The organism is Pseudomonas sp. B3G-3, from assembly GCF_028640915.1.
Taxonomy (GTDB): domain Bacteria; phylum Pseudomonadota; class Gammaproteobacteria; order Pseudomonadales; family Pseudomonadaceae; genus Aquipseudomonas; species Aquipseudomonas chlororaphis_I.
Genome location: NZ_JAQZAB010000111.1, coordinates 108336 through 201737, shown reverse-complemented (window position 1 = coordinate 201737; position 93402 = coordinate 108336). Strand labels below are relative to the sequence as shown.

At 63.9% G+C, this 93402-nt stretch carries 83 protein-coding genes and 2 riboswitches; of the genes, 41 read left to right on the top strand and 42 right to left on the bottom strand.

Annotation, left to right across the window (positions count from 1 at the left end):
• Nucleotides 1–245 precede the first annotated feature (245 nt).
• From PVZ80_RS19700 to PVZ80_RS19690, 3 genes are all read right to left on the bottom strand, one after another.
• On the bottom strand, nucleotides 246–1904 hold the full coding sequence (locus tag PVZ80_RS19700) for a phosphoethanolamine transferase (RefSeq protein WP_435307280.1): 1659 nt from the start codon (nucleotides 1902–1904) through the stop codon (nucleotides 246–248).
• A 133-nt stretch (nucleotides 1905–2037) separates the two neighbouring features.
• Nucleotides 2038–2775, bottom strand: coding sequence for a TorF family putative porin (locus tag PVZ80_RS19695; protein WP_028682847.1), 738 nt, complete (start codon nucleotides 2773–2775; stop codon nucleotides 2038–2040).
• Nucleotides 2776–2906: 131 nt separating this feature from the next.
• Nucleotides 2907–4649: an amidohydrolase gene (locus tag PVZ80_RS19690; protein ID WP_273864426.1), complete on the bottom strand. Its 1743-nt coding sequence runs from the start codon at nucleotides 4647–4649 to the stop codon at nucleotides 2907–2909.
• 103 nt (nucleotides 4650–4752) lie between these two features.
• On the opposite strand from PVZ80_RS19690, the gene PVZ80_RS19685 reads away from it, so the two are divergent.
• The 12 genes from PVZ80_RS19685 to PVZ80_RS19630 all read left to right on the top strand — a co-directional run bounded on the left by PVZ80_RS19685 (nucleotide 4753) and on the right by PVZ80_RS19630 (nucleotide 19095).
• Nucleotides 4753–5670 carry a LysR family transcriptional regulator gene (locus PVZ80_RS19685; RefSeq protein WP_009049707.1) on the top strand — a complete coding sequence of 306 codons (918 nt, stop codon included), beginning with the start codon at nucleotides 4753–4755 and terminating at the stop codon, nucleotides 5668–5670.
• A gap of 38 nt (nucleotides 5671–5708) precedes the next feature.
• Nucleotides 5709–6326: a transcriptional repressor LexA gene (gene lexA, locus PVZ80_RS19680; protein WP_028682849.1), complete on the top strand. Its 618-nt coding sequence runs from the start codon at nucleotides 5709–5711 to the stop codon at nucleotides 6324–6326.
• Nucleotides 6326–6943 (top strand): translesion DNA synthesis-associated protein ImuA, encoded by a 618-nt coding sequence (imuA, locus tag PVZ80_RS19675; protein ID WP_028682850.1) that lies wholly within the window; start codon nucleotides 6326–6328, stop codon nucleotides 6941–6943. Before lexA ends, imuA begins: the two co-directional genes overlap by 1 nt.
• Nucleotides 6944–6950: 7 nt before the next feature.
• Nucleotides 6951–8366, top strand: a complete 1416-nt coding sequence (locus PVZ80_RS19670; RefSeq protein ID WP_273864425.1) for a Y-family DNA polymerase — start codon at nucleotides 6951–6953, stop codon at nucleotides 8364–8366.
• On the top strand, nucleotides 8363–11446 hold the full coding sequence (locus PVZ80_RS19665; RefSeq protein WP_273864424.1) for an error-prone DNA polymerase: 3084 nt from the start codon (nucleotides 8363–8365) through the stop codon (nucleotides 11444–11446). The genes PVZ80_RS19670 and PVZ80_RS19665 overlap by 4 nt, the downstream gene beginning before the upstream one ends.
• A gap of 284 nt (nucleotides 11447–11730) precedes the next feature.
• Complete coding sequence (locus tag PVZ80_RS19660; protein WP_223815619.1) at nucleotides 11731–12387, top strand: CsgG/HfaB family protein; 657 nt, start codon at nucleotides 11731–11733, stop codon at nucleotides 12385–12387.
• 26 nt (nucleotides 12388–12413) lie between these two features.
• A complete protein-coding gene (locus PVZ80_RS19655) occupies nucleotides 12414–12785 on the top strand; it encodes a DUF4810 domain-containing protein (RefSeq protein WP_016705381.1) in 372 nt (123 codons plus the stop codon).
• The gene (locus PVZ80_RS19650) at nucleotides 12782–13441 is read left to right on the top strand and encodes a DUF799 domain-containing protein (protein ID WP_016705380.1); all 660 of its coding nucleotides are present in this window, start codon (nucleotides 12782–12784) and stop codon (nucleotides 13439–13441) included. The genes PVZ80_RS19655 and PVZ80_RS19650 overlap by 4 nt, the downstream gene beginning before the upstream one ends.
• Nucleotides 13442–13713: 272 nt before the next feature.
• A complete protein-coding gene (locus PVZ80_RS19645; protein ID WP_273864423.1) occupies nucleotides 13714–15825 on the top strand; it encodes a hybrid sensor histidine kinase/response regulator in 2112 nt (703 codons plus the stop codon).
• Nucleotides 15826–16000: 175 nt separating this feature from the next.
• Entirely contained in the window at nucleotides 16001–18661 is a 2661-nt protein-coding gene (locus tag PVZ80_RS19640; RefSeq protein WP_273864422.1) for an excinuclease ABC subunit UvrA, read from the top strand.
• Complete coding sequence (locus PVZ80_RS19635) at nucleotides 18658–18825, top strand: hypothetical protein (protein ID WP_273864421.1); 168 nt, start codon at nucleotides 18658–18660, stop codon at nucleotides 18823–18825. Before PVZ80_RS19640 ends, PVZ80_RS19635 begins: the two co-directional genes overlap by 4 nt.
• 36 nt (nucleotides 18826–18861) lie before the next feature.
• Nucleotides 18862–19095, top strand: coding sequence for a DUF465 domain-containing protein (locus PVZ80_RS19630; protein ID WP_007932361.1), 234 nt, complete (start codon nucleotides 18862–18864; stop codon nucleotides 19093–19095).
• 176 nt (nucleotides 19096–19271) lie between these two features.
• On the opposite strand, the gene PVZ80_RS19625 is transcribed toward PVZ80_RS19630, so the two are convergent.
• The 3 genes from PVZ80_RS19625 to PVZ80_RS19615 form a co-directional block, all read right to left on the bottom strand.
• Nucleotides 19272–19409, bottom strand: coding sequence for a PA0050 family protein (locus PVZ80_RS19625; RefSeq protein ID WP_007932359.1), 138 nt, complete (start codon nucleotides 19407–19409; stop codon nucleotides 19272–19274).
• A 177-nt stretch (nucleotides 19410–19586) separates the two neighbouring features.
• Nucleotides 19587–20696: an SMP-30/gluconolactonase/LRE family protein gene (locus tag PVZ80_RS19620; RefSeq protein ID WP_273828269.1), complete on the bottom strand. Its 1110-nt coding sequence runs from the start codon at nucleotides 20694–20696 to the stop codon at nucleotides 19587–19589.
• Nucleotides 20697–20721: 25 nt separating this feature from the next.
• Complete coding sequence (locus PVZ80_RS19615; RefSeq protein ID WP_041986145.1) at nucleotides 20722–21891, bottom strand: SRPBCC family protein; 1170 nt, start codon at nucleotides 21889–21891, stop codon at nucleotides 20722–20724.
• A gap of 94 nt (nucleotides 21892–21985) precedes the next feature.
• Between PVZ80_RS19615 and bsrA the strand changes: the two genes are divergently transcribed.
• Entirely contained in the window at nucleotides 21986–22924 is a 939-nt protein-coding gene (bsrA, locus tag PVZ80_RS19610; protein ID WP_009049695.1) for a LysR family transcriptional regulator BsrA, read from the top strand.
• A gap of 124 nt (nucleotides 22925–23048) precedes the next feature.
• Nucleotides 23049–23675 carry a thiol:disulfide interchange protein DsbA/DsbL gene (locus PVZ80_RS19605; RefSeq protein ID WP_096374765.1) on the top strand — a complete coding sequence of 209 codons (627 nt, stop codon included), beginning with the start codon at nucleotides 23049–23051 and terminating at the stop codon, nucleotides 23673–23675.
• A 107-nt stretch (nucleotides 23676–23782) separates the two neighbouring features.
• On the opposite strand, the gene PVZ80_RS19600 is transcribed toward PVZ80_RS19605, so the two are convergent.
• From PVZ80_RS19600 to PVZ80_RS19565, 8 genes are all read right to left on the bottom strand, one after another.
• Nucleotides 23783–25195: an amidase gene (locus PVZ80_RS19600; protein WP_041986137.1), complete on the bottom strand. Its 1413-nt coding sequence runs from the start codon at nucleotides 25193–25195 to the stop codon at nucleotides 23783–23785.
• Nucleotides 25192–26475, bottom strand: a complete 1284-nt coding sequence (locus PVZ80_RS19595; RefSeq protein ID WP_273864420.1) for a Zn-dependent hydrolase — start codon at nucleotides 26473–26475, stop codon at nucleotides 25192–25194. Before PVZ80_RS19595 ends, PVZ80_RS19600 begins: the two co-directional genes overlap by 4 nt.
• A 13-nt stretch (nucleotides 26476–26488) precedes the next feature.
• Nucleotides 26489–27184, bottom strand: coding sequence for an ABC transporter ATP-binding protein (locus tag PVZ80_RS19590; protein ID WP_009049691.1), 696 nt, complete (start codon nucleotides 27182–27184; stop codon nucleotides 26489–26491).
• Nucleotides 27184–27945: an ABC transporter ATP-binding protein gene (locus tag PVZ80_RS19585; RefSeq protein WP_009049690.1), complete on the bottom strand. Its 762-nt coding sequence runs from the start codon at nucleotides 27943–27945 to the stop codon at nucleotides 27184–27186. The genes PVZ80_RS19590 and PVZ80_RS19585 overlap by 1 nt, the downstream gene beginning before the upstream one ends.
• The gene (locus PVZ80_RS19580; RefSeq protein ID WP_009049689.1) at nucleotides 27942–28952 is read right to left on the bottom strand and encodes a branched-chain amino acid ABC transporter permease; all 1011 of its coding nucleotides are present in this window, start codon (nucleotides 28950–28952) and stop codon (nucleotides 27942–27944) included. Before PVZ80_RS19580 ends, PVZ80_RS19585 begins: the two co-directional genes overlap by 4 nt.
• A gap of 2 nt (nucleotides 28953–28954) precedes the next feature.
• Nucleotides 28955–29815, bottom strand: coding sequence for a branched-chain amino acid ABC transporter permease (locus PVZ80_RS19575; RefSeq protein WP_009044477.1), 861 nt, complete (start codon nucleotides 29813–29815; stop codon nucleotides 28955–28957).
• 84 nt (nucleotides 29816–29899) lie between these two features.
• Nucleotides 29900–31102, bottom strand: coding sequence for an ABC transporter substrate-binding protein (locus PVZ80_RS19570; RefSeq protein ID WP_038633524.1), 1203 nt, complete (start codon nucleotides 31100–31102; stop codon nucleotides 29900–29902).
• Between the two features lie 112 nt (nucleotides 31103–31214).
• Complete coding sequence (locus PVZ80_RS19565) at nucleotides 31215–31985, bottom strand: FadR/GntR family transcriptional regulator (protein WP_009049687.1); 771 nt, start codon at nucleotides 31983–31985, stop codon at nucleotides 31215–31217.
• A gap of 216 nt (nucleotides 31986–32201) precedes the next feature.
• On the opposite strand from PVZ80_RS19565, the gene PVZ80_RS19560 reads away from it, so the two are divergent.
• Nucleotides 32202–32606, top strand: coding sequence for a DUF488 domain-containing protein (locus PVZ80_RS19560; RefSeq protein ID WP_016705366.1), 405 nt, complete (start codon nucleotides 32202–32204; stop codon nucleotides 32604–32606).
• A gap of 12 nt (nucleotides 32607–32618) precedes the next feature.
• Here PVZ80_RS19560 and PVZ80_RS19555 read toward each other — a convergent pair whose 3' ends face one another.
• Nucleotides 32619–33080, bottom strand: coding sequence for a hypothetical protein (locus tag PVZ80_RS19555; RefSeq protein WP_273864419.1), 462 nt, complete (start codon nucleotides 33078–33080; stop codon nucleotides 32619–32621).
• A gap of 106 nt (nucleotides 33081–33186) precedes the next feature.
• Entirely contained in the window at nucleotides 33187–33465 is a 279-nt protein-coding gene (locus PVZ80_RS19550; RefSeq protein ID WP_273864418.1) for a hypothetical protein, read from the bottom strand.
• 198 nt (nucleotides 33466–33663) lie between these two features.
• Between PVZ80_RS19550 and PVZ80_RS19545 the strand changes: the two genes are divergently transcribed.
• Complete coding sequence (locus PVZ80_RS19545) at nucleotides 33664–36294, top strand: MGH1-like glycoside hydrolase domain-containing protein (RefSeq protein WP_273864417.1); 2631 nt, start codon at nucleotides 33664–33666, stop codon at nucleotides 36292–36294.
• Nucleotides 36295–36423: 129 nt separating this feature from the next.
• Here PVZ80_RS19545 and PVZ80_RS19540 read toward each other — a convergent pair whose 3' ends face one another.
• The 3 genes from PVZ80_RS19540 to PVZ80_RS19530 form a co-directional block, all read right to left on the bottom strand.
• Nucleotides 36424–38142 (bottom strand): hydrogenase maturation protein, encoded by a 1719-nt coding sequence (locus PVZ80_RS19540; RefSeq protein ID WP_273864416.1) that lies wholly within the window; start codon nucleotides 38140–38142, stop codon nucleotides 36424–36426.
• 310 nt (nucleotides 38143–38452) lie between these two features.
• Nucleotides 38453–38767 (bottom strand): SCP2 sterol-binding domain-containing protein, encoded by a 315-nt coding sequence (locus tag PVZ80_RS19535; protein WP_007921837.1) that lies wholly within the window; start codon nucleotides 38765–38767, stop codon nucleotides 38453–38455.
• 50 nt (nucleotides 38768–38817) lie between these two features.
• Nucleotides 38818–39528, bottom strand: coding sequence for a histidine phosphatase family protein (locus tag PVZ80_RS19530; protein ID WP_016705361.1), 711 nt, complete (start codon nucleotides 39526–39528; stop codon nucleotides 38818–38820).
• Between the two features lie 204 nt (nucleotides 39529–39732).
• Here PVZ80_RS19530 and sohB point away from each other — a divergent pair, with 204 nt between their 5' ends.
• A complete protein-coding gene (sohB, locus tag PVZ80_RS19525) occupies nucleotides 39733–40755 on the top strand; it encodes a protease SohB (protein ID WP_016705360.1) in 1023 nt (340 codons plus the stop codon).
• 197 nt (nucleotides 40756–40952) lie between these two features.
• Here sohB and PVZ80_RS19520 read toward each other — a convergent pair whose 3' ends face one another.
• Nucleotides 40953–41447, bottom strand: coding sequence for a DUF934 domain-containing protein (locus tag PVZ80_RS19520; RefSeq protein WP_009049671.1), 495 nt, complete (start codon nucleotides 41445–41447; stop codon nucleotides 40953–40955).
• Nucleotides 41431–43089 (bottom strand): nitrite/sulfite reductase, encoded by a 1659-nt coding sequence (locus PVZ80_RS19515; RefSeq protein ID WP_009049670.1) that lies wholly within the window; start codon nucleotides 43087–43089, stop codon nucleotides 41431–41433. The genes PVZ80_RS19520 and PVZ80_RS19515 overlap by 17 nt, the downstream gene beginning before the upstream one ends.
• Nucleotides 43090–43587: 498 nt before the next feature.
• Here PVZ80_RS19515 and PVZ80_RS19510 point away from each other — a divergent pair, with 498 nt between their 5' ends.
• Complete coding sequence (locus PVZ80_RS19510; protein ID WP_273864415.1) at nucleotides 43588–44685, top strand: ABC transporter substrate-binding protein; 1098 nt, start codon at nucleotides 43588–43590, stop codon at nucleotides 44683–44685.
• Nucleotides 44686–44692: 7 nt separating this feature from the next.
• Here PVZ80_RS19510 and PVZ80_RS19505 read toward each other — a convergent pair whose 3' ends face one another.
• Together PVZ80_RS19505 and metH are read right to left on the bottom strand one after the other, a co-directional pair.
• A complete protein-coding gene (locus PVZ80_RS19505; protein ID WP_009049668.1) occupies nucleotides 44693–44911 on the bottom strand; it encodes a DUF2970 domain-containing protein in 219 nt (72 codons plus the stop codon).
• A gap of 188 nt (nucleotides 44912–45099) precedes the next feature.
• The gene (metH, locus tag PVZ80_RS19500) at nucleotides 45100–48810 is read right to left on the bottom strand and encodes a methionine synthase (RefSeq protein WP_101282781.1); all 3711 of its coding nucleotides are present in this window, start codon (nucleotides 48808–48810) and stop codon (nucleotides 45100–45102) included.
• Nucleotides 48811–48966: 156 nt separating this feature from the next.
• On the opposite strand from metH, the gene PVZ80_RS19495 reads away from it, so the two are divergent.
• Together PVZ80_RS19495 and nfuA are read left to right on the top strand one after the other, a co-directional pair.
• Nucleotides 48967–51258, top strand: coding sequence for a fatty acid cis/trans isomerase (locus tag PVZ80_RS19495; protein WP_273864414.1), 2292 nt, complete (start codon nucleotides 48967–48969; stop codon nucleotides 51256–51258).
• A gap of 204 nt (nucleotides 51259–51462) precedes the next feature.
• Nucleotides 51463–52047 carry a Fe-S biogenesis protein NfuA gene (nfuA, locus tag PVZ80_RS19490; protein ID WP_009049665.1) on the top strand — a complete coding sequence of 195 codons (585 nt, stop codon included), beginning with the start codon at nucleotides 51463–51465 and terminating at the stop codon, nucleotides 52045–52047.
• A gap of 164 nt (nucleotides 52048–52211) precedes the next feature.
• Here nfuA and cobM read toward each other — a convergent pair whose 3' ends face one another.
• The 4 genes from cobM to PVZ80_RS19470 all read right to left on the bottom strand — a co-directional run bounded on the left by cobM (nucleotide 52212) and on the right by PVZ80_RS19470 (nucleotide 54357).
• The gene (gene cobM / locus PVZ80_RS19485) at nucleotides 52212–52958 is read right to left on the bottom strand and encodes a precorrin-4 C(11)-methyltransferase (RefSeq protein ID WP_016705356.1); all 747 of its coding nucleotides are present in this window, start codon (nucleotides 52956–52958) and stop codon (nucleotides 52212–52214) included.
• An 81-nt stretch (nucleotides 52959–53039) separates the two neighbouring features.
• Entirely contained in the window at nucleotides 53040–53453 is a 414-nt protein-coding gene (locus PVZ80_RS19480) for a cobalamin biosynthesis protein (protein WP_257373369.1), read from the bottom strand.
• Entirely contained in the window at nucleotides 53450–54157 is a 708-nt protein-coding gene (locus tag PVZ80_RS19475; protein WP_028682873.1) for a CbtA family protein, read from the bottom strand. The genes PVZ80_RS19480 and PVZ80_RS19475 overlap by 4 nt, the downstream gene beginning before the upstream one ends.
• An 11-nt stretch (nucleotides 54158–54168) precedes the next feature.
• A complete protein-coding gene (locus tag PVZ80_RS19470) occupies nucleotides 54169–54357 on the bottom strand; it encodes a CbtB domain-containing protein (RefSeq protein ID WP_009049661.1) in 189 nt (62 codons plus the stop codon).
• A gap of 98 nt (nucleotides 54358–54455) precedes the next feature.
• Nucleotides 54456–54677: riboswitch (cobalamin riboswitch) on the bottom strand.
• Nucleotides 54678–54922: 245 nt separating this feature from the next.
• Nucleotides 54923–55123, top strand: a riboswitch (cobalamin riboswitch).
• A gap of 96 nt (nucleotides 55124–55219) precedes the next feature.
• Here PVZ80_RS19470 and cobW point away from each other — a divergent pair.
• The 4 genes from cobW to PVZ80_RS19450 all read left to right on the top strand — a co-directional run bounded on the left by cobW (nucleotide 55220) and on the right by PVZ80_RS19450 (nucleotide 61875).
• Nucleotides 55220–56302, top strand: a complete 1083-nt coding sequence (gene cobW, locus PVZ80_RS19465) for a cobalamin biosynthesis protein CobW (RefSeq protein WP_273864413.1) — start codon at nucleotides 55220–55222, stop codon at nucleotides 56300–56302.
• Between the two features lie 3 nt (nucleotides 56303–56305).
• Nucleotides 56306–60079, top strand: coding sequence for a cobaltochelatase subunit CobN (gene cobN, locus PVZ80_RS19460; protein ID WP_273864412.1), 3774 nt, complete (start codon nucleotides 56306–56308; stop codon nucleotides 60077–60079).
• A gap of 132 nt (nucleotides 60080–60211) precedes the next feature.
• Entirely contained in the window at nucleotides 60212–61219 is a 1008-nt protein-coding gene (locus tag PVZ80_RS19455) for an ATP-binding protein (RefSeq protein ID WP_041986097.1), read from the top strand.
• Between the two features lie 53 nt (nucleotides 61220–61272).
• Complete coding sequence (locus tag PVZ80_RS19450) at nucleotides 61273–61875, top strand: vWA domain-containing protein (protein WP_177411711.1); 603 nt, start codon at nucleotides 61273–61275, stop codon at nucleotides 61873–61875.
• A gap of 57 nt (nucleotides 61876–61932) precedes the next feature.
• On the opposite strand, the gene PVZ80_RS19445 is transcribed toward PVZ80_RS19450, so the two are convergent.
• The 4 genes from PVZ80_RS19445 to PVZ80_RS19430 form a co-directional block, all read right to left on the bottom strand.
• A complete protein-coding gene (locus tag PVZ80_RS19445; protein WP_009044456.1) occupies nucleotides 61933–62256 on the bottom strand; it encodes a hypothetical protein in 324 nt (107 codons plus the stop codon).
• Between the two features lie 196 nt (nucleotides 62257–62452).
• Nucleotides 62453–62575 carry a hypothetical protein gene (locus PVZ80_RS19440; RefSeq protein ID WP_016705350.1) on the bottom strand — a complete coding sequence of 41 codons (123 nt, stop codon included), beginning with the start codon at nucleotides 62573–62575 and terminating at the stop codon, nucleotides 62453–62455.
• Between the two features lie 80 nt (nucleotides 62576–62655).
• Entirely contained in the window at nucleotides 62656–64194 is a 1539-nt protein-coding gene (locus PVZ80_RS19435) for an MFS transporter (protein ID WP_273864411.1), read from the bottom strand.
• Nucleotides 64191–64688: a GlcG/HbpS family heme-binding protein gene (locus PVZ80_RS19430; RefSeq protein ID WP_009049655.1), complete on the bottom strand. Its 498-nt coding sequence runs from the start codon at nucleotides 64686–64688 to the stop codon at nucleotides 64191–64193. The genes PVZ80_RS19435 and PVZ80_RS19430 overlap by 4 nt, the downstream gene beginning before the upstream one ends.
• Nucleotides 64689–64791: 103 nt before the next feature.
• On the opposite strand from PVZ80_RS19430, the gene PVZ80_RS19425 reads away from it, so the two are divergent.
• The 10 genes from PVZ80_RS19425 to PVZ80_RS19380 all read left to right on the top strand — a co-directional run bounded on the left by PVZ80_RS19425 (nucleotide 64792) and on the right by PVZ80_RS19380 (nucleotide 72382).
• Nucleotides 64792–65664, top strand: a complete 873-nt coding sequence (locus PVZ80_RS19425) for a LysR family transcriptional regulator (RefSeq protein WP_053269378.1) — start codon at nucleotides 64792–64794, stop codon at nucleotides 65662–65664.
• A 140-nt stretch (nucleotides 65665–65804) separates the two neighbouring features.
• A complete protein-coding gene (locus PVZ80_RS19420; protein ID WP_273864410.1) occupies nucleotides 65805–66065 on the top strand; it encodes a hypothetical protein in 261 nt (86 codons plus the stop codon).
• Between the two features lie 65 nt (nucleotides 66066–66130).
• A complete protein-coding gene (locus tag PVZ80_RS19415; protein WP_016705346.1) occupies nucleotides 66131–66460 on the top strand; it encodes a hypothetical protein in 330 nt (109 codons plus the stop codon).
• A gap of 19 nt (nucleotides 66461–66479) precedes the next feature.
• Nucleotides 66480–66872, top strand: a complete 393-nt coding sequence (locus PVZ80_RS19410) for a PAAR domain-containing protein (RefSeq protein ID WP_016705345.1) — start codon at nucleotides 66480–66482, stop codon at nucleotides 66870–66872.
• Nucleotides 66873–66874: 2 nt separating this feature from the next.
• Nucleotides 66875–67444: a DUF4123 domain-containing protein gene (locus tag PVZ80_RS19405; protein ID WP_100208984.1), complete on the top strand. Its 570-nt coding sequence runs from the start codon at nucleotides 66875–66877 to the stop codon at nucleotides 67442–67444.
• Nucleotides 67437–67820, top strand: coding sequence for a hypothetical protein (locus tag PVZ80_RS19400; protein WP_273864409.1), 384 nt, complete (start codon nucleotides 67437–67439; stop codon nucleotides 67818–67820). Before PVZ80_RS19405 ends, PVZ80_RS19400 begins: the two co-directional genes overlap by 8 nt.
• The gene (locus PVZ80_RS19395) at nucleotides 67817–68656 is read left to right on the top strand and encodes a Tox-REase-5 domain-containing protein (RefSeq protein ID WP_273864408.1); all 840 of its coding nucleotides are present in this window, start codon (nucleotides 67817–67819) and stop codon (nucleotides 68654–68656) included. Before PVZ80_RS19400 ends, PVZ80_RS19395 begins: the two co-directional genes overlap by 4 nt.
• 17 nt (nucleotides 68657–68673) lie before the next feature.
• Nucleotides 68674–69396, top strand: coding sequence for an Imm52 family immunity protein (locus tag PVZ80_RS19390; RefSeq protein ID WP_038633494.1), 723 nt, complete (start codon nucleotides 68674–68676; stop codon nucleotides 69394–69396).
• 402 nt (nucleotides 69397–69798) lie between these two features.
• Entirely contained in the window at nucleotides 69799–71358 is a 1560-nt protein-coding gene (locus PVZ80_RS19385) for a TerC family protein (RefSeq protein ID WP_273864407.1), read from the top strand.
• 106 nt (nucleotides 71359–71464) lie between these two features.
• The gene (locus PVZ80_RS19380) at nucleotides 71465–72382 is read left to right on the top strand and encodes a hypothetical protein (RefSeq protein ID WP_110176243.1); all 918 of its coding nucleotides are present in this window, start codon (nucleotides 71465–71467) and stop codon (nucleotides 72380–72382) included.
• 28 nt (nucleotides 72383–72410) lie between these two features.
• Here PVZ80_RS19380 and PVZ80_RS19375 read toward each other — a convergent pair whose 3' ends face one another.
• The 4 genes from PVZ80_RS19375 to PVZ80_RS19360 all read right to left on the bottom strand — a co-directional run bounded on the left by PVZ80_RS19375 (nucleotide 72411) and on the right by PVZ80_RS19360 (nucleotide 77618).
• Nucleotides 72411–73487, bottom strand: coding sequence for a GGDEF domain-containing protein (locus tag PVZ80_RS19375; RefSeq protein WP_009049643.1), 1077 nt, complete (start codon nucleotides 73485–73487; stop codon nucleotides 72411–72413).
• Between the two features lie 287 nt (nucleotides 73488–73774).
• Nucleotides 73775–74236, bottom strand: a complete 462-nt coding sequence (locus PVZ80_RS19370) for a YccF domain-containing protein (protein ID WP_009049642.1) — start codon at nucleotides 74234–74236, stop codon at nucleotides 73775–73777.
• A 72-nt stretch (nucleotides 74237–74308) separates the two neighbouring features.
• Nucleotides 74309–76090, bottom strand: a complete 1782-nt coding sequence (locus tag PVZ80_RS19365; protein ID WP_273864406.1) for a hypothetical protein — start codon at nucleotides 76088–76090, stop codon at nucleotides 74309–74311.
• Between the two features lie 529 nt (nucleotides 76091–76619).
• Nucleotides 76620–77618 (bottom strand): bile acid:sodium symporter family protein, encoded by a 999-nt coding sequence (locus PVZ80_RS19360; RefSeq protein ID WP_016705320.1) that lies wholly within the window; start codon nucleotides 77616–77618, stop codon nucleotides 76620–76622.
• 84 nt (nucleotides 77619–77702) lie between these two features.
• Between PVZ80_RS19360 and PVZ80_RS19355 the strand changes: the two genes are divergently transcribed.
• Complete coding sequence (locus tag PVZ80_RS19355) at nucleotides 77703–78497, top strand: AraC family transcriptional regulator (RefSeq protein ID WP_028682897.1); 795 nt, start codon at nucleotides 77703–77705, stop codon at nucleotides 78495–78497.
• Between the two features lie 111 nt (nucleotides 78498–78608).
• On the opposite strand, the gene PVZ80_RS19350 is transcribed toward PVZ80_RS19355, so the two are convergent.
• The gene (locus tag PVZ80_RS19350) at nucleotides 78609–80258 is read right to left on the bottom strand and encodes an FMN-binding glutamate synthase family protein (RefSeq protein WP_038633462.1); all 1650 of its coding nucleotides are present in this window, start codon (nucleotides 80256–80258) and stop codon (nucleotides 78609–78611) included.
• A gap of 56 nt (nucleotides 80259–80314) precedes the next feature.
• Entirely contained in the window at nucleotides 80315–80797 is a 483-nt protein-coding gene (locus tag PVZ80_RS19345; protein ID WP_009049637.1) for an acyl-CoA thioesterase, read from the bottom strand.
• 325 nt (nucleotides 80798–81122) lie between these two features.
• On the opposite strand from PVZ80_RS19345, the gene PVZ80_RS19340 reads away from it, so the two are divergent.
• Together PVZ80_RS19340 and PVZ80_RS19335 are read left to right on the top strand one after the other, a co-directional pair.
• On the top strand, nucleotides 81123–82298 hold the full coding sequence (locus PVZ80_RS19340; protein ID WP_198919077.1) for a colicin E3/pyocin S6 family cytotoxin: 1176 nt from the start codon (nucleotides 81123–81125) through the stop codon (nucleotides 82296–82298).
• Nucleotides 82299–82317: 19 nt separating this feature from the next.
• Complete coding sequence (locus tag PVZ80_RS19335) at nucleotides 82318–82554, top strand: pyocin S6 family toxin immunity protein (RefSeq protein WP_124308961.1); 237 nt, start codon at nucleotides 82318–82320, stop codon at nucleotides 82552–82554.
• Between the two features lie 611 nt (nucleotides 82555–83165).
• On the opposite strand, the gene PVZ80_RS19330 is transcribed toward PVZ80_RS19335, so the two are convergent.
• From PVZ80_RS19330 to PVZ80_RS19320, 3 genes are all read right to left on the bottom strand, one after another.
• Nucleotides 83166–83438, bottom strand: a complete 273-nt coding sequence (locus tag PVZ80_RS19330) for a hypothetical protein (RefSeq protein ID WP_273864405.1) — start codon at nucleotides 83436–83438, stop codon at nucleotides 83166–83168.
• 447 nt (nucleotides 83439–83885) lie between these two features.
• A complete protein-coding gene (locus tag PVZ80_RS19325; RefSeq protein ID WP_124308960.1) occupies nucleotides 83886–84776 on the bottom strand; it encodes a DUF4435 domain-containing protein in 891 nt (296 codons plus the stop codon).
• Nucleotides 84773–86044: an AAA family ATPase gene (locus tag PVZ80_RS19320; RefSeq protein ID WP_164486092.1), complete on the bottom strand. Its 1272-nt coding sequence runs from the start codon at nucleotides 86042–86044 to the stop codon at nucleotides 84773–84775. The genes PVZ80_RS19325 and PVZ80_RS19320 overlap by 4 nt, the downstream gene beginning before the upstream one ends.
• 419 nt (nucleotides 86045–86463) lie before the next feature.
• On the opposite strand from PVZ80_RS19320, the gene PVZ80_RS19315 reads away from it, so the two are divergent.
• The 4 genes from PVZ80_RS19315 to PVZ80_RS19300 all read left to right on the top strand — a co-directional run bounded on the left by PVZ80_RS19315 (nucleotide 86464) and on the right by PVZ80_RS19300 (nucleotide 90122).
• On the top strand, nucleotides 86464–86853 hold the full coding sequence (locus PVZ80_RS19315) for a RidA family protein (RefSeq protein WP_273864404.1): 390 nt from the start codon (nucleotides 86464–86466) through the stop codon (nucleotides 86851–86853).
• A gap of 212 nt (nucleotides 86854–87065) precedes the next feature.
• Nucleotides 87066–87830 carry an IclR family transcriptional regulator gene (locus tag PVZ80_RS19310; RefSeq protein ID WP_041986065.1) on the top strand — a complete coding sequence of 255 codons (765 nt, stop codon included), beginning with the start codon at nucleotides 87066–87068 and terminating at the stop codon, nucleotides 87828–87830.
• A gap of 37 nt (nucleotides 87831–87867) precedes the next feature.
• Nucleotides 87868–89085, top strand: coding sequence for an amino acid deaminase (locus PVZ80_RS19305; protein ID WP_009049630.1), 1218 nt, complete (start codon nucleotides 87868–87870; stop codon nucleotides 89083–89085).
• A gap of 128 nt (nucleotides 89086–89213) precedes the next feature.
• Complete coding sequence (locus PVZ80_RS19300) at nucleotides 89214–90122, top strand: sugar kinase (RefSeq protein ID WP_273864403.1); 909 nt, start codon at nucleotides 89214–89216, stop codon at nucleotides 90120–90122.
• A gap of 143 nt (nucleotides 90123–90265) precedes the next feature.
• Here PVZ80_RS19300 and PVZ80_RS19295 read toward each other — a convergent pair whose 3' ends face one another.
• Both PVZ80_RS19295 and PVZ80_RS19290 read right to left on the bottom strand, forming a co-directional pair.
• On the bottom strand, nucleotides 90266–90541 hold the full coding sequence (locus PVZ80_RS19295; RefSeq protein WP_007932676.1) for a peptidylprolyl isomerase: 276 nt from the start codon (nucleotides 90539–90541) through the stop codon (nucleotides 90266–90268).
• Nucleotides 90542–90593: 52 nt separating this feature from the next.
• Nucleotides 90594–93131 carry a PAS domain-containing protein gene (locus PVZ80_RS19290; protein WP_273864402.1) on the bottom strand — a complete coding sequence of 846 codons (2538 nt, stop codon included), beginning with the start codon at nucleotides 93129–93131 and terminating at the stop codon, nucleotides 90594–90596.
• Nucleotides 93132–93402: the final 271 nt, after the last annotated feature.

Below are 93402 nucleotides of genomic sequence, written 5' to 3'. Positions count from 1 at the left end.
CTTCTTCTGTAGGAGCACAGCTTGCGTGCGATGAACGATGACGCGGTGGATCAGAAATTCCGCGTCGCGGCCTTCGCGGGCAAGCCTCGCTCCTACGGATCGTGCGCGATCTTCTTCTGTAGGAGCACAGCTTGCGTGCGATGAACGATGACGCGATGTGCCAGGCAAACCGCGTCGTTCCCATCGCGGGCAAGTCGGATCGCCGCCCGTTCGCTCCTACAGAAGCGAGGTTGTATCCGGCGGCGCTAGTGCGCCGCGGTCATGTTCGGCCGGCAGGAATGGAAGATGTCCAGCCGCGGCTGGTACAGGCTGGTCTTGACCTCGAACAGCCCGAGCACCGAGTGGAACAGGTTGTCGTGGCTCAGGTCCGGCTCGCCGCGCTTGCCTTGCAGGCAGTCGCGCTGGATGCCCAGGTCGGCCAGGGCCTGCTGGCCGAACCACATCAGCATCGGCACATGGGTCTGCGCCTGCGGCGCCAGGGCGTAGGGCGCGGCGTGCAGGTACAGGCCGTTTTCGCCGAGGGACTCGCCATGGTCGGAGACGTACAGCATCGAGGTGTCGAAGCGTTCCTGGTTGTGCTTGAGCAGCTCGATGACCCGGGCCAGGAAGTGGTCGGTGTAGAGGATGGTGTTGTCATAGACGTTCACCAGTTCCTCGCTGCTGCAACTGCCCAGCTGGTTGGTGTGGCAGATCGGGGTGAAGCGCTCCAGGTTCTTCGGATAGCGGTCGTAGTACTCCGGGCCATGGCTGCCGTCGGCGTGCAGGACGATGATCGCGTTGTCGCCGAGGCCATCGATGTACTGCTGCAGGTCCACCAGCAGGGCCTCGTCCAGGCAGTTCTTGCCATCGCAGAAGGGGCTCGGCTGGGTCTTGGGAATGTCGCGGTTCGGCACCCGCAGGCAGGTGCCCTTGCAGTCGCTGTTGTTGTCCAGCCACAGCACCTGCACGCCGGCCCGTTGCAGCACATCCAGCAGGCCTTCGTAGGTCTTGCCCTTCTTGTCGCTGTAGTCCTCGCGGGGAAACATCGAGAACATGCACGGCACCGAGACCGCGGTCGAGGTGCCGCAGGAATGCACCTGGGTGAAGTTGAGGATGTCCAGCCTGGCCAGCTCCGGGTTGGTGTCGCGGGCGTAGCCGTTGAGGGAGAAGTGGTCGGCGCGGGCGGTTTCGCCGACCACCAGGATCATCAGCGACTTCTTCTCCCGGGCGCTGGCCTGGGCGCTCATCGCCGCGTCCTGGCCGATTGGCTGGATCACCAGGTGTTGCTTGATCCCCAGGCTCTGCTTGGCGTATTTGCCGAGGGCGTAGAGGTAGTTGGTCGGGTTGAGGAAGTGGGTCAGCTTGTCTTCTTCGCGAAAGATCGGCGCGTAGGTGGAATAAAAGGTGCCGACCGAGACCGCGATCACCAGCACGCAGGCGGCAATCACCAATAGCTTGTTCAGCAGGCCGCGAAAGAACGGCCGGTAGCGCACCGGGGTGCGCCAGATCAGCACCACCGGCAACGCGCCCAGCACCAGCAGATAGCCCAGCAGCTTGAGGTTGAACAGCGCGGCGGCTTCGCCCGGGTTGGTCTCGAACACGTTCTGCACCATCACCGTGTCGATGGTGATGCCGTACTGGTTCATGAAATACGCGGCGGCGGCCGAGGTCAGGGCCACCAGGCTCAGTGCCGGTTTCAGGGTCCAGCGGAAGGACACCAGGGTCAGCAGCAGGGTGATGGCGGCCCACAGGAACAGCCCGAAGGAGGCGAAGAATGCCAGCTTGTGCAGGCCCTGCAGGCTGATCAGGTGGCCCAGCGCGCGCCAGGTGGCAAAGTTGTAGAGCGCCACCAGGGCCAGGGAAAACAGCAGTACCAGGCGGGTCGATGTGATTGACGCGAATCGCAGTCCTTTGCCCAAGACCATTTCAGTTCGTTCCTCCGGGTAGAGATACAGGCACCAGCAGTGGTACTGCTGACTGTAGAGGGTCATTGGTCAAAAAAATGTCGAAAGGGCGCGGGCCGTTATCCCGAATCACGTCGAACCGCGCCCGCCGGATTCAGAAAGTCTTCCTGGCACTGGCGACCCAGGTCGCGCCACACAGGTCGCTGAACCCGTAGTTGCTGGTGCACTGGCTTTTCGACAGGTCGGTATCGATATAGCTCAGGCCCAGCACCACGCCTGCCACCTCGCGGGTCAATCTGGCCTCCCATTCGTGGTAGGCATCCTCGCCCTGGCCCGAGGCCGAGATCAACCGTGGGTCCTTGAAGTCCATCTCGCCGTAACGCAGCTTCAGCCCCAGGCCCAGGGGCAGCTCGGTCTCGTAGCCCACGTAGCGATACAGGGTGTTTTGCTGGCTGTCGATGCCCGCGGCGTCGCTGGAGTAATAGGCGGCCAGGCTGACCCCATAGGCACTGAAAATCCCGTAGACCTCGCTCTGGTTGAATTGCCCTTCCCTGGGGTAGCTGTACTTGAGGTAGCCCAGGTCGAGGCTGATCGCGTCGCTGGCCTGCCACAGCCAGCCGGCGTAGTAGTCGACTTCCTGGCGGGTCTTCAGGCCGCCGCCGAAATCGACGTTGGAGGTCCACGCGCCCAGGTACAGGCCGCTGCTGTGCAGCAGGGTCGCGGCGGCCTGTGCGGCGGGGTCGTTCTGGGTCTGGGAAATGCCGCGGGTGCGGTAGTCGCTGGCCAGGGTCAGTTCCAGTTCCACGGCAAAGTCATCGTTCAAGGGCAGGGCCTGGCTGCCCAGGGGCAACAGGCTCAAGGCGCCGATGGCGAACAGGCTGAGGGTCTTCATGTGGGCGTCCCGTGTTGTTGTGATTGTTATGGGCAGGTTTCAGGCAAGGCTGCGCCGGCCCCACGTGCGCAAGGACGTGGGGGCGGGCAGTGGAGCTGTTTTTCTAGAGGGATCGATCTGGAGGGATCGGGCTAGAGAGGCCGGGCGTAGACTTCGCGGCCGGCGAACCAGGTCTGCAGCACCTGGGTTTCATGCAGGGCCTTTTCGTCGACACGGAACACGTCGCGGTCCAGCACGATGAAGTCGGCCTGTTTGCCGGCGCTCAGCGAGCCGATCCGTTGCTCCAGGCCGATGGCGCGGGCGGCGTTGAGGGTGTAGGCGTAGAACATGGTCTCTCGGTCCAGGCGCTCGTCGGCGTTGAGCACCCCCAGCGGCCCCGTGCGGGTGATGGCCTGGGCGATGGCGTTCCACGGGTTGGGCGAGGACACCGGCCAGTCGCTGGCCCCGGCGAGGGTCGCGCCCTGCTTGAGCAGCGAGTGCGCCGGGTACTGGTAACGGAAGGCCAGGGCGCTGACATACGGCTTGATCATGTCCAGGGTGTAGTCGTCCGCCGAGGCCCACAGCAGTTGCATCGAGGCGATGACCCCCAGCGGCTTGAAGCGGGTGAACTCCTTCGGGTTGACCATCTGCAGGTGGGTGATGGAGTGGGCGATGCCGCTCTGGCGGTCCTGGCGCGCCTGGGCGATGCCATTGAGGGATTCGCGCACCGCGCGGTCGCCGATGGCGTGGATGTGCACCCGCCAGCCGCGCTGGTCGATGGCGCTGACCAGTTCGCCGAAATGCTCGGGATCGATCAGCAGTTCGCCCTGTTTGTGCGAGTTGCTGTAGGGATCGATCATCGCCGCGCTCTGGGCCGGGTACTCGATCACCCCGTCGGCGAAAATCTTGACGCCGGGCAGGGTCAGGTTGGGGATGCCCTGGAATTGCTGGCGCACCTGCTCCAGCACGTCGAGGTCGGCAGGGCGGCTTTTCGGGTTGGCCACCAGCAGCGCGGCGACATGGGCGCTCATGCCGCCGCTCTCGGCGAGCGCCTTGTAGGCCGGCAGCACGCCGACGGTCTGGGCCGTGGGCTTGAGGGCGAACACCGCTTCGCCGGGGGCGGCGTTGGCCGCCGGGTCCATCCAGGCGGTGATGCCCAGGCTGTTGTTGTAGCGCACCGCCGATTGCGCCGCGTTGAGCAGGGCGGCGCTGCTGGGCACCGGCATTTTCGCCGCGACCCGGTCCCAGCCGGCGTCCACCAGGAAGCCATTGGGGCGGCCGTCGGCGAGCTGGCCTATGGTGTCGCGCTCGGCCTGGGGCAGGGTCTTGAGCAGGGCGGCGTCGATGCCGGCGCGCTCCAGCATTGCGTCATTGGCCCAGGCGGTATGGTGATCGCTGCCGGTGAACACCACGGGCACCCTGGCCCACTCGCCGGCGTTGAAGCGCTGGCCCAGGGCTTCGGCCTGGGCCCAGTAGGCCGAGCTCATGCCGGCGATGCTGAGGACGTCGCCGTGCCGGGCCTTGCCGTCGTCGCGCCAGGCGCGCAGTTTTCGCTCCAGCTGGTCGAGGCTGACCACCTTGTCCTGCATATTGGCCGAGGTCATTTCCAGGCCGCCGAAGATCGCGTGGGAATGGCTGTCGATCAGGCCGGGCATCAGGGTCTTGCCGCCCAGGTCGATGACCCGGGTGCCGGTTTCGATCAGGGCCTTGATCTGCGCGTCGCTGCCCACTTGCAGCACCTTGCCGTCGGCCACCGCCAGGGCCTGGACCTTGGGCTGGGCGCGATCGGCGGTGAACACCTGGCCGTTGAACAGCACCAGGTCGGTGGCGGCCATGGCTTCCATTGAGGCAAAACTCACTGCAATCGTCAGCAGATTCGGGATGAACCTTTTCATTGAGTATTTCCTTGTTATTGCGTCTGATGGCCAGATTAGTGGCTTGCCAGAGCCGACAGAACGCCTCGCTGACGAAAAACGTTTTTGCCTGAATGGAAAAAGCATGGACAAGTTGGGTGCATTAAAGATGTTCGTGGTCACCGCGCAGCTGGGCAGTTTCAGCCGCGCCGCCGAGCAATTGGGCAAGACCCCCTCGGCCCTGACCAAGGCGGTCAATCACCTGGAAGTCGAGCTGGGCGCGCGTCTGTTCGAGCGCAGCACCCGACGGATCCTGCTGACGGAAGTGGGGCGGCTCTACCTGGAAACCGCGCGCCAGGTCCTGCAGCGGCTGGAGGAGGCCGGCGAGGAAATCGAGCAGTTGCAGCATGGCCTGCGCGGCAACCTGAAGATCACCGCGCCGCTGGCCTATGGGCAGGCCTTTCTCGACCAGGTGTGTGGCGGTTTCCTCGAGCAGTATCCGCAGATCGACCTGCAGGTGGACCTGTGCGACGAGTTCGTCAACCTGCTGGAAAGCGGCTACGACCTGGCCCTGCGCGAAGGCCATGACGACCTGCCGGGGCTGATTGCGCGGGTGGTCGGCAGCAATTGCCTGGCCTTGTGCGCCAGCCCGGCCTACCTGGCGCGCAAGGGCGTGGCGGTGACGCCGCAGACCCTGGATGAACACGAATGGCTGCTCTATCGCCATCCCTTGCTCAGCCGCGAGTTCTGGTGGGTCGAACGGGACGGGCAGCGCCTGAGCCTGCTGCAACCCCGGGCGCCGCGGCTGCGCAGCGACAATTACGACCTGTTGCTGGCCAATGCCCTGGCCGGGCGCGGGCTGTTGCACACCCCGTTGTGGAGCGCCGCGCCTTACCTGGCCGACGGCCGCCTGGTGCGGGTGATGGCCGACTACGCCATCGACCCGGACTGCTTCGGGCCGCACATCCTCGCGGTCTACCCCAGCCACCGGCGGGCCACGGCCAAGGTGCTGGCGTTCATCGATTACATCAGCGCGTTCCTGGCGAGCCGTGGCCTGGGCTGACTGGCGGTTCTTGTCAGGAAAACCCGGGAGGAGTACAAATGTACTCCATGACTACTTTATCTCCCCGCCGCAGTGCCATCCTGACCTTTATCCGCGAGCGCATCGCCGAACATGGCCAGCCCCCGAGCCTCGCTGAAATCAGCGAGGCCTTCGGCTTCGCCTCGCGCAGCGTGGCGCGCAAGCATGTCGTGGCCCTGACCGAGGCCGGCTTCATCGAGGTCAACCCCCATCAGGCCCGAGGCATCCGCCTGCTCAACCAGCCGCCGCGCCCCGAGTGGCTGGAGATCCCGGTGCTCGGCCGGGTCGCCGCCGGCCTGCCGATCGGCGCCGATGCCGAGGTGCACAGTCGCTTGCTGCTCGACCCGGCGCTGTTTTCCCGTACCCCCGATTACCTGCTGCGGGTCCAGGGCGACTCGATGATCGAGGACGGCATCCTCGACGGCGACCTGGTGGCGGTGCGTCGCGACAGCGAGGTGCGCAACGGCCAGATCGTGGTGGCGCGGCTGGATGGCGAAGTCACCATCAAGCGTTTCGAACGCCTGGCCGATGGCGTGCGCCTGCTGCCGCGCAACCCGGCCTATGCCCCGATCCTGATCGGCGAGGACCGGGACCTGGCCATCGAAGGGGTGTTCTGTGGCCTGGTGAGGCAAGGCTGATGGGCGCCGTCGTGGCACTGGAGACGCTGTTCAATGCCGGCCGGGTGTGGAAGGGCCGCCCGACGGCGCCCGCCGCCAGCCCGCAGCCCACCGGCCACGCCATGCTGGACGCGGCCTTGCCCAGCGGCGGCTGGCCGGAAGCGGCGCTGACGGAAATCCTTATCGCCGCCCAGGGTGTCGGCGAGCTGCAACTGCTGTGGCCGACCCTGGCCCGGCTTTCGGCCGCCGGCGAGCGCATCGTGCTGGTGGCGCCGCCCCATGTGCCGTACCCCCAGGCCTGGCAGAACGCCGGGGTCGACCTGCGCCAGCTGGCGGTGATCCAGGCCGGCGAACGGGACGCCCTGTGGGCCGCCGAGCAGTGCCTGCGCTCGGGCAGTTGCGGGGCCGTGCTGTGCTGGCCGCAACAGGCCGACGACCGCGCCTTGCGGCGGTTGCAGGTGGCGGCCGAAACCGGCCAGACCCTGGCCTTTGCCTACCGTCCCCTCAAGGAAGCCATCAACCCCTCGCCGGCGGCCCTGCGCCTTGCCGTGGAGGCCCGGCCGGCGCAGCTGCGGATACTCAAGTGCCGCGGCGGCCTGGCCCATGCGGCGCCGATCGCCTTCGCCCCGGGGCACTGAGGTTGCCATGCGCTGGGTCTGTATTCTGTTCCCGCAATTGGCGCTGGACGCGGCGCTGCGCCAGCGCCCCGAGCCGGACGCCGCGCTGGCGTTGCTCAGCGGGACGCCGCAGCGCCGGGTGATCCAGGCGGTGAATGCCGCCGCCCGCGAGCTGGGGTTGCGGCCCGGGCAGTCGCTGACCGCCGCCCAGGCCCTGAGCAAGAACTTCGCCAGCGCCGAATACGACGCCGACGAAATCGCCCATTGGCAGCAGTTTCTCGCGGCCTGGGCCTACCGCTTCAGTTCCCAGGTCAGCCTTCATTACCCGCGCACCCTGGTGTTCGAGATCGAGTCGAGCCTGGGCCTGTTCGGCCCCTGGCCACAGCTGGAGGCGCGCCTGCGCCAGGAGCTGAACGCGCTGGGTTTTCGCCACCGCATCGTCAGCGCGCCGAATCCGGCGGCGGCCCGGGTGCTGGCCAATGCCTACGACGGGCTGGCGGTGACCGACCAGGAGCAATTGCGCCAGGCCCTGGGGCGCATGTCCGTGGAGCGTCTCGGCCTGCCGCCGGGCGCGGCCACAGCCCTGTCGCGCATGGGCCTGCGCACCTTCGCCCAAGTGCGCGGGCTGCCCCGGGACACCCTGGCCCGGCGTTTCGACGCGGGCCTGCTCAAGCACCTGGATACTCTGTTGGGCGAGCGTTCCCTGGCGCTGGCGTTCTATCAGCCGCCAGACCGTTTCGATCTGCGCATCGAATTGAATTTCGACGTGCTGTCCCACCAGGCCCTGCTGTTTCCCCTGCGCCGCCTGACCTGCGATCTGGCGGTGTTTCTCTGTGGCCGTGACAGCGGGGTGCAGCGCTTCGACCTGCACCTGGAGCATGTCGAGCTGCCCGACAGCCTGATCAAGGTCGGCCTGCTCAGCGCCGAGCGCGAACCGGCGATGCTGTTCGAATTGGCGCGCGGGCGCCTGGAGCAGGTCCAGGTGCCCGCGCCGGTGCGTGGCGTGCGCCTGGTGGCTGAGGATTTGCCGCGCTTCGTGCCGCAGCACCGCGAGCTGTTCGACGAGCGCCCGCAGCAATCCCTGCCCTGGGAGCAGTTGCGCGAACGCCTGCGCGCCCGCCTGGGAGACGAGGCGGTGCATGGCTTGCGTTTCCACGCTGACCACCGTCCCGAATGCAGCTGGCAACCGGTCGGCGACAGCCAGGCCTGCCCGCTGCCGCCCGGGCCCCGGCGCCCGGGCTGGCTGTTGCGCGAGCCGCTGGCGTTGCAGGAGGGGGCGGCGCGGATCCTCATGGGGCCGGAGCGCATCGAGTCCGGCTGGTGGGACGGCGGTGACGTGCGCCGCGACTATTACCTGATCGAAACCCGTGGCGGCCAGCAGGGCTGGGCCTATCGCCCGGTGGGCGAGGCGGGGCCCTTGCTGTTGCAGGGCTGGTTCGCATGAAGGGCTACGCCGAACTGCACTGCCTGTCGAACTTCAGTTTCCAGCGCGGTGCCTCCAGTGCCCGCGAGCTGTTCGAGCGGGCGGCGGCCCAGGACTACCAGGCCCTGGCGATTACCGACGAGTGCAGTCTGGCCGGCATCGTCCGGGCCTGGCAGGCCTCGAAGGACTGCAACCTGCCGCTGATCGTCGGCAGCGAAATGCGCCTCGACGACGGCCCCGGACTGGTGCTGCTGGTGGAGAACCTGGAGGGTTACCAGGGCCTGTGCCGGCTGATTACCCGCGCCCGACGCCGGGCGCAGAAGGGCCAGTACCAGCTGTTGCGCGAAGACTTCGAGCAGCCCTTGCCGGGGCTGCTGGCCCTGTGGCTGGCGGACGCTCAACCACAGGGTGAGCAGCAAGAAGCGGGGCGCTGGTTGCAGCAGGTGTTCGCCGACCGGCTGTGGCTGGCCGTGGAGCTGCATTGCGGCCAGGACGACCAGCGGCGCCTGGGTGAATTGCTGACGCTGGCCCGGGAGCTGGGCATTGCCGCCGTGGCCTGCGGCGATGTGCATATGCATGTGCGCGGGCGCCGGGCCTTGCAGGACACCATGACCGCGATCCGCCATCACGTGCGGGTGGCCGAGGCCGGCCAGCGCCTGCACCCCAATGGCGAGCGGCATTTGCGCAGTCTCGAGGCGTTGCGCAGCCTTTATCCGCCGGCCCTGCTGGAAGAGTCGCTGAAGATCGCCGAGCGCTGCCATTTCGACCTCGGGCAACTGCATTACCAGTACCCCCGGGAGCTGGTACCGCAAGGGCAGACGCCCACCAGCTGGCTGCGCGAGCTGACCGAGCGCGGCATCGTCAAGCGCTGGCCCGGGGGCGCCAAGCCCAAGGTACTCAAGCAGATCGACGCTGAGCTGGAACTGATCGCCGAGCTGGGTTACGAGAGCTATTTCCTCACGGTGCACGACATCGTCAGTTTTGCCCGCGGCCAGTCGATCCTCTGCCAGGGCCGGGGCTCGGCGGCCAACTCGGTGGTGTGTTTCGCCCTGGGCATCACCGAGATCGACCCGGACCGCTCGACCCTGTTGTTCGAGCGTTTTCTCTCCCGCGAGCGCAACGAGCCACCGGATATCGACGTGGACTTCGAGCACGAGCGCCGCGAGGAAGTCCTGCAGTACGTGTTCCAGCGTTACGGTCGCCATCGCGCCGCGCTGACCGCGGTGGTCAGCACCTACCATGGCGCCGGCGCGGTGCGCGATGTGGCCAAGGCCCTGGGCCTGCCGCCGGACCAGGTCAACGCCCTGGCCGATTGCTGCGGGCATTGGAGCGATACGCCGCCGGCCGTCGAGCGCCTGCTGGAGGCCGGTTTCGACCCGGACAGCCCGGTGCTGCGCCGGGTCCTGAGCCTGACCGGGCAACTGATCGGCTTTCCCCGGCACCTGTCCCAGCACCCCGGTGGCTTCGTGATTTCCGAACAGCCGCTGGACACCCTGGTGCCGGTGGAAAACGCAGCCATGGCCGAGCGCACCATCATCCAGTGGGACAAGGACGACCTGGACGCGGTCGGGCTGCTCAAGGTGGATGTGCTGGCGCTGGGCATGCTCAGTGCGATTCGCCGCTGTTTCGACCTGATCCATGGCTATCGGGACCAGCGGCTAAGCCTGGCCAGCATCCCCGCCGAGGACCCGGCCACCTACGAAATGATCGGCCGCGCCGACACCATCGGCGTGTTCCAGATCGAATCGCGGGCGCAGATGTCGATGCTGCCCCGGCTCAAGCCAAAGGATTTCTACGATCTGGTGATCGAGGTGGCCATTGTCCGGCCGGGGCCGATCCAGGGCGGCATGGTCCATCCGTACCTGCGTCGGCGGGACAAGAAGGAGGAGGTGACCTATCCCTCCGAGGAACTGAAAGAGGTGCTGCAGCGGACCCTGGGCGTGCCGCTGTTCCAGGAGCAGGTGATGCAGATCGCCATTGTCGCCGCCGATTACACACCCGGCGAGGCCGACCAGTTGCGCCGCTCCATGGCCGCCTGGAAACGCCACGGCGGCCTGGAGCCCCACCGCCTGCGCCTGCGCGACGGCATGCGCGCCAATGGCTACAGCGACGAATTCGCCGCGCAGATCTTCGAGCAGATCAAGGGCTTCGGCAGCTACGGTTTTCCCGAGTCCCACGCCGCCAGTTTCGCCTTGCTGACCTATGCCAGCTGCTGGCTCAAATGCCACGAGCCGGCGGCCTTCGCCTGCGCCCTGATCAACAGCTGGCCCATGGGTTTCTACAGCCCCGACCAGATCCTCCAGGACGCGCGCCGGCACCATCTGGCGATTCGTCCGGTGGACGTGCGCGCCAGCGCCTGGGATTGCAGCCTGGAACCGCTGGCTGGCGCGCAACCGGCGTTGCGCCTGGGGCTGCGGATGATCAAGGGCTTTCGCGAAGACGACGCGCGGCGCATCGAGGCAGCACGCCAGTACGCGCCCTTTGTCGATATCGCCGACCTCGGGCAACGGGCGCGCCTGGACAGCCGCGCCCAGGAACTGCTGGCCGATGCCGGCGCCCTGCGTGGGTTGGCCGGGCACCGGCATCGGGCGCGCTGGGAAGTGGCGGGCGTGCAGCAACAGCTCGGCCTGTTCGCCGGCCTGCCGCGCCAGGAGGAAGCGCCCGTGGCCTTGCCGCGACCGACGGTCGGCGAAGATCTGCAGGCCGATTACCTGAGCGTCGGCACCACCCTCGGGCCCCATCCGCTGGCCTTGCTGCGGGACGAACTCAAGGCCCGGCGCTGCCGCAGTTCCCGCGAGCTGCTGGAGGTCGAGCACGGGCGCCCGGTGAGCATCGCCGGGCTGGTCACCGGACGCCAGCGGCCGGGCACCGCCAGCGGCGTGACCTTCGTCACCCTGGAAGACGAGTTCGGCAACGTCAACGTGGTGGTCTGGCGCGACCTGGCCGAACGCCAGCGCAAGGTCCTGGTCGGCGCGCAGTTGCTCAAGGTCGACGGCACCCTGGAAACCGAAGGCGAGGTCCGCCACCTGATCGCCGGCCGCCTGAGCGACCTCAGCGACCTGCTGAGCGGCATCACCATCCGCAGCCGCGATTTCCGCTGAGCCGGTCACGCTGCCGCAGGCTGCGACCGGCGTCGCAGCCATCGCGGGCAAGCCTGGAGCGTCCGGCAGTCAATCGACTGACGCCAGGATTTTTATTTCTTTTCGCAATGATGGCACTTTGGCATAATCGCCGCCGCCGACGCCTCCTGCGTCACGTTTCAGCATGCCCTGACTGCTATTTCCGAACCCGCAGAAGCCGTGTTTCGCAAGGCTGTGGCAGGGCGCAGGCACTTTTTATGAATACTCAAAAGGAACCCAGAGTGAGACTGATCTCGAAGTTGGTGATGTCGGGCGTAGCGTTGGCCGTACTGGCGGGCATGAGCGGTTGTGCCACGGAAAGCTCCCGGGCGTTGCCGGTGGAGAAGGTCCAGAGCGCCAATCAGGTGTGGACCGGTGCTCGGGTACCGATGGCGGTGGGCAAGTTCGATAACCGCTCCAGCTACATGCGCGGGATCTTCTCCGACGGCGTCGACCGCCTCGGCGGCCAGGCCAAGACTATCCTGATTACCCACCTGCAGCAGACCAACCGCTTCAACGTGCTGGATCGCGACAACATGGGCGAGATCCAGCAGGAAGCGGCAATCAAGGGCCAGGCGCAGAAGCTCAAGGGCGCGGACTTCGTGGTGACCGGCGATGTCACCGAGTTCGGCCGCAAGGAAACCGGCGACCACCAGCTGTTCGGCATTCTCGGCCGCGGCAAGACCCAGGTGGCCTACGCCAAGGTGGCGTTGAACATCGTCAACATCAGCACTTCCGAAGTGGTGTATTCGACCCAGGGCGCCGGCGAGTACGCCCTGTCCAACCGCGAGGTGATCGGCTTCGGCGGCACCGCTTCCTACGACTCGACCCTCAACGGCAAGGTCCTCGACCTGGCCATGCGCGAGGCCGTCAACCGCATGGTCGAGGCGATTGACGCCGGCGCCTGGAAACCCAGCCGCTGATCGATACCGCTGACAGGGAGAAGAGCATGTTCAACACCAAGATGGCCCGGCCGCTGATGGCCGCCACGTTGCTGGGCAGCGTATTGCTGGCCGGTTGCAGTGGGCCGAAGACGCTTTACCAGTGGGAAACCTACCAGGCCCAGACCTACGAGTACTTCAAGGGCGAGGAGGCCAAGGAGGCGCAGGTCGAAGCGCTGGAGCGCGACCTGCAGAAGATCAAGTCCACCGGCAAGGCGGTGCCGCCGGGTTACCACGCGCACCTGGGCATGCTCTATGCCGGCCTGGGCAAGGACGACCAGATGGTGCAGCAGTTCAATACCGAGAAGGCGCTGTTCCCCGAGTCCGCGCCGTACATGGACTTTCTGCTGAAAAACGCCAAGAAGGGAGCCGGCCAATGAACCTCTGCACCTTGCGCAACCTGATGGGCCTGTTGGCCGTCAGCCTGCTGGTGGGCTGCGCCACGCCCAAGACCGTGGACTACTCGGCCTACAAGCAGGCCCGGCCGAAGTCGATCCTGGTGCTGCCGCCGCTCAACGAGTCGCCGGACGTCAAGGCCACCTACAGCATGCTGTCCCAGGTGACCTTCCCCCTGGCCGAAGCCGGTTATTACGTGATGCCGATCGCGGTGGTGGACGAAACCTTCCGCCACAACGGCCTGACCAACCCGGCGGATATCCATGGCCTGTCGCCGGCCAAGCTCAACGAGATCTTCGGCGCCGATGCCGGGCTGTATATCACCGTCAAGGAATACGGAACCAGCTACATGCTGATCAGCAGCGCCACCGTGGTCACCGCCAGTGCCACCCTGGTCGACCTGAAGACCGGCACCACGTTGTGGACCGGCACTGCCCGGGCCTCCAGCGAAGAGGGCAACAATAACAACGGCGGTGGCCTGGTGGGCATGCTGATCACCGCCGCGGTGAAGCAGATCATCAACACCTCCACCGACGCCGGTCACCCGATCGCCGGCATCACCAGCCAGCGCCTGCTGTCGGCCGGGCAACACGCGGGCCTGTTGTACGGTCCGCGCTCGCCGAAATACGGCACCGACTGAGGTCCGCAGGGCGGGCAATCCGCCCTGTGCCAGGCGACGTTTGCGAGCGTCCGCCTGGACCTTGCGCCAACGCCTATGCTGTTTGTTCAATCCTGTCCGGCGCGTGCTGGGTGCACTCGCGGGCAGGGCGACCGACCAGCGGCAGCGGTGATTCGGCCCAGGGGCTGAAAATAGTGAAACCATCCGCACGCACGGTGCTCAAAGGCTCTGGAGGCTGCCGCGTCGCAACCTCTTGAAAACCCATGCTTGTCATGTTTTTCGTAGAGTTCGTCATGCCGTTCTTATCAGATCCTCATGGTTGCCAGGGCTGGAAAGGCGAGATGGCCGCACGCATCCAGGCGTTCGACTGGTCTGTCACCGAGCTGGGGGCGCTGGACCGCTGGTCATCGAGCCTGTGCAGCGCGGTGCAGCTGTTGCTGGCCTCGCCGGTGCCGCTGGTCATGCTCTGGGGCCGTTCGGGCTACATGATCTACAACGATGCTTACGCCGAATTCGCCGGTGGCCGGCATCCGTACCTGCTCGGCTGCCAGGTGGAGCAGGGCTGGCCGGAGGTGGCGGATTTCAACCGCCATGTGCTGGACACCTGCCTGGCGGGCGGGACCCTGTCGTACCGCAACAAGGAGCTGGTGCTGCTGCGCAACGGCCAGCCGGAACATGTCTGGATGGACCTCTACTACAGTCCGGTGGCCGGTGACGACCAGGCGCCGGCCGGGGTCATGGCGATCGTGGTCGAGACCACTGCCCATGTACTGTCCGAGCAACGCCGCCAGGAAGTCGAGAGCGCCTACCGCGCGGAAAACGAGCGGGTGCAACTGGCGCTCAATGCCGGGGCGCTGCTGGGTTCCTTTGTCTGGGACATCAAGGCCGACCGGCTGTCGGGCGACGAGCGTTTTGCCCGGACCTTTTCCTATCCGCTGGAGCAGCCGCTGGACGACCTGTCGATGGCAGTCGCCGACAGTCGGGTGCACCCCGAGGACCTGGCGCGGATCAAGGAACAGGCGGCCTACAGCGTGCAAAAGGGCGTGCCCTACAACGCCGAATACCGCATCCGCCGGGCGGACGGCAGTTACCTGTGGGTCATGGGCTGCGGCCGTTGCGAGTTCGACGACGCGGGACAGGCCCTGCGTTTCCCCGGCGTGCTGATCGATATCCACGAACGCAAGATGGCCGAAGAGTCGCTGCTGCAACTGACGCGCAATCTCGAGCAGCGGGTGGCCGAGGAGGTCAACGCGAGGGTTTCGGCCGAGGAGCAGCTGCGCCAGTCGCAGAAGCTCGAGGCCATTGGCGGCATGACCGGTGGCGTGGCCCACGACTTCAACAACCTGCTGCAAGTGATCGCCGGCAACCTGCACCTGCTGGCGCGCCATGAGCCGGACAATGCCAATGTGCAGCGCCGGGTCGGCGCGGCCATTACCGCGGTCGAGCGCGGCGCCAAGCTGTCCGCACAACTGCTCGCGTTCGCCCGGCGCCAGCCGCTGTCGCCCGAGGTCTACAACCCGTGCCGGATCCCCGACAGCCTGGGTGAGCTGCTGCAACGGGCCCTCGGCGAGACCATCGATATCGATGTGCAGTTGCCTGCGAACCCCTGGTGCATCAAGGTCGATCGCGGCCAGCTGGAAAACGCCTTGCTCAACCTGGCGATCAACGCCCGCGATGCCATGAAGGGCGAGGGCACCATCGGCATCCGTGGCGAAAATGTGGTGCTCGACGGCGATTTCTGTGCCGGCAAGGGCATCACCGCCGGCGACTACCTGTGCCTGTCGGTGGCCGATACTGGCGATGGCATGCCGCCCGAGGTGCTCAAGCAGGCGTTCGAGCCGTTCTTCACCACCAAGCGCGATGGCCTGGGCACCGGCCTGGGGCTGAGCATGGTGTTCGGTTTCGTCAAGCAGAGCGGCGGCCATATCGAGATGCTCAGCACGCCGGGGCAGGGCACCACGGTGCGCATGTATTTTGTCCGCAGTACCGAGCAGGAACCGGGCGCGGCGCCCCGGCGTGGGCAGCGACCTTGCCATGGCCAGGAAACCATCCTGGTGGTGGAGGACAACGAGGACGTCCGCGCGGCGGCGGTCGAGCTGCTGGAGCACGCTGGCTACAAGGTGCTGGTGGCGGCCAATGGCGATGCGGCCATGCAACTGTTGCTGAATGGCGCCCATGTCGAGCTTATCTTCACCGACGTGGTGATGCCGGGCCTGATCAAAAGCACCGACCTGGCGCTCTGGGCCAAGACCCAGTCGCCGGCCGTGGCGGTGCTGTTCACCTCGGGGCATACCCGCGACATCATTTCCTGCAATCACCAGCTCAGCCCGGACACCCACCTGCTGAGCAAGCCCTACAGCCCGGACGCCCTGACCGCCATGGTCAGGTCGGTGCTGGAGGCGTGAGGCCGTAAGCCCCTCAAGCAAAAAGTCCGCTGAACCTTCGAGATCCACGGTTGCTCAAAACCCCGAGCCCATGCACCCTGCAACTCGGTCGGGTGGCTGCCTGTCGCCGGTGCTGGCGCCGAGGGGCTCTCTGACTAGAAATCTCGTCCCGACACCTCCGATACAAGGCTGGCCCATGACTTCAGCGCGCAACATGCCTTCGCCCCAGGTTTTGTCTTCCTTGCCAGCGCACAGCTCGGGTTTTGTCAGGGTGCGCGGCGCCCGCGAACACAACCTGCGCAACGTCGACGTGGATATTCCCCGCGATGCGCTGGTGGTGTTCACCGGGGTTTCCGGCTCCGGCAAATCGTCCCTGGCGTTCTCGACCCTGTACGCCGAGGCCCAGCGCCGCTATTTCGAATCGGTGGCGCCTTACGCCCGGCGCCTGATCGATCAGGTCGGGGTGCCGGATGTCGATGCCATCGAAGGCCTGCCGCCGGCGGTGGCCCTGCAACAGCAACGCGGCACGCCGAGCACCCGCTCTTCGGTGGGCAGCGTCACCACCTTGTCCAGCCTGATCCGCATGCTCTATTCCCGGGCCGGCAGCTACCCGCCGGGGCAGCCGATGCTCTACGCCGAAGACTTCTCGCCCAACACCCCGCAGGGCGCCTGTCCCAACTGCCATGGCCTGGGCCGGGTCTACGAGGTCAGCGAGGCGTTGATGGTGCCGGACCCTTCGCTGACCATCCGCCAGCGCGCGGTGGCCTCCTGGCCGCTGGCCTGGCAGGGGCAGAACCAGCGCGACATCCTTGTGACCCTGGGCTACGACGTCGATATCCCCTGGCGCGACCTGCCTAAAGAGCAGCGCGACTGGATCCTGTTCACCGAAGAAACCCCGACCGTGCCGGTGTACGCCGGGCTGACCCCGGAGCAGACCCGCGAGGCCCTCAAGCGCAAACAGGAGCCGAGCTACATGGGCACCTTCAGCGGGGCCCGGCGCTACGTGCTGCACACCTTCACCCATTCGCAAAGCGCGCTGATGAAAAAGCGCGTGTCGCAGTTCATGCTCGGCAGCCCGTGCCCGCTGTGCGAGGGCAAGCGCCTGAAGCGCGAGGCGCTGTCGGTGACCTTCGCCGGCCTCGACATCGGCGAGCTGTCGCAGATGCCCCTGCTGCAACTGGCCGAGGTGCTCAAGCCGGTGGCCGCCCAGGCTTACCTGGAACAGGCCGAGGAGGCCGGCGAGGCCTGGAGCCACGAGCAGACCCAGGCCGCGCGTCAACAACGGATCGCCCAGGGCGCGCCGGGGCATGTCGGGGGGCCGGATGTGCGGCACACGCCGAACCTGTCCCTGGAAAAACGCCTGGCCGCGCAACGCATCGCCCAGGACCTGCTGGAGCGGGTCAGCACCCTGACCGGCCTGGGCCTGGGTTACCTGGCCCTGGAGCGCAGCACGCCGACCCTGTCGTCCGGCGAGTTGCAGCGTCTGCGCCTGGCGACCCAACTGGGTTCGCAACTGTTCGGGGTGATCTATGTGCTCGACGAGCCTTCGGCGGGCCTGCACCCGGCGGACGCCGAGGCGCTGTTCGAGGCTTTGCAGCAGCTCAAGGCTTCGGGCAATTCGCTGTTCGTGGTCGAGCACGACCTGCAGACCATGCGCCGCGCCGACTGGCTGATCGATGTCGGCCCGGCGGCGGGCGAGCAGGGCGGCCAGGTGCTGTACAGCGGCCCGCCAGCGGGGCTGGCCCAGGTCGCGGAGTCGCAGACCCGCGCCTACCTGTTCGCCGAGCAGGCGCCGGCCCGCCGTACCGCGCGTGCGGCCCAGGGCTGGCTGCGCCTGGAGGGCATCAGCCGCAACAATCTGAAGGACCTGAGCGCCGAATTCCCCCTCGGCTGCTTCACCGCGGTGACCGGGGTGTCGGGTTCCGGCAAGTCGAGCCTGGTCAGCCAGGCCCTGCTGGAACTGGTGGGCGCGCACCTCGGGCGGCCGCAGGGTAACGAAGAGCCGGAAGAGCTGAACCTGGAAGACGACGCCCCGCAGGCCAGCAGCGGCGAAGTCACCGCCGGGCTGGAACGGATCAAGCGCCTGGTGCAGGTGGACCAGAAACCCATCGGCCGCACCCCGCGCTCGAATCTGGCGACCTACACCGGGCTGTTCGACCACGTGCGCAAGCTGTTCGCCGCCACCCCCGAGGCGCGGGCGCTGGGTTACGACGCCGGGCAGTTCTCCTTCAACGTCGCCAAGGGCCGCTGCCCGGCCTGCGAAGGCGAAGGTTTTGTCAGCGTCGAGTTGCTGTTCATGCCCAGCGTCTATGCGCCGTGCCCGACCTGCCACGGCGCGCGTTACAACCCGCAGACCCTGGCCATCCAGTGGCAAGGCCTGAACATCACCCAGGTCCTGCAATTGACGGTGCAGGAGGCGGTCGAGGTGTTCGCCGAGCAAGCGAGCATCCGCCGTTCCCTGGAGGTCTTGCGCGATATCGGCCTGGGTTACCTGCGCCTTGGCCAGCCGGCCACCGAGCTGTCCGGCGGCGAAGCGCAGCGGATCAAGCTGGCCACCGAGCTGCAGCGCAACCCCCGCGGTGCAACCCTGTATGTGCTGGACGAGCCGACCACCGGCCTGCATCCGCGGGATGTCGATCGCCTGCTGGAGCAACTGGACAACCTGGTGCGGGCCGGCCACAGCGTGGTGGTGGTCGAGCACGAAATGCGCGTGGTGGCCCAGGCCGACTGGGTGATCGATATCGGCCCGGGCGCCGGCGACCAGGGCGGCAAAGTGGTGGTCAGCGGTACCCCGCAGCAGGTGGCCAGGCACCGCAAGAGCCGCACTGCGCCGTTTCTGGCCCAGGCGCTGGGATGAATCGCGGCACCCTCAGCGGGGCTTCGGTCATGGCGGATTGCGAGGCGGGCGGTGGGTCACGTGAAATGCCGCTGAAGGCGACGAACGGTCATTGCTGTGGTCCGATTGGCGGTCGACAGACAGCGGTGGTCGAGGTCATTCTGGTAACTGGCAAGCGCCTGTAAGTGCGCTTGCTACCGATCAACAAACGGAGGTGTTTCATGCCGGTGCCCCATGACCTGTACCAGGACCTGAGCTACAGCAAAGAAGACATTCAACAGCGTCGGGCCAGTGACCCGCACCTGAATGCCTTGTTCGATAAATACTCCAGCATTGATGATCAGGTGCTCAAAGCGGAGGCCGCGGCGGCCGCTGATGAGGAGTTGAAACGGCTCAAGGAAAAGCGGCTGCTGATCAAGGATGAGATCTCCGAGAAGCTGACTGCCCGCTTCTGACCCCGACCCTGTCCTGAGCGAGATGTCCCGAGGTTTCGGGCGTCTCGCCAGGTCCTACGCAATCCAGAGCATTGGCTGCTCTTTCCGCTGTTTGCCCATTCACTCCCCTGTATCGACCTTCACGCTTGGCGAGACGCGCCCAGGAGTAGGCGCGCCTGTTTCAGCGCCTGCCTGCCTCAAGGGCACTCGCAGGTGCTCGGGCCGAATACCGGGCCTGCGCAGGGATCCTCGGACGGTCCGAACACCGGGCATGCGGCCAGCGCCGACAGGGATGAAGTGAGCAGCAGGGAAGCCAGGAGGATTTTGATTTTCATGGGTGGGTCCACTCTCAATGTGATGGGCATCAATCGGATTCGATTGTTTGTCTTTCCTTGGTGGGCGCCTGTGACGACGCCGCGCGGGACAGCTTAGATCAGATTCGATTGGCGGCCAGGCCGGTGTCCGGGCTGTGGCTCAGGACCCGATCTGGTCGGGCCCAGGCCGCTACCGCATCAGGGCGCCTTCGCCAGGGCGACGCTCAGCGGCAGGCGCGCCATGTGCGTGGCCTTGAGCGAGCCGAAGTACAGGGCGTCGCCGTATTCGCGCACCGTGGTGATGGGCGCGTAGTTGCCGGCGCTGGCGTCCTGCAGGTTGGCGATGACCTGGCCCTGGGTATCCAGGCCGAGGACGAAGCCGCGTTTTTCCACCGGTTTGGGCAGCAGGCTCATGGCGCGCACGATCATCTTGCGCACCCGCGGATAGGGCGCGGTGCCGTCGAGCAGGACGTTGCGCGGGGCGTAGAGCGCCACCCAGAAACGCCCCTGGCCGTTGAAACTGAGGTTGTCCGGCAGCCCCGGCAGGTTGTCGATGAACAGGTCGCGGGTGCCGGCCTTGGCACCGCTGAGCCAGTAGCGGCTGATCCGGTAGGCGCCGGTTTCGTTGACCAGCACATAGGACTCCTGGGGCCCGAGGGCGATACCGTTGGCGAATTCCAGGCCATCCAGCAACTGTTCGGTCTGGCCGCTCTGGAAGTCGTAGCGCAGCAGGCGCCCGTCGCCGCCGTGCTCGATCACTGCCTCGCCGTCCTGGCCGTAGCCCCAGCGGCTGGTGGCGTCGCTGAAGTAGGCATAACGCCCGGCGGCGTCCACCGCCACGTCGTCGGTAAAGCCGAAGGACAGGCCATTGGCGGAAGTAGTGAGGGTGCTCAACTGGCCCTTGGCGTCCAGCGCCAGCAGGCCCTTGACCGCGTCGGCGATGATCAGCCGGCCATCCGGGTGGCGGGCCAGGCCCAGGGGACGCCCGCCAGTATTAGCCAGTACCTGCAGGGCGCTGCCGTCCAGGGCGGTGCGGATCACCCGCCCATCATGCAGGCCGCTGATCAGCGAGCCGTTCTCCAGCAGCAGGGCTTCCGGCCCGTCGATATCCAGCGCGCCCACCGCCTGCAGGCCCTTGAGCTTCTGGTTCTCGGCGTACAGGCCGCTCTTCAGCGAAGGCGCCGGCGGCGGGGTCCAGGCCAGTGGCTGGACCTTGGTCGGCATCAGCAACAGAAAGGCGCCGATGGCGATGACCACGACCAGCAGCAGATGGCGAATTTTGATCCGACGGGGTGCGACTGGCTTCATCGATGGCGGCTCCTGGGTGATGGGGTCAGGTCACACGCTGCGGTGCGACGCCGGCGCCCAGGGGAATTGCCCGTTGCGCCATTTCGCATAAGGCTAGCAGGGAGTCGGCGGACTCCCGTTCTATCCGCCTTCTGAATAACAGGCGATTGCCCAGGCGCATCAGCAGGCCGTCGAAGCGGTATTCCAGGGTGCGGATAAACCGCGTGTGGTGGGCGTCCAGCGGCTGGCACTCGTAGGTCACCACCAGATGCAGGCCATGATCGCCCTGGGCCGTGGCACGCCAGCGAAGCCCCGGCAGGTACTCGTCGACCCGCCAGCTCAGGTGCCCGCTGCGCCCGCCGGCGTGGATGTCTTCCTCGAAGCGCGCGCCGGCAGGCAGGGCCCCGGCCGGCCCCTGGACCTTCAGCGAAGACGGGTGCCACTCCGGCCAGCGGCTGGAGGCGCTGGCGTAGTCGAGCAGGGCCACCGGATTGCGCGGAATATCGATCTGATGCTGCATGTGGGTCATGGACGAGGACCTTGTCGATAGAGAAGAGTTAGCGGGTTCCGGCTCCCAGTACAGGGTGCCGAACAGGTAATCCATCAGCGGCAGGACAATGTTGAAGTTGCGCTCCTGCATCAGCTCGCGGCGGTGATGCAGCTCATGCAGGCGGCGCATCTGGCGGATCCACGGCAGCCGCGCCAGCGGATGCCCGGCCGGCAGGTGTTCGCAGGCATGGAACACCTCGTAGGCCAGGTAGCCGATCAGGGTGCAGCTGGCGAACAGCGCCGCGACATTGGCATTCCACAACTGCAGCAGCCACCACAGCGGCAGGGCGAACAGCAGGCTGTGGACCACTATCAGCCAGGCCGGGAACAGGATCACCCGCCAGTCCCGGGGGCCGTCGTAGGTCATGTACCCGGGCACGAAGAAGCTGTGATGGTCGCCGCTGTGGCGGGCATAGAACATCCGCGCGAAGGCCTGCTTGTGGTGGCCCAGCCAGCGGTGCACGACATAGATGCACAGGTTGAAGAACAGCAGCGCCACCGGCACCGCCAGCCACTCCAGCGGCTGCACCTGGTGCAGGGTGCTCCACAGCAGGGCGATGCACGCCATGCCGTAGGCCAGCACGAAACCGCCGTGCAGCCACGGGTTGTAGCGCGGATGAACCGCGGCGCGGTAACGCTCGCGAAATGCCAGGGTGGTTTGCCTCAAGGCCGTTCTCCTGTGGGTTTTGTTGTTCTTATTGACAGAAGATTAGTCCTGCTCGAATTATCCAGCTAATGGATATTCGGAATGGGCATTATTCATGAAGCTGAACTTGCGGCACCTGGATCTCAACCTGCTCTTGGTGTTCGACGCGCTGATGCAGGAGCAGAACCTGTCCCGCGCGGCGGTGCGCCTGAACCTCAGCCAGCCGGCCGTGAGCAATGCCCTGGCGCGCCTGCGCAGCCAGCTCGACGAGCCGCTGTTCATCCGCACCGCCCGGGGCATGCAGCCCACACCCCGGGCCCATGTGCTGCACGGTTCGGTGCGCCAGGCCCTGCGCCTGTTGCAGGAAGGCCTGGACCCGAGCAGCGAGTTCGACCCGGCGGCGTCCGACCAGACCTTTAGCTTGTCGATGAACGACTACGCCCAGGCGCGCCTGTTGCCGGCGCTGTCACGCCGCTTGCAAAGCGCTGCGCCCAAGGTCCGCCTGGCGGTGCGCAGCGACGCCGCCGACTCCCTGCCAGCCTGGCTGACCACCGGGATGCTCGACCTGGCGGTGGACTACCTGTACTTCGACGATCCTGACCTCTGCTACCAGCCGCTGCTGGAAGAACAGCTGGTGGTGATCGGCCGTATCGACCACCCGGCCTTCGAGCCGCAACTGAGCCTCAAGGCCTATGAGCAGAGCCAGCACGTGGCGATTCCGGACCGGGGCGGGCGCGGCTCGCCGCTGGAGATCGTCCTCGGCTCGGCCAAGGTCCAGCGCCATGTGCAGCTGTTCGTCCCGCATTACCTGAGCATCCCGTTGATCGTCGCCCAGTCGGACTTGCTGGGCACGGTGCCGCGGCGCCTGGCGGAGCACTTCTGCGCGCTGATGCCGATCCGCATCGCCGAGCTGCCGCTGGTGGCGCCGCCGGTGCAGGTCAGCCTGATCTGGCATCGCCAGCAGGAGCGGGTTCCGGGGCATCGCTGGCTGCGCCAGGAGATCATCGCGCTGGCCGCCCGGTTCGCGGGGCAGCCGGAGCTGTCCGGGCATTGATGACAAAAAACCAACAAAAGATTAAGACGGGTCTGATTGGCATCGCGGATGTCGTCTGTATCCTTTGGGGCCCGCTTGATGAGCAGCCGTGCTGACTCAGAGGCGCCAACCCATTGGAGATTGCATGCGTCACTCGATTCTGAACATTGCCCTGGCAGCCAGCTGCCTCTTTGGCTTGGCCGGGCAGACCGCCATGGCAGCGGTGGATGCCAGCCAGTACGTGGAACTCAAGGATGCCGTGCCGCAGGTCGTGCCCGGCAAGATCGAAGTGGTGGAACTGTTTTCCTACGGCTGCGGCCACTGCTACAACCTCGAAGCCTCGATCAACCCCTGGGCGGCCCAGCTTCCCGAAGACGTGAACTTCGTCAAGCTGCCGGCCATGTTCGGCGGGATCTGGGATGTCTACGGCCAGCTGTACCTGACCCTGGCGACCCTGGACGCCAAGCCCGAAGTGCACCATGCGGTGTTCGAGGCGATCCACGGCGGCAACCGCCTGAAAACCCCCGAGGCCATGGCCGAGCTGCTCAAAGGGCAGGGCATCGAGCCCGCTAAATTCCTCGCCACCTACAACTCCTTCGCCGTGCAGGCCAAGGTGATGGACGCGAAAAAACGCACCGCGGCCTACCAGGCCACCGGCGTACCCTCGCTGGTGGTGGACGGCAAGTACCGCTTTGGCATGACCAGCGACGGCGCCAAGGGCCTGTTCGCGGTGGCGGACCAGTTGATCGCCCAGGTGCGGGCAGCGAAGTAAGCCCTCGATCCCCTGGCCGCTGCCGAGCCTTCAAGGTTCGGCTGCGGCTCCAGGGCATCGAGTGGTAGCCAAAAGGGCATCGATAGCGATGTCCTCCATAAGCATTGTCAGTCCTTGATCAACGGCGCCTGCGGGTGCGGGCTCGGGAACGCCTGCTCATACGCCCGGCACAGGCGCAGCACCTGATCATCGGCAAACCGTGCGCCCACCACATGCAGGCCTACCGGCAAGCCGTCCTCGGCGAAGCCACATGGCACCGACGCGGCCGGTTGTTGGGTCAGGTTGAAGGGGTAGCTGAAGGGCGTCCACTCCATCCATTCGCCCAGGCCGGAACCCGGTGGCACGTTGTGCCCGGCGGCGAAGGCGGTGAGCGGTAGCATGGGCGAGACCAGCAGGTCATAGCGTTCGTGGAACTCGGCCATGTGCGCCACCAGCGCCGCGCGGGCTTCCAGGGCCAGGGTGTACTGGTGGAGGCTGATGTCTTCGCCTTGCCGGGCAATGCGCAGCAGGCCCGGGTCGAGCTGCTGGCGTTGCTCCTGGCTCAGTTGCCCGGCCAAGCGCGCGGCGCCGGCGAACCACAGGGTATTGAACAGTTCCAGCGGGTCGCTGAACCCCGGGTCGACCTGCTCGACATGGGCGCCCAGTTGGGCCAGGCGTTCCACCGCCCTGGCCACCACCCGCGCCACCTGTGGCTGCACCTTCACGTAACCGAAGTCAGGGCTGTAGGCGATGCGCAGGCCTTTGAGGTCAGTGCTCTCCGGCAGCCAGGGCGTGCTGCGCGGGGCGCCGACCAGGCCGTCGCGGGCATCCGGCCGGGCGACGGTTTGCAGCATCAACACCGCATCGTCGACGGTGCGGGTCATCGGTCCCAGGTGCGAGAGAAGGGTCATGGCGCTGGCCGGCCACTGCGGCACGTAGCCGAAGGTCGGCTTGATCCCGAAGGTGCCGGTGAAGGCGCAGGGAATGCGGATCGAACCACCGGCATCGCTACCCTGGTGCAGCACGCCGAGGTTCAGCGACGCCGCGGCGGCCGCGCCACCGGAGGAACCGCCGGCGGTGGTGCGGGTGTCCCAGGGGTTGCGGGTGATGCCGTACAGCGGGTTGTCGGTCACGCCTTTCCAGCCGAATTCCGGGGTGGTGGTCTTGCCCAGCAGCACCGCGCCGGCGTTGCGCATAAAGGCCGGGAAGGGCGCATCGACATCCCAGGGGCCGCTGGCGGAGGTGGTTTTCGAGCCCTTGCGCGTGGGCATGCCACGGGTCAGGGTCAGGTCCTTGATCGAGGCCGGCACGCCGTCCAGCGCGCCGCAGGGCCGGCCCTTGAGCCAGCGCTGCTCGGAGGCCTTTGCCGCGTCCAGCGCGCCTTGCGGGTCGACATGGCAATAGGCGTTGACCTGCGGGTTGAAGCGCTCGATGCGCGCCAGGGCGTCCTCGGTCACTTCCACCGGCGACAGGCGCTTGTCGCGGTAATGGGCGAGCAGTTCGACGCCGCTCATCTCGGCGATTTCGCTGTGTCGGGTCATGCCGCTGCTCCTGTTTGTTGCGCCGCGTTGACCATGGCCCGCAGCAAGACCGCGCAACCGTCGGCCAGGTCCTGGGGCGCGGCGTTTTCGATTTCGTTGTGGCTGATGCCGCCTTCGCAAGGCACGAAGATCATCCCCGCCGGGCCCAGCTCGGCGACGAAGATCGCGTCGTGCCCGGCGCCGCTGACGATGTCCATATGGCTCAGGCCCAGCTGTTCGGCGCCCTGGCGCACCGCGGCGACGCAGGCGGGGTCGAAGTCCAGCGGCGGGAAGTCGGCGGTGGCGGTCAGCTCGAAGCCCAGGCCGTGCTGCTGGCAGGTGTCTTCGATCAGCTGGCGCACCTCGTTGACCATGGCCTGCAGCTGGTCGGCATGCAGGTGGCGCAGGTCGAGGGTCATCTGCACCTGGCCGGGAATCACGTTGCGCGAGCCCGGGTGCAGGCTCAGGCAACCGACGGTGCCGCAGGCGTGGGGCTGTTGTTCATGGGCGATGCGGTTGACCGCGCTGATCACCTGGGCGGCGCCCACCAGGGCATCCTTGCGCAGGTGCATCGGTGTCGGCCCGGCATGGGCCTCGACCCCGGTCAGGGTCAGGTCGAACCACTTCTGGCCGAGGCAGCCCATGACCACGCCAATGGTGGTCTGGCGGTCCTCCAGCACCGGGCCCTGTTCGATGTGCGCCTCGAAATACGCGCCCACCGGATGGCCGAGCACCGCCCGCGAGCCGGCATAGCCGATGCGCTGCAACTCGCTGCCCACCGACAGCCCCTGTTCGTCCTGCTTGCGCAGGGTGTCGTCGAGGTCGAACTTACCGGCGAACACCCCCGAGCCCATCATGCACGGCGGGAAGCGCGAACCTTCTTCGTTGGTCCAGACCACCACCTCGATCGGTGCCTCGGTCTGCAGGCCGAGGTCGTTGAGGGTGCGGATCACCTCCAGGCCGGCCATCACCCCGTAGCAGCCGTCGAACTTGCCGCCGGTGGGCTGGGTGTCGATATGGCTGCCGGTCATCACCGGCGGCAGTTGCGGGTTACGCCCGGCGCGGCGGGCGAAGATATTGCCGATGCCGTCGATGCTGACGCTGCAGCCGGCCTCTTCGCACCAGCGCACGAACAGGTCGCGGGCCTGGCGGTCGAGGTCGGTCAGGGCCAGGCGGCATACGCCGCCCTTGGCGGTGGCGCCCAGTTGAGCGAGGTCCATCAGCGATTGCCAGAGGCGTTCGCGGTTGACCAGCGGGGCGCTGTCTTGCAACAGGGGTACGGACACAATCGGACTGTTCATTTCAGCTCTCCCCTCAGGCGCTCAGGGCCAGGTAGCGGTTCTTGATGCTCGGGTCGGCGCGGAAGTCAGCGGCGCTGCCTTGGTAGACCACGCGACCTTGTTCGAGGACGTAGTGGCGGTCGGCGAGCTTGTCGCAGACCATCAGGTTCTGTTCCACCAGCAGCACCGGCAGGCCGTCGTCCTTGATCTTGCGCAGGATTTTCACCAGCTCGTCGACGATCACCGGGGCCAGGCCTTCGGTGGGTTCGTCGAGGATCAGCAGCCTGGGATCGTTGAGCAGGGCGCGGGCGATGGCGAGCATCTGCTGCTCGCCGCCGGACAGCGCATGGCCGGCGTTTTTGCGCCGCTCCTTGAGGCGCGGGAACATGCCGTAGACATCCTCCAGCTGCCAGCGGCTGCTCTTGCGCTGGGCGATGCGCAGGTTCTCCTCGACGCTGAGCAAGCGGAAGATGCCGCGGTGTTCCGGCACCAGCGCCAGGCCCTGGCGGGCGATCTCGAAGATCTTCTTGCCCACCAGCTCCTGGCCGTTGAAGCGGATCTGTCCCTGGCGCGGGCAGATGATCCCGAGGATGCTGCGCAGGGTGGTGGTCTTGCCCGCGCCGTTGCGTCCCAGCAGGGTCACCAGTTCGCCGGCGTTGACCTGCAGCGAGACGCCTTCGAGGACGTGGCTCTTGTCGTAGTAGGAATGGATATTCTCGACGGTCAGCATCAGGCGGCTTCTCCCAGGTAGGCGCTGCGCACGCGCTCGTCGGCGCGGACGAATTCTGGCGTGCCTTCGACCAGGATCTGGCCGTGGCTCATGACGGTGATGCGTTGGCTGATGGACATGACGATGCTCATGTTGTGCTCGATCAGCAGCACCGTGTGGTCGCGGCCGAGGTCGCTGATCAGCTGGGTCATGATCGGGATGTCGTCGATGCCCATGCCGGAGGTTGGCTCGTCGAGCATCAGCAGTTTCGGCCTGGAGCAGATCGACATGCCGACTTCCAGCACCCGCTGCTGGCCGTGGGACAGCTCGCCGGCGAGGGTGTCGGCGCGTGCCGTCAGTTGCAGGCGTTCGAGCACCTGGTCGGCCATCTCCAGGTGTTCGCGGCGGCTGTCGAGGTGGCGCCAGAAGTTCAGCGCCGCCAGGCCATCGCGACCCTGGGCGGCCAGGCGCAGGTTTTCCCGCACGCTGAGGTTCTGGAACAGGCTGGTCAACTGGAACGAACGGGCCATGCCCAGGCCGACCCGGCCGTGGGCCGGCTTCTTGATGATGTTCTTGCCGTTGAACAGGATCGCCCCGGCGGTGGCCTGGCGTTCGCCGGTCAGGCAATGGAACAGGCTGGTCTTGCCAGCGCCGTTGGGGCCGATGATGGTGTGGATGGTGCCGGCCTCGACCTTCAGGTTGACGCCGTTGACCGCGTGGAAGGCGCCGTAGGCCAGCTCCAGGTCCTGGGTTTGCAGCAGGTACTGCGCGGGGCTGTTCATGACAGTTTCTCCTCGGTCGGCAGGGCCGCCTTGCGTGACTTCAGGATGCGTTCGAACAGGCTCGACAAGCCGCCCCACAAACCACCACGCATGAAGATCACCACCAGGATCAGGATGATTCCCAGCAGCATCAGCCAGCGTGGCCAGAGTTCGGAGAGGAACTCGCCGAGCAGCACGATGGAACCGGCGCCCAGCAGGGAGCCGAACAGCGAGCCGGTGCCGCCGACTATGGTCATGATCAGGATGTTTTCCGACATCGCCAGGTCGATGCTCGACAGCGGCACGAAATGCAGGAGCATGGCGTACAGCGCCCCAGCGATCCCGGTGACCGCGCCGGACAGCATGAACACCAGGATCTTGAAGTGCCGGGTGTCGTAGCCGATGGCGGCGGCGCGGGTTTCGTTCTCGCGGATCGCCATCAGCGTGCTGCCGAACGGCGAGGCGATCACCCGCCGGGCACCGATGAAGATCAGCAGGAACAGCACCGCGACAAAGGCGTAGAAGTAGCGCGCGTCGCTCAGCGACAGCAGCACCGTGTCGCCGATGCGGATCTCCGGGCGCGGCACGCTGAGCAGGCCGTTGTCGCCGCCGGTCCAGTCGCTCAGGGTGTAGGCGATGAAGTAGGCCATCTGGCTGAAGGCCAGGGTCAGCATCACGAAGTAGATGCCGGTGCGCCGGATCGCCAGGGCGCCCACCAGCAACGCCAGCAGCGCGCCCACCAGGGCCGCGCCGAACAGGGCGCTGAACAGCCCCAGTTGCAGGTGGATCATCAGCAGCGCGGCGCAGTAGGCCCCGGCGCCGAAGAAGATGCCCTGGCCGAACGACAGCAGGCCGGTGTAGCCCAGCAGCAGGTTACAGGCCAGCGCCGCGAGGGCGAAGATCAGGATCTCGCTGGCCAGGGTCGCCGATGGCAACACCAGCGGCAGGCCGATCAGCACCGCGACCACCAGCCACGGCAGGGCGCGCGACTGGGTCTTGGCGAACGGCAGGGGATTTTTCTCGCTCATGTTCATGCTCTCCCGAACAGGCCGTAGGGACGGACCAGAATCACCGCCGCCATGGCGCCGTAGATCATCAGGCTGGCGCCTTGCGGCCAGAGGGTGGTCATCAGGCTCTGCACCACCCCCACCAGCAGGCCGCCTACCAGGGCGCCGCTGAATGAACCCATGCCGCCGATCACCACCACCACGAAGGCGACCCCGAGGATTTCCGGGCCGACAAAGGGCTGGGCGCCACGCAACGGGGCGAACAGCACCCCGGCGATCCCGGCCAGGGCCACGCCGAGGGCGAAGGTCATGGAGAACAGGCGGAAGATGTTGGTACCCAGCAGCGACACGGTCTCGGTGCTTTCGCTGCCGGCGCGCACCAGGGCGCCGAAGCGCGTGCGCTCCAGCAGCAGCCACAGCGCCAGCCCCACCAGTGCCGAGAAGACAATGAGGAACAGTCGGTAGTAGGGGTAGACGAAGTCGCCGACGATCAGCACGCCGCGCAGCAGTTCCGGCACCGCGACGCTTTTGCCGACGGGCCCCCAGATCAGCACGCTGGCTTCCTGGATGATCAGCGCGATGCCCAGGGTCACCAGGATCTGGAAGGTGTGGGGCAGGTGGTAGATGCGCTGGATCAGCAATCGCTCGATGGCCCAGGCCAGGGCCGCGACCACCAGCGGCGCGACCAGCAGCGCCAGCCAGAAGCTGCCGGTGAGGCTGACGGCGGTGTAGCAGATATAGGCCCCGAGCAGGAAGAACGCGCCGTGGGCGAAATTGACGAAGTTCAGCAGGCCGAAAATGATCGTCAGGCCCACCGCGATCAGGAAGTAGATCATCCCCAGGCCGAGGCCGTTGAGGATCTGGAACAGGTAAAGATTGAGCATGCGGGTACCCTCGACAGGGGGCCGGCGACTGTCGTCGTCGGGCGGCCCGCTGCCTCTAGCCAGCGATGAAAAGGTCGGTCGGGGTCAGGCCAGGTTGCAGCCGGTGGCGCCGGCATCCGGGAACGAGCGCCCGGAACTGAGCACTTCGGCCAGGTCGTCCTTGTCGCGCATGCTGGCCGTGGCCTTGCCCTGCAGCAGGTAGTAATCCTTGATTACCTGGTGGTCGCCGGCGCGGATGCTTTCCTCGCCGGTCGGCCCCTGGTACGTCAGGCCTTGCAGGGCCTTGGCCACGGTCGCGCCGTCGAAACTGCCGGTGGCGACTATGGTGTCGAGCATGATCTTGGTGCCGATGTAGTCGGCGGCCAGCGGGTAGGTAGGGTTGATGCCGTACTTGGCCTGGGTCAGCTTGACCAGCTCGCGGTTGAGCGGGGTGTCGACCTGGTGCCAGTACTGCGCGCCGAGGTAGACGCCTTCGAGCACGTCGCTGCCCAGCTCCTGGAACTGGTCGAGCCCGGCGGACCACACCAGTAGCACTTTCATGCGTTCCTTGATGCCGAAGTTCACCGCCTGGCGCAGGGCGTTGGAGGACTGGCTGCCGAAGTTGAGCAGCACCAGCACGTCGGGCTGGGCGGCGATGGCGTTGGTCAGGTAGCCGGAGAACTCCTGTTCCTGCAACGAGTGATAGCTGTTGCCGACGTGCTCGATGCCATGCTCGGCGCACACCTGTCTGGCGCCGGCCAGCAGCGCTTCGCCGAATACGTATTGCGGGGTGATGGTGTACCAGCGCTTGGCCTCGGGCAGGCGCTTGATCAGCGGCACCATGGTTTCGCGAATGGCGCCGTAGGTCGGCACCGACCAGCGAAAGGTCGAGGCATTGCAGTCCTTGCCGGTGACTTCGTCGGCGCCCACCGGGGTCATGAACACGCCGTTGACCTTGCTCACTTCCTTGGCCACCGCCAGCGCCGAAGACGACAGGGTGCAGCCCTGGAAGAATCGCGCGCCGTCCTGGGCAATCGCCTCCTGGACCTTGCGCACCGCCTTGCCGGCGTTGCCTTCGGTGTCGATCACCTTGTAGTTCAGCGGGCGGCCGAGCAGGGTCGGGTACTGTTCCACCGCCAGGCGCGAGCCCATGTCGGCGAACTTGCCGTAGCTGGCGAAGGCGCCGGACATCGACTTGAGCCCGTAGAAGGTAAAGGGTTCGGCGGCAAAGGCGTTGCGCACCCCCAGCGGAAGGCTGAGGGCTCCGGCAACGGTCAGACTGGCTTTCAACAACGTACGACGCTGCATGGGGTAACTCCCTGGTTTAGTTATTGGCAGGAGTGGCAATGGCAAAACGGCGCAGCAGCCTGTGTTCAGGCTTTGTTATTGGCGAAGCGGCGTGTGGCGGGTGCGGCGGTTATCAGTGGTGGTGATCGAACTCCAGCAGGAAGTGTTGGGTGACCTCGCCCTCGAGGGCGCTCATATGGTGTTCGGCGTCGCACATGTGTTCGTGCATCAGCTGGCGTACCGCGGCTTCGTCCTCGGCTTTGAAGGCCAGCAACAGGCGCTTGTGGTAATCGAGGTTGGCGGCGTCGAACTGCTTGCGCTTGGGCTTGTAGGCCTTCTTCAGCACTACCAGGTCGCGCAGCAGGTCATTGAGGAACTGCGCCATGAAACTCAGCAGCGGGTTGGGGCAGGCGCGGCCCAGCAGGTTGTGGAATTCCAGCTCGGCGATGCGCTGTTCGCGCTGGCCGGCCTCGCTGTCTTCCGGGGCGCTGCAGAAGTCGATGTTGGCCTGCAGCGCCTCGAAGTCGTCGGCGCTGAGACGGCCGATCACCGACACCGCCAGCTCCACTTCGATGACCTTGCGCAGCTGGTACACCTGCTCGCCGTCCATCTGCTGGAAGTGCAGGTAATTGCGCAGGGCGCGGCTCGCCGGCTCGGTGCCGGCCTGGTTCAGGTAGGCGCCGCCGCTGGGGCCGGTGCGGGTGTTGACCAGCCCTTCGACCTCCAGCGCCTTGAGCGCTTCGCGGGCCGAACCCTTGGAGCACTGGAAGCTTTCCATCAACTCGCGCTCGGTCGGCAAGCGGTCGCCGGGACGCAGGGCGTTGATCACGATGGAGCGTTTGACCGACTCGACAATCACGTCGGAAAGCTTCTGGCGTTTGCGGCGAACAGGTCGTTTGAGCATGTTTTCGATTTATCGTATTAATGCGGATAAATAGTACTTAATAGGGCTGGGCGCGGTGCGTCAATCATCCAGGGAACGAGGTGTCGTTTTCGATGCGGGAGGGTCGTAATCAGACCCCGGGGGAGTGGTGGCGAGGCACTGGTCTTCGTCCTGTGCCAGGCCTTGTCCAGCCACTAAGCTGATGGCAGGTCATGCAGTCATAGAGGGGAAGAACCCATGATTCTGTGCAAACGCGCCTACGAACCGGCGAGCCCCGACGACGGGTATCGGGTGCTGGTGGATCGGCTGTGGCCGCGTAACTGTCGCAAGGAGCAGTTGCCGCTGGACGAGTGGTTGAAAGACCTGGCGCCGTCCACCGGATTGCGCCGTGCCTTCAAGTCCGGCGAGCTGGATTTCGCCACCTTCCGCAGCCGTTACCGCCAGGAACTGACGGCCCGCCCCGAGCATTGGTGGGCGTTGCTGGAACGCGCGCAAAAGGGCCGCCTGACCCTGGTGTACTCGGCCCATGATGAAGTGCATAACAATGCCCGGGTGCTGGCCGAGTGGCTGGAGGACGAGCTGGACCGGCAGGGTGAGGGGAGCTCGCCGGTGTGTTACGCGCACCTGTCACCGCCTGAATGAAGGCGCTGCGCTTCAGGGTTGCCTCAACATCACATAAGCCTCGCCGCCGCGCCGGTCGTGCATCAGCAGGAAGGTCTGCTTATCGAGGGTGATTTGCGCCGGCAGGTGCTGCGCCACCGGGGTGCTGGAGAACTGCTCGGCCAGCTTGAGAAATTGCGCGGTCAGGGTCTTGTCCCGCTGCGACGGCGTGGTCACCGCGCATTGCTTGCCTTTCTGCACCTGGACCCCAAGGCTGTGGTCTGGCCTGAGTCCCATCCGCGCATAGCCGGCATCGTCCAGCCTGGCGATGCCATAGCCCTTGGCTGCGTTGTCGGCCCCGGCGAAGGAGGGCGCGGACTTCAGGCAGATATCGCGAAAGGCCAGCACGCCTTCGGCAATGGCCGCCGGTTCCTTGTCGATGACTTCGGGCGGGCTGGCGCAGCCGGCCAACAGGGCCAGGGCCAGGCTCAGAGGGCTGAGGATCGTGCGGTTCATCGGACCTCCCAGGCATTCGCGGGGCATGGTTATAGCCTAGCCAAGCTTCTGCCTGCGGGAGGACCTGGGCGACGGGAGCCTTATAGGCGTCGCTGAAAGAAGCGGCTCAGTTGAACCCGACCGACCATCGGTTCAGCGTTTCCGGTTCATGGCGCTGGCTCGGGTCGGTTTCGTAATTGCACTGAGGGCCGCTGCAGGTGTGTTCCAGGGTGATCGGTGCCTTGAACTCCAGGTGGAACTTGCTGGGTTCCGGCTCCGCCGCCGGGCCGGCCGTTGCCTCTGTCAGGGCGGGCGCCGGGTAGCTCAGGTCCAGGCCTTCGGCCTGTGCCGGCAGGGCCAATACACAGAGCATAAGGCTCGCCAGGAGGGTGTTGTCGCTGGACATCATGGGTACCGCGTTTGCACAAAAGGGTTGCCGAGTATAACGAACGCCTCCCCGGAAATTTAAGCCGAAGGCTCTATCACGGGCCTTGTGCGGCAACGGGTCGCGGTTGGCGCCTCGCACCATGAAACATTTGTCATGGGCCGCCGGCGTCGCCAGCCCCTACACTGGCTTTCACCTCCATGGCTCACGGACACCCCCATGACGGCAGCAGCGGCGGCAAGCATCCTCGAAACGATCGAAGGCCAGCGCCTCAATGGCCCGGCGGGCGAACCCTGGCGCGAGTGGGGGCCGTACCTGAGCGAGCGGCAGTGGGGCACGGTGCGCGAGGACTACAGCGCCGATGGCGATGCCTGGGCCTACTTGCCCCATGACCATGCCCGCAGCCGGGCCTACCGCTGGGGTGAGGACGGGCTGGCGGGGTTCTCCGACAAGGCCCAGCACTGGTGCCTGGGGCTGGCCCTGTGGAACGAGCGCGACAGCATTCTCAAGGAGCGCCTGTTCGGCCTGAACAACGCCGAGGGCAATCATGGCGAAGACGTCAAGGAGCTGTATTTCTACCTCGACGGCGTGCCCAGCCATGCCTATATGCGCATGCTCTACAAATACCCGCAGGTGGCTTTTCCCTATGAAGACCTGCTGCAGGAGAACGCCCGGCGCGGCCTGGACGATACCGAGTACGAGATCCTCGACACCGGGGTGTTCGAGGATGATCGCTACTTCGACGTGACGGTGGAATACGCCAAGCACGCGGTCGACGACATCTTCATGCGGGTCACGGTGCACAACCGCTTCCACCAGCCGGCGCGCCTGCGGGTCTTGCCCCAGGTCTGGGCGCGCAACACCTGGAGCTGGGGCGGTGATTCGCGCAAGCCGAGCCTGCGCCTGGAGGGCGAGCAACTGCTGGCCCGGCATCCGCGCTGTTCGCCGATGCAGGTCACGGCCTGGGGGCCGGAGCGCTGCGAGTGGCTGTTCTGCAACAACGAAACCAACTTCCCGAAGCTCGATGGCCTCGCCACGCCCGGCCCGTTCAAGGATGGGATCAACGACTACCTGCTGGGAGGTGTCAGCACCGCCATTGCCCGCGACGGCGGAACCCGTGCTGCCGCCCACTTCACCCTGGAGCTGGCCGGGCTGGAGAGCAAAAGCCTGTACCTGCGTTTTGCTCCGGCCGGTTCGGCCCAGGTCAGCGCCCGGACCCTGTTCGAACAGCGGCGGGCCGAGGCCGACGAGTTCTACGCCGCGCTGCAACAGGGCATCGCCGATGCCGACGCGCGCAATGTCCAGCGCCAGGCCCTGGCCGGGCTGCTGTGGTCCAAGCAACTCTACGATTTCGACGTCAACCGCTGGCTCGACGGCGACCCCGGCCAGCCCCCGCCACCGGCATCCCACGCCCATGTGCGCAACAGCCATTGGCGGCACCTGGCGAACTTCGACATCGTGGCCATGCCCGACACCTGGGAATACCCCTGGTATGCCTCCTGGGACCTGGGTTTCCAGGCGGTGGCCCTGGCCTTGATCGATCCGGGGTTCGCCAAGCACCAACTGTTGCTGCTGGTCAAGGACCGCTTCATGCACCCCAATGGGCAGTTGCCGGCCTACGAATGGCGCTTCGACGACGCCAACCCGCCGGTGCACGCCTGGGCCAGCTGGCGGGTGTACCAGCGGGAAAAAGCCCTGACCGGCCAGGGCGACATGGATTTTCTCGAACGGGTCTTCCACAAGCTGTTGCTGAACTTCTCCTGGTGGGTCAACCGCAAGGATGCCGAAGGGCGCAACCTGTTCCAGGGCGGTTTCCTCGGCCTCGACAATATCGGCCTGTTCGACCGCTCGGCGCCCTTGCCGCCGGGCTACACCCTGGACCAGGCCGACGGCACCGCCTGGGTCGCGGCCTATGCCCTGGACCTGATGCGCATCGCCCTGGAACTGGCCAGGCGCAACCCGGTGTACGTGGATATCGCGGTGAAGTTCTTCGAGCACTTCCTGTACATCGCCGGGGCCATCAACCGGCTGGACGACGGCGACGCAGGGCTGTGGGACGATCAGGACCGGTTCTTCTACGACGTGCTGCATCGTCCCGACGGCGGCAACGAACCGCTGCGCCTGCGCTCCATCGTCGGCCTGATGCCGCTGTTCGCCGTGCAGGTGCTGGAACAGCATGAACACGAATGCCTGCCGGGGCTGCGCGAGCGCTTGCTGGGGTTCATGCACCATCGGCCGGACCTGGCCCGCCTGGTATCGCGCTGGAACGAACCGGGGCAGGGCAATCGCCTGTTGCTCGCGCTGTTGCGCGGCGAGCGCACCAAGGACCTGCTCAAGCGCATGCTCGACGAGGCCGAGTTTCTCTGTGACTTCGGCATTCGCTCACTGTCCAGAAACTTCGCCGAACAACCCTTCGCGTTGCAGGTTGACGGTCACCAACTGTGCGCCCGTTATGCGCCGGCCGATTCCGACTCACGGCTGTACGGCGGCAACTCCAACTGGCGCGGGCTGCTGTGGATGCCGATCAACTACATGCTGATCGAATCGCTGCGCGAGTTTCATCGCTACTACGCCGACAACTTCTCGGTGGAATACCCCAGCGGCTCCGGCTACCTGGCGTCCCTGGAGGAAGTCGCCGACAGCCTGAGCCAGCGCCTGAGCCGCCTGTTCCTGCGCGACGAGGACGGGCGCCGCCCGTCGATGTGCGCCTACGCGCAGTTGCAGGCCGATCCCCGGGACCGGGAGTTGCTGCTGTTTCACGAGTACTTCCACGGCGACACCGGCCGCGGCCTGGGAGCCAGCCACCAGACCGGCTGGACGGCGCTGGTGGCGTTGTTGTTACAGCCTTAGCGGCAACGGGGGAGGGGGCGCTGCCTGGGTTACGGCAGCCTGTTCTTGTGCAACATCGTGGTGACTGTTTTACGGCCGCTACGCGCCCGATCGCAGGCTGCGCCAGCGGCTACAGGGACGATCGGCCGATCAGGCACTCAAGGTATCCGGCTGCGGCACGGCCCAATCCTCGATCAACCGCTGCGGGGTGCAGCAGGTCTTGCGCTTGTAGACGAAACCGGCGCATTTCTCGGCGAAGCCGTGGCGGTTCTGCACCATGTCCAGGTGCATCTGTTCCAGCTCGGCGTTGCGGCAGTGCTGCATCAGTTGCGGGTCGGCGTTGGCCTTGCGCTCGCGCAGGGCCTGGTACTTCGGCTCGGTCAGTACGGCGTTGGCCCGTTGCAGCAGCCACAGGCCGAATTCGTCGGGGCAGCGCGGGCCGACTTCCTGGACCATGCCCATCTGCAGGGCCTGGAAGGCGCTGATCGGCAGGCATTCCTCGGTGAGCTTGTGGGCCATGGCATGGCCGACGGCGCGGGGCAGGCTGTAGGTCCAGTACTCCGAGCCGTACAGGCCCATGCTCTTGTAGTGCGGGTTGTAGACGGTATTGGCCCGGGCCAGCACCACATCGGCCGCCAGTGCCAGCATCAGGCCGCCGGCCCCGGCATTGCCGGTCAGGCCGCTGACCACCAGTTGGCGGGCGCTGAGCAGCTCCTTGCAGACGTCGTCGATGGCCTGGATGTTGTTCCAGGCCTCCAGGCCCGGCACCGGCGCGGCCTGGATCACGTTGAGGTGCACGCCGTTGCAGAACGCGCCACGCCCGCCCTTGAACAGCAACACTTTGGTGTCCCGGGCCTTGGCCCATTGCAGCGCGCTGACCAGGCGCTGGCAGTGCTCGGTGCTCATGGCGCCGTTGTAGAACTCGAAGGTCAGCTCGCCGACGTGGCCCGACTCGCGGTAGCGGATCGGCTGGTAGGCCTCGTCGCTGAACGGTTCGCTGGCGACCGACCAGTCCAGATGAGGCACGCCATCCAGTTGGCCGGCCAGCACATGGCGGGCCGGCAGCTTGAAGTGTTCGGTGCCCGGCCGGGCTTTGCGCTTGAGGGAGCCGATCCACAGGCTACGGTCGCCGCAGGCCACCAGCACCGCATCGTCGTGCACCGCCAGCAGTTCGCCGGGGATGCCGCTGCGGCTATCCAGGTGCGCGTCATACAGGTAGTACTGCCCGCCGGCGAGGCTGGCCAGGACTCCGGGCTGGCCGTCGGCGGCGTCGATGCAACGCTTGATGAAGATGGCGCTGTCGTGCCAGCTGAAGCTGCGGTCGTCCTGTTTCATGTTCGGTTGCAGGCGGCCGCGCACTTGCGGCTGGCTGTAGTCCAGCGGTGTCGGGACGAAGTCGCTGCCGAATTTTTCCACCACATCGCGGATGCAGTAGATCGCCGCGTCGGCCACCGGCCCGTTGTACAGCTCGGACTTGCGCACCTGCGCCGGCATCTTGAATTCCCAGGTGGACCAGACCGGCCCGGCATCCATTTCTTCCACCGCCTGCAGGGCGGTGACGCCCCAGCGCTCGAGGTTGTTGCTGATGGCCCAGTCCAGGGCGCTGGCGCCGCGGTCGCCGACGATGCCCGGGTGAATGATGATCACCGGACGCGTCGGGTGGCGCCACAGTTGCTCGGGCACCCGGTCCTTGAGGAAGGGACAGATCACCAGGTCGGCGTCGGCCTGTTCGATCTGCCGGCAGACTTCGTCTTCATGGGTGAACAGCACCACGCTGGGGCGATGGCCGGACTGGCGCAGGTCCAGCCAGGCGCGCTGGGTGAGACCGTTGAAGGCGGTGGACAGCAGAATGATCTTCAGCGATTGCATAACGACTCTTCCTTGAAGGTGAAGCGGGGCCGGCCGTTCCGAAAGCCGTCCCTGGCCGATGGAGGCGCCAGAGTAGAGAGGAGCTTTGGGAGTACTGCTGACCGAGATCAATCAAGTGCGTCGTGCGGCGCGGCGAGTCGCTGGATTACATATATTCGTTAGTTAGTTTTGGTAGATTTTTAATTGCTTCCAAATGGATTCAGGCCTGTTGCACATCTTCGATGTGCTGGAGCGGTACTGCTGAAACGACGAATCCCGCCAGAAGGCGGGATTCGTGGGCAAACAAGGGCTTCCCTGGGGAAGCGCTGGCTTAGGCCGGGAACAGTTCGCTGAGCTTCATCGCCAGCATCATGTCGCCTTCGGCGCGCAGCTTTCCGCCCATGAAGGCCTGCATGCCGTCGGTTTCGCCGCTGACGATGCCTTGCAGGGTTTCGCCGTCCATTACCAGCGTGACCTGGGCGTCCGGGTTCTCGCCTTCCTTGAGCTCGCAGGTGCTGTCTTTGACGATCAGCGAGAAGTTCTTGGTGTCATCGATGCGGAAACCGAAAACCAGGTCCAGGCCGGCAGCGGCAGCTGGGTTGAACTTGGCTTTCATGGCTTGTACGGCGTCGGCTACGGAGGTCATGGTTCGATCCTTTTATGGGTTGTTACAGCAAGGGTCACAGTGATCCGGACTCAGCGGAAAGTGATGAGTTCCGGGGCCTTCAGCAGCTGCAGGTGGGCATGGCTGTTGAAGGAAGCCAGGGCGACCTCGCGACCGCGAAACTTCAGCAGGTTGAGCGAGGTATTGACGATTTGCCAATTCAGTTCGAAGGCCTGGGCGGCAGGCATCCGGGTAATCAGGTGGAGCAGGGCGGTGATGGTGCCGCCGGAGGTGAACACGGCGATTTTCTGGGTGTTGTCGGCCTGTTCCAGAATCCGCTGCAGGCCGGCCTGCACCCGCTCGACGAATCCCAGCCAGCTTTCCAGCCCCGGTGGATCGTAGGTGCCGGCCAGCCAGCGGTCGATGATCAGGGCGAAGATTCTTTGGAATTCGGCGCGGTTCTGCGCGGCGTTGCGCAGGATGTCCAGGGCGTCGGGCTCCTCGGACAACATGGCGGGCAGCAAGGCACGGATCACCGCGTCGGCATCGAATTCGTTGAACGCCGAATCGGTTTCCAGGATCGGCGTGGGCAGGCCCGCGGCGCTGAACTGTTGCAGGGTGGAGTTGGCGGTGTGTTGCTGGCGGCGCAGGTCGCCAGCCAGGCAGCGGTCGAAGTTCACCCCCAGTTCGACCAGGTGTTGACCGAGCACTTCGGCCTGGCGCACACCCGTGGTCGAAAGGACGTCGTAGTCGTCCGCACCGAAGGAGGCCTGGCCATGTCGAATCAGATAGATGCTGCCCACGTCCGCGTCATCCCGGTACGTTGAAAGTTTTGCGAGGTTATGAGGATGCCGGTGAGCTGTCAATGAAAAAACATACGCTTGTTTGAAATGCTCGTTAGAGCTCGGTAACAGGAGGTTTCGCGACTGGCCGACGCCTGGCTGCGCCGGTATGCTGGAGCCATTCCGCCACGTGTTGGCAGTGATGCACGTCTTTAAGGAGTCCCTGTGGAGTTTCTCTCCGAGTACGCCAGTTTCCTGGCCAAAACCGTCACCCTGGTCATCGCCATCCTGGTGGTGCTGATCACCGCTGCCTCGCTGCGCAGCAAAGGCCGGCGCAAGGGCGCCGGGCAGTTGCATGTGAGCAAGCTCAACGATTTCTACAAAGGTCTGCGCGAGCGTCTGGAGCAGAGCCTGCTCGACAAGGACCAGCTCAAGGCCCTGCGCAAGTCCGAGGCCAAGGCCGAGAAAAAACACAAGAAGCAGCACGAGGAAAAACCGCGGGTGTTCGTGCTGGATTTCAGCGGCGACATCAAGGCTTCGGCCACCGAGGGGCTGCGCCACGAAATCACCGCGCTGCTGAGCCTGGCCACGCCCAAGGACGAAGTGGTGTTGCGCCTGGAAAGCGCCGGTGGCATGGTGCACAGCTACGGGCTGGCTTCGTCGCAACTGGCGCGGATTCGCCAGGCCGGCGTGCCGTTGACGGTGTGCATCGACAAGGTCGCGGCCAGCGGCGGCTACATGATGGCGTGCATCGGCGAGAAGATCATCAGCGCGCCGTTCGCCATCCTCGGCTCGATCGGCGTGGTGGCGCAGCTGCCGAACGTCAACCGCCTGCTGAAAAAGCACGACATCGACTTTGAAGTGCTGACCGCCGGCGAGTACAAGCGCACCCTGACCGTGTTTGGCGAAAACACCGAAAAGGGCCGGGAGAAGTTCCAGGAAGACCTGGACGTCACCCATCAGCTGTTCAAGAACTTCGTTTCCCGTTACCGGCCGCAACTGGTCATCGACGAGGTGGCCACCGGTGAAGTCTGGCTGGGTGTCGCGGCGCAGGAGAAAAAGCTGGTCGACGAGCTGAAGACCAGTGACGAATACCTGGCCGAACGCGCCAAGAGCGCCGAGCTGTTCCACCTGCATTACGCCGAGCGCAAGAGCCTGCAGGAGCGGGTCGGGCTGGCGGCCAGCGGTTCTATCGACCGTGTGCTGCTGACCTGGTGGAGCCGCCTGACCCAGCAGCGTTTCTGGTAAGGCCGTTGCGGCCTCCTGTAGGAGCGAGCTTGCTCGCGATGGAGGTTGCAGCACCACGTTTCTCTGGAGTTCGTGTTGTCTTGAGGTTTATCGCGAGCAAGCTCGCTCCTACAGGGGCGGGCAGCGCGTTAAAGATGGCAGACACAAAAAAGCCCTGAACCGGTTTCCCGGTCCAGGGCTTTTTGTTGGCGCGGCGTTTAGCGGCGACGGAACAGCGGCAGCGGTTCGTCGGTGGCGGCCTGGTAGGTCACGGAGAAGTCCTTGAGGCTTTCCAGGGCTTCGTACGGGTCCTTGTCGGCGCGCAGGGCGTAGGCGTCGAACCCGCAGCGGCGCAGGTAGAACAGCTGGTCGCGCAAGATGTCGCCGATTGCCCGCAGCTCGCCCTTGAAGCCGTAACGGTCACGCAGCAGGCGGGCGTTGGAGTAGTTGCGGCCGTCGGTGAAGGCCGGGAAGTTCAGGGCGATGACCTGGAAGTGCTGCACGTCATCGCCGATCTCTTCGGCTTCTTCATCGCTGTCCAGCCACACGCCCAGGCCGCCGTCGCGGGCCTTGAGGGCATGAGCGTGCTCGCGCCACAGGGCCAGCGGCACGATCAGGTCGTCGCAGTTGGAAATGCCGTCGAGGGTCGCGTCCTTGGGCAGCAGGTGCCAGGTTTCGTCGATGACCTCGTTGTTCTTAATTATTCGCTGCATAGACGCGCTCCTTGAAGAGGTCGATGCCAATACGTTGGTAGGTGTCGATGAAGCGCTCGTCTTCGGTACGTTGTTCCACGTACACGTCGATCAGCTTCGAGATCACGTCGGGCATGTCGTCCTGGGCGAAGGACGGGCCGAGGATCTTGCCCAGGCTGGCGTCGCGGCTGGCGCTACCACCCAGGGAAACCTGATAGAACTCTTCGCCTTTCTTGTCCACGCCGAGGATGCCGATGTGGCCCACGTGGTGGTGGCCGCAGGCGTTCATGCAGCCGGAAATGTTCAGGTCCAGCTCGCCGATGTCGAACAGGTAGTCCAGGTCGTCGAAACGGCGCTGGATGGATTCGGCGATCGGGATCGACTTGGCGTTGGCCAGGGAGCAGAAATCACCGCCCGGGCAGCAGATGATGTCGGTCAGCAGGCCGATGTTCGGCGTGGCGAAACCTTGCTCGCGCAGCTCGCCCCACAGGGTGAACAGCTGGCTCTGCTCGACGTCGGCGAGAATCACGTTCTGCTCGTGGGAGGTGCGCAGCTGGCCGAAGCTGTAGCGGTCGGCCAGGTCGGCGATGCCGTCCAGTTGCTTGTCGGTGACGTCGCCCGGGGCTACGCCGGTGGGTTTCAGCGACAGGGTCACGGCGACATAACCCGGCTTCTTGTGGGCCAGGGTGTTGCGCGTGCGCCAGCGGGCGAAGCCCGGATATTGTTTGTCGAGCTCGGCCAGTTCGGCGTCCTGGTTGACCAGTGCCTTGTAGTCCGGATCGACGAAGTGCTTGGCCACCCGATGCACTTCGGCTTCGGTCAGGGTGGTCTGGCCGCCGCGCAGGAAGGTCATTTCCGCTTCGACTTTCTCGGCGAACACCTCTGGGGTCAGGGCCTTGACCAGGATCTTGATCCGCGCCTTGTACTTGTTGTCGCGCCGGCCGTAGCGGTTGTAGACCCGCAGGATGGCGTCGAGGTAGCTCAACAGGTCCTGCCACGGCAGGAACTCGTTGATGAAGGCGCCAACCACCGGGGTCCGGCCCAGGCCGCCACCGACCAGGACCCGGAAGCCCAGCTCGCCAGCGGCGTTGTGCACCGGCTCCAGGCCGATGTCGTGGACTTCGATGGCCGCGCGGTCTGAGGTCGAACCGTTGATGGCGATCTTGAACTTGCGCGGCAGGTAGGCGAACTCAGGGTGGAAGGTGGTCCACTGACGGACGATTTCACACCAGGGGCGCGGGTCGATCAGCTCATCGGCGGCGACGCCGGCGAACTGGTCGGTGGTGACGTTGCGCAGGCAGTTGCCGCTGGTCTGGATGGCGTGCATCTGCACGGTCGCCAGCTCAGCCAGGATGTCCGGGATGTCTTCCAGCGCCGGCCAGTTGAACTGCACGTTCTGCCGGGTACTGATGTGGGCGTAGCCCTTGTCGTAGTCGCGAGCGATCCTGGCCATCATCCGTGCTTGGCGCGAAGTCAGCTGGCCATAAGGCACCGCCACCCGCAGCATCGGGGCAAAACGTTGGATATAGAGGCCATTCTGCAGGCGCAGAGGGCGGAATTCTTCTTCGCTCAGCTCGCCTGCCAGATAGCGCCGGGTCTGATCACGGAACTGCTTGACGCGGTCCTCGATGATCCGCTGATCGTACTCGTCGTATACGTACATATAGATCCTGTTCTCAGGCTTATCAGGTGACGCAGAGGCGGATGTCACCCAAGAAATTCTGCGCGCACGGCCGCGCACTCCCAACGGAGCCGGGCGAAGATACCAGTTTGCAGTTATGCGCAAAAGTGATGTTTGAGTATATGCAAAGAACCAAAACGACTAACGGTATCCGGCCGGCTCAAACCCACATTTGTGGTGAGGGCAATCCTCGACTTAACTGTGCTCGAGTCTTTGTGCAGTCACCGATAAAACCGACAAGAGGCGATGCTATGAGCAATCCAACCAAGGCAAGGAAAAGCGACAGCGCTGTCGATGCTTGGGCCATTCTCTTTCTGATCATTCTGGTCGTGGGAACGGCGGTGTTCTGGGTCAGTCATCAATAGTTGCGGTCGAGCGACGAACAGAGTCCGAATTGTCTGTAGGAAATGACGATTTGCCGACATTGGCCAGTATTTTGCCAGTTATACTGCAGGGCAATATTCCGGGACTCTGGTCGCAATGTTCAAGGCGTTTGATAAGTGTCTGCTGCTGGTGCTGCTTGTACTGAGTCCAGCGTTCTGGGCCATGGCCCATGCCTCCTCGGTGGTGTTTTTGAACCCGGGCCATTCCACTGAAACCTTCTGGGTCGGTTATTCACAGTTCATGCAGGCCGCGGCCAACGACCTCGGCCTGGATCTGCGCGTGCGTTATTCGCAGCGCGATTCGCAAACCACTATCCGCCAGGCCCGGGAAGCCCTGCAGGGCCCGGACCGGCCGGATTACCTGGTGGTGGTCAACGAGCAATATGTCGCACCGGAGATCCTGCGCTTGTCCCAGGGCAGCGGGGTGAAGCTGTTCGTCGTCAATAACGCGCTGACCAGCGATCAGCAACGCTTGCTGGGCGATCGCCAGAGTCGTTATCCCGACTGGATCGGCAGCATGATCGCCAACGACGAGGAAGCTGGCTACCTGATGCTCAAGGAGCTGATCCGTCGTCACGGTCCGTTAGCCCCAGGGCAGTACATCGACCTGCTGGCGTTCTCGGGAGTGAAGAACACCCCGGTGGCGCAATCCCGTGAGCAGGGTCTGCAACGAGCGCTGGCCGAGCATCCCGAGGTGCGGCTACGGCAGCTGGTGTATGGCGAGTGGAATCGCCAGCGTGCGTTTGAGCAGGCCCAGCAGTTGCTCAAGCGCTATCCGCAGACGCAATTGATCTGGTCGGCCAACGACGAGATGGCCCTGGGGGCGATGGAGGCGCTGGAACAGCAGGGGCGGCGACCGGGCAAGGAGGTGCTGTTCAGTGCCCTGAACAGCTCGCCACAGGCCTTGCAGGCGTTGATCGACGGACGCCTGACGGCGCTGATCGCCGGGCATTTCACCCTGGGGGGCTGGGCGATGGTGGTGCTCAACGATGATGCCCGGGGGCTGAACCCTGCGGCCTATGGTGGCCCGAGCTGGCAGCTGGATGTGTTCCAGCTATTGGACAAGGTCCAGGCGCAGCGCTTGCTGGATCTACAGGGTTCGCAGCAATACGGTGTGGACTTTCGCGGGTTGTCGGCCGAGGGCAAGCCGGCCGGCTACCGTTATCCCTTCTCGCTGAATCTGTTGTTGCACTGACAGGCGTTCAAAGCCCCGCCAGGTGCACGACCAGCTTGACGATACCGAACAGGGTCAAGGCAAACACCGCAGTGAACAGAATGCCCAGGATCACGAAATGGCTGGGCTTGCCGTGGGTAAAGTCGCGCTTGCGGTTCTTGCCGCTCTGTACGCCAAAGGCGGCAGCGGCGACGCTTTGCAGCATCTGCCAAAGGGTCGGCGGCTTGTTGTTGATGGGGTCGTCCATAAATCCCTCGACACAAGTGAGTGTAGGGAAAGCATAGACAATTTTCGCGTAGCTCCTGCCCATACACCCTGTAGGAGCGAGCTTGCTCGCGATCAAAACGTCAAGACAACGCGATTCTTCAGATTCACCGCGTTATCGTTGGCGTTCATCGCGAGCAAGCTCGCTCCTACAGTGGGGGCGCGTAGCTGTTAGTTGTCGTAGCCCAGGTTCGGCGCCAGCCAGCGCTCGGTCACGGCCAGGTCCTGGCCTTTGCGCGCGCTGTAGCTGTTGACCTGGTCCTTGTCGATCTTGCCCACGGCGAAGTACTGCGCCTGCGGATGGGCGAAGTACCAGCCGCTGACCGCCGCCGCCGGGAACATGGCGAAGTGTTCGGTGAGGAAAACGCCGCTGCGCCCGGCCTTGCCTTCGGATGCCTCGGGGTCGAGCAGGGCGAACAGGGTGCTCTTCTCGGTATGGTCCGGGCAGGCCGGATAACCCGGGGCAGGGCGGATACCGCTGTACTGCTCCTTGATCAGCGCCTCGTTGTCCAGCTGTTCGTCCTTGGCGTAGCCCCAGTAGTCTTTGCGCACCTGCTGGTGCAGCCACTCGGCGCAAGCCTCGGCCAGGCGGTCGGCCAGGGCCTTGACCATGATCGAGTTGTAGTCGTCGCCCTTGTCCTGATAGGCCTTGGCCACTTCTTCGGCGCCGATGCCGGCGGTGGTGATGAAGCCACCGACGTAGTCGGTCACGCCGCTGTCCTTGGGCGCGACGAAGTCGGCCAGGGAGAAGTTCGGCTTGCCGTCGGTCTTGATGGTCTGCTGGCGCAGGTGGTGCAGCCTGGCCAAGGGCTGGCCGTCGTCGCCATAGACTTCCAGGTCGTCGTCCTGCACCTGGTTGGCCGGCCAGAAGCCGAACACCGCGCGGGCGCTGATCAGCTTCTCGTCGATCAGCTTGTCGAGCATTTCCCGGGCGTCCTTGTACAGCGCGGTGGCGGCTTCACCCACCACCTCGTCCTGAAGGATGCGCGGGAACTTGCCGGCCAGATCCCAGGAGATGAAGAACGGCGTCCAGTCGATGTATTCGGCCAGGACCCGCAGGTCGATATTGTCCAGCACCTTGGCCCCGGTGAAGGTCGGCACGGTCGGCTGGTAGCTGCTCCAGTCGAACTGCGGCTTCTTGGCCACGGCCGCCGGGTAGCTCAGGCGCTCGGTGCGGGCGCTGCGATTGGCGGTGCGCTCGCGGACTTCCACGTACTCTTCGCGGGTGCGCTCGACGAAACCGGCCTTGAGCTCCTTGGACAGCAGCTGGGTGGCCACGCCCACGGCGCGCGAGGCGTCGGTGACGTAGACCACCGCGTCATTGCTGTACTTGGGCTCGATCTTCACCGCCGTGTGCGCCTTGGAGGTGGTGGCGCCACCGATCATCAGCGGCAGGTGGAAGTCCTGGCGCTGCATTTCCCGGGCGACGTGGACCATCTCGTCGAGCGACGGGGTGATCAGGCCGGACAGGCCAATGATGTCGCACTTCTGTTCCTTGGCCACCTGCAGGATCTTCTCTGCCGGCACCATCACGCCGAGGTCGACGATGTCGTAGCCGTTACAGCCCAGGACCACGCCGACGATGTTCTTGCCGATGTCGTGCACGTCGCCCTTGACCGTGGCCATGAGGATCTTGCCCTTGGCTTGCGGCTTGTCGCCTTTTTCCAGCTCGATAAAGGGAATCAGGTGAGCCACCGCCTGCTTCATCACCCGGGCGGACTTCACCACCTGGGGCAGGAACATTTTGCCGGCGCCGAACAGGTCGCCGACGATGTTCATGCCGGCCATCAGCGGGCCTTCGATGACTTCGATCGGGCGGGCGAAGGACAGCCGCGACTCTTCGGTGTCTTCGACGATATGGGTGGTGATGCCCTTGACCAGGGCGTGTTCCAGGCGCTTGTTGACGTCCCAGTTGCGCCACTCTTCGGTCTCGGCTTCCTTGACGCTGCCGTCGCCCTTGTACTTGTCGGCGATGGCGAGGAGGGCGTCGGTGCCTTCCGGGGTGCGGTTGAGGATCACGTCCTCCACGGCGTCGCGCAGCTCCTGCGGGATCTGGTCGTAGATCTCCAGCTGGCCGGCGTTGACGATACCCATGGTCAGGCCGTTGCGGATCGCATACAGCAGGAACACCGAGTGGATCGCCTCGCGCACCGGGTTGTTGCCGCGGAAGGAGAACGACACGTTGGACACCCCGCCGGAACTCAGCGCGTAGGGCAACTCGTCGCGGATGTAGGCGCAGGCGTTGATGAAGTCCACCGCGTAGTTGTTGTGCTCCTCGATGCCGGTGGCCACGGCGAAGATGTTCGGGTCGAAGATGATGTCTTCCGGCGGGAAGCCGACGTCGTTGACCAGGATGTCGTAGGAGCGTTTGCAGATTTCCTTCTTGCGCGCCTCGGTGTCGGCCTGGCCGGCTTCGTCGAAGGCCATCACCACCACGGCGGCGCCGTAGCGCTTGCACAGCTTGGCGTGATGAATGAACTGCTCGACGCCTTCCTTCATGCTGATGGAGTTGACGATGCCCTTGCCCTGGATGCACTTGAGGCCGGCTTCGATCACTTCCCACTTGGAGGAGTCGATCATGATCGGCACGCGCGAGATGTCCGGCTCGCCGGCGATCAGGTTGAGGAAGGTCACCATGGCCTTCTTCGAGTCCAGCATGCCTTCGTCCATGTTGATGTCGATCACCTGGGCGCCGGCTTCGACCTGCTGCAGGGCGACTTCCAGGGCCTCGGTGTAGTTCTCTTCACGGATCAGGCGGGCGAACTTGGCGGAACCGGTGATGTTGGTGCGCTCGCCGACGTTGACGAACAACGACTGGCGATCGATGGTGAACGGCTCCAGGCCCGACAGGCGGCAGGCCTTGGGGATGTCCGGGATCTGCCGCGGCGCATAACCAGCGACGGCCTTGGCGATGGCCTCGATATGCCCCGGGGTGGTGCCGCAGCAGCCGCCGACGATGTTCAGGAAGCCGCTCTGGGCGAATTCTTCGATGACCTTGGCGGTTTGTACCGGCAGTTCGTCGTACTCGCCGAATTCGTTGGGCAGGCCGGCGTTGGGGTGCGCGGAGACGTGGGTGCTGGCCTTATTCGACAGCTCTTCCAGGTAGGGGCGCAGTTCGCTGGCGCCGAGGGCGCAGTTCAGGCCGACGGAGATCGGCTTGGCGTGGGCCACCGAGTTCCAGAAGGCTTCGGTAGTCTGCCCGGACAGGGTGCGGCCCGAGGCATCGGTGATGGTGCCGGAGATCATGATCGGCAGTTCCAGGCCCAGCTCTTCGAACACGCCCTGCACGGCGAAGATCGCCGCCTTGGCGTTGAGAGTGTCGAAGATGGTCTCGATCAGGATCAGGTCGGCGCCGCCCTCGATCAGGCCCTTGGTGGCCTCGGTATAGTTCTCCACCAGTTCGTCGAAGGTGACGTTGCGGTAGCCGGGGTTGTTGACGTCCGGCGACAGCGAGCAGGTGCGGCTGGTCGGGCCCAGGACGCCGGCGACGAAGCGCGGCTTGTCCGGGGTTTCCAGGGTCTTGGCATCGGCGACCTTGCGCGCCAGGCGCGCGCCTTCGACGTTGAGCTCGTAGACCAGCGCTTCCATGCCGTAGTCGGCCATGGAAATCTGCGTGGCGTTGAAGGTGTTGGTTTCGAGGATGTCGGCGCCGGCATCCAGGTAGGCCTTCTCGATGCCGCCGATCACGTCCGGACGGGTCAGCACCAGCAGGTCGTTGTTGCCCTTGACGTCGCTCGGCCAGTCGGCGAAGCGTTTGCCACGGTAGTCCTGCTCCTCGAGCTTGTAGCTCTGGATCATGGTGCCCATGCCGCCGTCGAGAATCAGGATGCGCTCTTTGAGGGCTTGCTGAAGGGCTTGGAGGCGCGTGCTGCGATCGGACATGAAAGACTACCTGGAAGGGCCATTACGAAGGGCGAGGATCATAGCAAACCTGTGCGCTTTTAGAGCATGCGGCGGTTTTGCATGAATATCGCTCATGTTGGTGGCGGTGCTGGCCCGGTAGAATCGCCGGATTTTCTTATGGATTGGACCAGGGATATGTCTTACCGCGTTGTCATCGGCAGTGTGCTGCTGCTTTTAAGTTCGTTCGCCAGCGCCCAGGGTCCCGCGCCAGCGATCTCCTACACCCGCGATATCCAGCCGATCTTCACCGAGAAATGCGTGGCCTGCCATGCCTGCTACGACTCGGCCTGCCAGCTCAACCTGGGCAGCGGCGAGGGCGCGGCCCGCGGCGCCTCGAAGATCCCGGTGTACGACGGCGAACGCAGCAAGGCACAGACGCCGACCCGCTTGTTCTATGACGCTTCCGGCAAGCACGCCTGGCAGGGTATGGGCTTCTACTCGGTGCTCGATGCCCAGGGCAGCCAGGCGGCGCTGATGGCGCGCATGCTCGAGCTGGGCCACAAGACGCCGTTGCAACCCAACGCCAAGCTGCCGGAGGACATTGTCCTGGGCCTGAACCGCGAGAACATGTGCGCGCAACCGGCCGAATTCGATGGTTATGCCAAGGCCCATCCGCGCGAAGGCATGCCGCTGGCGGTGACCGGCCTGACCGATCAGCAATACCAGACCCTGCAACGCTGGCTGGCCTCCGGGGCGCCGATCGACGAACAGGGCCTGGCGCCGAGCGCCAAGGAAGCGATGCAGGTGCTGCAGTGGGAAAACCTGCTCAATGCCCCGGGCGCCCGGGAAAGCCTGGTGGCCCGCTGGCTGTTCGAGCACTGGTTCCTCGCTCACATCTATTTCGAGGGCGGCGAGCCGGGGCATTTCTTCCAGTGGGTGCGCTCGCGCACGCCGAGTGGCCAGCCGATCGACCTGATCAACACCCGCCGACCCAACGACGACCCGGGCACCCAGGTGTATTACCGCCTGTGGCCGGTGCAAGGGGTGATCGTGCACAAGACCCACATCACCTACCCGCTGAGCGCGGCGAAGATGGCGCGGGTCAAGACCCTGTTCTACAGCGGCGATTATCAGGTCAGCGCGCTGCCGGGTTATGGCCCGGGCCGCCGCGCCAACCCGTTCGAGACCTTCGAGGCGATTCCGGCCAAGGCCCGCTACCAGTTCATGCTGGATAACGCCGAGTACTTCGTGCGCACCTTTATCCGCGGCCCGGTGTGCCGCGGGCAGATCGCCACCGATGTGATCCGCGACAACTTCTGGGCGCTGTTCCAGGCCCCGGAACACGACCTCTACATCACCGACCCGGCCTACCGCGGCCAGGCCACGCCGCTGCTGGCCATGCCTGGGCAGAACGATGACGTCGGCAGCGTGCTGAGCCTGTGGCTGGCCTACCGCGACAAACGCAACGAATACGAGATCCTGCGCCGCGACTCCTACGCCAATGCCCCGGCGCCGAGCTGGTCGACCCTGTGGGCGGGCAACGACAACGCGCTGCTGAGCATCTTCCGCCACTTCGACAGCGCCTCGGTGACCAAGGGGCTGATCGGCGAGGTGCCGCAGACCATGTGGCTGTTCGACTACCCGCTGCTGGAGCGCACCTACTACCAGCTGGCGGTCAACTTCGACGTGTTCGGCAATGTCTCGCACCAGGCGCAGACCCGGCTGTACTTCGACCTGATCCGCAACGGCGCCGAGCAGAACTTCCTGCGCCTGATGCCCGCCGGCACCCGCGAGGACTTCCTCGACGATTGGTACCAGAACAGCGGCAAATTCAAGATGTGGCTGGACTACGAGTCCATCGACGACAACAAGGCCAGTGCCCTGGTCCTGGACGAGAAGGACCCGAAACGCGACTTCGCCAATCAGTTGCTGAGTCGTTACGGCGACCTCAATGCGCGGCCCGATCCGATCAACCGCTGCGACGGCGCCTACTGCTCCCGGCCGAACATCGACCCGGCGCTGCAGAATGCCGAACAGGCCCTCAGCGGCCTGGTTTCGCGGCCGGCGGCCGGCATGCGGGTCATCGACCTGTTGCCGGAGGCCACCATGCTGCGCATCCAGGCGCCGAGCGGCAAGCGGGTGTTCTACAGCATGCTGCGCAACCGTGCCCACAGTAACGTGGCGTTCCTGCTGGGCGAGTCGCTGCGCTACCAGCCGGGCCTGGACACCCTGACCATCTACCCGGGCGTGCTCAGCAGCTACCCGAACTTCATGTTCAATATTCCTGCCGAGCAAGTGCCGGCGTTCGTGGCCGAGATGGAAAACGCCAAGGACGCCCATCGTTTCGAGAAAATCGTCGAGCGCTGGGGGATCCGTCGCAGCCATCCGCAGTTCTGGCAGTACTTCCATGACCAGACCCAATACATCCTGGAAACCGATCCGAAAGAGGCGGGCGTACTGGACATGAACCGCTACGAGAACCTCTGAGGGCGCCAAGCCCTTGAAATTCCGGGTCGGAGCCCTCAGGTTCCGGCCCGGCCCACCCCGCAAGAGCCTTGCAAAAAAATCCCAGGCGTTGCGTTGACCACGCAGCGCGGGCCTATCGACCAAGGTCTATCCCGACAAAAATACTAGGACTTTGTCCGGCACGCCGATTGGCGTAAACTGCGCCCACGCCTGCGAGGAATTTCCATGACCGCTATTACCATTACCGACGCCGCCCACGATTATCTGGCTGATCTGCTCTCCAAGCAGAACACCCCGGGCATTGGCATCCGCATCTTTATCACCCAGCCAGGGACTCAGTACGCCGAGACCTGCATCGCCTATTGCAAGCCGGGTGAAGAAAAACCCGAAGACAAAGCCCTGGGGCTGAAGAGCTTCACCGCCTACATCGACGCCTTCAGCGAAGGTTTCCTCGATGACGCGGTCGTCGACTACGCCACCGACCGCATGGGCGGCCAGCTGACCATCAAGGCGCCCAACGCCAAGGTACCGATGGTCAACGCCGACAGCCCGATCAACGAGCGCATCAACTACTACCTGCAAACCGAGATCAACCCGGGGCTGGCCAGCCACGGCGGCCAGGTCAGCCTGATCGATGTGGTCGAGGACGGCATCGCCGTGCTGCAGTTCGGTGGTGGTTGCCAAGGCTGCGGCCAGGCCGACGTGACCTTGAAGGAAGGCATCGAGCGCACCCTGCTCGAGCGCATTCCCGAGCTCAAGGGTGTACGTGACGTCACCGACCACACGCAGAAAGAAAACGCCTACTACTAAGGCGTTCGCTGCGAACAAAAAAACGGCGCCCCGTGAGCGCCGTTTTTTTATGCCCGGATGTATGTGGCCCCAGTTGCTCCGCGGCGCCTGGATCGCGGGCAAGCTTCGCTCCTACAGAGGAATGCGCATGCTTTTGTAGGAGCGAGCTTGCTCGCGATAAGGCCTCAAGGCCGATACAAATGCGCATGCCCCGCGCGATACAGCGACGACTCGCTGAAACTGTCCGTGGCCAGCACCCGGCCCACCAGGATCAACGCCGTGCGCCGAAACCCCTTGGCCTGGACCTTTTCGGCAATGTCCGCCAGCGTGCCCAGCACCCAGTCCTGATCCGGCCAGGTCGCCCGGTGTACCACCGCAATCGGGCAGTCGGCGCCGTAATGGGGCAGCAGCTCGGCGACGATTTTCTGCAGATGGTTGACCCCCAGGTGTACTGCCATGGTGGTGCCGTGGGCGGCCAGGCTGGCGAATGACTCACCGGCGGGCATCGAGGTCTTGTCGGCATAACGGGTCAGGATCACGCTCTGGGCGACGTCCGGCAGGGTCAGTTCGGCCCCCAGCAAGGCCGCGCAGGCCGCGGTGGCGGTCACGCCGGGGATGATTTCGAAGGGGATGCCCAGCTCGCGCAGGCAGCGAATCTGTTCGCCGATGGCACCGTACAGGCTCGGGTCGCCGGAATGCACCCGGGCCACGTCCTGGCCTTTGGCATGGGCGTCCTTGATCAATTCGATGATCTGTTCCAGATGCAATTCGGCGCTGTTGACCAGCTGTTCGGCACTATGACCCTGGAGCACGGCTTCGGGCACCAGGGAGCCGGCATAGATGATGACCGGGCAGCTGTGGATCAGCCGTTGGCCCTTGACGGTGATCAGTTCCGGGTCGCCGGGACCTGCGCCGATAAAAAAGACGGTCATGGCGTTCTCCTGTGAAAAAAGGGGCGAGGCAACCTCACAGATGAAGATTGCTCATGATCAGCGGCGGGGATTATCGAAGATTTACCCGGAGCAGGCCAAGGCGAGGGTCGCCTGGGCATATTTCTGCCGCGTGACCAGCAGCTTTGCCGGGCTTCGGGCCAGCTGTTCGGCCAGGGCCAGGGCGGCACTTTCGGCGACCCCGTAGCAGCCGGTGTGCTCGTAGGCGATCTCTGAACGATGGCTGAGTTGCGGCGCATAAGGCGTCAACTGGCGGCTGCTGAAACAGGTCAGGGGCAGGCCCAGTTGCGCGGCCAGGGCTAGCAGCCCGGGTTCCTCGCGTTTCAGGTCGATGCTGGCCAGCGCCTTGATCTGCCCGAGGTCGATGCGGTGGGCGCTCAGGGTCTGGTCGAGCAGGGCACGCAAGGTCTCCACCGGGCAGCCCCGCTGGCAGCCCAGGCCGACCACCAGGGTCGGCGCTGTGCTGGCAGCCGTCATGCCGAGTACTGATCGTCGCTCTTGCGGCGGAACAGCCAGGCGCTGATCAGGCCCAGGGCCAGCCAGAACGCGGCGTTGGTCAGTTGCGAAGCGATCTTGAACTGCGCTTCCAGTGCTTGCGGCGCGAGCATCGAATGCACTTCCGGCTGTGGCGCGCCGATGAGGTGCGGCACGGCGAGGATGGCCACGCCCAGCACTTTCAGCAACCAGTGGCGCGCGAAGACGACCAGGGCAATGCCGACCGCGGTGGAGGCGGCGGTGCCGACCCACCAGATCTGCCGTTGCCCCAGGTCCGCGGCGGCGGTGCCCGGCAGTTCGGGCGGCAGGCCGAGGGTCGGCGCCAGGCAGAAGGTGGCATAACCGGCCAGGCCCCAGAGCAGGCCCTGGGAAGTACGGTTCGGCGCACGCAGGGTGTAGAGGCCGGCGAGCATCAGGGCGAAGCCCACGGCGACCACCAGGTTGCCGCCAGTGGTGGACAGCACGCGCTGCCAGCCGTCCTCCGGCTCCCAGGCTTCGGCGTCATGGCTGTGGGCGGCGGTGCCGGCGGCGTGTTCATGCACGTCTTCGTGCTGGGCGGCCGGGGCCTTCTCGTAGGTTTCCGCCTCCAGGATCAGCGGCGCGACCCAAAAGCTTTGCAGCAGGGTCAGCAACAGGGCCGCCAGCAACCCGGTGAACCCCGCGGTTTGCGCGATACGCTTGATCATCTCGGCAGGTCTCAGTGGCAAGGGAAGGCGGCGCTGTGACGGGTATCGTGGGCGGCGTTGTGCACCGCTTCGATATGGGAGAAGCCGGCGAAATACACAAGACACGCGCCGAGAATCGAGGCGCCGATGGCGGCGACCAGGCGTTGGCTCAGGGTGGCGGTGCTGCTGGTGGAGTGGCTGGTGCTGCTGATGATCGACATGGCGCTTCCCTCTGGTGTGTCAGCGGGTGAATCGAGCGCAGCAAGACCCCGCGAGACGGGCTCGCGGGGAATTAACAGCGCCCGCCCACCGCGGGTTTGTTATGACTGTGTAGCGGGCCGGTCTCCGGGCTCGCGAGGGGCGGGGCTTGCGCCACGCCTGCAAGAATCGCCTTCCCATGCCGGACTGCTGGCACAGTGGATCTGATTCTTCGCTCGCTTACCGTTGCGGGGGCAGCACCGGACTGATCAAGGCTGTTGGCCTGTGACGCACCGGTTTCCCGTTTCACCCTGTGAAGGGCACCCGTAACAAGTTGTGTAGGAGAGCATGGGCGAGGGAGGGGCGTCAATTGGCAAGGGTTCTCGTTTTCGATCGCGATTGGCCTGTCTTCGCGCCGCATGAAGATTGACCGCCCCCCAAGCTCTGCGTAGCCTTGCGCTCTCGAGGTTCTTCGGCGTCTGCCGAAGCTAGGTTCTGTACGAAAAGTCGGCGAGCGAAGGTCAGGCAAGGCAAAAACAGGCGAGGAAGCGGAGTGTAGGGGCCTACATGAGCATTCCGAGCCTGTTTTTAACGCAGCATGGCCGAGCGCAGCCACTTGTCGTACAGAACCTAAGAAGGGAACGCGGTCCAAGCCGCGGCTGCCCCCGCAACTGTAAACGGTGATGAACGATGCAAGGCCACTGCCAGGCGGCGGGAAGGCGCATCGTTCGCCAGTCCAATGACCGGCGCACCGCCAGCCAGGAGACCTGCCTCGGACTCGATTCTCACTACAACCGGGCGGGGTGATCCGGTGGCGAACTCTTCCGTGCACCTGCCTGCGCGGTTCTCGTCCCGTATGCCCGCCACCTTGCCAAAGGGCATCCGATGAAAACACTGGCCAAACTTCCCGTCACCATCGTTACCGGCTTCCTCGGCTCGGGCAAAACCACTTTGCTGCGGCATATGCTGGACAACGCCCAGGGCCGCCGCATCGCGGTGATCGTCAACGAGTTCGGCGAGCTGGGCATTGACGGCGAGATCCTCAAGCAGTGCGCCATCGGTTGTACCGAGGAAGAGGCCAGCGGCCGCGTCTACGAGCTGGCCAACGGCTGCCTGTGCTGCACCGTGCAGGAAGAGTTCTTCCCGGTGATGCGCGAGTTGGTGGCCCGTCGCGGCGACCTCGACCATATCCTCATCGAAACCTCCGGCCTGGCCCTGCCCAAACCTTTGGTCCAGGCTTTCCAGTGGCCGGAAATCCGCAGCGCCTGCACCGTCGACGCAGTGATCACCGTGGTCGACAGCCCGGCCGTGGCCGCCGGCACCTTCGCTGCCTTCCCGGACCAGGTGGACGCCCAGCGCAAGCTCGACCCAAACCTCGACCACGAGTCGCCGCTGCACGAGCTGTTCGCCGACCAACTGTCCAGCGCCGACCTGGTGATCCTCAACAAGGCCGACCTGATCAGCCCGGAAGGCCTGGCCAAGGTGCGGCTGGAAGTCGCCGAGGAACTACCGCCGGCGGTGAAAGTCATCGAAGCCAGCAGCGGTCGCCTGCCGCTGGACGTGCTGCTGGGCCTGGGCAAGGGTTCGGAAGAACACATCGACGGCCGCCACAGCCACCACGATCACCACCATAACGGTGACGCTGCTGTTGAGGGGGAGCATGACGACCACGATCACGACGCCTTCGATTCCATCTCCATCGAGCTGCCACAGGCCGACGAAAGCCTGCTGCTGGACGCCCTGACCCAACTGGTGGTGCAGCACGGCATCCTGCGGGTCAAGGGTTTCGCGGCGATCCCCAACAAGCCGATGCGCCTGTTGATCCAGGGTGTGGGCACGCGCTTCGACAAGCACTTCGACCGCCAGTGGGGCGCCGATGAAGCCCGCACCACGCGCCTGGTGCTGATCGGCCAGGAACTGGACGCGACCCTGCTCGAAGCGCAATTGCGCGCCGCGCTCAGCGTGTAAGCCATGCACCTGCTCAGGACCCAGCCCGGCGGTTTCGTGTCGGATGACAATATTGCCGACCTGGGACAAACCCCCGCCGAGCTGGTGATCCTGTGCAGCGGCGACTCCAGCCTGGCGCTGCTGGCCGAAGCGGCGCAGCAACTGCCGGAAGACTACCCGAGCTTTCGCCTGGCCAACCCGATGCAGGTGCAGAACCATGCCTCGGTCGACCTGTATGTCGACCAGGTGCTGCGCCACGCCAAGGTGATCCTGATTTCCCTGCACGGTGGCATCGCCTATTGGCGTTATGGCATCGAGCAACTGGTGCAGCTGGCGCAACGCGGCGTGCAGCTGATCCTGGTGCCGGGCGACGATCGCCCGGACCCGGAGCTGAGCGACCTGAGCACGGTGCCCGCCGCCGACCGCGAGCGCCTCTGGCACTTCCTGCGCCAGGGCGGCATGGGCAATGCGCTGAACCTGTACCGCTGCCTGGCCAGTGGCTGGCTGGGGCGCGATTACCCTTGGTCCGAGCCGCAGACCCTGCCGCGCACGGCGATCTACCACCCGCACAGAAGCAGCGCTGCCCTCAGCGACTGGCAAGCCGACTGGCGGGCCGGCCAGCCGGTGGCGGCGCTGCTGTTCTACCGTTCGCATTTGCAGGCGGCCAACACCGCCTTTATCGATGAGTTCTGCCGGCGCTTGCAGGCGGCCGGCCTGAACCCGCTGCCGATCGCCCTGGCCAGCCTGAAAGAACCCGGTTGCCTGACGGTGGTCGAGGAGCTGCTGGATGAGGTGCAGGCGGCGGTGATTCTCAACACCACCGGCTTTGCCCAGTCCAGCCCGGAGGCGCCGCACCTGCGGCCGTTCCGCCGCAATATCCCGGTGATCCAGGCCATCTGCGCCCAGGACAACGAACCCGGCTGGCGCGCCAGCGAGCAGGGCCTGGGCCCGCGGGACCTGGCGATGCACATCGCCTTGCCGGAACTGGACGGGCGCATCATCAGCCGGCCCATCAGCTTCAAGGACCTGGCCTGGCGCAGCGAGCGCAGCCAGTCGGACGTGGTCTGCTACCGCTCGGCCCCCGAGCGCATGGATTTTGTCGCCGAACTGGCGCGGCGTTGGGTCGATCTGGCCCGGCTGGCCAATGGCGAAAAACGCATCGCGCTGATTCTTGCCAACTACCCGACCCGCGACGGCCGCATCGGCAACGGCGTGGGCCTGGACACGCCGGCGGCGGCGCTGAATATCCTGCGTGCCCTGCAAGCCGAGGGTTACCCGCTGCCGGCCGAGTTGCCGGACAGCGGTACAGCGCTGATCCAGCAATTGCTCGGCGGGGTCAGCAACGACCTGGACAGCCTCGACCTGCGCCCGTGCCAGCAAAGCCTGGCGCTGGACGAGTACCAGGCCATGTTTAACGCGCTGCCTGAAGCCAATCGCCTGGCGGTGCTCGAACGCTGGGGCGGGCCACAAAACGACCCGATGTTCCGCAGCGGGCGGCTGATGATTGCCGGCCTGCGTTTTGGCCTGACCTTCGTCGGCATCCAGCCGGCACGTGGCTATCAGGTCGATCCGAGCGCGGTCTATCACGACCCGGACCTGGTGCCGCCCCACGCGTACCTGGCGTTCTATTTCTGGCTGCGCCAGACCTACGGCGCCCATGGGCTGATCCATGTCGGCAAGCACGGCAACCTGGAATGGCTGCCGGGCAAGGGCGTCGGCCTGTCCGAAAGCTGCTGGCCGGATGTGCTGCTGGGGCCGCTGCCGAATATCTATCCGTTTATCGTCAACGACCCGGGCGAGGGTGCCCAGGCCAAGCGCCGGACCCAGGCGGTGATCATCGATCACCTGATGCCGCCGCTGACCCGCGCCGAAACCTACGGCCCGCTGCGCGACCTGGAACTGCTGGCCGACGAGTACTACGAAGCGCAACTGCTCGATCCGCGCCGTGCTCGCGAGTTGCAGAAGGACATTCTCAAGCTGGTGCGGGTGACCCGGCTCGACCGCGAACTGCAACTGGATGGGCAGCTCGACAGCGAGGCCGACGCCGCGCTCTGGCTGCCACGGCTGGATACCTACCTGTGCGACCTGAAGGAGTCGCAGATCCGCGACGGTCTGCATGTGTTCGGCGAGTCGCCCGTGGGCCGCCTGCGCATCGACACCTTGCTGGCCTTGCTGCGCCTTCCCCGCGGCGATGGCCGGGGCGCGCAGTCGAGCCTGTTGCGGGCCCTGGCCAAGGCCTTCGAGCTGGGTTTCGATCCGCTGGATTGCGCCCTGGCCGAACCCTGGAGCGGGCGCCGGCCACAGGTCTTGCAGGACATCAGCGAGCAGCTGTGGCGCACCGCCGGCGATACCCGCGAACGCCTGGAGCTGTTCGCCGGGCGCTTGATAGAAGCGGCCTTGGCCGGTGAGGTCGAGCAACTGAACGAGCCCGGCTGGAGCGAGGTCAAGGCGATCATCGACAGCCTGCGCGAGGTGGTGGCACCGCGCCTGGATGCCTGCGGCCCGGCGGAAATGCGCGGCTTGCTGGATGCCCTGGGCGGGCGTTTCGTTCCGGCAGGACCCAGCGGCGCACCGAGTCGCGGGCGCCTGGACGTGCTGCCCACCGGGCGCAATTTCTACTCGGTGGACGTGCGCAACCTGCCGACCACCACCGCCTGGCGCATCGGTTTCCAGTCGGCCAACCTGATCCTCGAACGGCACCTGCAGGACCATGGCGACCACCTGCGCCAGCTCGGCCTGTCGGTGTGGGGCACAGCGACCATGCGCACCGGCGGCGACGATATCGCCCAGGCCATGGCGCTGATGGGCGTGCGTCCGGTGTGGGCCACCGGCAGCCAGCGGGTCGATGACTTCGAGATCCTGCCGTTGAGCCTGCTGGACCGCCCACGGGTGGACGTGACGTTGCGGGTGTCCGGGTTCTTCCGCGACGCCTTCGCCAACCTGATCCGCCTGTTCGACGCCGCCGTGCAGGCGGTGGCCGCGCTGGACGAGCCGGACGACCTCAACCCGCTGGCGGCCAAGGTCCGCGCCGAGCGCGAAGCGCTGCTGCAGTCCGGCCTGGATGCCGAGGCCGCGCAGCGCCAGGCCGGCTGGCGGATCTTCGGCGCCAAGCCCGGGGCCTATGGCGCGGGCGTGCAGGGGGCTATCGACGGTCGCCTGTGGCAGAGCCGCGAGGACCTGGCCGAGGTCTACCTGAACTGGGGCGGCTACGCCTATGGCGGCGCCGATGAAGGCACCGCGGCCCGTGGCCAGTTCGCCCAGCGCCTGAGCCAGGTGCAGGCGGTGCTGCAGAACCAGGACAATCGCGAACACGATCTGCTGGATTCCAACGACTACTACCAGTTCCAGGGCGGCATGCTCGCCGCCGTGGAAAGCCTCAGTGGCGAAAAGGCCGCCAGCTACCATGGCGACCACAGCCAGCCGGACCTGCCGAAAATCCGCAGCCTCAAGGAAGAGCTGAATCGGGTGATCCGCTCCCGCGCGGCCAACCCGAAATGGATCGCAGGGGTGAAGCGCCACGGCTACAAGGGTGCCTTTGAAATGGCCGCCACCCTGGATAATCTGTTCGCCTTCGACGCCACCACCCAGTTGATCGACGATCACCAGTACGCCTTGCTGGCCGACGCCTATCTGCTGGACCCGGCGACCCGCGAATTCATCCAGCAGCACAACCCCCATGCGTTACGCGATATGACCGAGCGCCTGCTCGAGGCCCAGCAGCGCGGGATGTGGCAGGAGCCCGGTGAGTACCGCGAGGCCCTGGAAAACCTGCTGCTGGATATAGAAGAAGATGGCTGACGTGCCCGAGGACCGCGTCCTCGATCGCGGGCAAGCCTCGCTCCTACAGAAGCGTGATTACCTGTAGGAGCGAGCTTGCTCGCGATAACGATCTGGCCAACGACACCCGACTCGACCCAACCGAGAACCGACATGAGCGATACCCCACATTTCCCGCTGTCCGCCGTGGTCGGCGCCGATGACCTGAAACTGGCGCTGTGCCTGACGGCCATCGACCCGAAAATCGGCGGGGTGTTGATCGAGGGGCCGCGGGGCATGGCCAAGTCGACCCTGGCCCGCGGCCTGGCGGACCTGCTGGCGAGCGGGCAGTTCGTCACCTTGCCCCTGGGCGCGACCGAGGAACGCCTGGTCGGCACCCTGGACCTGGACGCGGCCCTGGGCGAAGGCCGGGCGCAGTTTTCCCCGGGGGTGCTGGCCAAGGCCGATGGCGGGGTGCTCTATGTCGACGAGGTGAACCTGCTGCCGGACCATCTGGTGGACCTGCTGCTGGACGTGGCCGCCAGCGGCACCAACCTGATCGAGCGCGACGGTATTTCCCACCGGCATTCGGCCAGGTTCGTGCTGATCGGCACCATGAACCCGGAAGAGGGCGAACTGCGTCCACAACTGCTGGACCGCTTTGGCCTGAATGTCGCCCTGAGCGGCCAGACGCCGCCCACTGAGCGGGGCCAGATCATTCGCCGGCGGCTGGATTTCGACTGCGACCCCCAGGGCTTCTGCCAGCAGTGGGCCGCCGAGCAGGAGGCTCTGCGCCAACGTTGCCAGCAGGCGCGGGGGTTGCTGGCGGAGATTGCCCTGGACGATCAGGCGCTGGAGCGGATCACCGAACGCTGTTTCGCCGCGGGCGTCGACGGCCTGCGCGCGGACCTGGTCTGGCTGCGTGCCGCCCGCGCCCATGCGGCCTGGCGCGGTGCCCGGGCCATCGAGGAGCAGGACATAGACGCGGTGGCCGAATTCGCCCTGCGCCACCGCCGTCGTGACAACCCGCCGAGCGCGGCCCATCAGCCGCAGCCCTCTCAAGCACCAGCCCCGGCCCAATCCAGCCCCGCCGAGGGCCAGGGCCAATGGGGCGAGCTGCCGGCCCAGGCGCTGGCCACCGGCGCTCGCCGTGAAGTGCCGAGCTGGCCAAAAAAGCCCTAGGCATTCGCCCCCGGTCCGACGCGGGGGCGAATGCCAAACCCCGCGCCGGGCGGTTGGACCAGGGCAGGCAAGGCCGCGCGCGGGCGGCCGTCCAGGGTTCGATCAACTGGCCAGGCACCTTGCTTAACGGCCGGCCCCGCCAGCGCGACGACCTGTTGTGGCACCTGCGCGGCCGTTCGCCCCATGAACTGTGGCTGGTAATCGTCGATGCATCGGCCTCGACCCGCCGCCATCAGGCGCTGAGCGATGCCAAGGGCCTGCTGGCCCAGCTGTTCGACGATGCCTACCGACAGCGCGCACGCCTGGCCTTGCTGACCGCCAGCGGCCGCGCGCCGAACTGGCAGGTGCAGGGGCTGAAGGCCTCGAAGGATTTGCGCGACTGGCTCGACGGGCTGGGCGCGGGCGGCGGCACACCGTTGCTGGCGGCCTTGGCCGAGGCGGGGCAATGGCTGGTTTCGCGGCAGAAGCGCTATCCGGCCGAACAGCAGCGGGTACTGTTGCTCACCGACGGCCGGCTCAAGACCCTGCCGCCCTTGGCGCACCTCGGTTGCCCGACCCTGTTGATCGATATCGAACGCGGGCCGATCCGCCTCGGCCGCGCTCGCGAGCTGGCGCAGCAACTGGATGCGCAGTACCGGCATATCGATGGGGTGTGATGGGGGTGAGGGCAGTCCGGCCATGAGCCGGTCGACGACTGCCCCCGGATCAGCGCTTCAGCCGCCGAAAGGAGCGGAACGGATGGCTTCGCCTTTCCTGGCGCAGGAAGGCGGGTTGGTCATGCCCAGTGTGAGCAGGTTGCCGCCGTTGATGATGCAGTTGAACTCCTTGTTGTCGTTGGTTTTCAAGGCCACGTAGGTGTTGGTGCCTTCGGTGCGACGGCTGACGATGCTGACGTCCGAGGGCGCATAACCCAGGGCGCCGCTGGTCTGGGATTTGATCTGTTCATCGCTCAGGGTATTGGTCTTGCCGGCAATGGAGTTGCAACCGGCGAGTCCGAGGGTGAGGGCGCAAGCCAGGGCAAGGGGGACGACTCTCATGTGTTACTCCTTATTATTAGGGGGGAGGTCCGCCAAGAATCCTAGCAGCGGCGTATTTTTTTGCTGGCTGCGCTGCTGGTTTTTTGCGATCCGCTGCGCGAATTGAGCATTACCAGCCGACGGACGGATGCGTTTACTCGGGTGCCCCGTCCTTTCACTCGAGAGCGTCCCCTCGCTTGCGCCCTTGCATCGGCTATTACCAGGCCATTTCCTGTCGGTACTGGCGCGTGCGCCCGCTGCTGTTCAACTGGTCGAGCAGCAACACCTGCCAGGGGCGTACTTGAAGTTTGCGCGCCCGCCCGCGACTCAGGCGATGCATTTGCAGGCGGACGATGGTTATGGGGCCTGGTCATGGCCACCGAACGATTTCAGTGGCCATATGACGAGTCCCACCTGATTTCACTCCACGCTCAGCGTCAACGGCCGCGGCTGCGGGATGGGGTTGCGCATCAACGTACCGACCGTTACCGCCGCGAGCAGCGCCAGGAGCCCGGCGACCCAGAGCACCACGCCGAAGCCGTCGACGAAGGCCTGGCGGGCCAGGGGTTCGACCAGCCCTTTCGCGGAGTCGGGCAGCAGTGCCAGGGCCGCGGGCATGTCGCCGGCCACCACCCGTGAGGCGATGGCCTGGGCCTGGTCGAGCCATGGCGTGGCGCTCTTGCCCAGGCTGACGTGCAGGCGTTGCTGGGTATGGCTGCCGAGCAGGGCGCCGAACACGCCGATGGCCAGCATGATGGCGCTGAAGCGCATGGTGGTGCTCAGGCCCGAGGCCATGCCGGCGCGGTCGCGGGGCACACAGGCCATGATGTTTTTCTGCGTGTCGCCATTGAGCAGGCCGGCACCGGCGCCGGTCACCGCGATGGCCAGGGCAAAGTTCAGGTAGCCGCCAGCCTGCACGGCCCAGGCCGCGAGCAGGTTGCCGCAGCCGACCAGGGTCAGGCCGGCGGCCATCAGGGTCGCCGGGGCATAACGCGTCGCCAGGCGCACGCCGATGCGCGGACAGATCAGCATGGTCAGGGCAAATGGCAGCATGCCCAGCCCCGAGGCGATGGCCGAGAAGCCCAGGCCGTTCTGCAGGTAGAAGGGCAGCAGGGTCATCATCACCTGGGCGCAGCCGGCGTAGGCGAACATCCCCAGCAGGGCACCGATAAAGCGCGGATGGCGGAACAGCTGCAGGTCGACCATGGGCCGGCGCTGCACCCGTTCGATCAGCACGAACAATCCGAGCAGCGCCACGCCGGCCAACAGCCGGGTGTAGGTCAGCGGGTGGCTCCAGCCGATGCGATTGGCTTCGATCAGGCCCCAGATCAGGCACAGCAGGCTGGCGCTGAAGGCCAGGCTGCCCCAGGGATCGAGGCGCGCGGCCTGGGTATCGCGGGACTCCGGTATCGCGCGCCACACCATCAGCACCAGCAGCCCGCCCACCGGCAGGTTGAGGTAGAAAATCCAGCGCCAGCCGATGGACTCGGTGATCAGGCCGCCAACGGTTGGCGCGGCGGTCATCGCCACGCCCATGCAGGCCCCCCAGAACGCCCAGGCCTTGGCCCGTTCGACCTCGTCATGGAAGGTGTGGCCGATGGTGGCCAGGGCCGAGGTCAGCAGCAGCGCCGCGCCGACGCCCTTGATCGCCCGGGCGATGTCGAGCAACAGCACGTTGGGCGCGGCGCCACAGCCGAGCGAGGCGAGGATGAACAGCCCGAGGCCACAGAGCAGGGTGCGCTTGCGCCCGAAGCGGTCGGCCAGGCTGCCGGCCGGCAGCAGCAGGGCGGCGAAGGCCAGCATGTAGGCGCTGACCACCCACTCGATATCGGCAAAGTTGGCCCCCAGGTCGCGGGCGATGCTCGGCAGCGTCACCGCGACGATGTTGGTGTCGAGCACGATCAGCGAGCACACCCCGGAGGCAGTGAGCAGGGTCAGGCGCGGGCTGGCTGGCCTCATGGCTGCACCCGTTGATCCAGCGCGGCGAGGGCGGCCTGGGCGATTTCATCGTCGTGGGCCGGGGTGTCGGCGCTGATGCCGATGGCGCCGATCACCTGGCCGTCGACGCGGATCGGCTGCGCGCCTTTCATCATCAGCAGGCCCGAAGTGATGGCCGCCTGGCGCCCGCCGTTGATGGCGTTTTCCAGGTCGCCGGAAGGGCGCTTGAACAATGCCGAAGTGCGCGCCTTGCCCTGGGCCAGCTCGATGCCGGCCACCACCGGCGCCCCGTCCATGCGCGCGCTGAGGATCGGCCAGCCGCCGTCGTCGACGATTGCCACGGCGCAGGGCCAGCCCTTGGCCGTGGCGGTTTCCTGGGCGGCGTTGAGCAGTTGCTGGGCGGTGGCGAAATTGAGGATTGCCTTCTGGGCAACGTCGGCGTTTTTCTCGGCGGCGAAAGTCGCGGGCACGCTGCAGCAAGTGATCAGGGCCAGAAACAGAGGTTTGACGTGCATGGCTTAGGCTCTCTACTGTAAAGGTCCAGCCAGCTTATCCCGGGCTTTCGCCCGCTCTGTTAGGCGCGCTGGAGCACTTCATTACCTTTGAGCTAACGTACTTATGGAAATCCGTCATTTCCGCTATTTCCTGGCGGTGGCCCGGCAACGCAATTTCACCCGCGCCGCCGAACAGCTGGGCATCGCGCCGCCGACCCTGAGCCGGCAGATCCAGGACATGGAGCAGGCCCTGGGCACCCGTTTGTTCGTGCGCCAGCAGCGCGAGGTCAGCCTGACCGAGGCTGGCGCCGCCCTGGTGCGCGAGGCCGAGGCCACGGTGCGCCAGTTCGAGTTCGCGCAACGTAACGCCCAGCGCGCCGGGCGCGGCGAGATCGGCCATATCGAGTTGGGCTACGTGGCCTCGGCGGTGTATTCGGGGCTGTTGCAAAAACAGGTGCAGCGCTTCAGCCAGGACTGCCCGGACGTCAGCCTGAGCGTGCGCGAAAGCCCGATGGCGGCGTTGCCGGCCCTGGTGGCCGAGGGACGCTTCGACATCGGCTACATCCGCTCGCCCATGACCCTGCCCGAAGGGGTCGAGGCGGTCCGCCTGGATGCCGAAGGTTTTGTCCTGGCGCTGCCCGCCGAGTCCTGGCTGGGACGCTTGCCGGAGATCGCCCCGGCCCATCTGCACAACGAGACCTTCGTGCTTCCGGAGCAGATCAGCGGCACCTTGCAGGTCGCGGCCGAGGGCGGCTATGCGCCGAAACTGGGGCCGCAGCCCGGCGGCCTGGTGGCGGTGCTGGCCCTGGTCTCCCTGGGGCAGGGCGTGGCCGTGGTGCCGGAGTCGGTGGTCGGGCACGTGGGGTTGCCCAATGTGTTGTACCGGCCGATCCAGGGCAGCACGGCGTCGTCCTGGCTGTCACTGATCCACCGCCGCTTCGAAAAGGCGCCCGCGGTGGCGCGGTATATCGAGCAGGTCAGAGGCCAATGCTCTTGAAATTTTTTGTAAAGAATTCGTCGGGGCCCGTGGGCACAAGGCTTTGAGCGCAACTGCGCAACTTCTTGCGCAATTCATCGTTGCTAGAGTGGCGGACTCAATGGAGCGACCGACAGATCGCGCTGCTTGGAGGAAGCAGGATGGTTCGATTTCAAGGACTGAGATCCTCAATTCGTCTTTATGGCTTGGTCACCGTCACAGGCATTCACGATCATCTTGCCCTGGATCCGGTGCAGATAAACTGTGTCGGCGACCCTGATGCACCCATCGTTCGAGTGTTCATTTCCCGGTTGGATGCGGAGATCTACCTGCGTTCTTCCCATCTGCGCCACTATCGTGTGGTGCCACTTCGGCTGTTCGATCCTACCCACAGCTTCTCAGCCACGCCGATGGCTGGCTGAAACTCAATATCTGCCTGGGTTTCGCGGCTCAGGGCGACTGCCTCCTCAGCACCGATCAACAGGAAATGATTCCGGTCGGGCTGACTGCCTGGACCCGGCCCTTCCTGGATGACCAGGGTTACTACCTGCAATGGTCGGATACGGAATTACCCGAGTACCTGCTGAACGCCTATAAAAGTGTTGGCGTACCGGACTACAACCGGCAGCTCAACGAACTGGATGACTGGGCGCCAGCCGCCATGGAGCGGACTGTCGCTGATGCGCTTCAGATGTCGCCCCCCGTCAAGGCTCCCGGTTCGATGGCCAGCCAGCTTGCATTATTCGATGTGGAGGATGCCTGTTGGCGCTTTGGCCTCTTCCAGATCGATGGCGTAGGGACAACATGCAATACCTAACGGATGAAGGAGATTGCCAATGAGTGGAAAACCTGCGGCCCGTGTCACGGATATGACCGCTTGTCCATTGCCCGGGCACGCCAGCAACCCGATTGTCTCGGGTTCGCCTGACGTATTGTTCGATGGGCTCAGTGCAGCGCGGATGACGGACACCACGGCCTGCGGCAGTGCCCTGGTCAGCGGCGTGGTTGCCAATGTGCTGATCAATGGATTGCCGGTCGCGACCCTGGGGACGACGGGCAACCACGGGAATGTGGTGGTGAGCGGATCGGGAAGCGTGATCATCGGGCAGCAGGTCAGCGCTGCTGCGGTCGCTCCAGTGGTCAAGATTCCCGGGCTTTGTCTGCCGTGCCTGTTGGCGGCGGCACAGCGCAATGAAACCTTTGTCCCGCTGCAGAGCCTGGGGAACTGACCATGAGTGCTTCAGGCAATGGACGCCGACCTGATCCGAATGTTCTGCAATTTCGCACCCATATCCGTCATTGCCTGGAACAGCATCCTGAAACCCGGCTCTATGTGCTGGTGGATGGCGCCCGTTACATGACCCTGGAGAATCGCCTGGACGCGGCCGGGGCGGCGATCCGCGTCGAGTGGTTGCTGGCCGCTACCGAACTGGACGAAATCAGCCGTGGCGGGCCGGCACTGGTGGAGTTCGTAGGGGATAGTGCCGAGGCCACGCAACTGCTCGACTGGCTGATCGAGCGGGACCAGAAGTCGCCGCTGGTTTCGTGGCTGTGGAGCGAGCGCTCCTTTGAAGCGTTGAGCAATCATCTCAAATCCCATTTGTTCAGCCGCCTGCCGGATGGTCGGATGGCGCTGTTTCGTTATTACAACCCGACCGTCCGTCGTGGCCTGGAGAGTGTCCTGGACAGTGAGCAGCGAATGGCCCTGATGTTGCCGCTCAATCGCTGGCAGATCTGGCAGCCATTGGCCCTGGCGTACCAGACGTATTACCGGGTTGGGCAGGAGGCTCGCCATGCTTGAGTTGACGGCAGACCAGCTGAAAGCGCTGGAGCGGGTTCGGCAAAATGAGGTGATCGAGAAGATCATGCTCGAGATACGTCAGTACAATCCTCAGTGGCTAGAGCAAAAAGGGCATTGGCAGACCATCCAGTACCTCAAGGACTACCGGGAAAAAGCCTGGGCCCTGCAAATCGAAGAGCCGGATGCGGTTGAAAACTTCATGCGCTTTGGCCTGCTGTTTCCCGGTTTTGAAGAAACACCCGGATTTATCCGGTGGATGAAAAGGCCGGTAAACGACACCCCGGAGCAGCGTTTTCGCGATTACGAAAGCGTCATGGATTTCGTCCAGGGGCAACGGGCCTGGCGGGCCGCACTCAAGACAGGGATGCCTGAATGACAAGTTTCATTAGCGGAGCCGTAGTGCAACTGGCGCCTCCCATCAGCGGCGGGTTGCGTATGCCGTTGCCTCGCACCGGGCCGAGGCTGCCCTTCGATATACCCATGCCCGCGCCGACCCGGTTACCGATGCCGCCGCCCCGGCCGTCGCCGGTGCCACCGCCACCGCCGGAAGTGGTGCCCCGGCCGCTACCGCCCCCAAGGCCCATGCCGCAACCGATGCCGTTGCCCAAGCCCGAGGCCTTGCCCAAGACGGATGCGCCGGCCAGGACCCGGGACCGGACCCAGGAGGCCGAACGGGACTGCAAACGGCAGAAGAAGGACTGCGTGAAATGCCCTCCCGAAGACGGGCATATGTACATTCCCGTCAATGGCAAGGGGCACAGCATGAGCGACCTGTCGAGCCGCTACCAGCAGTGGGTGACCAACTTCCCGTTTCCCTGGGAGTGGCTGTGGAGTGGTACCGATTGGGATGGTTTTGTGAAAAACCGCTGTACCTTGCAAGAAGCCAAGGCCAACTACGAATTCTTCATCTTCCTCGGTTTCAAGTATCCGAAGGCTGCCAAGAACGTTGAGAAGGACCTGATCGTGAAGGCGTTCAAGCAGGCAGACAAGGCCAAGCCCAGCCCGCCGGTGATGCTCGAGTGGCATTTTCTTCAGCGGGTGGTTTACGAGTATTGCTCCGAGAAATACGAGGAGGGTGGGCTCACCAACCTGAAGGCTTATTGGAACCCGATGCCCGGCACCAAGGAGCATGAGGAGTACCAGAAAGTGCGTCGCCAGGAGGAAAAGGAGCTGGAAGAGTTCTACAAGCAAAACCCAGACTTAATGGCCTGAGACCGGATGGAGTGCTCATGGATACGTTCAAACGTTTCAATTTCAAGCTGAGCTTCGATAAGCAGAAGATTGCCCAGGTCACCGAGCAGGAACAAATCGACAGGAGCCTGGCCTTTCTCAAGGCGATAGGCGAGATCGACCCGATCCTCAAGAACTGGTTCTTGTGCGCCGAAGGCAAGGATGACGGCCTGACGCACAATGTGCTCCTCGATCCGAACAGTCTGCGGCGGGAAATAGCCTCCTGGAAAGACTCGGACTTCGACGTCAACGACATGAGTTTTGTGCTGTGGAACGGGATATCCGATCCACTCAAGGGAGGGCTTTCGATCACCTATCACGCACGAAGCGGCGGCTCGTTGCCCGCGGGTATCGAGTTTTCCGAAGCCGGGACATTGGTCCGTTGCCTGCAGGATCCTCGGCAGGGCATTGTCGAATTAATGAACACGGCGGTCGGTCTCTGGCCGGAAATTTCCTGGGGCGTGGTCGCCCCCAACGAATATTTTCGCAAGCAGCGGGTGTTCCAGGACCGGCAGACCATCGGCTGGATCGGCTATTGTCCGCACCCGCTGTCGGCGGCGGACTTTCCGGAGGTCGCTGAACTGCGTCCCATCCCATCCCGGGGAACCATCGTCGTTTCCTGCCCCGGCATCATGGACGAGAAGAACGTCCAGCATGTGCAGGTAGTGGGTGACACCGATATCAAGCTGGTGGAGCTCGGGCTTTTGCCCGGACGCTATTGAGTCAGCCCGGGCAGGCTCGCTTTTGCTGTGGCGAGCTTGCCTGCGATAGCTGTGGTCAGACACCCCCGATAAGATCTTGAAATGATTTCCCGATAGGAAATCTCCCTTGAGGTTGTAGGATTCAAGTCCGTTTTTCTTCACAGGACTTGCATGAACACCCTCTCGGAGCCTCCCAGTCGTCCCTGTTCCTGGACGCCTCATTCTTTCCCCGCTCGATCCGCCTTGCGGTGCCTTTCGCCAGTCATAGGGCGCGGCCGTTACCCCGAACCTGTTGTTTTTCGCTGCTCGCCGCCGGTTGTCGCAACCGTTGGGCGCTGGCCTGCGTTCGCCGTTCCAAGGCCTTGTGGCCTTGCCTTGCCGTGCCCGGCTGTCTGATTTCACTGGAGAGATAGAGTCGTTTTTATGGAATGGATAATGGACCCCACGGCCTGGCTTGGCCTGTTGACCCTGATCGTGCTGGAGCTGGTGCTGGGTATCGACAACCTGGTGTTTATCGCGATCCTCGCGGACAAGTTGCCACCCCACCAGCGTGACCGCGCGCGGATCATCGGCCTGTCCCTGGCGCTGATCATGCGCCTGGGCCTGCTGGCGAGCATTTCCTGGTTGGTGACCCTGACCGCGCCGCTGTTCGAGGTGTTCGGCAAGAGCTTCTCCGGCCGTGACCTGATCATGCTGTTCGGCGGTGTGTTCCTGTTGTTCAAGGCCACCATGGAATTGCATGAACGCCTGGAAGGCCATGTCAGCCAGCGCACCGGCAACGCCGCTTACGCATTGTTCTGGCCGATCGTGGCGCAGATCGTGGTGCTCGACGCGGTGTTCTCCCTGGACGCGGTGATCACCGCCGTGGGCATGGTTGACGAACTGGCGGTGATGATGATCGCAGTGGTCATTTCCATCGGCCTGATGATCGTCGCCAGCAAGCCGCTGACCCGCTTCGTCAACGCCCACCCGACGGTGATCATGCTGTGCCTGGGCTTCTTGATGATGATCGGTTTTGCCCTGACCGCCGAAGGCCTGGGCTTCCATATCCCCAAAGGCTACCTGTACGCGGCCATCGGCTTCTCGATCCTGATCGAGCTGTTCAACCAGATCGCCCGTGCCCGCCGCAAGAAATCCATGCAGGGCCTGCAGCCGATGCGTGAGCGCACGGCCCATGCGGTGATGCGCCTGCTGGGCGGTCGCCAGTTGGCGGTGGAGGAGGTGGGCGAGGAGATCGTCGATCTGCTGGACAATGGCCAAGCGCCGAGCGCCGAGCTGTTCGACCGCCGCGAGCGGGTGATGATCAGCGGCGTGCTGCAACTGGCCGAACGGCCGATCCGCAGCCTGATGACCGTGCGCGCCGACGTCGACTACATCGACCTGGCCGACGATGCCGAAGCCATCCGCGACAAGCTGATGCATTCGTCCTACTCGCGCCTGCCGCTGATTCGCGACGGCGCGGTGGAAGAGCCGCTGGGCTTCGTGCACAAGAAGGAACTGCTCAAGGAATACCTGGCCGGTAACGAGCCGAACCTGGAGCACCTGGCACGCACGGCGATCAACCTGCTGGACAGCTTCTCGATCCTCAACGCCCTGGAACAGATGCGCAAGGCCTCGACCCACATCGCGTTCGTGATCAACGAATTCGGCGATTTCGTCGGCGTGCTGAGCATGACCGACATCCTCGAATCCATCGCCGGCGAGCTGCCCGATGCCAGCGAAATCGAAGGCCCGGACATTGTCGAAGAGCAGGGCGGTTTCATGGTCAGCGGTGCCTTGAACCTGGCGCAGATTCGCCAGCGCACCGGCTTCAACGCCGAAGCCACCGAGGACTACCAGACCCTGGCCGGGCTGGTGATGAGCCTGCTGGACCGCTTGCCGGTGATTGGCGACCGGCTGCAATGGCAGGACTGGACGCTGCAGGTGGTGACGGTGGAAGAGCGGCGGGTGACGCGGGTGCTGCTCAGCCGCGAGGGCGAGTAACCGAGGTCGGCCAGCTGGCTGGCCGCCGTCGCCCTCACTGCGGTTGAAGCCTTGCGTCTATTCCTGCACCATCGCCGCCCGCTTGTTCAATGGATGGAAGAGAAATATGCGCAAGGTTCGCATGGGCGCGGTACGCGGCAGGGCCGTCATGGGGGGATGCTGCCTGTTCACCCTGGCGCTGCTTGGCGGTTGTGATGACCAGGATGCGGCACCCGCGGTGGCGCACCCGGTGGTGGAAATAGCCCTGCATGAGCCCATCGCCCAGGTGCTCGCCCGGAGCCCGCTGCGGTTTTCCAAGGACTGTCTGAAACCCGTCAGGATGTGCTGGTACGAAATCGAGCGCTCCCCCAATGACAAGAACCTGCCGGTCGCCCTGATCGGCGGTGGCGAGCATGCGCTCAGGATCGAACAGGTCTCGGGGATCAGCACGGTGATCGACGAGGCCCTTGGAGATACGGTCAGTAATATCGACATCAACTTACGAGGGCTGCCGGACAACAGCCCCTATACCGAGCAACAGGCCTTCATTCTCCAGCGTATCGCCGAGCTCAAGAGCGCTGGCTGGAAGCGTTACTACCTGCCCTCGGAGCCGCGGGTTTCCGGCTCCCAGGCCGACAAGATTCCCTCTGGCGACAATGTGCTGGGCCACTACGTGCTCAACCATCCCTGGCTCGACCCGGATTACCCGATCCCGCTTGAGCACTGGCTGCACGATAAGTCCTTCTACAGCTGGTACTTCCATCGGGACGACGCCTACCTGCATGTCTGGTCCTGGTGTTGGGATGACAGGCAGGCGCCCATGGAGCGAGCCACTTGCCTGACCACCCTGCAGTTCCAGAGCGAGTACGACTTCTGGTCGTCCAGCTTCGAGGAGAACGAGCGACCGCGCTGGAAGGAGCTGATGCCCGCCAAGCTGGCCAAGGACCGGGAGACGCGGCGAGGGGTGGAAGAACAATTGCGGGCCGCCGGAATCGAGATCGACGACAGCTACCAGGATCCGCCGATCAAGGCGCTGGCACCCTGAGCGCCTGAGCTGTCGAGGGGCAGTGGGATCACGGGTGAAAGGTGTAACGATCCTTGCCCGTGTGCTTGGACTGGTACAGCGCCTTGTCCGCCTTGACCAGCGCCTGGTTCAGGCTGTCGCTGTCCTCGACCCGGGCCAGGCCGATGCTGATGGTCACCGGGTGGCGGGCCGGCGCTTGGCGCACCACCTGGCACAGGCGTTCGGCCAGTTGCTCCACGTCGCTGCGGCGCACGCCGCACAGGTAGATGGCGAACTCCTCGCCGCCCAGGCGTGCGTAGTCGAAACCGGCCATCACCGTGCTGATGTCCGCGGCCACCTGCTTGAGCACCTCGTCGCCGCTGTCGTGGCCGTATAGGTCGTTGATTTTCTTGAAGTTGTCGACGTCGATCATCGCCAGGTAGTGGTCATGCTGCCGGGGTTGCGCCGCCAGTTGTTCGCTGGCGCGGGCCATGAACGAGCGGCGGTTGGGGATGCCGGTCAGGGTGTCGTTGTAGGCCTGTTCCAGCAACAGCTTGGACATGATGTAGGTGTGCAGCTTGGCCTGGCGTAGCTTGATGAAGCTGTAGAGGGTCAGGGCGGTGAGAAACAGGGCGTAGATCAACAGCATGGCGCCCTTGAGTTCCAGCACCGAGGTCTGGGTCATGATGAACGGGTCGAGCACCACCCAGGTCAGCACGACGGTGGCGAAGAACGACCAGCGGCGCAGGGGCAGCACCGAGGCACTGTAGAGCATGCTCGAGGCGCCGATGATCAGCCAGTCGGGGCGCAGCTCCAGCGGCATGCCTTCGATCACCAGGCGGATGCCCGCGCCGATGATCAGCACGAAGACCAGGTTGAGCCACTGGAAGTGCCGGACCTTTTTGGTGAAGGCCAGCACGATCGCGTTGATCGCGAGCGCGGCCAGGAACGCCATCGAGTACAGGGTGAAGCCCTGCTTGCCGGGGAAGCTGACGATCAGGTTGAACAGCAGCCAGATGCTGATGCTGGCGACGTAGATCAGCAGGCAGAAACCGTGCAGCCGCTCGAAGTCGTACTGGGCGAACTCGGCCTTGAGGGCCGGCGGCGTGGCCTGTTTCAGCACTTGCGCTTCAATGGTCTTGAGCATTGCGGGCCTTGGGCGTGAACGGGTGGGCGGGGGCGACAAGCCTCCTGGCGAGCGCGGACTGCGCAGGGTCCCGGGGCTGAATGAAAGCAGTGGGCGTGGGACTTGTCCAACTGCGGCGGGCGCCGCTGTGGGCGTCCTTCAAGGTCGTGGTGCGGCTTGTTTCAAGGTGACGTGGTGTTGGCGATCAGGTTGCGAGCTTGAGGGCGGTCGGAGTGCGCAAGCGTGGGGAGCATGCCGGCCGGCATGCGCAGCGGCGGAGGCCGCGACGAGGCCTCCGCGCCTGGGCTTCAGCCTGGCTGACGCTGTTTCAGCGCCGCATCCTGGGCATTGAAGGTGCGCGCCGCGGCGGCCACTTCCTTGCGTACGATGGTCTTGCCGATCGGCGCCAGGGCGATGCCCGCCAGCTTCAGGTGCTGGATGCCGAAAGGAATGCCGATAATGGTGATAAAGCACAGCAGCGCCGACATCACATGCCCCAGCGCCAGCCAGATACCGCCGAACACGAACCAGAGCACGTTGCCGATCACCCCCAGGCCGCTGGTGCCGATATCGTCCTTGTTGTTCAGCTCGCGCCGGCTGATCGCCTCCTTGCCGAACGGAAAGAACGAGAAGGTGCCGATGACGAAACAGGCCCGGCCCCAGGGAATGCCGACGATGCTGATAAAGGCCAGGATGCCCCACAGCCACCAGCACAGGCCCATGAAAATGCCGCCGAGGATAAACCAGAGAAAATTGCCGATGGCGCTCATGTGAAGCTTCCTTGTTTGAACCGTGAAGGGTATCGAGCAGGCCCCGTTCGAGGCCCGTGCAGGTATAGACGCTTATTCCTTGCGCCGAGTCAGACCGGAGACGATCGCCACCAGCAACAGGCTGATGCCCCAGCCGATGAGGGTTTCGAGCCAGATCAGCAGACGGATGCCGTGGCCCCATTCGAGATTCTTGAGTTCATCCCAATAGCCGGGGAAGGGCGTCGGGGTGATCGGACCCCAGTCCTTTTCTTGCTGCAGATCGACCAGCGACAGCAGGATGTCCAGCGAATACGCGCCGGGACTGAAACCGGTGTACTCACCGCGCAAGGCCTTGCAGGTGTACCAGTTGCCTACGGTGGAAGGCAGATCCTGCTTAGGGTGTTGCTCTTTCCAGGCATCGCCATATTCAGGGGTACAACTGGCGTAGGCCTCGTTCTGGAATACCAGTGGGTTGCTGGGGGCGAAGACCTCGTGTTCGACGGCGGCGTACCAGTAGACGCTGGTGCACACCAGCCAGGTGCCGAAGAACCAGGAGAGCAGGCGCATGGGGCGGTAGCCGAAACCGGTGAAAAGGCCATAGAGCGAATGCAGGCCCAAGGCTGGCAGGCGGTACAGCCACCTCAGGCCGCGAGGAATGCCTGCGGGTGCCTGGCCGATCAGGCCGACTTTGCGCAAGCGTTTTTCGAACGCGATACCTACCTCGCGAGCTTCCTCCGCATGGCCCATTTCCTCGAGGACGTGCTGAAGGTGACGCCAGGGTTGCGGGCGGAATTTGCTGGCCGAACCTTTGAGCCCGTCAGCCCCGGTATTTGCAGGTATCTGCCGATCGAGCCAGTCAATGCGTTCCTGGGCTCTCAAGGGAGCCTCGGTTGTCAGGAAGTCGTAAGTGAACCCATTGAGGCCAATTTCCTTGCCCCAAGTGCTCGCGTCATCGTGCAGGGTGCCCACGTGGGAGCTGCTGAGGGTCGCGTTATCAAGAGGGAGGGCCAGATTTGTCATGATCAGGACACCCTCGACATGGGCACTTTGAGCGATTAGTGTTTTGCCGTTCTCGTCTTTGTCCTTTCTTTCAAAACGAGCCTCTTTGAGGCTGAGTTGCCCCCGGATACGGGCGCCTGAAAGTCTAACGGGCCCCTGAGAGTGAAACCCAGTGGTGAGAAAGACATTCCCTTGGACAGTGATGCCGTCGGCGCTCAGTGCCGACGCATCCGTCGCCTTGAAACTACAGTCCCGGCAATTGAGCTGTCCTTTGATTACCGCTCCGTTCAGGCAGACCTCGCCGAGCGCGATGAACTTTTCTTCGAAATGGACACTGTGAGCGACCAGACCGTCGGCGACCAAGGCATAGCCACCCTGGCCATTCAGACTAGTGCCGCGCAACAGCAAGGCCGCACCAATCTTGGATTTCTGCAGGCTCATGCTTTCCCTGGACTTTAGATGGTCCAGGTACATCGCTCCTGAAACCGTCATCAGATTGGCTTTGAGACTTTTACAGTGGCTGTAGGCAAGATTGATGGTGCCTCTTACCGATGCGCCTCTCAGGCTCAGATTCTGCAGGGCGCAATGGGTTAGCGTGATGCTCGCGTTTATCTGGGTTTCTCTGAGCTCCAGATCGCCTTCGATAAACGCTCCCTTCAACATCACCCCGAGTTCATGAACGGGGTTCAGATCGTCACCACCCAGAATCAGGAAGCGCAGGAAGCCTGCTCGAACGGTATTGCTTGGTGTGGCATCTGTGGGGCGCTGCGTCGAAATTTCGGTCATCCCTCCCAACGCTGCGTGCTTGAGAAGAAGCTGTTCAGCAGGCTTTAAAGGCAAAAAATCCGCTAACGAACGCCCATGAGGAACGGCCATTGATTTACTCCTTCACGCTGCTGAAAAAAGCGGTTGCAGGTGTCTTTAACGACCCTGAGAACAAGGGGCTGATGCTGTAACCAGCAAGGCGGGACAACGCACAAAGCGCGAGCAAGAAACGCATGAAAACTTCCATGTAAGATCGCCGACCGGCAAAAAAAGTGGCGCTATGCTATCGGCTTGCCGCCCCTGACAAAAGCACAAACCCTGGCTTTTCCCAGGAGTAACCGCTTGATGCTTCTACAGATTGGCCGCTGCCGGTCGACACAGCGCAATGCAGGTAGATGAACCTGCGGCAGATGCCCGGCTTCAAGGTGGGCGACAAGGGGCTGGCGCGGGGCAACGTGCTGGTGGGATACGCGCCGTGGAAAGGCGGTCCGAAGCACAACTGACCGCCGTCACAGGGGGCTGTAGGGGGAGCCACTCTCGCGATCCGCGAAGTTGAGGCGGTCAGGCGCAGCGCGTTTTCGTTGACGATTTATCGCGAGCAAGCTCGCTCCTACAGGGGGGGCTGTTGTTCATCAGGCTCTCAGGGATCGACCTGCGCCATCAGCTCCGGCACCGACTCGGGGCGTTTGGCGTAACGCTGGGCCAGCACCGCGCAGACCATCAACTGGATCTGGTGGAACAGCATCAGCGGCAGGATCAGCACGCCCATGGTGCTGCCGGCGAACAGCACCTGGGCCATGGGCACGCCGGTGGCCAGGCTCTTCTTCGAGCCACAGAAGAGGATGGTGATGCGGTCTTCCTGGTTGAAGCCGAAGAGCTTGCTCAGCAGGCTGGAGGCCAGCAGCGCCAACGCCAGCAGCACGCCGCAGGCCAGCACCAGCCCGGCCAGGTTCCACAACGGGATCTGGTGCCAGATGCCTTCGTTCACCGCCTCGCTGAAGGCGCCGTAGACCACCAGCAGGATCGAACCCTGGTCGACGAATTTCAGCCAGTTCTTGTTGCGGCCCACCCAGGCGCCGATCCAGCGGCGGGCGATCTGCCCGGCGATGAAGGGCAGCAGCAACTGCACGCTGATCTTGATGATGGCATCCAGGGTCGAGCCGGCATCGCCGTGCACATTCAGCAGCAGGGTCACCAGCAACGGCGTGAGGAAAATCCCGAACAGGCTGGACGCCGCGGCGCTGCAGATCGCCGCCGGCACGTTGCCCCGCGCCAGGGAGGTGAAGGCAATCGCCGACTGCACGGTGGCGGGCAGGGCGCAGAGGTAGAGCATGCCCAGGTACAGCTCGTTGCCGATCAGCGGCGACAGCAGCGGCTTGAGCGCCAGCCCGAGGATCGGGAACAGCACGAAGGTCAGGCTGAAGATCAGCAGGTGCAGGCGCCAGTGGCCGGCCCCGGCGATGATCGCCTCGCGCGACAGCTTGGCGCCGTGGAGGAAGAACAGCAGGGCGATGGCGGCGTTGGTCAGCCAGCCGAAGCCTAGCGCCACCTGGCCGCTGGCCGGCAGGAAGCTGGCCAGCAGCACCACGCCGATCAGGGTCAGGGTGAAATTGTCGGGCAAAAGACGTGAGCGACTCATAACGGGATCATCCAGGGGTTGCCAGGGCGGTGGGCCGACTCTAACGTGATGGTGGACTGCCGACTAACGCCAATGAGCCAGTAAATGCCGCCTAAAGGACATGAAAAGATCGTCCGCCGCAGTATTCCCGGTCTGCCGAGCCTGCCGCGACCGGTGTACGGCCGCACCGAATCCCTGCCCAATCGGGCGCTGACCCGGCGCCACAGCCACCCCTGGGTGCAATTGTCCTACGCCATCCAGGGCGTGCTGGAAGTGCAGACCAGCGCCGGGCGTTTTGTCGCCCCGCCGCAGCGGGCGGTGTGGATTCCGGCCGGCATGCCGCACAAGGTGTTCAGCTCGCCGCGTACCGAAATGCGCAGCCTGTACCTGGATTGCCGTGTCACCGCCTGGGCCGGCGCGACCTGCCAGGTGCTGGCGGTGAGCAGCCTGCTGCGCGAATTGATCCGCGCCTTCAGCGAGCTGCCGGTGGAATACGCCGAAGACGGCGCCGACGGCCGCCTGGCCCAGGTCCTGCTGGACCAACTGGCCGCCGCGCCGCAACTGGACCTGATGCTGCCGCTGCCCCAGGACCCGCGCCTGCGGCAGATCTACCGCAGCCTGCAAGCGCACCCGGACCAGCCGACCACCCTGGGGCAATGGAGCGAAAAGCTGGGCGTGACGGAGAAAACCCTCAGCCGCTTGTTCCTGCAGGACACCGGCCTGACCTTCCGCGCCTGGCGCCAACGGCTGCGCCTGCTGGGCGCGCTGACGCCCCTGGAGCAAGGCGAGCGGGTAACGGACGTGGCGCTGGCCTGCGGCTACGACTCGACCTCGGCCTTTATCGCGGCGTTCCGCCAGCAGTTCGATGCCACGCCTGGGGAGTTTTTCCGCCAGGCCTGATCGTCACCTGTAGGAGCGAGGCTTGCCCGCGATAACGTCAGTGGCTGCCCCCTCAACCCTGGACCTTGTACCCGTCATCCAGCGCGAACGGCCACCGCGTCATGCAAAAAACTAAGCCGGCGTCAGCCGTTCAATCCTGGCCGGCGCAGCCACAACCAGCGGCGCAAAGCTGTGGGCCTGGGCCATGTTCCACATGCGTGCATAGAACTCCGAACTGATCGGCCGCTGCAGCAGTTCGCCGGGTTCGAGGAACACGTGGATCTGCGAGAACAGCCGCACCTCGGTGGTGGTCATGCGCCGCACCAGGTGCTTGGCCTGCAATTGCGCCGGGTGGTCGAGGCCGGCGGCGCTGAGCATTTCGCCGAGGGCGACCAGGGTGTTGCGGTGGAAGTTGTGCACCCGCTCGGCCTTGTCCGTGACCTGCAGCGCTTTCTGGCGCAGCGGGTCCTGGGTGGCGACGCCGGTGGGGCATTTGTTGGTGTGGCAGCTTTGCGACTGGATGCAGCCGATGGCGAACATGAAACCGCGCGCGGCATTGACCCAGTCGGCGCCGATGGTCAGCACGCTGGCGATGTCGAAGGCGCTGATCACCTTGCCGCTGGCGCCGAGCTTGATCTGTGAGCGCAGGCCGGCGCCGACCAGAGTGTTATGGACGAACAGCAGGCCCTCGCGCATGGGCATGCCGATGTTATCGGTGAACTCTCGGGGCGCGGCGCCGGTGCCGCCTTCCTTGCCGTCGACCACGATGAAGTCCGGCTGGATGCCGGTCTCGAGCATGGCCTTGACGATGGCCATGAACTCCCAGGGATGACCCACGCAGAACTTGAAACCCACCGGCTTGCCACCGGACAGGTTGCGCAACTTGACGATGAATTCCAGCAACTGGATGGGCGTGCTGAACTCCGAATGCCGCGCCGGCGACACGCAGTCATGGCCCATCTGCACGCCACGGGTCTGGGCGATTTCGGCGGTGACCTTGTGCTTGGGCAGGATGCCGCCATGGCCAGGTTTGGCGCCCTGGCTGAGTTTGATCTCGATCATCTTCACCTGCGGATGGCTGGCCTGCTCGGAGAAGCGCTGGGCATCGAAACGGCCGTCCAGGGTGCGGCAACCGAAATAGCCGCTGCCGATTTCCCAGATCAGGTCGCCGGCGAACTCCTGGTGATAGGGGCTGATGCTGCCTTCCCCGGTGTCATGGGCGAAGCCGCCGAGCCGGGCGCCTTTGTTCAGGGCGCGGATGGCGTTGGCGCTCAGTGCGCCAAAGCTCATGGCCGAGATGTTGAACACCGAGGCGCTGTAGGGCTGCAGGCAGTCCGGCCCACCGACCACCACGCGGAACTGGCTGGGGTCGCAGGCATCGCCCGGGACCATGGAATGGCTGATGAACTCGAAGCCGGGCTGATAGACGTCGGCCAGGGTGCCAAAGGCTTTTTCCGCGGGCTGGTTCTTGGCGCGGGCGTAGACCATCGAACGTTGCGAGCGGGAGAAGGGCAGCTTCTCGTCGTCGCCTTCCAGCAGGTACTGGCGGATCTCCGGGCGAATCGACTCGATCAGGTAGCGGATATTGCCGATGATCGGGTAGTTGCGGCGCACCGCGTGATGGCTCTGCAGCAGGTCATTGAAGCCGACCAGGCTGAGCACCCCGGCCAGGATAATCAGCCCCTGGCCCCAGAGGCTGGCGGGCCAGAACAGCAGGCCGAACAAGGTCAGGGCAAGGCAAAGGGTCAGGGTCGCGTAGCGACTCAACAGCGATATTTTCATGATCGTTCCTTGGGCAAATCGCAAGACAGGGGTTCCGGCGGGCAGGCAGGGCGGGCTCAGTCCGAGTTGCGGATCTGTTGGTAGCGCTCTTGCAGCTCCTGGCGCTGTTGTTTGCGCAGCAGGCCCTGGGCGTAGCGGCGTTTCTCGATAGCGGTTTCCGGCACGAAGGCGCGCACCGGGTGCGGGCGTCCATCGGGGTCGACGGCGACCATGGTGAAGTAGCAACTGTTGGTATGGCGCACCGTGCGCTCGTGGATGTTCTCGGTCATCACCTTGACCCCGACTTCCATCGAGGTGCGCCCGGTGTAATTGACCGAGGCCAGGAAGGTCACCAGTTCGCCGACATGGATCGGCTCCTTGAAGATCACCTGATCCACCGACAGTGTGACCACATAGCGCCCGGCATAGCGCTTGGCGCAGGCGAAGGCCACCTCGTCGAGCAGCTTGAGCAGGGCGCCGCCGTGCACGTTGCCGGAGAAATTGGCTTTGTCGGGCGTCATGAGCACGCTCATGCTCAATTGATAACTGCCTGGTTCCATGGGGGACCTCATCAGGGGCGTCGGGGCTGTCCGTTGGCTCGCAATGGCCGGCCTAGGGCCTGCGGACAGCTTTTGGCTGGAGGTCGGAAGGGTAATCAGAAGTGTTGATAGTTAGCTAGCTATCATTTGAAATGAGCTGTTGCGGGGATTGCAATAATGCGTGGGGAAAGGCGATGCCTAGCGCTCGTTATTCAACGTTGAGCGGGGAGTTGAGGTCGTTTGAGGGCTACGGATCAGAATTTTGAGAATGGCCTTAAAGCCTGGAGCATCGGCCTTCAGTAGGGTGCTGTCTGGTCAAAGTCAGCCCCGAAAAGGACATGCATGGATGAGCGGCTACGTACCCAATGACCCAAAAGGCTACCGCAACAAAGGAATGGAGCCTGTAGACCTTGGTGCTCAACGATGGGCCGAATACAAGGAGCTTCCACCAACGGCAGAAGAAAAACCTAAGCCGGTTGGGTGCACATTTACCAAGCCTTGCAAGCTGCCAGACGGCGTCATCAATTACGCCAGCGTTTTCATCCCCACTGACTCCATAGCGGAGTATGGCCAGCTCACACTATTGGGTTGGCGTGAAATTGACGTTGCAGGAAACGTCAAGCTCGGGACTATCAGCGGGAGGGCCTTGCCCCCAGCAATGGGGACAATTGCTTTAGGCAGCGCTGGTGCTTCAGGCGCAGCTGCTACTGGAGCTGTTGTCATGGAAGGCGCCGCCAAGGCAATAACTGTTATCGAAGAAATTGGTGTGCTGAGCGCCGGGGTTGTGTCGAGCACCCTGCTTGGTGTGATAGCAATGCTTTGGCCTTCAAGCCTGGGTGATAGTTCTCTATACACCGACGAACAACTCAAATCTCTCAAGGAAGGACGTACTCGGGTTCGACTTCATATTGAGCAACAAGCCGATGGCTCATTGAAAGGTTACGGATACAACACTGAGAAACGCCGTGATTGGGAAATGATTCCTGTCGTGCAATTCGAGGCGCAGGGCTCCCATCAGGTGGCGGACTTCGGTAACGGCATCACGTTGATATGGACGCCTGCCGTTGATCCGTCCGGTACTGCGGGCATTCCTCCACTGGAGGGGGCTCCACAGGCACCGCAGATATGGATTTATCCGCCTACCGAACAGGCAGATAACATCATCGTCAATCCCCTGTATCCGCCTGAGTACAAAGATTTCATTCTGGTTTTTCCGCCAGAAGCCGGAATACAACCGCTGTACATCGTGCTCAGTGTGCCGGGAGGCCTCGGCTATCATAGGGCTCCTGATGTTCTCCCGGCATTTCCAGATGCCGTGAGTGTTCGCCCGAAGTCGTTCGTCCAAGGTGGTGGAAGCAAGCGGGATCGTTGGAAGGATTCCAAGGGACGAATTTACGAGTGGGACTATCAACACGGTGCGGTCGAGATTTATGACAAGCAAGGTAAGCACCTGGGGGAGTTCAATGCTGAAACGGGTAAGCAAACCAAGCCAGCAAAACCGGGAAGAACGACGATTAAATAACTAGAGGGACACCCGCGTCATGTACCTGCGAATTACAGGCTTTTTCCCAGAACCGAACGAAGATGATTCGTTGCAATATAAAAAAGTGGTCCAGAAAGAGTTGGAGCCCTCCGTACTTGAGATCATGGGCTGGTCCTCTCTTGATGAGGGCTTGGTGGGCGAGTTTGAGCTGACGCCAAACCAGGCAAGGCTTGTTGCTCGTTTGTTGAAGGAGCCTGCGATAGAAGGGCTGGCACTGTTTATTGGTTGTCACTAACAGGTGTGGGCTTTGCTCGCGATAGCATTGATGCCAGTCCCTAAACCCTGCCGAGTTCACCCGCAGGGGGAACAGATTCGTTCAAGCACATAGGTAACACCGCGATCCCTGTAGCCGCTGCCGCAGGCTGCGATCGGGCGCTTGCGCCCGCCAAACCTGAATCCGCGATCTGGCTTTTGGAATATGGCTGCAGGCCGCGATTCGCTTCTGTAGGAGCGAGGCTTGCCCGCGATGGTGGTGGTGGCCTCGCTGGTGATGTTGGATGGTGTACATATCCATTCCTGCGGTCACGGCCACTTATGGTTCCGCCCTTACGGCGGGTCACTTTTTTTCAAACGCCAAAAAAAGTAACCAAAAAACGCTTGCCCCTGCGTACGGCCTTCGCTGCGCTCAGGTTCCCTCGTTACGGTGTCCATCAGGGGGCATCGCCCTCCGGTTGGCTTCGCTTCAACCTCCATGCGACGTCCTCGACTGCGTCGAGGGGCGCTGCGCGCCATCCCCCTGATGAACACCTCCACTCGGCCTCCCGATGGGGCGGGTGGATCAAGAGCTAGATCAAAAGCCAAAGCCAAAGCCAAAGCACAGCAAGAGCAAAGACTAGGCGCCGTGGTTTAAGGCTCTGGCAGCTCCGTCGCCCGTTGTTCTGCCACATGCAACACATCGCATCCGTCCTGCAACAGCAAGGTTGCCACGCTGGAGAAGCGCATCAGGTCGAGGTCGTCGGCGTTGCGGCTGGTCATGCCGGACACGCTGTCCAGCATGTCGCGGGCAGCGCGGATGCGCAGGCCGGCGTAGGTCAGCAGGTCAAGCAAGGGGGCTTGAGGGTTGATGAAGGCGACGGGGTGGTCGGTGGTGTTGGAGGAGCTAAATGCTTGGTAGTCCATTGGGTAACACTCCATAACTTCGGGAGTTACCACCGTTCGCGGCCAAGCGAGGGAGGGTGGCAACTGTACGCGGGTTGGCCGACCGGGCCCGAAGCATCCCGGCACACCCGAAGGTGTCCCACGCACAGTCGCCATAACACGAACGTGCAGGCGCAAAAAAAGCGCTTGCCTTTCGGATGGTGAGCGCCTGTGCGCTACGGGATGCTGACGGCCAAGTCAGGTCGCTGAATTTGCAGCGACGAGGAACTATAGGGGGACAGGAACGTTATCGCAAGTAAGAAGTGTTGAATTTTTTTACGCTGGAAGGGAATAATTTTATTAAATTTTTGAATGTTTTTTAAAGATTTAGTTTTGTGTGGGTATGTTGTAAGTGTGGTGATTTGTTATGCGGGAGGAGAGAGCGTAGCCCTCGCCTCAATGGAAAATATGAGATGATGTTTTTGAGCTTTAATTGGTTATTCTAGAAAATTCTCGATTGTAATGTTCAAAGATTTCTCGGTTGTTGGTTGGTAGTGAGTGTATAAAACGATCGACTAAAACTGCCTGTACGTAGTCCTTTGCTGGTTTTGCTATGTTGTCAGTGTTGTGAAGGAAGTATGAAAGTACTCTAAATGAAAAGCTCTCGTAAAGATGCCCGAAGCAATCCTCTAACGGGTTAAGTCGAAGGTCAATCCTTCTTCTTATTGGTCGCGCTAGTGTCTGGCGTTTATGTTTTAATGTGTTTCTGAGTTGTGAGATGTTTGGTGATGGTTTTTTTGATCTATCAATGTAAATATATTTTTCATAACACTCTCGGTCAAAAAAAGATTGATCTTGCTGTATGAGTATTGCGTCAAGCGTGACTAGCTTTGTTATTGACCTTTTGAAGGCTTCAAGCAGTTCAAGGATTCCGTTGAGTACCTCTCTTGCGGCTATTCGGCATGCTCCAACTATAGATATGTAGGTTTCAAATATGGTTGAAGCTGACCAGCAATCGTTCTCCCAGCTATAGCCGTGGGTATAAATTATGTTTTGGTTGGTAATTAGAGTGCCTGATAAGTTTTGAAAGTCTCTATCCATTGCTGCAATGGTATTGGATATCTCCCCTGAAGCAATCTTGTTGGCGATCGCTGTTACGGCCGTCTTTGACCCTAGGGATCTAAAGTGGTAATTGTTGTTAGGGCGAAATTTTGTAAATAGCGATTGCCAGAATCGTATGTCACAAGTGTTTGAGTTGTATTTTCCATTAGATAAGTCTTCGCTTGAAATGCTTGGGCCTCCCTCAAGGAAAACTATACTATCGCAACGATTAAATAATGCTAGGTTGGTTAGTCCTGAGTTGGTTCTGGTGAACGTCATTGTATTTTGTCCTCCATGTCAAAAACTTTATTCCAGAAGTGGCTGACAACATCGGGAGAATGTGTTGCACAAATAATTTGCGCTCTAGGATTGATGCGCGTTAAGCTCTCTATCAGTTTTTCCTGCCATCTAACATGCAGTGAAAGTTCGGGCTCGTCTGCTATATAGATCCAAGGTGCTGATTGTTGAATGAGAGCTTCTCCTAGGATGATTACTAATTGCTTTTCTCCTGAAGACAAACCACGGATAGACATTCTTTTTCCAGAAGCGGTAGTGGCTTCAATTTCATTTTGTTGATTGATGCTTATTGTTTTTCGTTCAAAGAGGCTGTTAAGTACATCGATGAATGCATTTTTTGGATGAAGAATAGCTGATTGTTTGTTTATTGATTGACTCCAGTCTTGTACGATTCGATGACTACGATACGCACTGATTAGAGGCATTATTTCCTTTAGAGCAAGCGGGCGATGTTGTTCTATTTTTACTCGGGCCTCGTCGACTTCTTCGTAGTGTTTGTCTAGCTTTATTTTTGCGTTGCTGCCAATGTCTAGTTTGTGGAAAATCTCAATTAAAGAGTTCTTTTCTTTTTCCAAGTCAAGATTCTTTACTGAACTGAAAACAGTTGATTCTGTTTGTTCGGTAATTAATGAAACTATCATGGCTCGCTGAAAGTCTGCGATTTCTTTAGAAACCATGGCGGATAGTAGCGAAAAATATTTTGAAAGTTGTACGCTAAGTTCTTCAAGTTTCTGGTCGACGGATGATTCAAAGCTCTCTTCGCTTTTCTTGTTTGTGTTGGTCGCTCTATGTATCGAAAGCCAACTCACATTTGCAATTTCTGAAAGCTTTGCAAGTATCCCCCGAGTGCGTGACTTTGAATAACCTATGTTGTGACGGCCGATTCCTCTTCTAATGAGCATCTCTTCTTCAAATTCATCGAGTGAATAAGTGGTGAAGTTGTCGGATGCTTTTTCTTTTATTCTGTAAACAATGCTATTGTATGGTGATTTTTCATTTTCAGCCTTTTCTACTTCTATTATTGGTTTCTTACGCCCACCAATTTCTGATAGGTAAAGTGTTATTGCTGAGAAAGGTAGCCTGTCGAGGGTCGCGAAATCTGCTGAAAGTGCAGCGGCAATTATATTTATTACAGTGGTCTTGCCTGAACCGTTTACGCCAATAAAAAAATTTATATCCTTATGGAAATTTATTTCTATTTCTCTGTCGCCCCAGAAGCCTTTTATATGAACCTTGTTGAGAATATTCACGTGCATCCCTGTATAGTTAGTGGCTTTAAATTTTTATGCTATCCGATGGCTATATATGAATAGTTAGCGCTATTTGTGGTGGCCTATGGCTCCATGTGAGCAATTAAAGTGCCATCTAGCGCGAGATGCAAGAAATTGCATGGGCTAGGCCTTATAACTGAGTGGTGAGAGGCAATGTTAAGGGCTTGCTACCCCATCCCCGTATCCTTTCGTATCACTCTTCCACTCGATCCTTTACATAACACTCCGTTCTTACTCATTTCCTCATGCCTCTATCCCACTCCTATTTCACATGGCACACTTTCCATCATAAATTCCGTTTTTATGGTTTTTGTTCCGCTATAGTGGAATTTTATTGTTTTTGATTTCTTAGTACCCCGGTTCTTAACCCTTCATTTTCCAATCAGGAGAAACACCCCATGAGCATCACTCGCTACGGCACCGGCAGCACCGCAGGCGGTGGCCAGCCTCGTCCTTTCGCTCGTGCCGTTGAGGCCGATGGTTGGTTGTATGTGTCCGGTCAGGTGCCGGCACTGGATGGCGAAATTATTCATGGTGGCATCGTTGAGCAGACGCATCAGACGATGCGCAATCTGGTGGCGATTCTGGAGGAGGCGGGGTACGGCCTGGAGGATGTGGTGCGGGTCGGGGTGTGGCTGGAGGATCCGCGGGATTTCTGGAGTTTCAACAAGGTGTTCGGGGAGTATTTCAAGCCGGAGCATGCGCCCGCTCGGGCCTGTGTGCAGGCCAGCATGATGGTGGATTGCAAGGTCGAGATTGATTGTGTGGCGTACAGGAAGAAGGGCTGATTTGCGGTGTTTTTGTAGACGCCTGTAGCCGCTGCCGAGCCATGGCGAGGCTGCGATCGACCGCGAAGCGGGCGCGCGGTCTTGAAATCGTTGAAGGTCCTGCGGACCTTATCGCAGCCTCGCTGGGGCTCGGCAGCGGCTACAGGGATAGGGGCAATGCCGGGGTGTTGGGTGCGCCGGGAATTTCGTGATTTGTAGGAAATGGCACTGATATGACCGAAGACAGCATCAAGCGTCGGGCCAAGGGGCTGGACCGGGCGTTCGATATTCTCGATTTCCTCAAGGAGATCGGCCAGCCGTTGCGGCCCCACGATATCGCCAAGGGCATCGGCAGCCCCAAGTCCACGGTGTACGAGCTGGTGGCGTCCTTGCTGGAGCGGCGGATTCTCGAGCCGGTGGGCCAGGATGGGCATGTGTACCTGGGCCGTCAGCTGTACTTCCTGGGGCAGGCCCATCTGCGCCATTTCGACCTGACCCGCGAGGCCGACTCGGCCTTGCAGGAGATCGTCAGCCAGACCCGCGAGACCGCGCAGATGTGCCTGCTCAACGGGCGCAAGTACACGGTGGCGCTGATGAAGGAGGGCGAGCGGCATTTTCGCATTTCCTCGAATATCGGCGAGAACGCGCCGATTCCCTGGACCGCTTCCGGGCGGCTGTTGCTGGGGCATTTGAGCGATGAGCAGATCGTCGAGTTGATCGACGAGCGCGACTTCATTCTCCCCGACGGTGAGCGCCTGCCTGTGGCGACTTTCTTGAAGGAAATCCGTCAGGCCACGGAGGACGGTTTTTTCTCCTTCGACAGCGTGGCCGACACCTTTACCCATTGCTTCGCCGCCCCGGTGCGGGACGAGCGCGGGGTGTGCATCTGCACCCTGTGCATCGTCGCGCCACGGGCCGATGCCCAGAACAATTACGCCGACTACCGCCGGGTGCTGATCGACAGCGCGAATCGCCTGGCCCGTCGCATCAACGACTAGTGCTGGCCCCTGTGGCGGCGCTGTAAGGAGTTCGAATATGTCTTCTGTCTTGACCAACGCAGCAGTGGAAAAGGGCGCCGCCCAACCCGGCGTCAGCCTGGTGCGCGACGTCAGCCTGCCGGCCCTGGTGCTGCACCGCGCGGCGCTGGAACACAACATCCGCTGGATGCAGAAGTTCGTCAGCGACAGCGGCGCCGAGCTGGCGCCCCACGGCAAGACCAGCATGACCCCGGCACTGTTCCGCCGGCAGTTGGAGGCGGGCGCCTGGGGCATCACCCTGGCCACCGCGGTGCAGACCCGTGCGGCCTACGCCCACGGCGTGCGTCGGGTGCTGATGGCCAACCAGCTGGTGGGCACGCCGAACATGGGGTTGATCGCCGAGCTGCTGGCCGACCCAAGCTTCGACTTCTATTGCATGGTCGATCACCCGGACAACGTCGCCGACCTCGGGCAGTTCTTCGCCGCGCGCGGGGTGCGCCTGAACGTGATGATTGAGTACGGCGTGGTCGGCGGCCGTTGTGGCTGCCGCAGCGAGCAGGAAGTGCTGGCGCTGGCGCAGGCGATCCAGGCGCAGCCGGCCTTGGCCTTGTGCGGCATCGAGGGCTACGAAGGGGTGATCCATGGCGATCACGCGGTGAGTGGTATCCGGGAGTTCGCCGCGTCCCTGGTGCGCCTGGCGGTGCAGTTGCAGGACGACGGGCTGTTCGCCATCGACCAGCCGATCATCACCGCCTCGGGTTCGGCCTGGTATGACCTGATCGCCGAGTCCTTCGAGGCGCAGAACGCCCAGGGGCGTTTCCTCAGTGTGCTGCGGCCCGGCAGTTACGTGGCTCATGACCATGGCATCTATAAAGAGGCGCAGTGCTGCGTGCTCGACCGTCGCAGCGACCTGCACGAAGGCCTGCGCCCGGCGCTGGAAGTCTGGGCCCATGTGCAGTCCCTGCCGGAGCCGGGGTTCGCGGTGATCGCCCTGGGTAAGCGCGACGTGGCTTATGACGCCGGGTTGCCGGTGCCGTTGCTGCGTTACAAGCCGGGCGTGCTGCCGGCCAAGGGCGATGATGTCAGCGCCTGCAAGGTCACGGCGGTGATGGACCAGCACGCGTTCATGACCGTTGCGCCGGGGGTTGAGTTGCGGGTGGGGGACATTATTGCTTTTGGTACTTCGCACCCGTGCCTGACCTTTGATAAGTGGCGCACCGGGTTGCTGGTGGATGAGCGGCTGGATGTGCTGGAGAGCATGGAGACCTGTTTCTAGGTCGAGCAGCGCCGCGTTGCGGCTGATCGCGAGCAAGCTCGCTCCTACAAGGGCAACGCTGTCCCTGTAGGAGCGAGCTTGTTCGCGATAGGGCCCGCCCAGACAACACTTCCCGCAGAGACCTACCTATGAGCATTGCCAAACGCATCGCCCTGATCGGCGAATGCATGATCGAACTGCAACACCGCGCCGACGGCAGCCTGCAACAGAGCTTCGGCGGCGACACCCTGAACACTGCCGTGTACCTGGCCCGCGAACTGGGCGAGGGCACTTGCGTCGACTATGTCACCGCCCTGGGTGACGACAGTTTCAGCGATGCAATGTGCCAGGGCTGGGTCGAGGAAGGCATCGGCCTGGGCATGGTCCAGCGCCTGCCGGGGCGTTTGCCCGGGCTGTACTGCATCCAGACCGACGCCAAGGGCGAGCGGCGCTTTCTTTACTGGCGCAACGAAGCGGCGGTGCGCGACTGTTTCACCACCCCCGCGGCCGAGCCGATTTTGGCGGCGCTGCCGGCCTACGATGTGCTGTATTTCAGCGGCATCACCCTGGCGGTGCTGGGCGAGCAGGGGCGCAAGAAGCTGATCGAGACCTTGATCGAGGCGCGCCAGCGTGGGGCGTGGATAGTCTTCGACAATAACTATCGGCCACGGCTCTGGGCTTCGGTGGAACAGGCGCAGGCGGCTTATCGCCAGGTGCTGGCCTATGTCGATCTGGCGCTGCTGACCGTGGATGACGAGCAGGCGTTGTTCGGGTATGGCGACAGTGCGGCGGTATTTGCCGCTTACCCGGATACCCCGGAAGTGGTGCTCAAGCGGGGCGCCGAAGCGTGCCTGATCCGCTGTGGCGGCGAGTTGTTCGAGGTGCCGGCGCAACGGGTGGAGCAGGTGGTGGACACCACGGCGGCGGGGGATTCGTTCAGTGCGGCGTATCTGGCGTGTCGCTTGCGCGGCGGTAGCCCGCAGCAGGCGGCAGAGGCGGGGCATCGCTTGGCGAGCCGGGTGATTCAGGTGCCGGGGGCGTTGATCCCAAGAGCCTGATGCAATCCCTGTAGCCGCTGCCGCAGGCTGCGATCGACCGGAACGGTCGTGGCGTACTCAAGATCGCTGAAGGTCCTTCGGCCCTTATCGCAGCCTGCGGCAGCGGCTACAGGCGCAGTCGCGCGGCGGTCACGCGGGATGCGTCAATCGCGGTAGAACACCTGCACCAGGTGATAACCGAACTTGCTTTTGATCGGCCCGTGCACGGTGCGCAGGGGCTTTTTGAAGATCACCTGGTCGATGGCCCCGACCATCTGCCCCGGCCGTACTTCACCCAGGTCGCCGCCGCGTTTGCCGGAGGGGCAGGTGGAGTATTTCTTTGCCAGCACGTCGAAGGCCTCGCCCTTGGCGATGCGCTGCTTGAGCTGTTCGGCCTCTTCGGCGGTTTTCACCAGGATGTGGCGGGCTTGGGCTTTCATGGGGCAGTTACCTTGGAACGGTGCGGACGGCGGCCGCGGATTATGCCTGAAATCAGCCCTGCTGGCCGATCATCTGACGAATCTTCTGGGCCAGCGCCTCGATGGAAAACGGCTTGGCGATCAGGTCCATGCCGGCGTCGAGAAAGCCCTGGCGCTCGGCGGCCTTTTCCGCATAACCGGTCATGAACAGCACCTTGAGCTGCGGCCGCTGCTGGCGGGCGATTTCCGCCAGTTGCCGGCCGTTCATGCCCGGCAGGCCGACGTCGGTCACCAGCAGGTCGATGCGCCGCTCGGACTCCAGCAACGGCAGCGCGCTCTTGGCGTCCTCGGCCTCGAAGGCGGTGTAGCCCAGTTCGCCCAGCACGTTGAGCACCAGCATGCGCACCGCCGGGTCGTCTTCCACCAGCATCACCGATTCGCCGGCCACCGCGTAGGGCGCTTCGACGCTGGCCGGTGCCGGGCTGTCGGCCTGGGCTCCGCTGTGCAGGCGCGGCAGGTACAGGCGCACGCAGGTGCCCTGGCCCGGTTCGCTGCTGATGGTCAGGTGGCCGCCGGATTGCTGGGCGAAGCCGTAGATCATCGACAGCCCCAGGCCCGTGCCCTGGCCGATGGGCTTGGTGGTGAAGAACGGGTCGAAGGCCTTGGCCAGTACCCGCGGGGTCATGCCGGCGCCGTTGTCGCTGACGCCGAGCATCACGTAGTCGCCGGCCTTGACCGGTTCCAGGGTGCCCAGGTCGCTGCCGTTGAGGTAGCTGTTGGCGGTCTCGATGGTCAGCACGCCGCCGTCGGGCATGGCGTCGCGGGCGTTGATCACCAGGTTGAGCAGGGCGTTTTCCAGCTGGCTGGCGTCGCTGTTGATCGACCAGACGTTGTCGCCCAGGTTCATCTTCAGCTCGATGTGTTCGCCCTTGGTGTGGTTGAACAGGTCGTGCAGCGAACGCACCAGCTGGTTCGGTTCCAGCGGCCGGCGGTCCAGCGACTGACGCCGGGAAAACGCCAGCAGGCGATGGGTGAGGGCGGCCGCGCGCTTGGCCGAGGACATCGCGGCCTCGGTGAAACGGCCGATCTCGGCGCTGCGATTGTCATCGATGTAGCGCTGCATCAGTTCCAGGCTGCCGATGATGCCGGTGAGCATGTTGTTGAAGTCGTGAGCGATGCCGCCGGTGAGCTGGCCCACGGCCTCCATCTTCTGCGCATGGCGCAGGGCGTTTTCGGCGCGCTCGCGCTCGAACATCTCGCTCTGCAGGCGCTGGTTGGCGGCGGCCAGCGCCTGGGTGCGCTCGGCCACCCGTTCTTCCAGGGTTTCGTTGAGGTGGCGCAGGGCTTCCTCGGTCTGTTTGCGCTCGGTCTCGTCGATCACGAAGATGTAGAAACCATTGATCGCGCCGTCGGCGCCGTAGCGCGGCAGGTACTTCATCAGCGCATGCCGCGCGCGCCCGTCGCGATGCGGTGAGTTGGCTTCGAAGCTGCAGGGCTTGCCGGCCAGGGCGGCGGCGATCTTGTCGGCGCGGGTGGCGTAGATCTCGTCCCCCACCACTTCGCGGATGGTCCGGCCGTACAGCTCCTGCGGGGTCAGGCCGTACCAGTCGAGGTAGGCGCTGTTGTTCAGGCGAAAACGCTCTTCGTGGTCGACGTAGCCGATCAGCACCGGCATGGCGTTGATGATCAACTGCAACTCGGTCTGGCTCTGGCGCAGCGCCTGTTCCATCTGCTTGCGGTCGGTCAGGTCCAGGGCGGCGCCGAGGAAGCGCACCGGCCGGCCGTGGTGATCCTTGTAGCAGCGCCCGCGGGCGAAGACCCAGCGGACCTGGCCGTCGGGCTGTTGCAGGCGGTATTCCTCGGCGTATTCGGTGCCGTGGGTGATGCAGTGCTTGATGCTGCGCGCCACCATGCCGCGGTCTTCCGGGTGCACGCCCTTGAGGTATTCGCTGATGGGCAGTTGCCCGGCCAGGGCCGGGTCGATGCTGTGCAGTTGGGCGAAGTGGGCGTCGGCGATAAAGCGGTCGTCGCCGATGTCCCAGTCCCAGGTGCCGACCGCGTCGGTCGCCGCCAGCGCCAGTTGCAGGCGTTCTTCGGTTTCGTGCTGGGCCTTGAGGCTGGCCGCCGAGCGCTGCTCCAGTTCCAGGGCGATGCGCCGCCGCTCGTTGGTTTCGATGCTGGTCACCAGGATCCCGGCGACTTCGCCGCTTTCGTCGCGGATCGGGCTGTAGGTCAGGTCCAGCCAGACGTCCGACTCGCGGCCGTGGCGCTGCAGGGTGAAGGGTTTTTCGCTGAAGGTGCGTACCTGGCCTTGCAGCACGGCGTGGTAGATCGGCGTGGTGAAGTCCTGGAGTTCCGGCCAGGTCAGGTGGGTCGGCTGGCCGAAGGCGCCAGGGTGCTTGTTGCCGGCCAGCAGGGCGAAACCGTCGTTGTAGATCTGCGTCAGCTGCGTGCCCCACAACAGCAGCATCGGCATCGGCGAATGAATCACGATGTCCACCGCGGTGCGCAGGCTCTGCGGCCAGTGGTCGACCGCGCCCAGCGGCGTGGCGGCCCAGTCCAGCCGGGCAATCAGGGTTTCGGCTTCGCTGCCGGAGGTGGGGGCGTTCATGTCGGGGCTGTCCTGAGCGTGCATCACGCCGGCATTGTAACCGCTGCCGCCGGCTGCGATCGACGGCGTAGCCGGCGCAAGGGCGGTTTCCGCGATCCGGCAGGTGGATCGGGTTGTCCGGTTTTGCGGCCCCTGCGGTGCCGGGCGCAGCCTGCGGCAGCGGCTACAGGGACAATGATTTTCGCGGATGGCCCGTTTTGCGGGGAGGTGGAGTTTGTGGCGGGCAGGTCCGGCCTCATCGCGGGCAAGCCTCGCTCCTACAAGCGCAAAC

Excerpts from the sequence above, each read along its gene's own strand:
- nfuA (WP_009049665.1), top strand. The coding sequence starts at position 51,463 with ATGACCGCTATTACCATTACCGACGCCGCCCACGATTATCTGGCTGAT.
- PVZ80_RS19495 (WP_273864414.1), top strand. The coding sequence starts at position 48,967 with ATGTCTTACCGCGTTGTCATCGGCAGTGTGCTGCTGCTTTTAAGTTCG.
- PVZ80_RS19345 (WP_009049637.1), bottom strand. The coding sequence starts at position 80,797 with ATGGAACCAGGCAGTTATCAATTGAGCATGAGCGTGCTCATGACGCCC.
- PVZ80_RS19445 (WP_009044456.1), bottom strand. The coding sequence starts at position 62,256 with ATGAGAGTCGTCCCCCTTGCCCTGGCTTGCGCCCTCACCCTCGGACTC.
- PVZ80_RS19410 (WP_016705345.1), top strand. The coding sequence starts at position 66,480 with ATGAGTGGAAAACCTGCGGCCCGTGTCACGGATATGACCGCTTGTCCA.
- PVZ80_RS19440 (WP_016705350.1), bottom strand. The coding sequence starts at position 62,575 with ATGCATCGCCTGAGTCGCGGGCGGGCGCGCAAACTTCAAGTACGCCCC.
- PVZ80_RS19510 (WP_273864415.1), top strand. The coding sequence starts at position 43,588 with ATGTTCAAGGCGTTTGATAAGTGTCTGCTGCTGGTGCTGCTTGTACTG.
- PVZ80_RS19475 (WP_028682873.1), bottom strand. The coding sequence starts at position 54,157 with ATGATCAAGCGTATCGCGCAAACCGCGGGGTTCACCGGGTTGCTGGCG.
- PVZ80_RS19670 (WP_273864425.1), top strand. The coding sequence starts at position 6,951 with ATGCGCTGGGTCTGTATTCTGTTCCCGCAATTGGCGCTGGACGCGGCG.
- PVZ80_RS19310 (WP_041986065.1), top strand. The coding sequence starts at position 87,066 with ATGACCGAAGACAGCATCAAGCGTCGGGCCAAGGGGCTGGACCGGGCG.
- PVZ80_RS19335 (WP_124308961.1), top strand. The coding sequence starts at position 82,318 with ATGTACCTGCGAATTACAGGCTTTTTCCCAGAACCGAACGAAGATGAT.
- PVZ80_RS19300 (WP_273864403.1), top strand. The coding sequence starts at position 89,214 with ATGAGCATTGCCAAACGCATCGCCCTGATCGGCGAATGCATGATCGAA.
- PVZ80_RS19340 (WP_198919077.1), top strand. The coding sequence starts at position 81,123 with ATGAGCGGCTACGTACCCAATGACCCAAAAGGCTACCGCAACAAAGGA.
- PVZ80_RS19590 (WP_009049691.1), bottom strand. The coding sequence starts at position 27,184 with ATGCTGACCGTCGAGAATATCCATTCCTACTACGACAAGAGCCACGTC.
- PVZ80_RS19325 (WP_124308960.1), bottom strand. The coding sequence starts at position 84,776 with ATGACGTTCACCAGAACCAACTCAGGACTAACCAACCTAGCATTATTT.
- PVZ80_RS19365 (WP_273864406.1), bottom strand. The coding sequence starts at position 76,090 with ATGGCCGTTCCTCATGGGCGTTCGTTAGCGGATTTTTTGCCTTTAAAG.
- PVZ80_RS19570 (WP_038633524.1), bottom strand. The coding sequence starts at position 31,102 with ATGCAGCGTCGTACGTTGTTGAAAGCCAGTCTGACCGTTGCCGGAGCC.
- PVZ80_RS19630 (WP_007932361.1), top strand. The coding sequence starts at position 18,862 with ATGCCGGTGCCCCATGACCTGTACCAGGACCTGAGCTACAGCAAAGAA.
- PVZ80_RS19565 (WP_009049687.1), bottom strand. The coding sequence starts at position 31,985 with ATGCTCAAACGACCTGTTCGCCGCAAACGCCAGAAGCTTTCCGACGTG.
- PVZ80_RS19425 (WP_053269378.1), top strand. The coding sequence starts at position 64,792 with ATGGAAATCCGTCATTTCCGCTATTTCCTGGCGGTGGCCCGGCAACGC.
- PVZ80_RS19455 (WP_041986097.1), top strand. The coding sequence starts at position 60,212 with ATGAGCGATACCCCACATTTCCCGCTGTCCGCCGTGGTCGGCGCCGAT.
- PVZ80_RS19655 (WP_016705381.1), top strand. The coding sequence starts at position 12,414 with ATGTTCAACACCAAGATGGCCCGGCCGCTGATGGCCGCCACGTTGCTG.
- imuA (WP_028682850.1), top strand. The coding sequence starts at position 6,326 with ATGGGCGCCGTCGTGGCACTGGAGACGCTGTTCAATGCCGGCCGGGTG.
- PVZ80_RS19375 (WP_009049643.1), bottom strand. The coding sequence starts at position 73,487 with ATGCTCAAGACCATTGAAGCGCAAGTGCTGAAACAGGCCACGCCGCCG.
- PVZ80_RS19640 (WP_273864422.1), top strand. The coding sequence starts at position 16,001 with ATGACTTCAGCGCGCAACATGCCTTCGCCCCAGGTTTTGTCTTCCTTG.
- PVZ80_RS19585 (WP_009049690.1), bottom strand. The coding sequence starts at position 27,945 with ATGAACAGCCCCGCGCAGTACCTGCTGCAAACCCAGGACCTGGAGCTG.
- PVZ80_RS19330 (WP_273864405.1), bottom strand. The coding sequence starts at position 83,438 with ATGGACTACCAAGCATTTAGCTCCTCCAACACCACCGACCACCCCGTC.
- PVZ80_RS19595 (WP_273864420.1), bottom strand. The coding sequence starts at position 26,475 with ATGAACAGTCCGATTGTGTCCGTACCCCTGTTGCAAGACAGCGCCCCG.
- PVZ80_RS19520 (WP_009049671.1), bottom strand. The coding sequence starts at position 41,447 with ATGCAGCGAATAATTAAGAACAACGAGGTCATCGACGAAACCTGGCAC.
- PVZ80_RS19690 (WP_273864426.1), bottom strand. The coding sequence starts at position 4,649 with ATGAAAAGGTTCATCCCGAATCTGCTGACGATTGCAGTGAGTTTTGCC.
- PVZ80_RS19480 (WP_257373369.1), bottom strand. The coding sequence starts at position 53,453 with ATGACGGCTGCCAGCACAGCGCCGACCCTGGTGGTCGGCCTGGGCTGC.
- PVZ80_RS19415 (WP_016705346.1), top strand. The coding sequence starts at position 66,131 with ATGATTCCGGTCGGGCTGACTGCCTGGACCCGGCCCTTCCTGGATGAC.
- PVZ80_RS19625 (WP_007932359.1), bottom strand. The coding sequence starts at position 19,409 with ATGAAAATCAAAATCCTCCTGGCTTCCCTGCTGCTCACTTCATCCCTG.
- PVZ80_RS19370 (WP_009049642.1), bottom strand. The coding sequence starts at position 74,236 with ATGAGCGCCATCGGCAATTTTCTCTGGTTTATCCTCGGCGGCATTTTC.
- PVZ80_RS19420 (WP_273864410.1), top strand. The coding sequence starts at position 65,805 with ATGGTTCGATTTCAAGGACTGAGATCCTCAATTCGTCTTTATGGCTTG.
- PVZ80_RS19700 (WP_435307280.1), bottom strand. The coding sequence starts at position 1,904 with ATGGTCTTGGGCAAAGGACTGCGATTCGCGTCAATCACATCGACCCGC.
- PVZ80_RS19550 (WP_273864418.1), bottom strand. The coding sequence starts at position 33,465 with ATGTCCAGCGACAACACCCTCCTGGCGAGCCTTATGCTCTGTGTATTG.
- PVZ80_RS19380 (WP_110176243.1), top strand. The coding sequence starts at position 71,465 with ATGCGCAAGGTTCGCATGGGCGCGGTACGCGGCAGGGCCGTCATGGGG.
- PVZ80_RS19355 (WP_028682897.1), top strand. The coding sequence starts at position 77,703 with ATGCCGCCTAAAGGACATGAAAAGATCGTCCGCCGCAGTATTCCCGGT.
- metH (WP_101282781.1), bottom strand. The coding sequence starts at position 48,810 with ATGTCCGATCGCAGCACGCGCCTCCAAGCCCTTCAGCAAGCCCTCAAA.
- PVZ80_RS19505 (WP_009049668.1), bottom strand. The coding sequence starts at position 44,911 with ATGGACGACCCCATCAACAACAAGCCGCCGACCCTTTGGCAGATGCTG.
- PVZ80_RS19390 (WP_038633494.1), top strand. The coding sequence starts at position 68,674 with ATGGATACGTTCAAACGTTTCAATTTCAAGCTGAGCTTCGATAAGCAG.
- cobM (WP_016705356.1), bottom strand. The coding sequence starts at position 52,958 with ATGACCGTCTTTTTTATCGGCGCAGGTCCCGGCGACCCGGAACTGATC.
- PVZ80_RS19635 (WP_273864421.1), top strand. The coding sequence starts at position 18,658 with ATGAATCGCGGCACCCTCAGCGGGGCTTCGGTCATGGCGGATTGCGAG.
- PVZ80_RS19295 (WP_007932676.1), bottom strand. The coding sequence starts at position 90,541 with ATGAAAGCCCAAGCCCGCCACATCCTGGTGAAAACCGCCGAAGAGGCC.
- PVZ80_RS19400 (WP_273864409.1), top strand. The coding sequence starts at position 67,437 with ATGCTTGAGTTGACGGCAGACCAGCTGAAAGCGCTGGAGCGGGTTCGG.
- PVZ80_RS19600 (WP_041986137.1), bottom strand. The coding sequence starts at position 25,195 with ATGACCCGACACAGCGAAATCGCCGAGATGAGCGGCGTCGAACTGCTC.
- PVZ80_RS19535 (WP_007921837.1), bottom strand. The coding sequence starts at position 38,767 with ATGACCTCCGTAGCCGACGCCGTACAAGCCATGAAAGCCAAGTTCAAC.
- PVZ80_RS19665 (WP_273864424.1), top strand. The coding sequence starts at position 8,363 with ATGAAGGGCTACGCCGAACTGCACTGCCTGTCGAACTTCAGTTTCCAG.
- cobW (WP_273864413.1), top strand. The coding sequence starts at position 55,220 with ATGAAAACACTGGCCAAACTTCCCGTCACCATCGTTACCGGCTTCCTC.
- PVZ80_RS19660 (WP_223815619.1), top strand. The coding sequence starts at position 11,731 with ATGTCGGGCGTAGCGTTGGCCGTACTGGCGGGCATGAGCGGTTGTGCC.
- PVZ80_RS19515 (WP_009049670.1), bottom strand. The coding sequence starts at position 43,089 with ATGTACGTATACGACGAGTACGATCAGCGGATCATCGAGGACCGCGTC.
- PVZ80_RS19620 (WP_273828269.1), bottom strand. The coding sequence starts at position 20,696 with ATGAAGCCAGTCGCACCCCGTCGGATCAAAATTCGCCATCTGCTGCTG.
- PVZ80_RS19470 (WP_009049661.1), bottom strand. The coding sequence starts at position 54,357 with ATGTCGATCATCAGCAGCACCAGCCACTCCACCAGCAGCACCGCCACC.
- lexA (WP_028682849.1), top strand. The coding sequence starts at position 5,709 with ATGTACTCCATGACTACTTTATCTCCCCGCCGCAGTGCCATCCTGACC.
- PVZ80_RS19545 (WP_273864417.1), top strand. The coding sequence starts at position 33,664 with ATGACGGCAGCAGCGGCGGCAAGCATCCTCGAAACGATCGAAGGCCAG.
- PVZ80_RS19290 (WP_273864402.1), bottom strand. The coding sequence starts at position 93,131 with ATGAACGCCCCCACCTCCGGCAGCGAAGCCGAAACCCTGATTGCCCGG.
- PVZ80_RS19405 (WP_100208984.1), top strand. The coding sequence starts at position 66,875 with ATGAGTGCTTCAGGCAATGGACGCCGACCTGATCCGAATGTTCTGCAA.
- PVZ80_RS19695 (WP_028682847.1), bottom strand. The coding sequence starts at position 2,775 with ATGAAGACCCTCAGCCTGTTCGCCATCGGCGCCTTGAGCCTGTTGCCC.
- PVZ80_RS19350 (WP_038633462.1), bottom strand. The coding sequence starts at position 80,258 with ATGAAAATATCGCTGTTGAGTCGCTACGCGACCCTGACCCTTTGCCTT.
- PVZ80_RS19645 (WP_273864423.1), top strand. The coding sequence starts at position 13,714 with ATGCCGTTCTTATCAGATCCTCATGGTTGCCAGGGCTGGAAAGGCGAG.
- PVZ80_RS19540 (WP_273864416.1), bottom strand. The coding sequence starts at position 38,142 with ATGCAATCGCTGAAGATCATTCTGCTGTCCACCGCCTTCAACGGTCTC.
- PVZ80_RS19360 (WP_016705320.1), bottom strand. The coding sequence starts at position 77,618 with ATGAGTCGCTCACGTCTTTTGCCCGACAATTTCACCCTGACCCTGATC.
- PVZ80_RS19575 (WP_009044477.1), bottom strand. The coding sequence starts at position 29,815 with ATGCTCAATCTTTACCTGTTCCAGATCCTCAACGGCCTCGGCCTGGGG.
- PVZ80_RS19430 (WP_009049655.1), bottom strand. The coding sequence starts at position 64,688 with ATGCACGTCAAACCTCTGTTTCTGGCCCTGATCACTTGCTGCAGCGTG.
- PVZ80_RS19315 (WP_273864404.1), top strand. The coding sequence starts at position 86,464 with ATGAGCATCACTCGCTACGGCACCGGCAGCACCGCAGGCGGTGGCCAG.
- PVZ80_RS19385 (WP_273864407.1), top strand. The coding sequence starts at position 69,799 with ATGGAATGGATAATGGACCCCACGGCCTGGCTTGGCCTGTTGACCCTG.
- bsrA (WP_009049695.1), top strand. The coding sequence starts at position 21,986 with ATGAAGCTGAACTTGCGGCACCTGGATCTCAACCTGCTCTTGGTGTTC.
- PVZ80_RS19560 (WP_016705366.1), top strand. The coding sequence starts at position 32,202 with ATGATTCTGTGCAAACGCGCCTACGAACCGGCGAGCCCCGACGACGGG.
- PVZ80_RS19555 (WP_273864419.1), bottom strand. The coding sequence starts at position 33,080 with ATGAACCGCACGATCCTCAGCCCTCTGAGCCTGGCCCTGGCCCTGTTG.
- PVZ80_RS19650 (WP_016705380.1), top strand. The coding sequence starts at position 12,782 with ATGAACCTCTGCACCTTGCGCAACCTGATGGGCCTGTTGGCCGTCAGC.
- PVZ80_RS19395 (WP_273864408.1), top strand. The coding sequence starts at position 67,817 with ATGACAAGTTTCATTAGCGGAGCCGTAGTGCAACTGGCGCCTCCCATC.
- cobN (WP_273864412.1), top strand. The coding sequence starts at position 56,306 with ATGCACCTGCTCAGGACCCAGCCCGGCGGTTTCGTGTCGGATGACAAT.
- PVZ80_RS19685 (WP_009049707.1), top strand. The coding sequence starts at position 4,753 with ATGGACAAGTTGGGTGCATTAAAGATGTTCGTGGTCACCGCGCAGCTG.
- PVZ80_RS19305 (WP_009049630.1), top strand. The coding sequence starts at position 87,868 with ATGTCTTCTGTCTTGACCAACGCAGCAGTGGAAAAGGGCGCCGCCCAA.
- PVZ80_RS19605 (WP_096374765.1), top strand. The coding sequence starts at position 23,049 with ATGCGTCACTCGATTCTGAACATTGCCCTGGCAGCCAGCTGCCTCTTT.
- PVZ80_RS19580 (WP_009049689.1), bottom strand. The coding sequence starts at position 28,952 with ATGAGCGAGAAAAATCCCCTGCCGTTCGCCAAGACCCAGTCGCGCGCC.
- PVZ80_RS19435 (WP_273864411.1), bottom strand. The coding sequence starts at position 64,194 with ATGAGGCCAGCCAGCCCGCGCCTGACCCTGCTCACTGCCTCCGGGGTG.